The 112,830-nt window shown below is 72.1% G+C and carries 99 protein-coding genes, 5 tRNA genes and 2 pseudogenes (2 of these 106 running past the window's edge); 31 read left to right on the forward strand and 75 right to left on the reverse strand.

The window, feature by feature from the left end; genetic code table 11:
- The 7 genes from rnc to recG form a co-directional block, all read right to left on the reverse strand.
- On the reverse strand, positions 1-583 hold the 5' portion of the coding sequence (rnc, locus tag AB0L21_RS10660) for a ribonuclease III (protein ID WP_365702994.1). The gene continues 260 nt to the left of window position 1, outside the view; 583 of the gene's 843 nt are visible here — the first part of the coding sequence; its start codon is at positions 581-583; its stop codon lies off the left edge, out of view.
- Positions 584-603: 20 nt separating this feature from the next.
- A complete protein-coding gene (gene rpmF / locus AB0L21_RS10665) occupies positions 604-777 on the reverse strand; it encodes a 50S ribosomal protein L32 (protein ID WP_003951102.1) in 174 nt (57 codons plus the stop codon).
- 2 nt (positions 778-779) lie between these two features.
- Complete coding sequence (locus AB0L21_RS10670; RefSeq protein WP_365702996.1) at positions 780-1,421, reverse strand: DUF177 domain-containing protein; 642 nt, start codon at positions 1,419-1,421, stop codon at positions 780-782.
- A gap of 130 nt (positions 1,422-1,551) precedes the next feature.
- Positions 1,552-2,655 (reverse strand): cell division initiation protein, encoded by a 1,104-nt coding sequence (locus tag AB0L21_RS10675; protein WP_365783400.1) that lies wholly within the window; start codon positions 2,653-2,655, stop codon positions 1,552-1,554.
- A 57-nt stretch (positions 2,656-2,712) separates the two neighbouring features.
- Positions 2,713-3,192 (reverse strand): pantetheine-phosphate adenylyltransferase, encoded by a 480-nt coding sequence (gene coaD / locus AB0L21_RS10680; RefSeq protein ID WP_031028360.1) that lies wholly within the window; start codon positions 3,190-3,192, stop codon positions 2,713-2,715.
- A gap of 26 nt (positions 3,193-3,218) precedes the next feature.
- Positions 3,219-3,806: a 16S rRNA (guanine(966)-N(2))-methyltransferase RsmD gene (gene rsmD, locus AB0L21_RS10685; RefSeq protein WP_365783402.1), complete on the reverse strand. Its 588-nt coding sequence runs from the start codon at positions 3,804-3,806 to the stop codon at positions 3,219-3,221.
- Positions 3,807-3,930: 124 nt separating this feature from the next.
- Complete coding sequence (gene recG, locus AB0L21_RS10690; RefSeq protein ID WP_365783404.1) at positions 3,931-6,153, reverse strand: ATP-dependent DNA helicase RecG; 2,223 nt, start codon at positions 6,151-6,153, stop codon at positions 3,931-3,933.
- 199 nt (positions 6,154-6,352) lie between these two features.
- On the opposite strand from recG, the gene AB0L21_RS10695 reads away from it, so the two are divergent.
- On the forward strand, positions 6,353-8,191 hold the full coding sequence (locus AB0L21_RS10695) for an HSP90 family protein (protein ID WP_365783406.1): 1,839 nt from the start codon (positions 6,353-6,355) through the stop codon (positions 8,189-8,191).
- Positions 8,188-11,211, forward strand: coding sequence for a tetratricopeptide repeat protein (locus tag AB0L21_RS10700; protein WP_365783408.1), 3,024 nt, complete (start codon positions 8,188-8,190; stop codon positions 11,209-11,211). The genes AB0L21_RS10695 and AB0L21_RS10700 overlap by 4 nt, the downstream gene beginning before the upstream one ends.
- Before the next feature lie 90 nt (positions 11,212-11,301).
- Here the strand turns inward: AB0L21_RS10700 and AB0L21_RS10705 are convergent, their stop codons facing one another.
- On the reverse strand, positions 11,302-13,044 hold the full coding sequence (locus AB0L21_RS10705) for a DAK2 domain-containing protein (protein WP_365703006.1): 1,743 nt from the start codon (positions 13,042-13,044) through the stop codon (positions 11,302-11,304).
- A gap of 256 nt (positions 13,045-13,300) precedes the next feature.
- Here AB0L21_RS10705 and rpmB point away from each other — a divergent pair, with 256 nt between their 5' ends.
- The 3 genes from rpmB (at position 13,301) to AB0L21_RS10720 (ending at position 18,031) form a co-directional block, all read left to right on the forward strand.
- Entirely contained in the window at positions 13,301-13,486 is a 186-nt protein-coding gene (rpmB, locus tag AB0L21_RS10710) for a 50S ribosomal protein L28 (protein WP_003993230.1), read from the forward strand.
- Positions 13,487-13,628: 142 nt separating this feature from the next.
- Positions 13,629-16,793 carry a BTAD domain-containing putative transcriptional regulator gene (locus tag AB0L21_RS10715; RefSeq protein ID WP_365783410.1) on the forward strand — a complete coding sequence of 1,055 codons (3,165 nt, stop codon included), beginning with the start codon at positions 13,629-13,631 and terminating at the stop codon, positions 16,791-16,793.
- A 35-nt stretch (positions 16,794-16,828) separates the two neighbouring features.
- Positions 16,829-18,031 (forward strand): FAD-dependent monooxygenase, encoded by a 1,203-nt coding sequence (locus AB0L21_RS10720; protein WP_365783412.1) that lies wholly within the window; start codon positions 16,829-16,831, stop codon positions 18,029-18,031.
- Between the two features lie 3 nt (positions 18,032-18,034).
- On the opposite strand, the gene thiD is transcribed toward AB0L21_RS10720, so the two are convergent.
- Positions 18,035-18,829, reverse strand: a complete 795-nt coding sequence (gene thiD / locus AB0L21_RS10725; RefSeq protein WP_365703012.1) for a bifunctional hydroxymethylpyrimidine kinase/phosphomethylpyrimidine kinase — start codon at positions 18,827-18,829, stop codon at positions 18,035-18,037.
- Positions 18,826-19,791, reverse strand: a complete 966-nt coding sequence (locus AB0L21_RS10730; RefSeq protein ID WP_030649164.1) for a thiamine-phosphate kinase — start codon at positions 19,789-19,791, stop codon at positions 18,826-18,828. The genes thiD and AB0L21_RS10730 overlap by 4 nt, the downstream gene beginning before the upstream one ends.
- A gap of 204 nt (positions 19,792-19,995) precedes the next feature.
- Between AB0L21_RS10730 and AB0L21_RS10735 the strand changes: the two genes are divergently transcribed.
- Both AB0L21_RS10735 and AB0L21_RS10740 read left to right on the forward strand, forming a co-directional pair.
- The gene (locus AB0L21_RS10735; RefSeq protein WP_030649166.1) at positions 19,996-20,229 is read left to right on the forward strand and encodes an Lrp/AsnC ligand binding domain-containing protein; all 234 of its coding nucleotides are present in this window, start codon (positions 19,996-19,998) and stop codon (positions 20,227-20,229) included.
- Positions 20,230-20,249: 20 nt separating this feature from the next.
- Positions 20,250-20,771, forward strand: coding sequence for a DUF3515 domain-containing protein (locus AB0L21_RS10740; RefSeq protein ID WP_365783414.1), 522 nt, complete (start codon positions 20,250-20,252; stop codon positions 20,769-20,771).
- 12 nt (positions 20,772-20,783) lie between these two features.
- Here the strand turns inward: AB0L21_RS10740 and AB0L21_RS10745 are convergent, their stop codons facing one another.
- The 3 genes from AB0L21_RS10745 to AB0L21_RS10755 all read right to left on the reverse strand — a co-directional run bounded on the left by AB0L21_RS10745 (position 20,784) and on the right by AB0L21_RS10755 (position 24,452).
- Positions 20,784-21,941, reverse strand: coding sequence for a D-alanine--D-alanine ligase family protein (locus AB0L21_RS10745; RefSeq protein WP_365703018.1), 1,158 nt, complete (start codon positions 21,939-21,941; stop codon positions 20,784-20,786).
- A 733-nt stretch (positions 21,942-22,674) separates the two neighbouring features.
- Positions 22,675-23,685: an NAD(P)H-dependent glycerol-3-phosphate dehydrogenase gene (locus AB0L21_RS10750; RefSeq protein ID WP_365703020.1), complete on the reverse strand. Its 1,011-nt coding sequence runs from the start codon at positions 23,683-23,685 to the stop codon at positions 22,675-22,677.
- Entirely contained in the window at positions 23,682-24,452 is a 771-nt protein-coding gene (locus AB0L21_RS10755; protein WP_365783416.1) for a lysophospholipid acyltransferase family protein, read from the reverse strand. The genes AB0L21_RS10750 and AB0L21_RS10755 overlap by 4 nt, the downstream gene beginning before the upstream one ends.
- Positions 24,453-24,605: 153 nt before the next feature.
- Here AB0L21_RS10755 and cofC point away from each other — a divergent pair, with 153 nt between their 5' ends.
- Together cofC and AB0L21_RS10765 are read left to right on the forward strand one after the other, a co-directional pair.
- Positions 24,606-25,244: a 2-phospho-L-lactate guanylyltransferase gene (gene cofC / locus AB0L21_RS10760; protein ID WP_365783418.1), complete on the forward strand. Its 639-nt coding sequence runs from the start codon at positions 24,606-24,608 to the stop codon at positions 25,242-25,244.
- Between the two features lie 110 nt (positions 25,245-25,354).
- On the forward strand, positions 25,355-25,558 hold the full coding sequence (locus AB0L21_RS10765) for a hypothetical protein (RefSeq protein WP_365703026.1): 204 nt from the start codon (positions 25,355-25,357) through the stop codon (positions 25,556-25,558).
- Between the two features lie 70 nt (positions 25,559-25,628).
- Here AB0L21_RS10765 and AB0L21_RS10770 read toward each other — a convergent pair whose 3' ends face one another.
- From AB0L21_RS10770 to leuC, 4 genes are all read right to left on the reverse strand, one after another.
- Positions 25,629-26,291, reverse strand: a complete 663-nt coding sequence (locus AB0L21_RS10770; protein ID WP_365703028.1) for an HU family DNA-binding protein — start codon at positions 26,289-26,291, stop codon at positions 25,629-25,631.
- 136 nt (positions 26,292-26,427) lie between these two features.
- Positions 26,428-26,658, reverse strand: coding sequence for a hypothetical protein (locus tag AB0L21_RS10775; RefSeq protein WP_030649187.1), 231 nt, complete (start codon positions 26,656-26,658; stop codon positions 26,428-26,430).
- Between the two features lie 273 nt (positions 26,659-26,931).
- Positions 26,932-27,525, reverse strand: coding sequence for a 3-isopropylmalate dehydratase small subunit (leuD, locus tag AB0L21_RS10780; RefSeq protein ID WP_030649190.1), 594 nt, complete (start codon positions 27,523-27,525; stop codon positions 26,932-26,934).
- Positions 27,526-27,530: 5 nt separating this feature from the next.
- Entirely contained in the window at positions 27,531-28,955 is a 1,425-nt protein-coding gene (gene leuC / locus AB0L21_RS10785) for a 3-isopropylmalate dehydratase large subunit (RefSeq protein WP_365703031.1), read from the reverse strand.
- Positions 28,956-29,162: 207 nt separating this feature from the next.
- Here leuC and ndgR point away from each other — a divergent pair, with 207 nt between their 5' ends.
- Positions 29,163-29,879, forward strand: coding sequence for an IclR family transcriptional regulator NdgR (ndgR, locus tag AB0L21_RS10790; RefSeq protein WP_023546516.1), 717 nt, complete (start codon positions 29,163-29,165; stop codon positions 29,877-29,879).
- Between the two features lie 150 nt (positions 29,880-30,029).
- Here ndgR and AB0L21_RS10795 read toward each other — a convergent pair whose 3' ends face one another.
- Positions 30,030-30,542, reverse strand: a complete 513-nt coding sequence (locus tag AB0L21_RS10795; RefSeq protein WP_365703033.1) for a DUF4188 domain-containing protein — start codon at positions 30,540-30,542, stop codon at positions 30,030-30,032.
- 67 nt (positions 30,543-30,609) lie between these two features.
- On the opposite strand from AB0L21_RS10795, the gene AB0L21_RS10800 reads away from it, so the two are divergent.
- A complete protein-coding gene (locus AB0L21_RS10800; RefSeq protein WP_365783420.1) occupies positions 30,610-31,254 on the forward strand; it encodes a MerR family transcriptional regulator in 645 nt (214 codons plus the stop codon).
- 69 nt (positions 31,255-31,323) lie between these two features.
- Here the strand turns inward: AB0L21_RS10800 and AB0L21_RS10805 are convergent.
- The 10 genes from AB0L21_RS10805 to AB0L21_RS10850 all read right to left on the reverse strand — a co-directional run bounded on the left by AB0L21_RS10805 (position 31,324) and on the right by AB0L21_RS10850 (position 36,174).
- A tRNA-Glu gene (locus tag AB0L21_RS10805) sits at positions 31,324-31,396 on the reverse strand.
- Positions 31,397-31,424: 28 nt separating this feature from the next.
- Positions 31,425-31,496: transfer RNA gene (locus AB0L21_RS10810), tRNA-Gln, on the reverse strand.
- A 21-nt stretch (positions 31,497-31,517) separates the two neighbouring features.
- Positions 31,518-31,590: transfer RNA gene (locus tag AB0L21_RS10815), tRNA-Glu, on the reverse strand.
- A gap of 29 nt (positions 31,591-31,619) precedes the next feature.
- Positions 31,620-31,692, reverse strand: a tRNA-Glu gene (locus AB0L21_RS10820).
- A gap of 21 nt (positions 31,693-31,713) precedes the next feature.
- A tRNA-Gln gene (locus AB0L21_RS10825) sits at positions 31,714-31,785 on the reverse strand.
- Between the two features lie 90 nt (positions 31,786-31,875).
- Positions 31,876-32,607 (reverse strand): HAD family hydrolase, encoded by a 732-nt coding sequence (locus AB0L21_RS10830; RefSeq protein WP_365783422.1) that lies wholly within the window; start codon positions 32,605-32,607, stop codon positions 31,876-31,878.
- Positions 32,608-32,684: 77 nt separating this feature from the next.
- The gene (locus AB0L21_RS10835; RefSeq protein WP_365703039.1) at positions 32,685-33,368 is read right to left on the reverse strand and encodes a DUF4241 domain-containing protein; all 684 of its coding nucleotides are present in this window, start codon (positions 33,366-33,368) and stop codon (positions 32,685-32,687) included.
- A gap of 127 nt (positions 33,369-33,495) precedes the next feature.
- Positions 33,496-34,977, reverse strand: a complete 1,482-nt coding sequence (gene gltX, locus AB0L21_RS10840; RefSeq protein ID WP_365703041.1) for a glutamate--tRNA ligase — start codon at positions 34,975-34,977, stop codon at positions 33,496-33,498.
- Positions 34,970-35,755, reverse strand: a complete 786-nt coding sequence (locus AB0L21_RS10845) for a fumarylacetoacetate hydrolase family protein (RefSeq protein WP_365703043.1) — start codon at positions 35,753-35,755, stop codon at positions 34,970-34,972. Before AB0L21_RS10845 ends, gltX begins: the two co-directional genes overlap by 8 nt.
- A 224-nt stretch (positions 35,756-35,979) precedes the next feature.
- Complete coding sequence (locus AB0L21_RS10850; protein ID WP_365703045.1) at positions 35,980-36,174, reverse strand: hypothetical protein; 195 nt, start codon at positions 36,172-36,174, stop codon at positions 35,980-35,982.
- A 567-nt stretch (positions 36,175-36,741) separates the two neighbouring features.
- Between AB0L21_RS10850 and AB0L21_RS10855 the strand changes: the two genes are divergently transcribed.
- The 8 genes from AB0L21_RS10855 (at position 36,742) to AB0L21_RS10890 (ending at position 47,394) form a co-directional block, all read left to right on the forward strand.
- A complete protein-coding gene (locus AB0L21_RS10855) occupies positions 36,742-40,587 on the forward strand; it encodes a nitrate- and nitrite sensing domain-containing protein (protein WP_365783424.1) in 3,846 nt (1,281 codons plus the stop codon).
- 9 nt (positions 40,588-40,596) lie between these two features.
- Positions 40,597-41,010: a roadblock/LC7 domain-containing protein gene (locus tag AB0L21_RS10860; protein ID WP_014675212.1), complete on the forward strand. Its 414-nt coding sequence runs from the start codon at positions 40,597-40,599 to the stop codon at positions 41,008-41,010.
- A gap of 111 nt (positions 41,011-41,121) precedes the next feature.
- Positions 41,122-41,520, forward strand: a complete 399-nt coding sequence (locus tag AB0L21_RS10865; RefSeq protein ID WP_009190816.1) for a DUF742 domain-containing protein — start codon at positions 41,122-41,124, stop codon at positions 41,518-41,520.
- The gene (locus AB0L21_RS10870; protein WP_365703049.1) at positions 41,501-42,076 is read left to right on the forward strand and encodes an ATP/GTP-binding protein; all 576 of its coding nucleotides are present in this window, start codon (positions 41,501-41,503) and stop codon (positions 42,074-42,076) included. The genes AB0L21_RS10865 and AB0L21_RS10870 overlap by 20 nt, the downstream gene beginning before the upstream one ends.
- A 398-nt stretch (positions 42,077-42,474) precedes the next feature.
- Positions 42,475-45,744 carry a nitrate- and nitrite sensing domain-containing protein gene (locus AB0L21_RS10875; protein ID WP_365783425.1) on the forward strand — a complete coding sequence of 1,090 codons (3,270 nt, stop codon included), beginning with the start codon at positions 42,475-42,477 and terminating at the stop codon, positions 45,742-45,744.
- Between the two features lie 10 nt (positions 45,745-45,754).
- Entirely contained in the window at positions 45,755-46,168 is a 414-nt protein-coding gene (locus AB0L21_RS10880; RefSeq protein ID WP_004983065.1) for a roadblock/LC7 domain-containing protein, read from the forward strand.
- 94 nt (positions 46,169-46,262) lie between these two features.
- Entirely contained in the window at positions 46,263-46,832 is a 570-nt protein-coding gene (locus AB0L21_RS10885; RefSeq protein ID WP_365703053.1) for a DUF742 domain-containing protein, read from the forward strand.
- Entirely contained in the window at positions 46,813-47,394 is a 582-nt protein-coding gene (locus tag AB0L21_RS10890) for an ATP/GTP-binding protein (protein WP_093769009.1), read from the forward strand. Before AB0L21_RS10885 ends, AB0L21_RS10890 begins: the two co-directional genes overlap by 20 nt.
- 161 nt (positions 47,395-47,555) lie before the next feature.
- Here the strand turns inward: AB0L21_RS10890 and AB0L21_RS10895 are convergent, their stop codons facing one another.
- The 4 genes from AB0L21_RS10895 to AB0L21_RS10910 form a co-directional block, all read right to left on the reverse strand.
- Entirely contained in the window at positions 47,556-47,747 is a 192-nt protein-coding gene (locus tag AB0L21_RS10895; protein ID WP_030992729.1) for an acyl-CoA carboxylase subunit epsilon, read from the reverse strand.
- Between the two features lie 35 nt (positions 47,748-47,782).
- Positions 47,783-49,378, reverse strand: coding sequence for an acyl-CoA carboxylase subunit beta (locus AB0L21_RS10900; RefSeq protein ID WP_365703055.1), 1,596 nt, complete (start codon positions 49,376-49,378; stop codon positions 47,783-47,785).
- A 154-nt stretch (positions 49,379-49,532) separates the two neighbouring features.
- On the reverse strand, positions 49,533-51,836 hold the full coding sequence (locus AB0L21_RS10905) for a polysaccharide lyase 8 family protein (protein ID WP_365783514.1): 2,304 nt from the start codon (positions 51,834-51,836) through the stop codon (positions 49,533-49,535).
- A 36-nt stretch (positions 51,837-51,872) separates the two neighbouring features.
- The gene (locus tag AB0L21_RS10910) at positions 51,873-52,379 is read right to left on the reverse strand and encodes a hypothetical protein (protein ID WP_365703059.1); all 507 of its coding nucleotides are present in this window, start codon (positions 52,377-52,379) and stop codon (positions 51,873-51,875) included.
- Positions 52,380-52,593: 214 nt separating this feature from the next.
- On the opposite strand from AB0L21_RS10910, the gene AB0L21_RS10915 reads away from it, so the two are divergent.
- Entirely contained in the window at positions 52,594-53,199 is a 606-nt protein-coding gene (locus AB0L21_RS10915) for a YceI family protein (protein WP_365703061.1), read from the forward strand.
- A 627-nt stretch (positions 53,200-53,826) separates the two neighbouring features.
- Here AB0L21_RS10915 and AB0L21_RS10920 read toward each other — a convergent pair.
- The 3 genes from AB0L21_RS10920 to AB0L21_RS10930 are packed head-to-tail and all read right to left on the reverse strand — an operon-like array spanning position 53,827 to position 58,622.
- Positions 53,827-54,180, reverse strand: coding sequence for an ATP-binding protein (locus AB0L21_RS10920; protein ID WP_365703063.1), 354 nt, complete (start codon positions 54,178-54,180; stop codon positions 53,827-53,829).
- Positions 54,181-54,183: 3 nt separating this feature from the next.
- Positions 54,184-55,554: a hypothetical protein gene (locus AB0L21_RS10925; RefSeq protein WP_365783427.1), complete on the reverse strand. Its 1,371-nt coding sequence runs from the start codon at positions 55,552-55,554 to the stop codon at positions 54,184-54,186.
- A 53-nt stretch (positions 55,555-55,607) separates the two neighbouring features.
- Entirely contained in the window at positions 55,608-58,622 is a 3,015-nt protein-coding gene (locus tag AB0L21_RS10930; protein WP_365783429.1) for a glycoside hydrolase family 3 N-terminal domain-containing protein, read from the reverse strand.
- Between the two features lie 123 nt (positions 58,623-58,745).
- On the opposite strand from AB0L21_RS10930, the gene AB0L21_RS10935 reads away from it, so the two are divergent.
- From AB0L21_RS10935 to AB0L21_RS10950, 4 genes are all read left to right on the forward strand, one after another.
- Positions 58,746-60,611: a ricin-type beta-trefoil lectin domain protein gene (locus AB0L21_RS10935; RefSeq protein ID WP_365783431.1), complete on the forward strand. Its 1,866-nt coding sequence runs from the start codon at positions 58,746-58,748 to the stop codon at positions 60,609-60,611.
- A 24-nt stretch (positions 60,612-60,635) separates the two neighbouring features.
- A complete protein-coding gene (locus AB0L21_RS10940) occupies positions 60,636-61,124 on the forward strand; it encodes a hypothetical protein (RefSeq protein ID WP_365703071.1) in 489 nt (162 codons plus the stop codon).
- A gap of 69 nt (positions 61,125-61,193) precedes the next feature.
- Complete coding sequence (locus AB0L21_RS10945; protein WP_030649255.1) at positions 61,194-61,484, forward strand: muconolactone Delta-isomerase family protein; 291 nt, start codon at positions 61,194-61,196, stop codon at positions 61,482-61,484.
- 22 nt (positions 61,485-61,506) lie between these two features.
- On the forward strand, positions 61,507-62,109 hold the full coding sequence (locus tag AB0L21_RS10950; RefSeq protein WP_365703073.1) for a GPP34 family phosphoprotein: 603 nt from the start codon (positions 61,507-61,509) through the stop codon (positions 62,107-62,109).
- Between the two features lie 25 nt (positions 62,110-62,134).
- Here AB0L21_RS10950 and AB0L21_RS10955 read toward each other — a convergent pair whose 3' ends face one another.
- The 10 genes from AB0L21_RS10955 to AB0L21_RS11000 all read right to left on the reverse strand — a co-directional run bounded on the left by AB0L21_RS10955 (position 62,135) and on the right by AB0L21_RS11000 (position 73,141).
- Positions 62,135-62,560 (reverse strand): VOC family protein, encoded by a 426-nt coding sequence (locus AB0L21_RS10955; RefSeq protein WP_365703075.1) that lies wholly within the window; start codon positions 62,558-62,560, stop codon positions 62,135-62,137.
- 13 nt (positions 62,561-62,573) lie between these two features.
- Positions 62,574-64,184 carry a citramalate synthase gene (cimA, locus tag AB0L21_RS10960; RefSeq protein ID WP_365703077.1) on the reverse strand — a complete coding sequence of 537 codons (1,611 nt, stop codon included), beginning with the start codon at positions 64,182-64,184 and terminating at the stop codon, positions 62,574-62,576.
- 284 nt (positions 64,185-64,468) lie between these two features.
- Positions 64,469-65,770 (reverse strand): MFS transporter, encoded by a 1,302-nt coding sequence (locus AB0L21_RS10965; RefSeq protein WP_365703079.1) that lies wholly within the window; start codon positions 65,768-65,770, stop codon positions 64,469-64,471.
- A gap of 139 nt (positions 65,771-65,909) precedes the next feature.
- Positions 65,910-66,521: a TetR/AcrR family transcriptional regulator gene (locus tag AB0L21_RS10970; RefSeq protein WP_365783433.1), complete on the reverse strand. Its 612-nt coding sequence runs from the start codon at positions 66,519-66,521 to the stop codon at positions 65,910-65,912.
- Positions 66,518-67,006, reverse strand: coding sequence for a hypothetical protein (locus AB0L21_RS10975; RefSeq protein ID WP_365783435.1), 489 nt, complete (start codon positions 67,004-67,006; stop codon positions 66,518-66,520). The genes AB0L21_RS10970 and AB0L21_RS10975 overlap by 4 nt, the downstream gene beginning before the upstream one ends.
- 26 nt (positions 67,007-67,032) lie before the next feature.
- Positions 67,033-68,076: an agmatine deiminase family protein gene (locus AB0L21_RS10980; protein ID WP_365783437.1), complete on the reverse strand. Its 1,044-nt coding sequence runs from the start codon at positions 68,074-68,076 to the stop codon at positions 67,033-67,035.
- 11 nt (positions 68,077-68,087) lie between these two features.
- On the reverse strand, positions 68,088-69,812 hold the full coding sequence (locus AB0L21_RS10985) for an urease subunit alpha (protein WP_365783440.1): 1,725 nt from the start codon (positions 69,810-69,812) through the stop codon (positions 68,088-68,090).
- Positions 69,809-70,531 (reverse strand): urease subunit gamma, encoded by a 723-nt coding sequence (gene ureA / locus AB0L21_RS10990; protein WP_365783442.1) that lies wholly within the window; start codon positions 70,529-70,531, stop codon positions 69,809-69,811. Before ureA ends, AB0L21_RS10985 begins: the two co-directional genes overlap by 4 nt.
- Positions 70,532-70,767: 236 nt before the next feature.
- Entirely contained in the window at positions 70,768-71,856 is a 1,089-nt protein-coding gene (locus AB0L21_RS10995) for a branched-chain amino acid aminotransferase (protein WP_365783444.1), read from the reverse strand.
- Positions 71,857-72,097: 241 nt separating this feature from the next.
- The gene (locus AB0L21_RS11000) at positions 72,098-73,141 is read right to left on the reverse strand and encodes a 3-isopropylmalate dehydrogenase (RefSeq protein WP_365783446.1); all 1,044 of its coding nucleotides are present in this window, start codon (positions 73,139-73,141) and stop codon (positions 72,098-72,100) included.
- 143 nt (positions 73,142-73,284) lie between these two features.
- On the opposite strand from AB0L21_RS11000, the gene AB0L21_RS11005 reads away from it, so the two are divergent.
- A complete protein-coding gene (locus AB0L21_RS11005) occupies positions 73,285-74,832 on the forward strand; it encodes a metallophosphoesterase family protein (RefSeq protein ID WP_365703095.1) in 1,548 nt (515 codons plus the stop codon).
- 49 nt (positions 74,833-74,881) lie between these two features.
- On the opposite strand, the gene AB0L21_RS11010 is transcribed toward AB0L21_RS11005, so the two are convergent.
- The 5 genes from AB0L21_RS11010 to AB0L21_RS11030 form a co-directional block, all read right to left on the reverse strand.
- Positions 74,882-75,013 (reverse strand): hypothetical protein, encoded by a 132-nt coding sequence (locus AB0L21_RS11010; protein WP_015493350.1) that lies wholly within the window; start codon positions 75,011-75,013, stop codon positions 74,882-74,884.
- 268 nt (positions 75,014-75,281) lie between these two features.
- Complete coding sequence (locus AB0L21_RS11015; RefSeq protein WP_365783448.1) at positions 75,282-75,803, reverse strand: GNAT family N-acetyltransferase; 522 nt, start codon at positions 75,801-75,803, stop codon at positions 75,282-75,284.
- Positions 75,800-76,291 carry a hypothetical protein gene (locus tag AB0L21_RS11020; RefSeq protein ID WP_365783449.1) on the reverse strand — a complete coding sequence of 164 codons (492 nt, stop codon included), beginning with the start codon at positions 76,289-76,291 and terminating at the stop codon, positions 75,800-75,802. Before AB0L21_RS11020 ends, AB0L21_RS11015 begins: the two co-directional genes overlap by 4 nt.
- Before the next feature lie 232 nt (positions 76,292-76,523).
- Positions 76,524-78,155, reverse strand: a complete 1,632-nt coding sequence (pruA, locus tag AB0L21_RS11025; protein WP_365703103.1) for an L-glutamate gamma-semialdehyde dehydrogenase — start codon at positions 78,153-78,155, stop codon at positions 76,524-76,526.
- 39 nt (positions 78,156-78,194) lie between these two features.
- Positions 78,195-79,121: a proline dehydrogenase family protein gene (locus tag AB0L21_RS11030; RefSeq protein WP_365703105.1), complete on the reverse strand. Its 927-nt coding sequence runs from the start codon at positions 79,119-79,121 to the stop codon at positions 78,195-78,197.
- A 144-nt stretch (positions 79,122-79,265) separates the two neighbouring features.
- Between AB0L21_RS11030 and AB0L21_RS11035 the strand changes: the two genes are divergently transcribed.
- The gene (locus tag AB0L21_RS11035) at positions 79,266-80,576 is read left to right on the forward strand and encodes a helix-turn-helix domain-containing protein (RefSeq protein ID WP_365783451.1); all 1,311 of its coding nucleotides are present in this window, start codon (positions 79,266-79,268) and stop codon (positions 80,574-80,576) included.
- A 32-nt stretch (positions 80,577-80,608) separates the two neighbouring features.
- Here AB0L21_RS11035 and AB0L21_RS11040 read toward each other — a convergent pair whose 3' ends face one another.
- Positions 80,609-81,385 carry a PLP-dependent aminotransferase family protein gene (locus AB0L21_RS11040; protein WP_365783516.1) on the reverse strand — a complete coding sequence of 259 codons (777 nt, stop codon included), beginning with the start codon at positions 81,383-81,385 and terminating at the stop codon, positions 80,609-80,611.
- Between the two features lie 4 nt (positions 81,386-81,389).
- Here AB0L21_RS11040 and AB0L21_RS11045 point away from each other — a divergent pair.
- Positions 81,390-81,770: pseudogene (locus tag AB0L21_RS11045) on the forward strand (MFS transporter); the annotation flags it as partial.
- A gap of 108 nt (positions 81,771-81,878) precedes the next feature.
- Here AB0L21_RS11045 and serA read toward each other — a convergent pair.
- From serA to AB0L21_RS11075, 6 genes are all read right to left on the reverse strand, one after another.
- Complete coding sequence (gene serA / locus AB0L21_RS11050) at positions 81,879-83,468, reverse strand: phosphoglycerate dehydrogenase (RefSeq protein WP_365703111.1); 1,590 nt, start codon at positions 83,466-83,468, stop codon at positions 81,879-81,881.
- A gap of 226 nt (positions 83,469-83,694) precedes the next feature.
- The gene (gene ilvC / locus AB0L21_RS11055) at positions 83,695-84,693 is read right to left on the reverse strand and encodes a ketol-acid reductoisomerase (protein WP_365783453.1); all 999 of its coding nucleotides are present in this window, start codon (positions 84,691-84,693) and stop codon (positions 83,695-83,697) included.
- 118 nt (positions 84,694-84,811) lie between these two features.
- The gene (ilvN, locus tag AB0L21_RS11060; RefSeq protein WP_030654216.1) at positions 84,812-85,336 is read right to left on the reverse strand and encodes an acetolactate synthase small subunit; all 525 of its coding nucleotides are present in this window, start codon (positions 85,334-85,336) and stop codon (positions 84,812-84,814) included.
- A gap of 20 nt (positions 85,337-85,356) precedes the next feature.
- Positions 85,357-87,207: an acetolactate synthase large subunit gene (locus tag AB0L21_RS11065; RefSeq protein WP_365707733.1), complete on the reverse strand. Its 1,851-nt coding sequence runs from the start codon at positions 87,205-87,207 to the stop codon at positions 85,357-85,359.
- A 243-nt stretch (positions 87,208-87,450) separates the two neighbouring features.
- Positions 87,451-90,465 carry an EAL domain-containing protein gene (locus AB0L21_RS11070; protein WP_365707736.1) on the reverse strand — a complete coding sequence of 1,005 codons (3,015 nt, stop codon included), beginning with the start codon at positions 90,463-90,465 and terminating at the stop codon, positions 87,451-87,453.
- Between the two features lie 376 nt (positions 90,466-90,841).
- On the reverse strand, positions 90,842-91,819 hold the full coding sequence (locus AB0L21_RS11075) for a 2-hydroxyacid dehydrogenase (RefSeq protein WP_365707738.1): 978 nt from the start codon (positions 91,817-91,819) through the stop codon (positions 90,842-90,844).
- 75 nt (positions 91,820-91,894) lie between these two features.
- On the opposite strand from AB0L21_RS11075, the gene AB0L21_RS11080 reads away from it, so the two are divergent.
- Both AB0L21_RS11080 and AB0L21_RS11085 read left to right on the forward strand, forming a co-directional pair.
- A complete protein-coding gene (locus AB0L21_RS11080) occupies positions 91,895-92,893 on the forward strand; it encodes an aldo/keto reductase (RefSeq protein ID WP_365707740.1) in 999 nt (332 codons plus the stop codon).
- A gap of 121 nt (positions 92,894-93,014) precedes the next feature.
- Entirely contained in the window at positions 93,015-94,181 is a 1,167-nt protein-coding gene (locus AB0L21_RS11085; RefSeq protein ID WP_365707742.1) for a PQQ-dependent sugar dehydrogenase, read from the forward strand.
- 9 nt (positions 94,182-94,190) lie between these two features.
- Here the strand turns inward: AB0L21_RS11085 and AB0L21_RS11090 are convergent, their stop codons facing one another.
- The 7 genes and pseudogenes from AB0L21_RS11090 to AB0L21_RS11120 form a co-directional block, all read right to left on the reverse strand.
- Positions 94,191-94,397 carry a DUF6191 domain-containing protein gene (locus tag AB0L21_RS11090; RefSeq protein WP_365707744.1) on the reverse strand — a complete coding sequence of 69 codons (207 nt, stop codon included), beginning with the start codon at positions 94,395-94,397 and terminating at the stop codon, positions 94,191-94,193.
- A 37-nt stretch (positions 94,398-94,434) separates the two neighbouring features.
- Positions 94,435-97,473: an AAA family ATPase gene (locus AB0L21_RS11095; RefSeq protein WP_365783517.1), complete on the reverse strand. Its 3,039-nt coding sequence runs from the start codon at positions 97,471-97,473 to the stop codon at positions 94,435-94,437.
- Positions 97,474-97,568: 95 nt separating this feature from the next.
- Positions 97,569-97,760 carry a hypothetical protein gene (locus AB0L21_RS11100; RefSeq protein WP_365783455.1) on the reverse strand — a complete coding sequence of 64 codons (192 nt, stop codon included), beginning with the start codon at positions 97,758-97,760 and terminating at the stop codon, positions 97,569-97,571.
- 218 nt (positions 97,761-97,978) lie between these two features.
- A complete protein-coding gene (locus AB0L21_RS11105; RefSeq protein WP_365783457.1) occupies positions 97,979-98,578 on the reverse strand; it encodes a hypothetical protein in 600 nt (199 codons plus the stop codon).
- 35 nt (positions 98,579-98,613) lie between these two features.
- Entirely contained in the window at positions 98,614-99,186 is a 573-nt protein-coding gene (locus AB0L21_RS11110) for a GNAT family protein (protein WP_365707750.1), read from the reverse strand.
- A pseudogene (locus tag AB0L21_RS11115) lies at positions 99,164-99,494 on the reverse strand (hypothetical protein); the annotation flags it as partial. The gene AB0L21_RS11110 and the pseudogene AB0L21_RS11115, both read right to left, overlap by 23 nt.
- A gap of 101 nt (positions 99,495-99,595) precedes the next feature.
- Positions 99,596-99,904: a hypothetical protein gene (locus tag AB0L21_RS11120; RefSeq protein WP_365707752.1), complete on the reverse strand. Its 309-nt coding sequence runs from the start codon at positions 99,902-99,904 to the stop codon at positions 99,596-99,598.
- A gap of 76 nt (positions 99,905-99,980) precedes the next feature.
- Here AB0L21_RS11120 and AB0L21_RS11125 point away from each other — a divergent pair, with 76 nt between their 5' ends.
- Positions 99,981-100,778, forward strand: coding sequence for a methyltransferase domain-containing protein (locus tag AB0L21_RS11125; RefSeq protein ID WP_365783459.1), 798 nt, complete (start codon positions 99,981-99,983; stop codon positions 100,776-100,778).
- 48 nt (positions 100,779-100,826) lie between these two features.
- Here the strand turns inward: AB0L21_RS11125 and gatB are convergent, their stop codons facing one another.
- The 6 genes from gatB to AB0L21_RS11155 form a co-directional block, all read right to left on the reverse strand.
- A complete protein-coding gene (gene gatB / locus AB0L21_RS11130; RefSeq protein ID WP_365707756.1) occupies positions 100,827-102,341 on the reverse strand; it encodes an Asp-tRNA(Asn)/Glu-tRNA(Gln) amidotransferase subunit GatB in 1,515 nt (504 codons plus the stop codon).
- Positions 102,342-102,357: 16 nt separating this feature from the next.
- A complete protein-coding gene (locus AB0L21_RS11135) occupies positions 102,358-102,597 on the reverse strand; it encodes a hypothetical protein (RefSeq protein WP_356340049.1) in 240 nt (79 codons plus the stop codon).
- Entirely contained in the window at positions 102,594-104,096 is a 1,503-nt protein-coding gene (gatA, locus tag AB0L21_RS11140; RefSeq protein WP_189819285.1) for an Asp-tRNA(Asn)/Glu-tRNA(Gln) amidotransferase subunit GatA, read from the reverse strand. The genes AB0L21_RS11135 and gatA overlap by 4 nt, the downstream gene beginning before the upstream one ends.
- A gap of 5 nt (positions 104,097-104,101) precedes the next feature.
- Positions 104,102-104,398 carry an Asp-tRNA(Asn)/Glu-tRNA(Gln) amidotransferase subunit GatC gene (gene gatC / locus AB0L21_RS11145; RefSeq protein ID WP_004925108.1) on the reverse strand — a complete coding sequence of 99 codons (297 nt, stop codon included), beginning with the start codon at positions 104,396-104,398 and terminating at the stop codon, positions 104,102-104,104.
- A gap of 270 nt (positions 104,399-104,668) precedes the next feature.
- On the reverse strand, positions 104,669-105,163 hold the full coding sequence (locus AB0L21_RS11150) for a cupin domain-containing protein (protein WP_365707758.1): 495 nt from the start codon (positions 105,161-105,163) through the stop codon (positions 104,669-104,671).
- Between the two features lie 59 nt (positions 105,164-105,222).
- A complete protein-coding gene (locus AB0L21_RS11155) occupies positions 105,223-105,594 on the reverse strand; it encodes a DUF4267 domain-containing protein (protein WP_365707760.1) in 372 nt (123 codons plus the stop codon).
- 92 nt (positions 105,595-105,686) lie between these two features.
- On the opposite strand from AB0L21_RS11155, the gene AB0L21_RS11160 reads away from it, so the two are divergent.
- Positions 105,687-106,265 carry a TetR/AcrR family transcriptional regulator gene (locus AB0L21_RS11160; RefSeq protein WP_365707762.1) on the forward strand — a complete coding sequence of 193 codons (579 nt, stop codon included), beginning with the start codon at positions 105,687-105,689 and terminating at the stop codon, positions 106,263-106,265.
- A gap of 49 nt (positions 106,266-106,314) precedes the next feature.
- On the opposite strand, the gene AB0L21_RS11165 is transcribed toward AB0L21_RS11160, so the two are convergent.
- The 5 genes from AB0L21_RS11165 to AB0L21_RS11185 all read right to left on the reverse strand — a co-directional run.
- Positions 106,315-108,558 carry a bifunctional diguanylate cyclase/phosphodiesterase gene (locus AB0L21_RS11165; RefSeq protein WP_365783461.1) on the reverse strand — a complete coding sequence of 748 codons (2,244 nt, stop codon included), beginning with the start codon at positions 108,556-108,558 and terminating at the stop codon, positions 106,315-106,317.
- 259 nt (positions 108,559-108,817) lie between these two features.
- Positions 108,818-111,013: an NAD-dependent DNA ligase LigA gene (ligA, locus tag AB0L21_RS11170; RefSeq protein ID WP_365783463.1), complete on the reverse strand. Its 2,196-nt coding sequence runs from the start codon at positions 111,011-111,013 to the stop codon at positions 108,818-108,820.
- Between the two features lie 15 nt (positions 111,014-111,028).
- A complete protein-coding gene (locus AB0L21_RS11175; RefSeq protein ID WP_365707768.1) occupies positions 111,029-112,036 on the reverse strand; it encodes a methionine synthase in 1,008 nt (335 codons plus the stop codon).
- Between the two features lie 31 nt (positions 112,037-112,067).
- A complete protein-coding gene (locus AB0L21_RS11180) occupies positions 112,068-112,766 on the reverse strand; it encodes an SDR family oxidoreductase (protein WP_365707770.1) in 699 nt (232 codons plus the stop codon).
- 40 nt (positions 112,767-112,806) lie between these two features.
- A protein-coding gene (locus AB0L21_RS11185; protein WP_365707772.1) for a TIGR00730 family Rossman fold protein crosses the window boundary here: on the reverse strand, positions 112,807-112,830 show its 3' portion. It continues 507 nt past the right edge of the window; the window shows 24 of its 531 coding nt (coding positions 508-531); its start codon lies beyond the right edge, outside the window — the gene reads right to left on this strand; it ends in the stop codon at positions 112,807-112,809.

Raw genomic sequence — 112,830 nt, forward strand, 5'->3', positions numbered from 1 at the left:
GGCCGGTCTCCGTGACCAGGTACTCGGGCACGCCGAGTCCCTCGATCGCGGTCAGCTCCTGGAGGGACGTCTTCCAGTCCAGGCCGGCACCGAGGTTGGAGGACTTCTCGATCAGCGGGTCGAACAGGCGGTGCACCAGTTCGGAGGCCGCGTCGAGGCCCTGGTCGAGATAGACCGCGCCGATCACCGCTTCCAGGGTGTCGGCGAGGATGGATGCCTTGTCCCGGCCGCCCGTGCCCTCTTCACCCCGGCCGAGCCGGATGAAGGCGCCCAGGTCGAGGCCGCGGCCGACCTCCGCCAACGCACGCGAGTTGACCACCGCGGCCCGCAGCTTGGCCAGCTGGCCTTCGGGCAGGTCGGGGTGGGTGCGGTACAGCGTGTCCGTGACGACGAGGCCCAGCACGGAGTCCCCGAGGAACTCCAGGCGCTCGTTCGTCGGCAGACCGCCGTTCTCGTACGCGTAGGAACGGTGGGTCAGCGCTCGCACCAGAAGGGCGGACTCGACCTGGTAGCCGAGCCGCCCTTCCAGAAGCGTGTGGGACGAGGCCTGGTTGTCCGCAGAGGTTTTCTTCGGCGTGGACACAGTGCCTCTCACCAGCCCGCTCAGACTTCGAGGACCTGGCGCTTGTTGTAGGTGCCGCAAGACGGGCACGCGATGTGCTGCTGCTTGGGCTCGTGGCAGCGCTCGCACGCAACCAGGGTGGGGACCGCAGCCTTCCACTGCGACCGGCGGTGGCGCGTGTTGCTGCGCGACATCTTCCGCTTCGGAACAGCCACGGCTACTTCTCCTGCTTCTCGTCGACGCCCGCTTCGGCGCCGCTCATCTCGTCCTTATCGCCGGCTTCGTGTGAATCGGCGAATCCCTGCAAAGCCGCCCAACGGATGTCGACGGCGTCGTGGTGGTGGTCCGGGTCGTCCGCCAGCCGCGCCCCGCACTCGGAGCACAGACCCGGGCAGTCTTCCTGGCACACCGGCTGCATCGGCAGTGCGAGCACCACCGCATCGCGCAGCACGGGTTCGAGGTCGATCAGACCGTCCTCGACAAAGAGCCTGTCCTCGTCCTCGGCGTCGTCGCCCGGTTCCGTGATCACACGGCCCCGGTCGTCGGCGTCAGGGTACGAGAACATCTCCTGGAAGTCCGCTTCGAGCTCCAGCTCGACCGGCTCCAGACACCTTACGCACTCCCCCTCGGCCGTGGCACGGGCGGTGCCTGTGACAAGCACCCCTTCCATGACCGACTCCAGACGGATTTCGAGCTCCATCGGGGCGCCTTCCGGCACTCCGATGACCCCCGGGATGCCGAGATCCTTGGGAGCGTCGACCTCGCGGGTCAGGCGCTGCAGCGCACCAGGACGCCGACCCAGCTCGTGCGTGTCGATCACGAGGGGGTTCCGGTGGTCGAGGCGGGCGTTGGAAGCCATTCCTGCTTTCGATCTTCGAACTCGAAGGGACGCCGCCCGTCGGTGTTCCGGGCAGCGGTGATCGCGGACATACGCGCGACCGAACAGCCAGGATACTGGACCTTTCGCTCAGCGCCCAATCCGCCCGGGGCTACAGGCCCCGCCCCTGCTCGTACGCCCTGAGCTGCTCCGCGCTGATCATGCTCGTGTCGAAGAGGCTGGTCTCGTCGAGAGCGTAACCCTGCTGGTCCTGGTGCTGGTCCTGGTGCTGGTGCGGCTGGTGGGCCTGCTGGGGCTCGTAGCCGCCCTGCTGGGCGTCGTAACCCTGGTACGCGTACGGATCGGCCTGCTGGTAGCCGTACGGGTCCTGCTGCGGGGCGTACTCCGGCTGCTGCGGGAAGGCCGCGTACGGGTCCGGCTGCTGCTGGATGGGGTTACCTCCCGCCGCAGCGTAGCCGGAGGCGGGGGAATAGGCCGGCTGCGGTTCGTACGACGGCTGCGGCGGCTCGGGCTGCCGCTGTGCCGCGCGGTCGCTGTCCGCCAGGGCCGCGAGGTCGGCGAGGTAGTCGGCGTCGCTGGAGTGCTGGAAGGTCGTGGTGTCGTCGGCGAGGGCGCCGAGGTCGTCGGTGGCGATCCGGCCGTGCAGCTTCTGCCGGCCGCGGCCGACGGCCTCCAGGGTCTTGGCGAGGACCGCCTCGAAAGCGCCGAGCTTGGCGTCGACGTAGGCGTCGGCGGTGTGGCGCAGGGTCTCCGGGTCCTGGCTGCGCTCGGGGGCGTCCTCGTCCTCGTAGCCGTTCTCGTCCAGGCCCGGGCCGGTGCCGAGGAGCTTCTCGCGGCCCCGGCCGACCGAGCCGAGGGTCTTGGTGAGGACGACCTCGAAGTTGGCGAGCTTGGAGTCGACGTAGTCGTCGGCCTCGGCGCGGATCTCCTCGGCCTCCTTGCGGGCCTCGGCGAGGATCCGGTCGGCCTCGGCCTGGGAGCGGCGGGCGATCTCGGTGTCGGAGATCAGCGAGCCGCGCTCGGCGTGCGCGTTCTCGATGATCCGCTCGGCCTCCAGCCGGGCCTGCTCGACCATCTGCTCACGGTCGCCGATCAGCTCCTGCGCCTGGGCCAGGGAGCCGGGCAGCGCCTGGCGCACCTCTTCGAGCATCGAGAGCAGTTCGGCGCGGTTGATCACGCACGACGCCGACATGGGCATGGCCCGGGCACTGGAGACCGCGGAGACGATCTCGTCGAGCTTCTTCTGCACGTCCACCTGTGCTCGCCACTCTCTACAGCCGGGTTGGAGACGGACGGGACGACTGTAGCCCCATCAGCCCTTGGCGAGGCGCTTGTTCAGCGCCTCCAGGACCTCGGCCGGCACCAGGTGGGAGACGTCGCCGCCCCAGGCCGCGACCTCCTTGACGAGGGAGGAGGACAGGAAGCTGTAGGTGGGGTTGGTGGGCACGAACAGCGTCTCGACGCCGGTGAGGCCGTTGTTCATCTGGGCCATCTGGAGTTCGTAGTCGAAGTCGCTGACGGCACGCAGGCCCTTGACGATGGCGGGGATGTCGCGCTCCTTGCAGAAGTCGACGAGGAGGCCGTGGAACGCCTCCACCCGGACGTTGGCGTACTCGGCGGTGACCTGGCGGATCAGCTCGATCCGCTCCTCGATCTCGAACAGGCCCTTCTTGGACTTGTTGATCATCACCGCGACGTAGACCTCGTCGTAGAGACGGGAGGCTCGGGCAATGATGTCGAGGTGTCCGTTGGTGATCGGGTCGAATGACCCGGGACAGACGGCGCGGCGCACTTGTGATCCCTCGCTCTCCGGTCCGGTCATCGTGCGTCTTCGCACGTAGAGGCGGCGCGACCGTACCAAAACGTTCCCTCGCCGTAGCGACGGGAGCGAATGGCCTCGAAGCCGTCCGGCCAGTGGAATTCGCCGCCTCTGGTGCTGCGCTCCACGGTGACGAGGGCTTCTTCGGCGAGCCAGCGTTCCGAGCGGAGTGTGAGCAGAATCTCCCGAAGATCGTCGTCCGAGACGGCGTACGGGGGGTCGAGGAAGACGAGGTCGTAGGGCTCGTCCGGTGCGGCCTGCCTGATGATCTGTTCCGCTTTGCCCGCTCTTACCTCTGCGCCGGGCAGGCCCAGGCTCTTCACGTTCTCGCGGACGACTTTCGCTGCGCGGGCGTCGGCTTCGACGAGGAGCGTGTGGCTCGCGCCTCGGGACAGGGCCTCCAGGCCCACGGCACCAGAGCCGGCGTAGAGGTCCAGGACCCGTTCGCCGTCCAGGGGGCCGCCGAGGAGGGACTGCCAGGTGGAGAAGAGGCCCTCGCGTGCGCGGTCCGAGGTCGGCCGGGTTCCGGTGCCGGGCGGTACGGAGAGGCGCCGTCCGCCTGCCCGGCCGGCGATCACGCGAGTCATCTGCGGTCCTTGCTCGGGGGTGGTTACGGATTCAGTGTGGCAGCAGGTTCGTCGTGGGTGCTCGCGCCCGCGCGGCGGAGCCGCACATCGGTACAGCCCCGCGCCCCTTCGGGGCGCGCCCGCCTCACCCCTTTTCCAGGTACTGCTCCTTCTCCTCGTCCAAGAGGGCGTCCAAGGCCGTGCGCAAGCCAGGAAGCTGCTGCAGCTCCGGGTCGGCCGCGACCACCGCCGCCGCTTCCTGCCTCGCCTCCGCGATGACCTCCTCGTCCTCGATGACCGCCAGGACCCGGAGGCTGGAGCGGGCGCCGGACTGGGCCTGGCCGAGGACGTCGCCCTCGCGGCGCTGTTCGAGGTCGATGCGGGAGAGTTCGAAGCCGTCGAGGGTGGAGGCGACGGCGGCCAGGCGCTGGCGGGCCGGGCTGGCCTCGGGCATCTCCGTGACCAGGAGGCACAGGCCGGGGGCGGAGCCACGGCCGACCCGGCCGCGCAGCTGGTGGAGCTGGGAGACGCCGAAGCGGTCGGCGTCCATGATGACCATGGCCGTGGCGTTGGGGACGTTGACGCCGACCTCGATGACGGTGGTGGCGACCAGGACGTCCGTCTCGCCGGCGGCGAAGCGGCGCATCACGGCGTCCTTGTCGTCGGGGTGCATACGGCCGTGCAGCACCTCCACCTTCAGGCCCTTCAGGGGGCCGCGGCCGAGCTGGTCGGCCACGTCGAGCACGGCCAGCGGGGGACGCTTCTCCGCCTCGTCCTCGGGGGGCTTCTTCTTGCCGGACTTCTTGGGATCGTCCTCCTCGTCCCCGATCCGCGGGCAGACGACGTACGCCTGGTGGCCGCTCGCGACCTCCTCGCGGACCCGTTCCCAGGCGCGGGCCAGGAAGTGGGGCTTGTCGGCGGCCGGGACGACGTGGCTGGCGATCGGGGAGCGGCCGGCCGGGAGCTGGTCGAGGACCGAGGTCTCCAGGTCGCCGAAGACCGTCATGGCGACCGTGCGCGGGATGGGGGTGGCGGTCATGACGAGGAGGTGCGGGGACCGCCGTTCCCCCTGGGAGTGCGCCTTGCCGCGCAGGGCGTCGCGCTGTTCCACCCCGAAGCGGTGCTGTTCGTCCACCACGACCAGGCCGAGGTCGTGGAACTGGACCTTGTCCTCGATGAGGGCGTGGGTGCCGATGACGATGCCGGCCTCGCCGGTGGCCAGGTCCAGGAGGGCCTGGCGGCGGGCGGCCGTGCCCATCGAGCCGGTGAGCAGGACGACCTTGGTGCCGTGCTCGGCGCCGCCCAGCATGCCCCCCTCGGCCAGTTCGCCCATCATCTCGGTGACCGAGCGGTGGTGCTGCTGGGCCAGCACCTCGGTGGGCGCCAGCATGGCCGCCTGGCCGCCCGCGTCGACCACGGCGAGCATGGCGCGCAGGGCGACCAGCGTCTTACCGGATCCGACCTCCCCCTGGAGCAGGCGGTGCATCGGGTGGGCGGTGGCGAGGTCGGCGAAGATCTCCCCGGAGACCTTCCGCTGGCCCTCGGTGAGCGTGAAAGGCAGGCGCTCGTCGAAGGCCGTGAGGATGCCGTCCGGCCTGGGGACGCGGGGGACGGCGGGGAGCTGGGTCTCGGCGTGCCGGCGGCGGGCCAGGGCGACCTGGAGGACGAAGGCCTCGTCCCACTTCAGGCGGGCACGGGCGTCGGCGATGTCGGCCTTGGTGTGCGGGCGGTGGATCTTGAGCAGGGCCTCGGGGAGCGGGAGCAGACCGCGGCCCTCGCGGAGGGCGCCGGGCAGGGGGTCGAGGGCTTCCTGGGCGCTGGGGAGGACCGTCTGCACGGCCTTGCCGATCTTCCAGGACTCCAGTTTGGCGGTGGCCGGGTAGATCGGGATCAGAGCGCCGGCCCAGGTCTCCACGGTCTCCTCGCTGTCGCCTCGTAGCAACTCGTAGGCCGGGTGGGCCAGTTGGAGGCGGCGGTTGAAGACGGTGACCTTGCCGGCGAACATCGCGCGGGTGCCCGGCAGCAGCTCCTTGTGGGGTTTGTGCACGCCGTTGCCGAAGAAGACGAGCTGGAGCCGGCCGCTGCCGTCGGTGATGGTGACTTCGAGGCGCTGGCCCTTGCCGCGGGGTGCCTTGGCCGAGGCGAAGGTGTGCAGACGGGCGTCGGCGACCTGGGCGACCACCGTGACGTGCTCGTCCATGGGGAGGTCGGCGAGGTGCGTGAGCTGGCCGCGCTCCTCGTATCTGCGCGGGTAGTGGTGGAGGAGGTCGCCGACGGTGTGCAGGCCGAGGTGCTCGGCCATCACCTTCGCGGTGGCGGGGCCGAGCACCTTCTTGAGCGGTTCTTGCAGTGCGGGCACGAGATCCATTGCACACCACGCCACTGACAATGCCGTACACCCTGCCCCGCGGATTCCCCGGCGAGGTGCCGTAAAAATCGGGGAAACTCCTGGTCAGGCGGGCTGTTCCGGCCCTAGGATGGCGCGCTCCGGCCATCCTTCGCGGTCACCGCCCCGCCGGGACCGCCCGACCCCGCGCCGCACGCACGCCCCCTCCGGCGCAGTGACGATGGACTCCCAGACCTCTCAGGCATCCCAGCCATCCCAGTCACCTCACCCACCTCACAGCTTCCAGGTCGACCTGCGCGGTCTGGTGGACCTGCTCTCCCATCACCTCTACTCCAGCCCCAAGGTCTATCTGCGCGAGCTGCTGCAGAACGCCGTGGACGCCATCACCGCCCGCCGGGCCGCCGACCCCGACGCCCCGGCGCGGGTCCGGCTGTACGCGGCGGACGGCGGGCTGCGGGTGGAGGACACCGGTGTCGGGCTCACCGAGCCGGACGTGCACAGCCTGCTGGCGACCATCGGCCGCAGCTCCAAACGGGCCGAGGGCCTGCACGAGGCCCGGTCGGACTTCCTCGGCCAGTTCGGCATCGGGCTGCTGGCCTGTTTCGTCGTCGCCGAGCGGATCCGGGTGGTCAGCCGCAGCGCCCGCACGCCCGGGGCCCCTCCCGTGGAGTGGACGGCCCGCGACGACGGCTCGTACACCGTGCGCACGCTGCCCGACGCCGAGCGGCCCGAGCCGGGTACGACCGTGTACCTGACCGCCCGGGCCGGTGCGGCCGAGTGGCTGGCGCCGGAGCGGGTCCGCGCCCTGGCCCGGGACTTCGGCTCCCTGCTGCCGTACGACGTCCGGGTCGGCGACGAGCCCGTCACCGAGCTGCCCGCGCCCTGGGACCGCGCCCATCCGAGTCCGGCCGGCCGGCGGGTGGCGCTGGCCCGGCACTGCCATGAGCTGTTCGGGTTCACCCCGCTGGACTCCATCGACCTGGACGTGCCGGTGGCCGGGGTCCGCGGGGTGGCGTACGTGCTGCCGTCGGCGGTCAGCCCGGCCCAGCGGGCGACCCATCGCGTGCATCTGAAGGGGATGCTGCTCACCGAGCGGGCCGAACAGCTGCTGCCGGACTGGGCGTTCTTCGTGCGCTGCGTCCTGGACACCGACAGCCTGCGGCCGACCGCCTCGCGCGAGGCGCTGTACGAGGACGAGACGCTGGCCGCCGTGCGGGACGCGCTCGGCACGCGGATCCGGTCCTGGCTGACCGGGCTCGCGGCCGGTGATCCCGAGCGCCTCGCGGCCTTCCTCGCCGTGCACCACCTGGGCGTGAAGTCCCTCGCCCGGCACGACGCCGACATGCTGCGCACGATGCTGCCGTGGCTGCCGTTCGAGACGACCGACGGACAGCTCTCCCTGGAGGAGTTCGCGCAGCGGCACCCGGTGGTGCACTTCACGCGGACGGTCGAGGAGTACCGGCAGGTCGCGCCGATCGCCGCGGCGCAGGGCGTCGGCGTGGTCAACGGCGGCTACACGTACGACAGCGAGCTGGTCGAGGCGCTGCCCCGGGTGCGGCCGGGGACGGTGGTCGCCGAGCTGGACGCGGACACCGTGACCGCGCACCTGGACGCGGTGGACCCGGCCGAGGAGCTGGCGCTGTCCGGGTTCCTGGCCGTCGCGCGGGACCGGCTCGACCCGCTGGGCTGCGACGTCGTCCTGCGGGCCTTCCACCCGCTGTCCGTGCCCGCGCTGCACCTGGACGACCGGGCCGCCCGGCACGAACAGGCCCGCGCGGCGGCCGAGGAGCAGGCCGACGACCTGTGGGCGGGCATCCTGGGCTCGCTGCGCGGCAGCGCCCCGCGCGCGCGTCTGGTGCTCAACCACCTCAACCCGCTGGTGCGGCGCATCGGTTCGCTCGGCGACCCGGAGCTGATCGGCACCGCGACCGAGTCGCTGTACGGGCAGGCCCTGCTGATGGCGCAGCGCCCGCTCAGGCCGGCCGACTCGGCGCTGCTCAACCGGGCGTTCATCGGGCTGCTCGCATGGGCGACCCATGGCGAGGGGGACGGACGATGAGTGGGATCACCGACTTCGACGCGCTGCGCCGGGCGCTGGCGGAGAACTCCGAGCAGCCGGAGGGCCCGGCCCGCAACGCGCGCGCGGAACAGCTGCTCGCCGAGGCCGAGAAGCTGGACATCCCGCTCGCCGTGATCGAGGCGCTCGGGCACCAGCTGAAGGTCTACAACTACAGCTCCGAGAAGGACAAGATGTTCGTCCCGTTCGCGCGGCTGCTGCGCATGTGGGACGAACGGCCCGAGGACTTCGACGCGTACGAGACGCACTCGCTGCACTGGGTCTTCAAGTGGATGTCGGCGGGCATGCTGGACCAGCCGCACATCCCGCTCGCCTCGATCGAGAAGTGGCTCGGCGAGATGGAGCACCGCTACCGGCTCGCCGGGCACTCCGAACGCGCGGTGCGCAGCGCCGAGTTCAGCGTGGCCGCGCACATCGGGGACCTCGCGCGCGCGGAGCGGGCGTACACGGCGTGGCTGGCCGCCGACCGGGACCGGATGGCCGACTGCCACGCCTGCGAGCTGCACGGGCAGGGCGTCTGGCAGGTGCGGTGCGGGCGGGACGCCGACGCGCTTCAGCTGTGGCGGCCGGTGCTGGAGGGCGAGTTCGCGTGCGCCCACGAGCCGCACAACGTGCTCGCCTCCTCACTCGCCCCGCTGCTGCGGCTCGGCCGCGTCGAGGAGGCCCGCGCGCACCACCTGCGAGGCTTCCGTCTCGTGCGCTCCATGGAGAGCATGCGGGGCGCGTACGCCGACCATGTGGAGTTCTGCGCGCTGACCGGGAACGAGGCGCGCGGCCTGGAGCTGCTCGCGGAGCGGCCGGCCTACTTCACGGACACCGGGCATCCTCGCAGCCGGCTGGACTTCCTGGCCGTGGTGACGCTGCTGATGGACCGGCTGACCGAGCTGGGGCACGGCGAGCGACGGGTGCCGGGGCCGGCCGGTCGGACCTGGACCGCGCGGGAACTCGCCGCGCACGCGCGCGCGGAGGCGACGGAGCTCGCCGAGCGGTTCGACCGGCGCAACGGCACGTCCGCCGTCGGCGACCGCGTGCGCGCACGGATGGCCCAGCACCCGTTGGTGGACCGCCTTCCGCTGGGCGTGCGTACGGTACGCCCCGCGCCGGCGCCGGCGCCGGCGGTCGCGCCCTTGCCACCGGCGGCCCCCGCCGAACCCGACCTGCCCGGCCTGCTCGCAGAGGCGCGGCGCCTGTCGGACACCCTGCGACCGCAGGCCCTGGAGGCCTGGGCGGCGGTCGCACGGGCCGCGGGGGACGGCGCCGGCCTGACGCCCCGCGACCGCGCGGAGATCGCCGACCACGAGGCGATGGCCCGGGGTCCGGAGGGGCTGGGGCTGTTCGAACGAGCGGCGGGTCTGTACGCGGAGGCGGGCGACCCCGGCGAGGCCCTGGCGGCACGCGCGCGTGGGGCGTACATCCGCGCCCTGACGGGAGAGCTGGACACGGCCCTCGCCACGGTCACGTCCCTGTACGACGAGGCACTCGCCCTGTACGCCGACGAGGGCACCGGGGTCCGCCAGACGGCGTCGGTCGCGATGAGCCGGGCACGGGTGCTGATGCGCCGGGTGCACGAGGCGGTGGGCGGGGGCAGCGGGGGCGAGGAGTCCGAGGAGTTCACCGAGGCGCGTTCGGGGGAGGCCGGGCAGTCCGGGGAGGCCGCAGCGGACACCGGGCAGGCCGTCGCGGAGGCTGAGGTTGCCGTGCGTGAGGTGTTGGCGCTCGTCGACGGGCGTGATGACGGCGACGTGCGGCTGGCGGCGCGGGGGGCCGAGGCGTGGGCCATGCTCGGTGAGTTGGCCGGGGTGACCGGGGACGCCGGGCGGGCGGCGGAGTCGTTCCGGCGGGCCGCCGACGTGTACGTGGCCGCCGGGCTGCCCTGGTTCGCGGTGGAGTACCAGGTGCAGGTCGCCGCCCTGGCCCACCAGGCCGGTGACCTGGCCGGGGCCGAGCGGGCGCTGCGGGCGGCCCTGGAGCACGGCGCGCCGTACGTGGAGCCGGTCGGGCGGGCCCGGTTGCACCTTCAGCTCGCCGAGGTGCTCGGTGGCCGGGACGCGTCCGGTGAGGCGGCCGAGCACGCGCTTCAGGCCGCGCACTGGGCCGACGAGGCCGGTGAGAGCGGCACCCTGGGCGCCTGGGCGCGGCAGCAGCTCGGCGGCTTCCTGCTGCGCCGGGGCCGCTACGCGGAGGCCGCCGAGGTGCTGGAGTCCGCGCTGGCCGACCTCAGCGCCGACACGCACGGCGACGGGACGGTCGTCCAGGCGCGCTGGTGGCTCGGGGACTGCCTGGGCGAGCTGGGCGAGCACCGGGCCGCCGCCGAACAGTGGCTCAAGGCCGCCGACCTCGCCCGGCACTGGCCCGAGCAGCGGGACCACGCCACGCTCGCCCACCTCGCCGCCGAGTCACTGGGCAACGCCGGGCTGGCGGCGGAGGCGGACCGCGCGTACGGGCGCGCGGGCGAGCTGTGGCGCGCGCTCGGCAACACCCCGTTCCTGGTCCGCTCGCTGCGTGCCCGCGCCTGGCTCGCCCTCGACGGTGAGCCGGGGGCGGCGGGCGCCCGTGTGCTGATGACGCAGGCGGTACGGGAGTGCGAGACGGCGCTGGCGGCGGCGAAGGAGGCGGACCGGGAGGAGCTGGCCGCCGAACTGGGCGGCACGTACCGGCAGTTCGCGGAGCTGCTGGCCAGCTCGGTGTCCGAGGAGGCCGAGGACCCGGCGATCCGGGCCGCGTCCGAGGCGGCCCTGGAGCAGATGACCCGGGCCGTGGCGGTGTTCGCGACGCTCGGCGCGGCCGGGCTGCACAGCCGTACCGGCGCGGAACTGGCCGCGGGCCGGCTGGAGGCGGACCTCGGCCGTCCGGCGCGGGCGGCGGCACGCGCGCGTGGGGTGCTCGCGGCCTACGAGGGCGCGGGCGAGGGGGACGAGTCGGCCCGGGCACGGCGGGAAGAGGCGGCCCGGCTGCTGGAGGCGGTACAGGAACAGGAAGGGGAGGGCGCCGAACAGGGCTGAGCCACCGCCGCGTCGGTCCGGACCGTCACCGGGCGCCGCCACACCACGCTGTCATCGCACGCCGGCACTCCCCACCGTCCCTCCCCGCCGTCACTCCACGCCGATGAGCAGCAGCGCTCCCTGCCGGCCGCCCCGGTACACCACCGTGTCCACGGCCAGGTAGGACTCCCGCACGCGTGCCTCCAGCTGCGCGGCGGCGGTCTCGGGCGCCTCGTCGCCGACGACGAGGGTGACCAGTTCGCCGCCGGCCTGGAGCATGCGGTCCAGGACGGTGCGGGCGGTGGCGGTGACGTCCGCGCCGATCACCGCCACATCGCCGTCGATCAGCCCGAGCACGTCCCCGGCCTGGCAGATGCCGGCCGTCGTCCAGGACTGGCGCTCGGCGACGACGACCTCGGCGTACCGGGTGGCGCCCGCCGCCGAGGTCATCTGGACGACGTCCTCGTCGAACCGGCGCCCCGGCTCGTGCACCGCGAGCGCGGCGATGCCCTGGACCGCCGAGCGGGTCGGGATCAGGGCCACGCGGACACCCTCGGTGCGGGCCTGTTCGGCCGCGGCGGCGGCTGTGTGGCGCAGTTCGGCGTCGTTGGGCAGCAGGACGACCTCCCGCGCGTGGGCCCGCCGTACCGCCTGCACCAGCTCCCCGCTGGCGGGCGGCTCGCCGGGGCGCGCGAGGACGGTGGTCGCGCCCGCCTCGGCGTACAGCGCGGCCAGCCCCTCGCCCGGTACGACGGCGACGACCGCCCGCTGGGCACGCTCGCGCGGCGGGCGCTCGCGGCCGGTGGGCACATCGCCGAGCCCGAAGTGGGTGATCCGGATCCGGTACGGCCGCCCGGCCTCCACGCCGGCCTCCACGGCGGCGCCGGCGTCGTCGACGTGCACATGGACGTTCCACAGCCCGTCCCCGCCGACCACGACCAGGGAGTCCCCGAGGGCGTCGAGCCGCGCGCGCAGCCGGGCCACGGCCGCGTCGTCGGCCTCCAGGAGATAGATCACCTCGAACGCGGGCCCGCCGTGTCCGGCCGCGTCGGCGCATCGCTCGGGGGCCGCCACGCGCGCGTGCGCGGGTGCGTCGCCATCGGGGGCGGATGCGGGTACGGACACGGCTCCCTGGGGCTGCGGGATCTCCCGCAGCAGGGACTCGCGCACCGGAAGCTCGCGCACCGGAGGCTCCCGTACCGCCTCCCCCGTGAACGCCTCCACCAGCGCCCCCAGCACCGCCACCAGCCCCCGGCCGCCCGCGTCGACCACGCCGGCCCGCTCCAGCACGGCCAGCTGGCCCGGGGTCGCCGCCAGGGCCACCCGCGCTCCCTCGTAGGCGGCCCGCGCGACCGTCCGGCAGTCGCCCTCGGCTCCCTCGGCGGCGTCGGCGGCGGCCGAGGCGACCGTGAGCACCGTGCCCTCGACGGGGTGGGCGACGGCCTGCCGGGCGGAGTCGGCGGCCCGGCGCAGGGCCAGCCGCAGCCCCGAGCCGTCGATGTGAGAGGTGTCACCGGCATCCGCGAGCACCTGCGCCATCCCGCGCAGCAGCTGCGCGAGGATCGTCCCCGAGTTGCCCCGGGCCCCGATCAGCGCCCCGTGGGCCATGGCCCGGACGGCGTCCGCCAGACAGGGCTCCCCGGAGCCGGTCTCGTACCCGGCGAACACCGCCTCCACGGCCGTCGCCGCCGACTCCAGGGTCAGATACAGGTTGGTCCCGGTGTCGCCGTCCGCCACCGGATAGACGTTGATCGCGTCGATCTCCTCACGGGCCCTCCCCAGTGCCCGCAGCGCCAGACCGCACCAGGTGCGCACCGCGAGAGCATCGAGGAATGTCTGCGGCACCTGCGTCACCTGCGCCTCCCTGAGCTGGCTGGACGTGGGACGCAGCGTAGACCCCGGACCGGTGCGCTCCGGAAGAGGGCCGGGGCGGAGGCCTGAGCCGCCATGGTAGTTTCGTTGTACGGGCGCAGCCGTTGTATGCTGCTCCGGTTGCCCGATCCGATCGGGCCATTCCCCTGGCAGCGCCACTCAAGATTCAGGTCTTAGGATCTCGATCCCGGCATGCCGGGATCAACCGTAAGTGCATCTGAAGTCTTTGGAGTGACCCGTGGCTGCCAACTGCGACGTCTGCGGCAAGGGGCCGGGCTTCGGCAACAACATCTCGCACTCGCACCGCCGTACGTCCCGCCGCTGGAACCCGAACATCCAGCGTGTGCGTACCGTGGTCGGCGGGACGCCGAAGCGCGTGAACGCTTGCACCTCGTGCATCAAGGCCGGCAAGGTCTCGCGCTGACGCTACAGCTGAGCGCGCGGCCACTGCCTGGTTCGCTGCACTGAGCCGGTCCACCCCCGGGTGGGCCGGCTTTTTGCCGTACCCGTGAGCCGTACCCATGAGCCGTACTCATGAACGGCCGCCGCCTGCCAGAATCCACGGAATGCGCTTCGGCATCCTGGGCCCGGTCGAGATCCACACCGACGACGGCACTCCCCTCGGCCCCGGCGGCCCCCGGCCCCGTGCCCTGCTCACGCTGCTGCTGCTCGACGCCGGCCGCCCGGTGTCCGTGGAGCGCCTGCTCGACGGTCTGTACGGCGCCGAGCCGCCCGCCGGGGCCACGGGCGCGCTGCAGTCCCAGATCTCCCGCCTGCGCCGGCGTCTCGCGCCGCACGCCGGCATCGACGCCGTCCCCGCCGGCTACGCCCTCGCCGTCGACCCGGACGCGGTCGACGTCCACCGTTTCGCGCGCCTGGCCGCGGAGGGCCGTACGGCGCTCACCGCCGGCGATCACCCGCGGGCGGCGGCCCTCCTGCGGGACGCCCTCGCGCTGTGGCGCGGGCCGGCGCTGCCCGACCTGCCGGACGCGCACGCCGACCGGGCCCGGCTGGAGGAGCTGCGGCTGGCGGTCGTGGCGGACCGGATCGACGCGGAGCTGGGGGCCGGGGCCGGGCCGGAGCTGGTGCCCGAGCTGCGGGCACTGCTCCAGGGGCGTCCGCTGGACGAACGGCTGTACGGGCAGCTGATGCGGGCCCTGCACGCTGCCGGGCGGTCCGCGGAGGCGCTGGCGGTGTTCGAGGAGGCGCGGCGCAGCCTCGCCGACGAGCTGGGCGCCGATCCGTCGCCCGCCCTGTCCGCGCTCCACCTCCACCTGCTCCGGGAGGGGACCCAGACCCCGCCCCGCCCCCGTCTGCCGGCCCAGCTCACCCGCTTCGTGGGCCGCGAACCGGAACTGGCCCGGATCGACCGCGCCCTCACCGACTCCCGTCTGGTGACGCTGACGGGTCCCGGTGGCGTCGGGAAGACCAGGCTCGCCCTGGAGGCGGCCCGCGCCCGGACCGGCAGGAACGCGACGAGGTCCCGCACCGGCGCGAAGACCCGCCCCACCCGCATCGCCGCAGCGCCGGTACCGGCCCCCGGCACACCCCCGCCGCCGGCCCGCCCCGCCGACGCCCCCGACGTCTGTCTGGTCGAACTCGCGCCTCTCTGCGACGGTGCCCGGATCCCGTACGCGGTGCTGGCGGCGCTCGGGGCGCGGGACGGCTTCCGCAGCCCTGCCACGGACGCCCTGGACCGGCTGCTGGCCGTGCTGGCGGATCGTGAGGTGCTGCTCGTGCTCGACAACTGCGAGCACCTGGTCGAGTCCGCCGCGCGCACGGCCGCGCTGCTCCTCGGTGCCTGCCCCGGGGTCCGTGTCCTGGCGACCAGCCGGGAGTCGCTGGGCATCACCGGCGAGGTGCTGGTGCCGGTGCCGCCGCTGCCCGAGGAGCCGGCCGTACGGCTGCTGCTGGACCGCGCGCGGGCGGTGCGGCCCGATTTCGACGGCCACGCGCGCGTGCCGGAGATCTGCCGGGCGCTGGACGGGCTGCCGCTGGCGATCGAACTGGCGGCGGCCCGGCTGCGCACGCTCTCCGTGGTGGAGCTGGCGGACCGGCTGCACGACCGGTTCCGGGTGCTCGCGCGCGGGGACCGGGCCAAGGCACCCCGGCATCGGACGCTGCGCGCGGTGGTGGAGTGGAGCTGGGAACTGCTGGACGCGGCGGAACGTGACCTGGCGAGGAGGCTGACCGTCTTCTCGGGCGGGGCCACGCTGGACGCCGTGGCGGCCGTCTGCGGGGTGCCGTACCCGGAGGATCCGCTGGCGTCCCTGGTCGAGAAGTCGTTCCTGGAGGTGTCCGACGGGCGCTACCGGATGCTGGAGACGATCCGCGCCTTCGTCGCCGAATCACTGACGGGTCAGCAACAGCCCGACACCACGCCCGCCGAGCCACCCACCGACCCCCGCCGGCTGCGCGCGGCCCACGCGGCGTACTTCCTGCGGCTGGCCGAGCACGCCGAGCCGCTGCTGCGCGGTGGGGGGCAACTGCCCTGGCTGGCGCGGCTGGCCGCCGAGCAGGGCAATCTCGACGCGGCCCTGCGGTATCTGACCGAGACGGCTCCTCAGGACGCGCTGCGGCTGACGGCCGCGCTGACCTGGTTCCGGCGGCTGCGCGGCCTGCACGGCAACCGTGTGCCGGGCGCCCGGGACCTGCTCGCGGCGGTCGGCGAGGAGCCGCCGCCCGGCCTGACCGAGGAGTACGCGCTGTGTGTGATGAACGCGGTCTCCGGGCGCGGCGACGACCCGGCGGACCCCGGCCTGACCGCCCGAGCGGCCACCCTCATGGCCTCCCTGGACGGCCCGCTGCGGCTGCCGTTCACGGTGATCCTGTGGTCCCTCACGGGCGGCCCCCAGCTGAGCGTGGACGAACGCGTGCGCGTGCAGCTGGACCGGGAGCCGTGGGGCCTGGCCCTGCTGGACCTCGGCCTCGCCTACCAGGCGCTGTTCGCGGGGCGGGCCGCCGACGCGGAAGCGGGCTTCACGCGCGCGTGGAAGGGTTTCCAGGGGACGGGTGACCGCTGGGGCATGGCCAACTGCCTCGACCCGCTGGGCGGGTTCGCGTACGGCCGGGGCGCGTACGGGAGGGCGCTGGCCCTGCTGGACGAGGGGCTGGTGCACGTCCGGGAACTGGACGCGCCGGAGGAGACCGCCGATCTGCTGCGCACGCGCGCGGTGGTGCTGCTCGCCCAGGGCGCGTCGGAGGAGGCCGTCACGCACTTCACACGCTCCGGTGAACTGGCCCGTACCGCCGGGGCGACCGACAAGGTGGCCGGTGCGCTGCGCGGGCTGGGGGACGCGGCCCGGCTGGGCGGCGACACGGCACGCGCACGCGTGCACTACGAGAACGCCCTGGAGGCCTGCGCGGCCACATGGTTCAGCGTGGGCGAGACGGTGCGGATCCTCATCGGGCTGGGTCGTACCGCCGCCGCCGAAGGGGACACGGAGTCCGCCCGGGACTGGCTGGCCCAGGCCCGAGCGCAGGCCCTGGAGTCGTCCGACGGGCTCCTGCTCGCCGATGTCGCCGACGCGCTCGCCGCTGTTGGCCCGCGGCCGGAGCGGGCGGCCGAACTCCTCGGTGCCTCCGCGGGCCTGCGCGGCGCGCCCCGGCCCGGGGACCCGGACGTCGCGCGGACGACGCAGCACACGCGCGCGTGCCTGTCCCCCGAGGCCTACGCCCAGGCCTACGAGCGGGGCAGGCGGCTGCGGTCAGCGGCGGTCAGCGAACGGTAGGGGCACGGTGAGCGGGGGCCGGGACGCTGGCCGGCATGACGCAGACACACGACCTCGGCCACCTGTCCGTCCTGATCTCCGGCGCCAGCGTCGCCGGCCCCGCCCTCGCCCTGAACCTGGCCCGCTACGGCGCCCGGGTCACGGTCGTGGAGAAGGCTCCCGCGCTGCGCACCGGCGGCTTCGCCGTCGACTTCCGGGGGCACGTGCACCGTACGGTGCTCACCGCGATGGGCATCTGGGACGACGTCCACGCCCACCAGACCCACATGGGCCCCCAGAGCGTCGTCTCCGCCGACGGCACCCCGCGCGTGGACCTGCCCGCGGAGATGATGAGCGGCGATGTGGAGATCTTCCGCGGCGACCTGGCCCGGATCATGTACGAGCGGACGAAGGACTCGGTGGAGTACGTCTTCGGCGACTCCGTCACGGCGCTGACCGACACCCCGCGGGGCGTCGAGGTCGCGTTCGAGCGGGGCGCGCCCCGTCGCTTCGACCTCGTCGTCGGTGCCGACGGCCTGCACTCGAACACCCGCCGCCTGGTCTTCGGCGACGAGTCCCGCCACCTGCGCTTCCTCGGCCACTACGTGGCCGGCTTCAGCCTCCCCAACCACCTGGGCCTGAACCGCTCCGGCCGCCTCTACAGCGAGCCCGGCCGCTGTGTCGGCATCAACAACTACGACGGCGACCCGGAGCGCGCCGGCGCCCTGCTGGTCTTCCGGTCCGAACCGCTGGAGTACGACCGGCGGGACGTCGCGGCGCAGAAGCGGATCCTCGGCGAGCGGTTCGCCGGAATGGGCTGGGAGACGCCGGCCGTGCTGAGGGGCCTGGCCGAGACGGACGACCTGTACTTCGACGCCATCGCCCAGATCCACGTCGACCGTCTCGTCGAGGGCCGGGTGGCGCTGCTCGGGGACGCCGGGTACGGGGCGACGATGGGCGGCATGGGCACGGGGGTGGCCATCGTCGGCGCCTACGTCCTCGCCGGTGAGCTGGCCCTGGCGGGCGGCGATCACCGGGCCGCGCTGGCCGCCTACGAAAGCCGGATCCGGGACTTCGCCAAGGGCTGCCAGAAGATCTCCGGCAACGCGGGGCCGTTCTTCGCCCCGGCCACCGAGCGGCGCATCCGCAGCCGGGACCGGATGTACCGGCTGCTCAGCTCCCGGCTGCTGGCCGGCTTCTTCAAGCGGCTGACGGAGAAGGCGGCAACCGCCATCGAGCTCCCCGAGTACCCCGCCTGACCCTCAGGGGGTGTCCCGTCTGAGCGCCCACCCGTGGTCCACGGGCCCGATCCCCGCGCCAAGGGCGAACCCGGCGGCGATGGCGCCGGTGACGTACTCCTTGGCCGCCGCGACCGCCTCCGGCACGGCCTGTCCCCTGGCCAGGCCGCAGGCGATGGCGGAGGCGAGGGTGCAGCCGGTGCCGTGGGTGTGCCGGTTGTCGTGGCGGGGCGCCCGCAGCAGGTGTACCTCGGAGCCGTCGGTGAGCAGGTCCACGGCGTCGCCCGCCAGATGTCCGCCCTTGATCAGCACCCAGCGCGGCCCGAACTCCAGCACGGCCGCGGCGGCCCGTCGTAGATCGTCCTCCGACTGGACGCGGACTCCGGTGAGTTGGGCCACCTCGTCGAGGTTCGGGGTGGCCACGGTCGCCACCGGCAGCAGCTTCGTCCGTACGGAGTCCAGGGCGGATGCGGCCAGCAGCGGATCGCCGTGCTTGGAGACGCCGACCGGGTCCACCACGGCCGGTGCGTCCGTGCCGGAGATCAACTCGGCGACCGCCTCGACCAGTTCGGCGGAGGCCAGCATGCCGGTCTTCACGGCCTGGACGCCGATGTCGTCCACGACGCTGCGGTACTGGGCCCGGACCGCCTCCACGGGCAGCTCCCAGGCGCCCTGCACCCCCACGGAGTTCTGCGCGGTCACCGCGGTGAGCACGCTCATGCCGTGCACACCGAGCGCGAGCATCGTCTTCAGGTCGGCCTGGACGCCGGCGCCGCCGCCGGAGTCCGAGCCGGCCACCGTGAGAACCCGGGGGATCATGACTCGATGTCCCCGAAGTGGTCCCAGCCGCCCTTGCTGGTCCAGGGCGCCCCGTCGACCGTCACCTGGGGCAGCGCGGAGGGGTTGAGGACCTCGCCGATGACCTTCCAGCGGGCCGGGAGCTTCGCGTCCGGCGGGAAAGTGGCCACGATCGCGTGGTCCTCTCCCCCGGTCAGCACCCACTGGAGCGGGTCCACGCCGACGGCCTGCCCGATGTCGTTCATCTGCGTGGGGATGTCGATCGCGCCGGAGCGGATGTCGATGCGGACCTTGCTGGCCTCGGCGATGTGCCCGAGGTCGGCGATCAGGCCGTCGCTGACGTCGCACATCGCGGTGGCGCCGAGCGCGGCGGCGGCCGGGCCCGCGTGGTACGGCGGCTCGGGGCGCCGGTGGGCCTCCACAAAGGCGCGGGGCGAGCGGAAACCGCGGGCGAGCACCGCGTACCCGGCCGCGGACCAGCCCAGCCAGCCGGTGACGGCCACGAGGTCGCCGGGCTGGGCACCCGCGCGCGTGACGGGCTCCTGGTTGCGCAGATCGCCGAGCGCGGTGATCGACACCATGATCGTGTCGCCGCGCACGACGTCCCCGCCGACCACGGAGGCGCCGGCGACCTGGCACTCGTCGCGCAGGCCGTCCATCAGCTCGGTCGGCCAGGTGACCGGCAGTTCCGCCGGGACGACCAGGCCGAGCAGCAGCGCGGTCGGTACGGCCCCCATGGCGGCGATGTCCGCCAGGTTCTGCGCGGCGGCCTTGCGTCCGACGTCGTAGGCCGTGGACCAGTCACGGCGGAAGTGCCGGCCCTCCAGCAGGATGTCGGTGCTCGCCACCACCCGTCGGTCGGGCGCGGCGACCACCGCGGCGTCGTCGCCGGGGCCGACCCGGACCGCCGGGGTGGTGGTGAGACGGGAGGTCAGCTCCCGGATGAGCCCGAACTCACCTAGCTCACCCACTGTGCCCTTCATTGCCTCAAGCCCCTTCTGTGCCTCGCCACGCCCGGTCGCGCGTCACCAGTGTCCCCGATACGGTCGAGGTGACCGTCAACTTCCGTCGTGCCTGCACCCTGGCGCGCAAGCCCGGTTCCCGCAGGTCTCCCCTCGGGGAGCGGCGACGCGATACCGTGGCGTTCCTTTTCCCCACATGATCCTCGTGGCCGCCCTGGAGGTTCCGTGGTACAGGCGTACATCCTGATCCAGACGGAGGTCGGCAAGGCCTCGACCGTCGCCGAGACGATCAGCAAGATCCCTGGAGTGCTCCAGGCCGAGGACGTCACGGGGCCGTACGACGTCATCGTGCGGGCCCAGGCCGAGACGGTCGACGAGCTCGGCCGCATGGTGGTCGCGAAGGTCCAGCAAGTGGACGGCATCACACGCACGCTGACCTGTCCGGTGGTGCATCTGTAGCCCCCGTCTACGCTTGGCCGGTGAACATCTTCCGTCACCGGCCTCTCGCCCTGCTCACGCCGGCCCTGCTCATCGCGGTCGCGGGCTGTTCCGCGGTGGACGACAGCGACACCGTGGCGGTTCCCACCCCTGACGCGCGGACCGCCCCGCTCTGCCGGGACCTGGACAAGGTCCTGCCGCGGAAGGTGGACGGGCAGACCCGCGCCGACCCCGAGCCCCGGTCCGCCTACACGGCGGGCTGGGGAAGCCCGGCGATCATACTGCGCTGCGGCATCGTCCGGCCGCCGAAGATGGTCGACGCCAAGGTGGCGCAGGGCGACGACCCGAACGCGATCGGCGGCGGGGTGAACGGCGTCGACTGGCTGATGGAGAAGCAGGGCGACGGCACCTGGCGGTTCACCACGTCCAATCGCCGGGCGTACGTGCAGGTGACCCTGCCGAAGAAGCTGTCCGGGCCGGACGACAGCGCCCAGGTGATGACGGACCTGGCGCCGGCCGTGAAGAAGGCGATCCCGAAGGGGATCGCCTCCATGCGGGGATGAGACCTGACGAGGTCAGCGAAGCCCCGTCGAGCGGCGCAGCGCCGCCTGCACCAGGCGGTCCACCAGCTCGGGGTAGCTGATCCCGCTGGCCTGCCACATCTGCGGGTACATCGAGATCGGCGTGAAGCCGGGCATGGTGTTGATCTCGTTGATCACGAACTCGCCGTCCTCGGTGAGGAAGAAGTCCGCGCGGACCAGGCCCTCGCAGGAGGCCGCCTCGAACGCCTCGACGGCGAGCCTGCGCACCTCGGCGGTCTGCTCCTCGGTGAGGGGGGCCGGGACGATGCCGGGCGTGGAGTCGATGTACTTGGCCTCGAAGTCGTAGTACGCGTGCGCGTCCGGCGGCGGGATCTCGGCCGGGACGGAGGCGCGCGGGCCGTCCTCGAACTCCAGGACGCCGCACTCGATCTCCCGGCCGCGTACGGCCGCCTCGATGAGGATCTTCGGGTCGTGGGCCTGCGCCTCGGCGATCGCCTCGTCCAGGCCGGACAGGTCGTCGACCTTGGTGATGCCGATGGACGAGCCCGCGCGCGCGGGCTTCACGAACAGCGGCCAGCCGTGCTCGCCGGCGAAGCCGACGATCCTCTTGCGGGCGGCGGACTCGTCCTGGGCCCACTCGCGGGGCCGGATCACCAGGTACGGGCCGACCTTGAGCCCGTAGGAGGTGAAGATCCGCTTCATGTACTCCTTGTCCTGGCCGACGGCCGAGGCGAGCACGCCGGAGCCGACGTACGGCACTCCGGACAGCTCCAGCAGGCCCTGCAGGGTGCCGTCCTCGCCGTAGGGGCCGTGGAGCACCGGGAAGACCACGTCGACCTCGCCGAGCGCCTTGGGCACGGAGCCGGGCTCGCTGTAGACGACCTCGCGGTTCGCCGGGTCGACGGGGAGCACCACGCCGCCCTCGTGCGACTCCGCCAGCTCCGCCACGCTGGGGGTGCGGCGGTCGGTGATGGCCATCCGCTCCGGCTCGTCGGCCGTCAGCGCCCAGCGGCCGTCCGCGGTGATGCCGATCGGCAGGACGTCGTACTTCGTCCGGTCGATGGCCTTGAGGACGGCGCCGGCGGTGACCACGGAGATCCCGTGTTCGGAGCTGCGCCCGCCGAACACGACGGCCACGCGCGGCTTGCGCGACGGCTGCTCAGGGCTCTGGGGAAGGTTCTCGGTGCTCATATCGCGTTGAGAGTACCCGTAGGTAGCGCCCAAGTCAGCGCGCGCTCCCGGGCCGTCGCTCAGCGTCGCACGGACGGTCGCTCAGTGTCGTGCCCGGCCCGTCCCGGACGGACCGACGCCTCCCGGCTCGGCGCCTTCCCGGGCCCAACGCCTCCCGGCGTTGGCGTCTCCCCGGGCCCAACGACTCCCGGCCTCGGCATCTCCCGGCGCTGGCGCCTCCCGGACAGCTTGGGCCCCTCCCGGCCTTCGCGCCTTCCCCGGCCCAACGCCTCCCGCTCGCCCCGGGCAGCGTCTCCTGGCCTCGGCATCTCCCGCGTTGGCGCCTCCCAGACAGCCTGGGCGCTTCCCGGCCTTCGCGTCTTCCCCGGCCCAACGCCTCCCGGCTCGCCCCCGGGCAACGTGGCCTCGGCATCTCCGGCGTTGGCGCCTCACGGAGGGCCTCGGCGCCTCACGGCCTTCGCGCCTCCCCGGGCTCGGCGCCTTCCCGGCCTTCACCCCTCCCGGCCTCGGCGCCTTCCCGGGCCCAACGCCTCCCGGCCTCGGCGCCTCCCCGGGCCCAACGACTCCCGGCCTCGGCATCTCCCAGCCTTCGCGCCTTCCCGGCCCAACGACTCCCGGCCTCGGCGCCTCCCAGGCTCGGCGTCTCCCCCGGCCCCGCCGTCTCCCCGCCTCGGCTCCTCCCGGGCTCAGTGCCTCCAGGCCTCAGTGCCTCCCGGCCCCGGTGCCTGCGGGCTCAGTGCCGCTCGGGTTTGGCGCTGCGTGCCATCAGCTCCTTGAGCGCGACGACCGGCGACTTGCCCTCGTGCACGATGCTGACGACCGTCTCGGTGATGGGCATGTCGACACCGTGCCGGCGGGCCAGATCCAGCACGGACTCGCAGGACTTGACGCCCTCGGCGGTCTGCTTGGTGACCGCGATGGTCTCCTCCAGGGTCATGCCCTTGCCGAGGTTGGTGCCGAAGGTGTGGTTGCGGGACAGCGGCGACGAGCAGGTGGCCACCAGGTCGCCCAGGCCCGCGAGTCCGGAGAAGGTCAGCGGGTCGGCGCCCATGGCGAGGCCGAGCCGGGTGGTCTCGGCGAGGCCGCGGGTGATGAGCGAGCCCTTGGCGTTGTCGCCCAGCCCCATGCCGTCGGCGATGCCCACCGCGAGCCCGATGACGTTCTTGACCGCGCCGGCGAGTTCGCAGCCGACCACGTCGGTATTGGTGTACGGCCGGAAGTACGGCGTGTGGCAGGCCGCCTGGAGCCGCTGGGCGACCCGCTCGTCGGTGCAGGCCACGACGGCCAGGGCGGGCATGCGGGCGGCGATCTCGCGGGCCAGGTTGGGTCCGGTGACGACCGCGATCCGGTCGGCGCCGACCTTGGCGACGTCCTCGACGACCTCGGTCATCCGCATGGTGGAGCCGAGTTCGACGCCCTTCATCAGGGAGACGAGGACGGTGTCCGGGGCGAGCAGCGGGGCCCACTCGGCGAGGTTGGCGCGCAGGGTCTGGGAGGGGATGGACAGGACCGTGAAGTCTGCGCCGGCCGCGGCCTCGGCGGGGTCGGTGGTGGCCCGGACGTTCTCGGGGAGTTCGACGCCCGGCAGGTAGTCGGGGTTGACCCGGGTGGTGTTGATCGCGTCCGCGACCTCGGGCCGGCGGGCCCACAGGGTGACCTCGCAGCCGGCGTCGGCGAGCACCATGCCGAAGGCGGTGCCCCACGAACCGGCGCTGAAGACCGCCGCCCTTACCGGTGCGCTCACTTGGTCTGCCCTTCCACTTGCCGGCCCTGCGTCTGCGCCTGGGTGCGGCGGCGCTGCTCGATCCGCTCGCGGCGCGGGTCGTAGGGCGTCTCGGGCGCCTTCTCGCCGCGGATCTCCTCGAGCTGGCGGGTGATGGCCGCCATGATGACCTCGGTGGCCTCCTTCAGCACCTCCGGGGTCATCTCCTGGTCGTAGAAACGGGAGAGGTCCACGGGGGGTCCGGCGAGCACGTGGTGCGTCTTGCGCGGAAAGAGGTTCGGCTTCTTGGCGTACGGCGGCAGCAGTTCGTTGGCGCCCCACTGCGCGACGGGGATGACCGGGCACTTGGTCTGCAGGGCGACCCGGGCGGCGCCGGTCTTGCCGGTCATGGGCCAGCCGTTCGGGTCGCGGGTGAGGGTGCCCTCGGGGTAGAAGGCGACGCACTCGCCGCGCTCCACGGCGTCGATCGCGGCCCGGAAGGCGCTGAGGGCGTCCGTGGACTCGCGGTAGACGGGGATCTGCCCGGTGCCGCGCATGGCGGCGCCCACGAATCCCTTCTTGAAAAGCCCGCTCTTCGCCAGGAATCGCGGCACCCGTCCGGTGTTGTACTGATAGTGCGCGTACGCGAAGGGGTCCAGGTGGGAATTGTGGTTCACCGCGGTGATAAATCCGCCCTCGGCCGGAATGTGCTCCATTCCGCGCCAGTCCCGCTTGATCAGAACCACCAGCGGCGGTTTGCAGATCACCGCGGCGAAGCGGTACCAGAAGCCGATTCTGCGGCGGGACACAAGGACACCTTCCTCTAGGACTGCAACCCCGGCGGGGGCCGCACAAGTGTGGCCCCGGGCCGCCGGTCTGTCGAGAACACCGTACGCCCCGCCTCCCGCGGCGCCAGATGGCCCGGGGGACAATGAGCGCGACAAGAGAGGGACGGTACGCCGGTGCAGTGGACCTTGGTCATCCCCCTGAAGCCCCTGACGCGGGCCAAGAGCAGGCTCGCGGACACCGCCGACGACGGGGTGCGCCCGGGCCTGGCACTGGCGTTCGCGCAGGACACGGTGGCCGCGGCGGTGGCGTGTCCGGCGGTGTCGGATGTGGCGGTCGTCACGGACGACGAGCTGGCCGGCCGGGAGCTGGGCGCGCTGGGCGCGCGGATCGTGCCGGACACTCCCGGCAGCGGCCTCAACGCCGCGCTGGCGCACGGCGCGGCCGTGGTGCGCGCGATCCGTCCCGGCGCTCCGGTGGCGGCCCTGAACGCCGATCTGCCGGCCCTGCGTCCGGCGGAACTGTCCCGGGTACTGGCGGCGGCTTCGCAATTCCCGCGCGCGTTTCTCGCGGACGCGGCGGCGCTGGGCACGACTTTGCTGGCAGCGGCCGGTGATCGTGAATTGCGGCCGGCATTCGGTGTCGATTCCCGTTCCCGTCATCGGGCCTCCGGCGCGGTGGAACTCGCGCTCACGGGGGTGGATTCGGTCCGCCAGGACGTCGACACGGCCGCGGACCTGCGAGCGGCACTGACTCTGGGCGTGGGCCGGCATACGGCGGCGGCTTCGGCGGGGCTTCTCATCCCGGGCCCTTGAAGCGCCCCGAAAGGGGCGCGGGGAACGGCGCGACCGGCCACAACGTCCCGCACTCGACAGGCGTACGGCACCCCCGACGGCGTGCCGCCGCAGGCACTACGCTGGCCGCCATGCAAGCAACCGCATACACCTACGACCCCGAGACCCGCAGCGGCCAGGTGCTACTCGACGACGGCACCCCGATCCCCTTCGACGCGGCGGCGTTCGACCGGGGCGGACTGCGGCTGCTGCGTCCGGGACAGCGCGTGCGGATCGAGACGGAGACCGAGGGCGGCGCCCTCCGGATCACCCTGGTAACCCTTCAAACCCTCTGACCCCCTTACACACGCCGCGGGCCGGGCTCCCCTGGGGAGTCCGGCCCGGCGCGTGAATGCCCTGGCGGCCTTACGACGTCGCCTTGCGGGCGGTGGTCTTCTTGGCGGTGGTCTTGCGGGCCGTCGACTTCTTCGCCGGGGCCTTCTTGGCGGTGACCTTCTTCGCCGGAGCCTTCTTGGCCGTCGTCTTCTTGGCGGCGGTCTTCGACGCGGTGGTCTTGGCGGTCGCCGTGGTCTTCTTGGCGGGAGCCTTCTTCGCCGTGGTCTTCTTCGCGGCGGCGGTGGTCTTCTTCGCCGCCGTCTTCTTCGCCGCGGTACCCGCGGTCTTCTTCGCCGCACCCGCCGTCTTCTTGGCGGCGGCCTTCTTGCCGGCGGCCTTCGCGATGGTGGGCGGCGGGCCGGACAGGCTGCCCTTCGGCGCCTTCTTGACCGCGACCTCGCCCCCGCGCGGGAGCTTCTTCGAACCGCTCACCAGGTCCTTGAAGCCCTGACCGGCGCGGAAGCGCGGCACGGAGGTCTTCTTGACCCGAACCCGCTCGCCCGTCTGGGGGTTGCGCGCGTAGCGGGCGGGGCGGTCCACCTTCTCGAAGGACCCGAAGCCGGTGACAGAGACCCGCTCGCCCGCGACGACCGCGCGGACGATGGCGTCCAGAACATGATCGACAGCGTCGGCGGCCTGCTGGCGGCCACCCAACTTGTCGGCAATCGCTTCTACGAGCTGCGCCTTGTTCACGTCTTCCCCTTCGGAGACATCGCCAGAACGAAAGTGTTCAAGCTTTTTCGCACGTTAGGCAGATATATACCGCAAATCAAACACGAAACGGGCTTATCACCCTTGTGCCGCAACGGACTCGGCTGTCTCGGACGGTTCAGCGGTCCTCTTCGGGGATCCGACCCGCGTCCAGATCCGCCGTGAACCGATCGAGCCGCCTTGCCGCGTCGGCGAGATCGTGCTTGGCCGCGGCCGTAATGACCAGCAGCTTCCGGGTCAGCGCCATCCGTACGCCCTCCGGGACTTGCAGTGCGCGCACCCTTGCGTGCGCTTCCTTGAGCTGGTTCGCGACCGCCGTATAGAGCTGGAGTTGGCCGTCGTGTTCCATGCACAGATTGTGCCATCTGGGGCGAGTTGTCGCCTGCGCAGGGTGCAACTACCGCCTCAAATGGCCTTCCAGGCACTTGCGGAAGACGCGAACACAGCACTCACCTACCCGGACAACAGCCTTCGTAACGTGGGCAGTTGAGCGGACCAGGGCAGAGCCGCGGGGCCGTTCGGGTGCAGACATGGCTGTACCCCCAATCGTGGCGATCGGGGGTACAGGCGGGATGTTGGGGTGGCCGAAACCTGACCTTCGCGGGGTCCGGTCGGCGCCGGATCAGACCGGGAGCGTCCGCGGCTTGTAGGCGGGCCGCCCGGCCTCGTAGGCGGCGATCTCGTCCTCGTTCCGGAGGGTGATGGAGATGTCGTCCAGGCCGTTCAGCAGCCGCCAGCGGGAGTTCTCGTCCAGCTCGAAGGAGGCGGTGATGCCCTCGGCACGCACCTCACGAGCCTCAAGGTCCACAGTGACCTCAGTAGTGGGGTCCGCTTCCGTCAGCTCCCACAGCGCGTCCACGATCTTCTGGTCCAGGACCACCGTGAGCAGGCCGTTCTTCAGCGAGTTGCCCCGGAAGATGTCGGCGAAGCGGGAGGAGATCACGGCCTTGAAGCCGTAGTTCTGCAGCGCCCAGACGGCGTGCTCGCGGGACGAGCCGGTGCCGAAGTCGGGGCCGGCGACCAGGACCGTGGCGCCCTGCCGCTCGGGGCGGTTGAGGATGAACTCGGGGTCCTTGCGCCAGGCCTCGAACAGCCCGTCCTCGAAGCCGTCCCGGGTGACCTTCTTGAGCCAGTGAGCAGGGATGATCTGGTCGGTGTCGACGTTGCTGCGGCGCAGCGGGACGGCCCGGCCGGTGTGGGTGGTGAAGGCTTCCATGATTCTCAGACTCCAGCGGGCGTGCGGTCGTCGGTCAGATCGGCCGGGGAGGCCAGGTGGCCCAGGACGGCGGTGGCCGCCGCGACCTGCGGCGACACCAGGTGGGTACGACCGCCCTTGCCCTGCCGGCCCTCGAAGTTGCGGTTGGAGGTGGAGGCGGAGCGCTCGCCGGGGGCCAGCTGGTCGGGGTTCATGCCGAGGCACATCGAGCAGCCCGCGTGCCGCCATTCGGCGCCGGCCTCCTTGAAGACCACGTCCAGGCCCTCGGAGACGGCCTGGAGACCCACGCGCGCGGAGCCCGGGACGACCAGCATCCGTACGCCGTCGGCGACTTTGCGGCCCCGCAGGATGTCGGCGGCGGCGCGCAGGTCCTCGATGCGGCCGTTGGTGCAGGAGCCTACGAAGACGGTGTCCACGTCGATGGTCCGCAGCGGCTGTCCGGCCTCCAACCCCATGTATTCCAGGGCCTTTTCGGCGGCGAGCCGCTCCGAAGCGTCTTCGTACGAAGCCGGGTCGGGGACGTTCGCCGAAAGCGGCGCGCCCTGGCCGGGGTTGGTGCCCCAGGTGACGAACGGCGACAGCTCGGCGGCGTTGATGACGACCTCGGCGTCGAAGACGGCGTCCTCGTCGGTCCTCAGGGTCTTCCAGTACGCGACCGCGGCGTCCCAGTCGGCGCCCTCGGGGGCGTGCGGGCGGCCCTTGAGGTACGCGAAGGTGGTCTCGTCGGGGGCGATCATGCCCGCGCGGGCGCCGGCCTCGATCGACATGTTGCAGATGGTCATCCGGGCCTCCATCGAGAGCTTCTCGATGGCGGAGCCGCGGTACTCCAGGATGTAGCCCTGACCGCCGCCGGTGCCGATCTTCGCGATGATCGCCAGGATCAGGTCCTTGGCGGTGACACCCTCGGGCAGCTCGCCGTCGACGGTGATCGCCATGGTCTTCGGGCGGGCCAGGGGCAGCGTCTGGGTGGCCAGCACGTGCTCCACCTGGGAGGTGCCGATGCCGAACGCCAGCGCGCCGAAGGCGCCGTGCGTGGAGGTGTGGGAGTCACCGCAGACGACGGTGGTGCCCGGCTGGGTCAGACCCAGCTGGGGGCCGACGACGTGGACGACGCCCTGCTCGACGTCGCCCAGCGGGTGCAGCCGCACCCCGAACTCGGCGCAGTTCTTGCGCAGGGTCTCCAGCTGGGCGCGGGAGACGGGGTCGGCGATGGGCTTGTCGATGTCGAGGGTCGGGGTGTTGTGGTCCTCGGTCGCGATGGTGAGGTCGAGGCGGCGCACCTGGCGGCCGTTCTTGCGGAGCCCGTCGAAGGCCTGCGGGCTGGTCACCTCGTGCAGCAGGTGCAGATCGATGTAGAGGAGGTCGGGCTCGCCCTCGGCGCGCCGGACGACGTGGTCGTCCCAGACCTTCTCCGCGAGTGTCCTACCCATCGCTTTCCCTCCGGCCGGCAAGCGTCCACCGACCCAACTAGAGATCTTGAGGAGCGGTGGCTGCCCTTCTCGGGGCCCCTGAACGTCGTGATTCCGGGCGTCCACCGCCAGGCCCGTTGGTCTGCGGGCCGCTGTGTGATTCCAGGGTGGCGCGTTCCACGGAAAATTGAACTTGCGTTTCACAGAGTGAGACGTGAGTATCGTTGCATGGACAACAGTAGCGGCGTCGGCGTTCTGGACAAGGCGGCCCTCGTCCTGAGCGCTCTGGAGTCCGGTCCGGCCACCCTCGCGGGTCTGGTCGGCGCGACCGGACTGGCACGACCCACGGCCCACCGCCTGGCCGTGGCCCTGGAACACCACCGCATGGTGGCACGCGACATGCAGGGCCGTTTCATTCTCGGCCCGCGCCTCGCGGAGCTCGCGGCCGCGGCGGGCGAGGACCGCCTGCTCGCGACGGCGGGCCCCGTGCTCACCCACCTCCGTGATGTCACCGGCGAGAGTGCGCAGCTCTACCGCCGCCAGGGCGACATGCGGATCTGTGTGGCCGCGGCGGAACGCCTGTCCGGCCTGCGGGACACCGTCCCGGTCGGCTCCACGCTCACGATGAAGGCGGGCTCCTCGGCGCAGATCCTGCTCGCCTGGGAGGAACCCGAGCGCCTGCACCGGGGCCTGCAGGGCGCCCGCTTCACGGCGACGGCCCTGTCGGGCGTACGGCGGCGCGGCTGGGCCCAGTCCATCGGCGAGCGGGAGCCGGGCGTCGCGTCCGTCTCCGCGCCCGTACGCGGCCCCTCCAACCGCGTGGTGGCCGCCGTGTCCGTCTCGGGCCCCATCGAGCGCCTGACCCGCCACCCGGGCCGCATGCACGCGCAGGCGGTCATCGACGCGGCGGCCCGCCTCTCGGAGGCGCTGCGCCGCTCGGGCTGAGAGCACGAGATCCGTTCCGGTCGGGAAGTGGCCGCCTCAACGCCGCGGCAGCTTCTTCCCGACGGCGGCGGATCGGCCTCAGGGCGCGGGGAACGGCGCGAGCACCGGCCACGGACCCGCACCGGCCCGGCGGCGGACGCCCCACGGCGGTCAGGCGTCCGCACCCTCCCCCGACCGGTGAGCGAACCGGTCCTTCGCGTACCGCCCGCGCGCGGCGAGCGGCACCTGCCCGTGCGCCGCGGCCAGCCCGAACGCCGGCATGTCCCCGTAGATCGCCTCGTACGACCCTTCCGGCACGACATACGTCTCGTGCCAGATCCCGACCTGCCCCCGCAGCCTGCCGCCCCGCTCCTTGCGGTTGATCGCGGCCCACGCCTTGTGGTGGAAGGCGTCCGGCGCGGTGGCGTAGGCGTAGAGCTTGTCCTTGGACTCCCAGTACTGCACGACGTAGTACGTGCGCGGGGACGCCGTCAGCAGCACCTTGGCGCGCAGCCCGCGCCCGGGGTCCTTCTCCAGCTCCCGCAGCATGCGGAACATCGCCAGCATCACCGGCAGCCAGAGGTGCACGGCCCGGAAGCGGTTGATGCGCATGCCGATCAGCAGGACGACGACCTCGCCCTTCGCGTCGGCGGTCGTACGGGACACCATGGCTTTCCCCCTCATCGGCGAGCGGCACTATCCAATCGCCCGGTGCTTGGATAGTGCCGTTATCCAAGAAGGGGCGCAAGACATGCGGCTTGCCGAGCTGAGCAGACGCAGCGGTGTGGCCACCGCGACGATCAAGTACTACCTGCGCGAAGGGCTGTTGCCGCCGGGCCGCCAGGTGAACGCGACGACGGCCGACTACGACGAGACACACCTGCGCCGGCTGCGGCTGGTCCGCGCGATGATCCAGGTGGGCGGGCTTCCGGTGGCGGCGGTCCGTGAGGTGCTCGGGCATGTCGACGACGACTCGCTGGGCCGCACGATCCGGTTGGGCGCGGCCCTGTGGGCGCTGCCCCAGGTCCCGGAGCCGGACGAGGAGGACGAGTTCGTGCGGGCCGCGCACCGGGAGGCGGGCGAGCTGCTGGACCGGCTCGGCTGGTCGAACGCGCGGCTGCTGACGACCATCTCCCCCGCGTACCGGTCGCTGGTGGTGGCGGTGGCCGCGTTCCGCCGGCTCGGCTACGAATGGGACGCCGAACTGCTCGTGTCGTACGCGAAGTTGATGCACGAGGCCGCCAAGCTCGACCTGGACTTCGTGGAGACGCGTCCGTCGGAGGCGGAGAAGGTGGAGACGGCGGTGCTCGGCGCCGTCCTGGTGGAGCCGATGCTCCAGGCCCTGCACCGGCTGGCCCAGGAGGAGGAGTCGGCGCGGCGCTACGGCTTCGAGTGAGCGCGCGGGCCGGGGTGCGGGCGGGAACGGCGAAGGCCCTCCACCGAGGTGGAGGGCCTTCCCTGTGCGTACCCCCGACCGGATTCGAACCGGCGCTACCGCCTTGAGAGGGCGGCGTGCTAGGCCGCTACACAACGGGGGCGTGGACGCTGCGTTTCCGCAGGTCCGAGCTGGTCTACCTGGACTCGAACCAAGACTAACTGAACCAGAATCAGTCGTGCTGCCAATTACACCATAGACCAATGATGGTTTAGACCAGTCAGTACCCCCGACCGGATTCGAACCGGCGCTACCGCCTTGAGAGGGCGGCGTGCTAGGCCGCTACACAACGGGGGCCCTAGCGATCCCGACGAGATCGAGATCAGTACCCCCGACCGGATTCGAACCGGCGCTACTGCCTTGAGAGGGCAGCGTGCTAGGCCGCTACACAACGGGGGCTTTGCAGATAAGCTCTGCGAGCTGGCCTACCTGGACTCGAACCAAGACTAACTGAACCAGAATCAGTCGTGCTGCCAATTACACCATAGGCCACTGGAACTCAATCCCCTACGGGGTTCTCGTTCTAGCTTGCTCCTCGGGGCTCCGGCCTTCCGGCCCGCTCCCCTCGGCGCAGGAAGAACATTACCCGAAGGTGGACGGGGCTCCAAAACGGGTATGCGCGCGGACGAGCGCCGGGAGTTCGGCGAGGGTCGCGATCCGGTGCGCCACGACCTCCCCGGCGGCCCGCGCGTAGGCCGACCCGCGGTCGATCCACACCGACAGCAGCCCGGCCTCGGCGGCGCCCCGCCCGTCGATCTCGGGGTGGTCGCCGACGTACGCCACCTCGTGCGGAGGCAGCCCCAGCGCCTCGCAGGACGCCAGGAAGGCGCCCGGCTCCGGCTTGGAGACGCCCAGCTCGGCGGCGCACAGCACGGACTCGAAGCGGTGGAGCAGGCCGAGGGTGCGCAGCTTGTGCTCCTGGACGGTGATGCTGGAGTTGGACAGCACGGCGTGCCGGTGGCTCGCCGCCAGGGCCTCCAGGGCGGGCAGGACGTCCGGGAAGACGCTCCAGGCGGCCTCGTAGTGCCCGATGTACCGCCCGAACCAGTCGTCGGCCTCCGCGTCGGTGAGGTCCTTGTCCAGGAAGACCCGCACCCGGTCGCGCCGCTGGTCCTGGAAGGTGGTCTCGCCGGCGGCGTAGCGCGCCCACTGCCGCTCGGTGATCTCCCGCCACCGGGCCAGCGCGGTCTCGGCACTGCCGTAGCCGGCGAGCAGCCCCTCCACCGCGAGATGGGCGCGCATGCCCTCCCGGTCGGCGGTCGTGTAGTCGAAGAGGGTGTCGTCCACGTCCCAGACCACGGCTCTGATCGTCATAGGTCCGACGGTACCGCCGGACCGGTTGGGGCGCCGGGGTGCGGACCGTCGCCCGTCAGACGCTCGCCTGCCGCCCGTCAGGCCTGGTCGGAGGCGGGCTCGGAGGGGTCCGGGGCCACGAAGAAGTCCGTCAGGAAGCAGGTGACCTCACCCGACGCCGAGCGGCCCGTCCAGGTGGGATAGCAGCCGTCGCCCCATCCGGAGGTGAACGCGGCCAGGGTGTGGCCGCCGTCCGTGGACCTGACCAGATGGGGCCCCGGCGACCAGTCGCTGTTCTCGAAGGCGTCCCACAGCGGTCCCTCCTCCTCCTGGGTCTCCGGGAACGCCTCCTCGGCCGAGGCGTCGTAGAAGCAGCCCGTGCCGGCGTCGACGCCGTACCCGAAGAACTCGTCGTCCTTGAGGCCGGCGAGGTCCTGGCCGGGCAGGAGGGCCAGTTCCCAGGTGACGGCCGGCTCGTCGCGGATGACGAGGCGGGCGGCGGCCACGCGCAGGTGGGGCACGTCGGAGGGGGGCTCGCCGGGCCGGGTGAGGGTCGCCACGGCCGCTTCGACGCGGTAGCGGCCGGGCTCGACGGTGGCCGTGAAGGGCTCGACGTCGCCGCTGCCGAGGTAGACGAACGGGTCGCTGGCGACGACCCGGCCGGTGGGCAGGTCCAGCTCGCCGCCGTCGGCCACATGGATCACACCCGTGGTCCCGGACTCGTAGCTGAACGTGCTGCCCGGGGTGAACAGCCAGGTGTAGTCCCGCGGACTCATCGGCATGACGGCGCCCTTCTCGATCTCACTCGCTGTGCGAGCCGTGTGAGCCGAAACACTAGTGCGACCCACTGACAGGCATGCCGGAGGGGCGGCAGCCGGTACGGCCACCGCCCCTCGGGGGTTCGCGCGCCTACGCCGTCAGCTTGGCCAGCGCCGCGTCGATGCGGGCCAGCGTCTTCTCCTTGCCCAGGATCTCCAGGGACTCGAAGAGCGGCAGGCCGACGGTGCGGCCGGTGACGGCCACGCGGACCGGGGCCTGGGCCTTGCCGAGCTTGAGGCCGTGCGCCTCGCCGGCGGCCAGGACGGCCTCCTTGAGCGACTCGGCCGAGGTCCAGTCCGCCGCCTGAAGCTTCTCGCGGGCCGTGCGCAGCAGGGCGTCGGAGCCCTCCTTCATCGCCTTGGTCCACGAGGCCTCGTCGGAGACCGGCTCCGGCAGGAACAGGAAGTCGACGTTGTCGGTGATCTCGGACAGGACCTTCAGGCGGGTCTGGGCGTGCGGGGCGATCGCCTGCCACTTGGCCTCGTCGAAGTCCTCCGGCGCCCAGGGCGCGAACGGGGCCTTCAGCCACGGGCGGCAGCGCTCGGTGAACTCCTTCACGTCCAGCATGCGGATGTGGTCGGCGTTGATCGCCTCGCACTTCTTCAGGTCGAAGCGCGCCGGGTTGGGGTTCACGTCGGCGATGTCGAAGGCCTGGACCATCTCCTCGATCGTGAAGATGTCCTGGTCCGCGGAGAGCGACCAGCCCAGCAGGGAGAGGTAGTTGAGCAGGCCCTCGGGCAGGAAGCCCTGCTCGCGGTAGAGGTTGAGGGAGGACTGCGGGTCGCGCTTGGAGAGCTTCTTGTTGCCCTCGCCCATGACGTACGGCAGGTGGCCGAACTGCGGGATCCGCTGCGCGATGCCCAGCTCGATCAGCGCCTTGTACAGCGCGATCTGGCGCGGGGTGGAGGAGAGCAGGTCCTCGCCGCGCAGGACGTGGGTGATCTCCATGAGGGCGTCGTCCACCGGGTTCACCAGCGTGTACAGCGGGGCGCCGTTCGCGCGGACGATGCCGTAGTCGGGCACGTTCTCCGGCGTGAAGGTCAGCTCGCCGCGGACCAGGTCGGTGAAGGTGATGGCCTCGTCCGGCATGCGGAAGCGGACGATCGGGGTGCGGCCCTGCGCCTGGTACTCCTCGACCTGCTCGGCGGTCAGGTCGCGGCAGTGGCCGTCGTAGCCGGAGGGCCTGCCTGCGGCGCGGGCGGCCTCGCGGCGGGTGTCCAGCTCCTCCTGGGAGCAGTAGCAGTGGTAGGCGTGGCCGCCGTCGAGGAGCTTCTGGGCGACGTCGGCGTAGAGGTCCATGCGCTGCGACTGGCGGTACGGCGCGTGCGGGCCGCCGACCTCGGGGCCCTCGTCCCAGTCGAAGCCGAGCCAGCGCATCGCGTCGAGCAGCTGGTTGTACGACTCCTCCGAGTCGCGGGCCGCGTCGGTGTCCTCGATGCGGAAGACCAGGGTGCCCTGGTGGTGCCGGGCGAACGCCCAGTTGAACAGGGCGGTGCGGACCAGGCCCACGTGGGGGTTACCGGTGGGTGAGGGGCAGAAACGGACGCGTACGGAGCCGGGTGCGCTAGCCACGCTTGACAACCTTGTTGGTGAGAGTGCCGATGCCTTCGATGGTGACGGCGACCTCGTCGCCGACGCCGAGGGGGCCGACCCCCGCGGGGGTGCCGGTGAGGATCACGTCGCCGGGGAGCAGCGTCATGGCCTCGGAGATGTTGACGATCAGGTCCTCGATCGGGTGGATCATCTCGCTCGTGCGGCCGAGCTGGCGTTGTTCGCCGTTGACCGTGAGCTGGATGGTGAGGTCGTTCGCGGCGTCCACCGAGAGGTCCGTCTCGACCCAGGGGCCGAGCGGGCAGGAGGTGTCGAAGCCCTTGGCCCGGGCCCACTGCTTCTCGCGCTTCTGCACGTCGCGGGCGGTGACGTCGTTGGCGCAGGTGTAGCCGAAGATCACGTCCTTGACGCGGTCGCGCGGGACCTCGCGGCACAGGCGGCCGATGACGACGGCCAGCTCGGCCTCGTGGTGCAGTTCCTGGGAGAACGACGGGTACTGGATGTCGTCGCCGGGGCCGATCACGGAGGTGGACGGCTTGAAGAAGGCGAACGGCGCCTCGGGCACCTCGTTGCCCAGTTCGCGCGCGTGCTCGGCGTAGTTGCGGCCGAACGCCACGACCTTGTTGGGGAGCACCGGCGGGAGCAGCCTGACCTTGCTCAGCGGCACCTTCGTCCCGGACAGCTCGAAGTCCGCGAACGGGATGCCCTTGATGATGTCGAGGACGAGTTCGTCCTGCTTGTCGCCCTCGACCGCGCCGAAGGCTACGTTCCCGTCGATGGAGAACCTGGCGATGCGCACGGGATCCTTGCGCCCCTCACTGAGAACCGGCGTACTGACGCCTCAGGTTATCGGAGCTATGCGAAGTTGTTCGCTTCCGGGGGCATCGCCGCAGGTCAGAGGCGGGTCACCGGGTCGCGCTCGGGCACAGGCCGGTGAGGCGGCCGCCGGGGGCCCGGAAAAAAGCGAACGCGGCCGGAAGGGACCGTCGTGGTCCTTCCGGCCGCGCCCGGCGGAGCCGTCGGCTACTCGCCGGCCGGGGCGCCCGCGCCGGCCGGGACCTCCACCAGGACGGTGCGCCTGGGGTTGGCCGTCTGGGCGGGCAGTTCGACGGAGTGCTCCGGCAGCTCGGGCGTCTGCAGCTCGCCGGCGTCCTTGAGGTGCGCCAGGGTCGTGCGCCGCGGGTTGGCGATCTTGCGGAACATCATCGTCGTCTTCACCGTTGTCGTCCTGTGCCCTCTGGTCGAGTGGTTGGCAGAGTCGTCCGTCTTGTAAAGCGTCAGGCTAAACATCCGATTCCCCGACGAAGGCGCCAACTGCCCATGAGTCGCGTGTGAGTTTGCTCACGAACTCGCGGGCAAACCGGTCAATTCCGGCTGACAACACGCGCCAGCGAAACGGACATTGACCCACTGAAGCCACCATTCCGCTCCTGATCATGGCGACTGGGACACAGGGCGCCACCCGGCGACTCGCAGGGGTACGTCCGTTATGCCCAGGATCCGGTTCCACGGCTGGTAACCCGGCACTCACTGCCCGTCACGGAGGTCACAGCTCGGCTCACTGCCCTTGTTGGAGATCCTGCACTGTGCTGGAATTCCACGGACCGCCGCGGGATCGAACCGGCGCAGGGGGCGCGCACAGCGCCGAGCGGCGGCGAGACAGGGGGGAACCAGCGCCGGTCACTCAAGACCACCGGGGGGCGTATTCAGGGCGCTCTCCACAACGCCGACACCGTGTCCCTCCGTTCACGCGGAGGGGCGCCTGGTCCAGAGGTTGCGACGCTAGTGCAGGGACGTTTCAAGAGGGATGGCAGCGCTTCGGCGGAGCCGGAGCCGCACGGCGGGACCGACCGCGGTTCCTCGCCCCAGCACGCCCAGAACCCGGGCCCCGGCCAGGCCGCGGACGGCGGTGAGCGCGGCGGGCGTCCGGGCGCCTCGGCCCCGTCGGCCTCCGCGACCACGACGCCCTCGGGCGACTCGGCGCCCACGGTGAAGCCGGCGCAGGGCCCGACCGGCACCGGTTCGCGGCTCGCCCTGCGCAACTGGCGCATCTCCACCCGCCTGGTGTCGCTGCTCGCGCTGCCGGTGGTCGCGGCCACCTCGCTGGGCGCGCTCCGTATCGACCAGTCCGTCGAGGACATCCAGCAGCTCGACAACATGAAGCTGCTGACGGAGATGACCAAGCAGGCCACCGAACTGGCCCACGCGCTCCAGGAGGAGCGCGACCAGTCCGCCGGCCCGCTGGCGCACGGCGGCCTGAAGGCGAACGACTACCAGATCAAGGCCTACCAGCAGAAGACCGACCGGGCCCGCGAGAACTTCCTCGACGCCTCCGAGCAGATCGACGCGGCCAGCAAGGACGGCAATCTGCAGGGCGTCCGCGACGCGCTGGTCGGCCTCGCCAACCAGCTGGACGACCTGGCCAGGATCCGCAAGTCGGCCTACGTGTCCAAGGACAACGCGACCCAGACGGTCGAGTCCTACCACCGGCTCATCACCCAGCTGATCGGCCTCTCCCAGGACATGGCCGAGGCGTCCAGCAACCCGGAGATGATCTCCCGCACCCGTGCCCTGGCGGCCTTCTCCACCGCCAAGGAGTACGCCTCCGTGCAGCGCGCGATGATCGCCGCCGCGCTGCCCGCGACCACCAGCACCAAGGGCGACCTCTCCGAGAACGACCGCCTCTACGGCCAGTCGGCGTACGAGAGCGAGGGCTCCGAGCTGGCGATCTTCCGGAAGATCTACGCCAGCCAGAACGCCGAGGAACTGCTCAAGCCGATCGACGAGGGCAACCCGACGATCGAGTCCGCCGACACCTACGCCAAGCGCTCCTTCGAGTCCCCGGACGGCCTGCAGCAGCTGCCGGCGCGGTCCTACAAGGACTGGGTGGACGACAGCTCGACCAAGATCGAGCAGATGAAGAAGATCGAGCGCACGCTCCTGGAGGAGATGGAGCAGAAGGCGCGCGAGCTGAAGAGCGCCACCCAGCGGGACGCGATCATCTCCGGTGCGCTGATCCTGCTCGTGCTCGGCGTCTCGCTCGTCGGCGCGTTCGTCGTCGCCCGGTCCATGATCCGCTCGCTGCGCCGGCTCCAGGAGACCGCGACCAGGGTCGCCCAGGACCGCCTGCCCGAGCTGGTCAAGCAGCTGTCGGAGTCGGACCCGCAGGACGTCGACACCTCCGTGGAGTCGGTCGGTGTGCACTCCCGGGACGAGATCGGCCAGGTGGCCGCGGCCTTCGACGACGTGCACCGCGAGGCGGTCCGCCTCGCCGCCGAGCAGGCGCTGCTGCGGGGCAACGTCAACGCGATGTTCACCAACCTCTCGCGCCGCTCCCAGGGTCTGATCCAGCGCCAGCTGTCCCTCATCTCCGAACTGGAGTCCCGCGAGGCCGACCCGGACCAGCTGTCCTCGCTGTTCAAGCTCGACCACCTCGCGACGCGTATGCGCCGTAACGGTGAGAACCTCCTCGTCCTCGCGGGTGAGGAGCCCGGCCGTCGCTGGACCCGCCCGGTCCCGCTGGTCGACGTGCTCCGCGCCGCCGCGTCCGAGGTGGAGCAGTACGAGCGCATCGAGCTGGCCGCCGTACCCACCACCGAGGTGGCCGGCCGGGTCGTCAACGACCTCGTGCACCTGCTCGCCGAGCTGCTGGAGAACGCGACCTCGTTCTCCTCGCCGCAGACCAAGGTCAAGGTCACCGGTCACGCGCTGCCCGACGGCCGCGTCCTGATCGAGATCCACGACACCGGTATCGGCCTGTCCCCCGAGGACCTGGCGGCGATCAACGAGCGGCTCGCCTCGCCGCCCACCGTCGACGTCTCCGTCTCCCGCCGCATGGGTCTGTTCGTGGTCGGCCGGCTGTCCCAGCGGCACGGCATCCGCATCCAGCTGCGCCCGTCCGACTCCGGTGGTACGACCGCGCTGGTCATGCTGCCCGTGGACGTCGCCCAGGGCGGCAAGAAGCCCGCTCCGGGCAAGCCCGGTGCCCCCGTGTCGACCGGTGGTCCCGCCGCCGCGCAGGCCGCCGCCGGTGCGGCGGCGGCCCGGCGGCAGACCGCCGGCAACGGCGGCGCCCCGGGCGGTGGCGGTCTGCTCGGTGCCGGTCCGGGCTCGCGTGGCCAGGTCGGCTCCGCCCAGGGTCCCCGGGCCGCGCTGCCCGGCGCGGGCCAGGGCGGCCGTCCCGGTGCGCCGGGCGGAGCGCGCGGTCCTCAGGGCGGCAGGCCGGCGCCGGCCGGTGCCGGTGCGGGCGGCTTCGGCGGTCAGACGCCGGGCGCCCCGCAGGGCCTGCAGGCCGCGAACCCGGGCGGGCAGCAGCAGGACGCCTTCGGCGGTCGCGGCCGGAAGCGGTCCGGTGGTCCCTCCGACCAGGGCCGTCAGCCCCAGCTGCCGCCGCGCGGCGGCCCGCGGGCCGAACTGCCCGGCGGTGACCCGCAGTCCCGCACGCCGGACTGGAGCGACGCCCAGGCCCCGCTGTCGCGTGCCTCGCTGGACACCCCGCGCGGCCATGACGAGCAGGACCCGGCGCGGACCGCGCACATGCCGCGCGTGGACGACCGGCAGGGCCCGGGCTCGACCGCGGAGATGCCGCGGATCGACGCCCAGGGGCCGGGCGCGACGGGCGAGTTCCCGCGCGCCGAGCTGAACGGCGGTTCGCACACGGGCCAGTTCGCCCACCCGGACCACGCCCAGCAGAGCGGCCAGTTCGCGCGCCCGGACAGCGCCCAGAACACGGGCCAGTTCCCGCGCCCCGACCACCTCCAGCAGACCGGCCAGTTCACGCGCCCCGACAACCCCCAGGACACGGGTCGGTTCGGGCTCCCCGACGACGGCCGCCAGCAGGGCCGTTTCGACGGCGGCGACCAGCAGGGCACCGACTCGTTCGTCCGCTCCGACGTGTTCGGCACGCCGGCGCCCGGACGGCGGGACAACGGCGCTCAGCACACGGGCCAGTACCCGGCCCCGCAGGCGTACGACGGCGGCTACGACGGCAGCTCCACCGGGCAGCACGCTCTGCCCGGCCGCCAGAACCCCGGTCACACCGGCCAGTTCGAGCGCCCGCAGCCGCCCCGTGCCGACTTCGGCGCCCCCCGTCCGCCGGCCCCGCAGCAGCGTCCGGTCCGCCAGGAGCCCGACAACCGGGGCGCCGCGCAGGCGCCGGGTGACGGATGGGCCCTGCCGCCGGCCAGCGGCCCGGGTGACGGCCGTACCCCGCTGTACGACACGCTGGAGACCAACTGGTTCCACGGCGGTCAGCAGCAGGAGGAGAACGCGCCCGCGCAGCGGCAGCCGCAGGCGCCCGCTCCGCAGCGTCCCGCGCCCGCCGCCAACAACGGCAACGGCTCCTGGCGTACCTCGCCGAACGACGAACTCGTCCGGCAGGCCGAGCGCGTCCGGCAGCCCGCGGCCGGCGGGGTCACCACCTCCGGCCTGCCGCGTCGCGTGCCCCGGGCGAACCTCGTACCGGGCACGGCACAGCAGCAACAGCACCAAAGCGGTCCGCAGGTCTCGCGCGCGCCTGACGACGTGCGCGGACGGCTGACCAATCTCCGTCGGGGCATCGCTCAGGGCCGTCAGGCCGGCAGCGGCCAGACCGGCAGCTTCCCGAGCCCCACTCACCAGCAGGAGCGTTAGTTGAGTCCGATGAGCCAGGCGGCACAGAACCTGAACTGGTTGATCACCAACTTCGTGGACAACACCCCTGGGGTGTCCCACACGGTGGTGGTCTCCGCCGACGGCCTTCTGCTGGCGATGTCCGAAGGCTTCCCGCGGGACCGCGCCGACCAGCTGGCGGCCGTCGCGTCCGGTCTGACCTCGCTGACGGCCGGGGCGTCCCGGATCTTCGAGGGCGGCACCGTGGCGCAGACGGTCGTCGAGATGGAGCGCGGGTTCCTTTTCCTGATGTCCATCTCGGACGGGTCGTCCCTCGCGGTCCTGGCCCATCCCGAGGCGGACATCGGTCTCGTCGGCTACGAGATGGCACTGCTCGTCGACCGCGCAGGGGCGGTACTCACCCCGGACCTGCGCGCCGAACTCCAGGGAAGTCTGCTTCACTGACCGCCCCCGGCACCACCCACCTCACGAAAACACCGTCCGGCCGCCACAATCCCCCCACCGGCCCCGTCAGACGGCTTGACTGACCGACTTGCTGTCCCGCCCGGAGGATTCATGACCCCGCCCACCGCCCATCATGATCCGTACGCGGAGCCGTACGGGGACGAGGGCGACCAGCCGCTGGTGAGGCCGTACGCCATGACCGGCGGCCGGACCAGGCCTCGCTACCAGCTCGCCATCGAGGCGCTGATCAGCACCACGGCCGACCCGGCAGCGCTCATGGGGCTGCTCCCGGAGCACCAGCGCATCTGCCATCTGTGCCGCGAGGTCAAGTCGGTCGCGGAGGTCTCCGCGCTGCTGGCCATGCCGCTCGGTGTGGCCCGGATCCTGGTGGCCGACCTCGCTGAGGCCGGCCTGGTCGCCATCCACCAGCCGGGTGGGGACGAGAACAACGGCGGCGCTCCGGACGTGACGCTGCTCGAAAGGGTGCTCAGTGGACTTCGCAAGCTCTGACGGGGGCCGGGCCACCACCTCCGCGAAGATCGTGGTGGCGGGCGGCTTCGGCGTGGGCAAGACCACGTTCGTCGGCGCCGTCTCGGAGATCAACCCGCTGCGCACAGAGGCCGTCATGACGTCCGCTTCGGCCGGCATCGACGACCTCACCCACACCGGGGACAAGACCACCACCACGGTGGCCATGGACTTCGGCCGCATCACCCTGGACCAGGACCTGATCCTGTACCTGTTCGGCACCCCCGGGCAGGACCGCTTCTGGTTCATGTGGGACGACCTGGTCCGCGGCGCCATCGGCGCCGTCGTCCTGGTGGACACCCGGCGCCTGGCCGACTGCTTCCCCGCGGTCGACTACTTCGAGAACTCGGGCCTGCCCTTCGTCATCGCCCTCAACGGCTTCGACGGCCAGCAGCCCTACTCCCCGGACGAGGTCCGCGAGGCGCTGCAGATCGGCCCGGACACCCCGATCATCACGACGGACGCCCGCCACCGCGCGGACGCCAAGAGCGCGCTGATCACACTGGTGGAACACGCCCTGATGGCACGGCTGAAGTAGCACTCAAGTACGACGGGCCGTAAGGCAGTTGCCGTAAAGGGTTCGGAGCCGACTGTGGCCTTTGACACGGTCGGCTCCGGTGTTCATAACAGTTCGGCAGAGGAATCGCCCGGCATCACCACGCGACGCGGTCGTGTGGTGCCGCTGTGCGCACAAACGCCCCGCCTTTTGGCGGGGCTCGCTCTTTATGACCGTTTTATCTAGCGCTTACAACCGCTCCATCACCAGGTTTCCACTGTTTGGAAGTGCACTGGTCCACGTGCTGGAATGCCTGAACTGCCCAATGGTCAAAGACGTACTGAGTCCGTACCGAGTACGTACTGGTGGTCGATGGCGAACCGGGCTCTGAGAGACTGCGGCACGACGTAGGTGCCGACCGCCGAGAGGTTGTTGGTCGAGTGAGGCGAAGCAAGAACGGTCCCGAGCCGTCGGCGCGGGGCAACTTCACCCCGCCGCCGCGCGCTGCGGCGCCCACCCCCGTTCCCGCTGCGGAACCGGCGGCCACTCCCGCGCCCAGCGGCGGCCGTCTCTCCCCGCGGAACTGGCGGGTGCCGACCCGGCTGAACGCGATCCTGCTCATACCCGTGGCCGTCGGCCTCGTCATGGGCGGCTTCCAGGTGAAGAGCTCGATCGACACCTGGCAGCAGGCCCGCGACGCCGAGAACACCGCCCGTCTCGTGCGCGCCGCCCTCACCTACGCCGACGCTCTGGAGAGCGAGCGCGACGTCACCGCGACACCGCTGCTGCTGAACAAGAAGGACGCCGACAGCAAGGCGCTCGTCGACAACGCCCGCAAGGCCACGGACCAGGCCGCCGACGTCTTCGACGAGGCGACGAAGAGCATGCCCGCCACGTCGGGCCTGCAGCGCCGGCTGAAGCTGTTCCGCGAGGCCGAGCCCAAACTGGCGCAGCTGCGGCAGGTCGCGTACACCTCCAGGACGACCGGCGTGCAGACCGAAGAGGGCTACGTCGAGGTCAGCCACCCCCTGATGGAGTTCGCCAACGAACTCGGTCTGGGCACCGGAAACATCACCTCCTACGGCCGTACCGTCTACGCCATCTCGCTGACCAAGGCGGCGCTGTCGCTGGAGCGGTCGATCGGCACCCACCTGCTGGTCAAGCCCGGCCCGGACGCCCCGAACCTGGCGACCCAGCGGGTCTCCCTGTCCTCGTACGCCTACCTGGAGCGCATCGCCCGGGAGGAGTACCTCGGCGGTGGCACCGAGGCCGACGCGCAGAAGCTGAGCGACGCGGAACAGAAGATCAAGACGGACGCCGCCGGCATGGTCCAGAAGGCCAAGGCGAGCAACCCGAACTACGTCGCCCCGCCCTCCGACCCGACCCGGATGGTCACCGCGGTCGCCACCATGAAGGACACCAGCACCGTCACCCGTGACCAGCTGGCCGCGGGCGGCGTCACCGCCGACAACTGGTGGGCGGTCAACACGCTGAAGTACAAGGCGTACCGCCAGATCGAGTCGGACATGGCCGACAAGGCGGTGAACGAGGCCTCGGCCATCGCCGGCGACGCCAAGACCTCGGCGTTCATCACCGGCGCCGTGGTCGTCGTCGCCCTGCTGGCCGCGTTCCTCCTGGCCGGTCTGGTGGCCCGCCAGATGAGCCGCTCGATGCGTCAGCTGCGCAACGCCGCCTTCGGCATCGCCGAGCAGCGGCTGCCGATGCTGGTCGACCAGTTGTCCCGCACCGACCCCGGCCGGGTCGACACCCGGGTCGCGCCGATCCCGATCACCACCAAGGACGAGATCGGCGAGGTCGCCCGCGCCTTCGACCAGGTCCACCGCGAGGCGGTCCGGCTCGCCTCCGAGCAGGCCCTGCTGCGGGGCAACATCAACGCGATCTTCACCAACCTCTCGCGCCGCAACCAGTCGCTGATCGAGGGCCAGCTCACGCTGATCACCGACCTGGAGAACAACGAGGCCGACCCGGACCAGCTGGAGAACCTCTTCAAGCTGGACCACCTGGCCACCCGTATGCGCCGCAACGGCGAGAACCTCCTGGTCCTCGCCGGCGAGGAGCCCGGCCGCCGCTGGGACCAGCCCGTGCCGCTCATCGACGTGCTGCGCGCCGCCTCCTCCGAGGTGGAGCAGTACGAGCGCATCGAGCTGTCGGGCGTGCCGGAGGCGGAGATCCACGGCCGCGCGGTCACCGACCTCGTGCACCTGCTGGCCGAGCTGCTGGAGAACGCCACCACGTTCTCCTCCCCGCAGACCAAGGTCCGCGTCACGGCGACCCGTCTCCCCGACGGCCGCGTGATGATCGAGATCCACGACAAGGGCATCGGTCTGACCGCCGAGGACTTCGCGGACATCAACCACAAGCTGGCCAACCCGCCGACCGTGGACGCCGCGATCTCGCAGCGCATGGGCCTGTTCGTGGTCGGCCGGCTGTCCGACCGGCACGGCATCCGGGTCCAGCTGCGCCCCTCGGGCGAGCAGGCCGGCACGACGTCCCTGGTCATGCTGCCGGACGCGATCACGCACGGCGGTGGCGGCGAGGCCCCGCTGGACCGCGAGGAGTTCACCGTCTCGCAGATCATCCCGGAGCAGCAGTTCCAGGGTGAGAGCTTCGGCCAGCAGCAGCCGCCGCTGCGCACCGCGGCGGAACTGGGCTTCGACGACAGCCGGTACCCGGAGGTCCCCGACGACATCCGCGACCTGGACCCGGTGGGCCGCTCCCTGATGCGCGAGGAGCGCCGCGCGGCCCTGGAGACCCAGAACCACGGGCAGCAGCCCGGCGAGCCGCGGCAGGAGGCCGCCGAGGCCCCCACCGGGTACACGGACCCGTTCACCGGGCAGCACCAGGCGTACCAGGAGCAGCCTCAGCAGTCGTACGACGAGCAGCCTCAGCAGTCCTACGAGGCACCGGCGTACGAGGAGCAGCGGCAGCAGACGTACGAGGAGCAGCCGCAGCACGCGTCGTACGAGCAGCGCTACGACGAGCAGTACTACGCCCCGAACGGCGAAGTGCCGCAGCACGACGGTTTCTCCGCGAACGGCGGCTACCCGGAGCCCGCGTCCACGTATGCGGAGCCTGCCCAGACGCCGGCCTACCAGGACGACTGGCCCCAGCAGGACGGCTACCAGAACGGCTATCCGGCCCAGTACGCTCCGGAAACGGAATCCTCGCAGGCCGCTGACGCGAGTGAGCGGAACCGCGTAGGCTTCGACCGTCCGGGAACGGCATCTCCCGCCGCACACGAGCTGACCGACGCCGGGCTGCCCCGCCGCGGGTCACCCGCGAGCGGCTCCCCCGCGAGCGGCTCCCACGGCGCAGGCTCCGCGAACGGCACGGCCCGCGTGCAGCAGGAAGCGCCGGCTCCCGCACCGGGGAACGCTCCGGGGACGGGCGGCCAGAGCGGCTGGCGTTCGGCGAACGACGAGCGGTGGCAGCAGGCCGCGCAGCTCCGGAAGCCCAAGGCAGGCGGGGTCACCGCCTCGGGCCTGCCGCGGCGGGTGCCCAAGGCCAATCTGGTCGAGGGTTCCGCCGAGACCACCCCCCAGGGAGGCCCACAGGTCTCCCGCGCCCCGGAGGACGTCCGGGGCAGGCTGAGCAACCTGCGCCGGGGCGTCCAGCGCGGACGCAGCGCAGGCAGTGAAACGAACGGCCAGGGCTTCGGTCCTGACAGCACCTACAACCAGGAGCGTTAGTGTGAGCCCGATGAGCCAGGCGGCACAGAACCTGAACTGGTTGATCACCAACTTCGTGGACAACACCCCGGGGGTGTCCCACACGGTGGTGGTCTCCGCCGACGGACTCCTTCTGGCGATGTCCGAAGGCTTCCCCCGCGACCGCGCCGACCAGCTCGCGGCCGTCGCCTCCGGTCTGACGTCTCTGACGGCAGGCGCCTCCCGGATCTTCGAGGGAGGCAGCGTGAATCAGACGGTTGTGGAGATGGAGCGGGGATTCCTCTTCATCATGTCCATCTCCGACGGTTCCTCGCTCGCGGTCCTGGCCCACCCCGAGGCGGACATCGGCCTCATCGGGTACGAGATGGCCCTTCTGGTGGACCGCGCGGGCACGGTCCTCACCCCGGATCTCCGCGCGGAGCTCCAGGGAAGCCTTCTCAACTAATAATCGGACGGTGCGTATTCGCGTCCCGGGGCCGTAAGGTTTCGGGACGCGGTTCCCCAGGGACGGGTGCCCGGCGCAGTCGGAGGAGGAGAAAGTGGCAACACCCCCAGGCGGTTCGTCTTCGGGCAACTGGTCGTACGGCCCTGCCCAGGGCCAGAGCGACGGTTCGGCGAACCCGTACAACTTCCCCTCCGCCCCCAGCCACCGGCAGCCGTACGCCCCGCAGGGCCCGGGCCCGTCGCCGTACGACCAGCCCCCGGCGCCGCGCATCCAGCCGGTCCAGCCGCAGCGCCGCCCCGAGCCGGCACCGGCCTCGGCGTCCAACAACCCCCTGGTGCGTCCGTACGCCATGACCGGCGGCCGGACCCGCCCGCGCTACCAGCTCGCCATCGAGGCGCTGGTGCACACCACCGCCGCTCCGCACCAGATGCAGGGTCAGCTGCCCGAGCATCAGCGGATCTGCAACCTCTGCCGGGAGATCAAGTCAGTGGCCGAGATCTCGGCCCTTCTCACGATCCCTCTCGGCGTGGCCAGGATCCTCGTCGCCGACTTGGCGGAGGCGGGCCTGGTCGCCATCCATCAGCCCGGCGGCGACGAGAACGCCGGTGGCCAGCCAGACGTGACACTGCTCGAAAGGGTGCTCAGTGGACTTCGCAAGCTCTAGCGGCGGTCCTTCCCGCTCCACCACCTCCGCGAAGATCGTGGTGGCGGGCGGCTTCGGCGTGGGCAAGACCACGTTCGTCGGCGCCGTCTCGGAGATCAACCCGCTGCGCACAGAGGCCGTCATGACGTCCGCTTCGGCCGGCATCGACGACCTCACCCACACCGGGGACAAGACCACCACCACGGTGGCCATGGACTTCGGCCGCATCACCCTGGACCAGGACCTGATCCTGTACCTGTTCGGCACCCCCGGCCAGGACCGCTTCTGGTTCATGTGGGACGACCTGGTCCGCGGCGCCATCGGCGCGATCGTCCTCGTCGACACCCGGCGTCTCGCCGACTGCTTCCCCGCGGTCGACTACTTCGAGAACTCGGGCCTGCCCTTCGTCATCGCCCTCAACGGCTTCGACGGCCAGCAGCCCTACTCCCCGGACGAGGTCCGCGAGGCGCTGCAGATCGGCCCGGACACCCCGATCATCACGACGGACGCCCGCCACCGCGCGGACGCCAAGAGCGCGCTGATCACACTGGTGGAACACGCCCTGATGGCACGCCTGCGCTAGCCGGTCCCGCTTGACGAGGGGTCCTTTCCTTCCGGAGAGGGCCCCTTTGTCGTGGAGCCGCACGCGGAGACGCCCGGCATCGCCGTCACCGTCCGCTGAACACACCGCGGCCCCGCCCTCCCGAAAGGAGAAGCGGGGCCGCGGTGGACGCGCTACGAACCTCAGTGCCAGCTGTGCGGCGCCCGGAAGCCGGGCTCGCGCTCCAGGCGGCGCCAGCCTGCCTTCGCGCGGGCCCGGTGGGTCGCCGAAGGCTCGGGGCGGGCGGCGGCGCGGGCCAGGAGGATCGCTGTGATGGCGGCGACTTCCTCGGGCTCGGCGTGGCCCTTCTCGACGCGGATGTCAGGAGTGCTCATGGGTGTCAGTCTCCGTGAGAGAGGTGTCCGCCGGGTTACTGCGGCGGGTTGCCGTGCTTGCGGGAGGGCAGGTCGGCGTGCTTGGTGTGCAGCATCGCCAGGGACTTGATCAGCACCTCGCGGGTCTCGGCGGGGTCGATGACGTCGTCGACCAGGCCCCGCTCGGCCGCGTAGTAGGGGTGCATCAGCTCGGACTTGTACTCCTTGACCATCCGCGCCCGCATGGCCTCGGGGTCCTCGGCCTCGGCGATCTGCCGGCGGAAGATGACGTTGGCCGCGCCCTCCGCACCCATCACGGCGATCTCGTTCGTCGGCCACGCGTAGGTGAGGTCGGCGCCGATCGACTGGGAGTCCATGACGATGTAGGCACCTCCGTACGCCTTGCGCAGGATGAGCGAGATCCTCGGCACGGTCGCGTTGCAGTAGGCGTACAGCAGCTTCGCGCCGTGGCGGATGATTCCGCCGTGCTCCTGGTCGACACCGGGGAGGAACCCGGGGACGTCCAGGAAGGTGACGATCGGGATATTGAAAGCGTCACACATCTGGACAAAGCGCGCAGCTTTTTCACTCGCCTCGATGTCCAGCACGCCCGCCAGGACCTGCGGCTGGTTCGCGATGATGCCGACCACCTGGCCGTCCAGCCGGGCGAGGGCGCAGATGATGTTGCGCGCCCAGCGCTCGTGGACCTCCAGGTACTCGCCGTCGTCGACGATCTCCTCGATGACCTTGGCCATGTCGTAGGGCCGGTTGCCGTCGGCCGGGACCAGGTCCAGCAGCACGTCGCCGCGGCGGTCCGCCGGGTCCGTGGAGTCGACCCGCGGCGGGTTCTCACGGTTGTTCTGCGGGAGGAGCGACAGGAGGTAGCGCACCTCGGCGATGCACGTCTCCTCGTCGTCGTACGCGAAGTGGCAGACGCCGCTCGTCTCGGCGTGGACGTCCGCGCCGCCCAGGCCGTTCTGGGTGATCTCCTCGCCGGTGACGGCCTTGACCACGTCGGGGCCCGTGATGAACATCTGGGACGTGTCGCGGACCATGAAGACGAAGTCCGTCAGCGCCGGGGAGTACGCGGCGCCGCCCGCGCACGGGCCGAGCATCACGGAGATCTGCGGGATGACACCGCTCGCCCTGGTGTTGCGCTGGAAGATGCCGCCGTAGCCGGCGAGGGCGGAGACGCCCTCCTGGATGCGGGCGCCGGCGCCGTCGTTGAGCGACACCAGCGGAGCACCGGCCGCGATGGCCATGTCCATGATCTTGTGGATCTTGGTGGCGTGGGCCTCGCCGAGAGCGCCGCCGAAGATCCGGAAGTCGTGGGCGTAGACGAAGACCGTACGGCCCTCCACCGTGCCCCAGCCGGTGATGACACCGTCGGTGTACGGCTTCTTCGCCTCCAGGCCGAAGCCGGTCGCCCGGTGCCGGCGCAGCTGCTCGACCTCCTGGAAGGACCCGGGGTCGAGGAGCAGCTCGATCCGCTCCCGTGCCGTCAGCTTGCCCTTGGCGTGCTGCGCCTCGGTCGCCTTCTCGCTCGGGCCCGCCAGGGCCTGGGCGCGGATCTCGTGCAGTTCGGCGACCCGTCCGCGTGCGTCCGTCGGCTCGCCGGTCGGCTCACCCGTCGTCTCTTCCAAAACGGTCATGTAGTGACCTTACGAAGGACCCGAAGAAAAGCGAGCCGTCGACTCTGTACAGTCTCCGGCCCGTTTTCCTGGTGCCAGTGAACAGAACCATGGCGGCATGCAGGCGTTCCGACTGCTCAGGAGGGCATCTCGTTGTAGGGAGGCCACAAAGCCGTCAGCCGAGAGTCAGCTCACATTCGTGGGTGGCACATGCCATCCCCGGAGTGACACGGAGCCTCAGACGGCGGTCAGCCGAAAGGACCTCGACGCTGTCGTCGGCCCGGGTCACCGCGCGCACCGCACGGTTCCAGACCAGCTCCAGCGGGGCTCCGGTGCGGGGCGGCTCGCTCACGCAGAGGGTGGCCGTCCGGCCCCGGCGTACGACGAGCACGCTCGCGCCGGCCGAGACGGTCAGGTCCCCCACCGTACCGTCCCGCCAGAAGTTCCACGCCGTCAGGCCCAGCCGGGGGACGGCGACGGCCTGGTGGCCGGCGTCGTTGGCGAGGACGGCCAGCCAGTGCCGGTCGGCGGCCCGGGCGGCGGTCTGCGCGCGGGAGGCGCCGGGCAGCAGGACGTAGGCGTAGCCGCCGTCCTCGGGGTCGGTGCCGTGGTCGAGCCAGAGGGTCTGCCATCGCCGGGTGCGCCGCTCGTCCGTGCTGGTGGTGTTGATGTCGGACCAGGCGCCGGTGCGGTCCTCGCGGAGGGTGTGCAGCTCGCCGCCGCACGGCAGGATCCATCCGCCGTGCTCCTCCAGGTGGGCCCAGTTCCGCCCGCGCACAAAGCTCTGGGTGCCGTTCTCCCCCAGGTTGCGGCTGTCCACGACCGTCTCCACCGGGACGCCGTCGGCGCAGGAGATCCCGGCGCCGAGGCAGACCACGGCGTCGTCGAGGAAGAACCAGGACTTGTGGGCCCGAAGGGTGGAGCCGAGGCCCTTGAGGTGCTGGCCGACCGCCGCGTACGTGCCGTCGGTGGTTCCGCCGACCCAGCGGACGTCCGGCTTGGGGGCGCCCCACTCGCCGCCGGCCCGGTCGGGCAGCCGCTTCGTGGACACGGTGGTGCCGGGCAGCCGGTACCAGTCGACGGTGGGCCAGTACCAGTCGGTGTACTGGCCGCTGCGGCCCCGGGGCCACCAGGAGAGCATGCCGGACCCGGTGTGCCAGCCGCGCGGGTTCTCGCCGTTGCCGCACTCGTAGTGGGCGATGCGGTCGCTGGCCATGGCGAGGGCGGCGGTGAAGCGGGGCGTGCGGTGGACGGCGCGGTCCATGGCCGGGAAGAGACGGTGGCCGAGGGGTTCCGGGGCGGCGGGTCCGGGCGAGGCGGCGATGGCGTGCAGCCGCGCGAGATCGGCGACGCCGAACTGTCGTGAGGTCAGCACCGGTGTGACGGTGTCCCGTTCGATCCAGCCCTTGATCCGGCCGTGCCACCGTTCCCGCTCGGCCGCGCTCGCGCCGCCCGCGAGGAGGGCGATGGCGGCGATCAGGGCCTGCCCGTGGTAGTGGTCGCCGCGCAGCACGTGCTGGTCGTCACTGCGCAGGTAACCCCGGCTGATGGCGCGGCCGTTGACGCAGTCCATCACCAGCCCGTCGTGGATCAGGGGCGCGTAGGCGTGCTCGACGCTGTCCAGGACGTGTCGCCGGGCGGGCTCGGTGACCTCCCAGTCGGACCCCGCGAGCAGCGCGAACAGCCGCCCGAGGCCGTCGAGCAGGACCTGGCCGTACGTGCCGGAGTAGGCGACCCAGGTGTGCTGGACGAAGGACCCGTCGGCGTAGAGGCCGTCGCCCTTCGTCACATACGGGAAGACGGGCGAGAGGGCGTCGCGGGCCAGGGAGATCTTCTGCGGACTCCGGCCGAGGATGCCGCGCAGGGCGACCGAGCGGCACAGGTCGACGCGGTTGGCGCCGGTGGAGGTGCCGGAGTAGTCGGTGAGCATGGCGTCCGGGACGAAGTGGTCGACGGCCGCGCAGGCCGCCGCGATCCGGGCCGGGCCGAGCCGCTCGTACAGGGCGGCCGTGATGTCCGTCAGCAGCCGGGGGCTGCCGATCTGCCACTCCCACCAGTTGCCGTAGCGGGTGGTGGCGGGGTTGTAGACGGTGGCGGAGAGGTGGTCGAGCCCGCGCAGCACGTCGGCGAGGAGGCCGGGGTCGCCGGTGGAACCGGTGCCGCTCTGGACGTACGCCTGGGCCATGGTCCACAGGCGGCCGTAGCTGAAGGTGATGCCGGAGGGCGGGTCGAAGGGATGCCCGGGCCAGAGCGAAGCGGCAGCGGGCTCCATACCGTCCCGGAACTCCCGTGCCCGCTGACCCAGTTGGGCGAGCCGGGAGGCGTACGGCTCGGCGGCCGGATCGTATCCCGCGCCCAGGGCGATGCCGAGCCAGCGGCGGCGCAGTACGTCGTACGGGTCCTCGGACGCCCGCGCGCCGGGCGCCGGGGCGGCGGCGAGGGCGGCGGCCAGCAGCAGCGCGCGTCGGGTCATGCGCATGGGCCCGGTCACCGCCCTCTCTCCTCGGCTCCCGGCTCAGCAGCCGCCGCAGTTGTAGTAGAGGACGTCCCAGTGGCTGCCCTCGTCGGCATAGATGTTGCCGGAGCCGGACTGGTACTGCGGGGCGCCGTCGCCGCGCAGGCCGATGTAGCTGAAGTTGTTCCTGATGTACGACGTCACGCACGTGCTCTTGGAGTAGTCGAGCTTGTAGCCGTTCCAGTGTGAGTAGGTGCCGGAGGCGTGGCCGGTCTCGGTGCCGCCGGTGATGTTGAGGGCGCAGCCGCTGGCCCGCTTGAGGGTCTGGGCGCCCTGGGCGGTGGCGAGGTTGAGCTGCTCGAAGGACGTACAGGTCGAGTTGTAGCGGTCGGAGCAGTTGCCCGAGGACGACCAGGTGATGCCGACGTCGCGGAACATCTGGGTGGCGGTCGCGTGGCTGATCTTGGTGACGGCGAAGGCGTCGGTGGCGGTGCCGAGGACGGCGACGCCGGGGGCGACGACGAGGGCGAGCGCGGTCAGCAGCGCGCGGGGCTTGAGCGGCTTCATGGGGACCTTCCTGCGGTGGGCCGTGCGTCCTGTGGGTCGGCTGTGCAGGTGGTGCAGGCAGATGGTGCCCGAGCGGTCGGGGGGTGCGCCAGAGGGCGGAAGCGGTTACTCGGCGCACTCGTGGAAACACGCTGCGGATGATGTTGAAAACCGAACCGAATGCGTCTACTGTCTGAGTCGCAGGGTTCGTTTAAGTTTCAACAAGGAGCACGTCATGGGATTCTTCAGCCGCAAGGACAGCACCCCCGCCCCCGCCGCACAGGCTACCGCCGGCCCCGACCTGACCGCGCTGACCGGCGACTACACGATCGACCCGTCCCACAGCACGATCGGCTTCGTCGCCCGGCACGCCATGGTCACCAACGTCAAGGGCGGCTTCCAGGACTTCACCGGCACGCTCCACCTCGACGGCGCGGACCCCACCAAGTCCACCGCCACCCTCGATGTCCAGATGGCCAGCATCGAGACCGGCAACACCGACCGCGACGGCCACCTGAAGTCGTCCGACTTCTTCAAGATCGACGAGTTCCCGGTCATGACGTTCCGCTCCACCAAGGCGGAGTCCCTGGGCGGCGACGACTACCGCATCACCGGCGACCTGTCCCTGCTCGGCGTCACCAAGCCGCTCACCATCGACCTGGAGTTCAACGGCGCCGCGACGGACCCGTTCGGCAACGCGCGCGTCGGCTTCGAGGGCAAGGCCGAGATCCTGCGCTCGGAGTGGGGCCTGACCTGGAACGCGGCCCTGGAGACGGGCGGCGTCCTGGTCTCCGACAAGATCAAGCTCGTCTTCGACATCTCGGCGATCAAGAGCGCGTGAGCGTCCCGCAGCCGACGGAGGGTGGGCACAGTGCCCGTCGGCAACAGGTGACCCTCGGGCCGCTCGCTTCCCGGCCAGTGTCGGGCTTCCGCGGTCCGCGTCAAGGGCGCGTTCCAGCCCGGGGAAGAAGCGAGCGAGCGGCCCGAAACAGCGGTGGCCCCGGCCGGCGCCGGGATCTGGGGCCCTACCGGGTCCCTCGCTCGGTGATTGGCGGATTTGTGCCAAGCGTCGCCGGAACAGCAGCGGTCAAGCGGCTGAACGATCGGCGGAAGTGGCCCACATCCGCCAATCACCGAACCTGTGTGACCTGAGGGGCCCATGGGACGTCAGCCCATCCCCCGCTCCCACCCACCCGCCGTTCGCCGCTGAGCCCACCCGGCGTGCTGGCGAGGCGCGGGTGCGTCCGTTCGCCGACGGGGCGGTGCAACCCCGGTAGCCGCCCACCCCGCCTGGGCCACCGTCTTTCCGGGCCGCCCGCTCGCTTCTCCCCCGTGCTGGAGCGGGCCGGGTCAAGGGTGGGCCGGAGGCCCATCGCCGAAGGCGACGCGGAACGCGCCCTTGACGCGGACCGTGGAAGCACGACACTGGCCGAGAAGCGGGCGGCCCAACGGCCACGTCACCCCACGCTCACCGCAGCCGACCCGGAACGGCCACCCCCTCACCCCGCACCGCGAACTCGCACCACACGATCTTGCCCGGGTTCCGCTCCCCCACGCCCCACTTGTCGTGCACCTCGACGCGTAGGACGCCGTCCGTGTGCAGAGCCAGCCGCAGCAGGAAGCCACGGCCGGCGGGGACGCAGTGGAGGAGGGCGTTGGTCACCAACTCGCTCACGCAGAGCAGTACGTCGTCGCCGCGCTCGGCTGTGGCCCAGTCCGCCAGTGCCTGGCCGGCGAACTCCCGGGCGAGCCGTACCGATCTGCGGTCCCGGCGGTAGAAGGCCTGGCGCGTGCGGGGTGTTGGCGTTCTGCGTTCATGCACCGCTCAGAAGTTCCCGCCGAAGTCTCCTCCCCCGCCCCCGCCGTCGAAGCCGCCCCCGCCGTCGAAGCCGCCTCCGTCGCCGAAGCCGCCTCCGTAGTCGCCGGGGGCGAAGTCGGTGCCGGAGACGTCGCCGCCCTCGTAGCCGTCCCCGCCGAAGTCGCCGTACCCGGTGCCGTAGTCGGCGGCGTACGTGGGGGTGGCCATCACGCTGCCCAGCAGGGTGCCGACGAGGAGGCCGGGGAGGAGGCCGCCGCCGAAGTAGCCGCCGGCCCAGGGGCCGTAGGCGGGGCCCGCGTCCCAGTAGGGGCGGCGTCCGTAGTCGGTGTCGACCTCGCGGACCACGGGGTCGCGGCCGTCGGCCAGACGGGTGGCGTCGGCGGCGCAGACCGGGACCTGGCGCGGGGCGCCGCCGGGCGGGGTCCAGGTGGCGTCGGAGACCGAGGGGCCGTGCCGGGGGTCGAAGAAGCAGGGCGGGCGGCGCTCCGGGAGCGGGCGGCCCTCGCGGCGGGCGGCCAGCTGGGCGAGGGAGAAGCGGCCGTCCTCCAGCGTCTCGGTGACCGACCGGACGTCCTCCGGTTTCCGGGCCGTGGCCATGCGCTGCTTGGCGGTCTCGTAGGCGTCCAGCGCGCGCTCGTAGTCGGCGCGCATCGCGTCGTCGGCGCCCGCTTCCGAGGGGTGGAAGTCCAGGCGGTCGAGTTCCTCGCCGAACGCGGTGATGTCCTCGTCCACGACCACCCGCAGCCGGTCCAGGGCGGCCCGCTGCTCCTCCTCGCGGCGCCGGCGGCTGCGGCGGACCAGCGCGTACGCGCCCGCGCCCGCGGCCACCAGGACGGCGGCGGTCGTGATCAGTGCCGTGGCCGAGGCACCCCCGCCGCCGGCGGAGCCGCCCCAGCTCCGGGGGGCGTGGCCGCCCATGTTGGCCAGGGCGCGGTCGGTGAAGTCGGCGAGCTGGGCCTTGGCGTCCTCGCCCTGGACGCTGCGGACCAGGTTCTGCCGGGCCGTGGCCGGCATGACGGAGGAGTCGGCGCGGGCGTCGAAGCGGTCGCCGAGGCGGATGCCGTAGAGGCCGGTGACGCCGGTGGCGGAGCGGAGGTCGGAGAAGAGGTGCGCGGTCGGGTAGCCGGCCGGGAGGACCGCGATGAACAGGGGTTTGTTCGCGTCCCTGATCCGGTCGGCGAGCGTGTCGGCGTCCGCGGCGGACAGCTGGTCGCGGGCCGCCGGGTCGACGTAGACCGGGCTCTTGCGCAGGGCCTGGGCGATCGTGGAGACGCTGGTGTCCGCGCTCGCCCCGGGCGCGAACAGGGTCGTCAGCGCCAGGACGAGGGCGGCCAGCAGCAGGGCGGGGAGGCTTCGGGTCCGCGGCACGGCCTTCATACCTTGAAACTACCCGAAGCCTCCCCAAACCGGTCACTCATCCGGCGTCGGGATCAGACCGCCCGGTACGCCTCCGCCAGTTTCTCCACCGCCTTTCCGTACCTGCCGGTCAGCAGCAGGTGGTCGGCGTCGGCGAACGGCTTCGCCACGGCCTCCGTGAGGTGGCCGTCCGCCTTCTGCTGGACGAGCAGCCGGGCCGTGGTGACCAGCGTGCGCCCGGTGCGGTCGTCGCCGTGCCGCTCGGCCTTCGCCGCCCGGACGGCGAGGTCGCGCAGGGTGGCCGTACCGCCCTTCGGGACGTCGGTGCGGGTGGTCAGGCCCCAGCCGTACGGGAACTGCGGGTCGTACGCCGTGTCGCCCACATTGATCGGCAGCTGCGCCTGCGACTTGGGCCAGGTGACCGGGAGCTGTCCGGTGAAGGGGCGCGCGCCGTAGAGGACGTCGGCGACGCCCTCGCCCTCGGTGCCGGGCAGCCAGGAGGCGACCAGGGCGTCGATCTCGTCCAGCCGGTCGCCGATGAGCTGCGGGCGGCCGGAGACGATCAGCACCGCGCACTTCATGGCCGCGCACACCTTGTCCACGGCTGCCTGGTCGGCGGCGGACAGCTTCAGGTCGTGGCCGTTGCCGACGTCACCGACGCCCTCGGCGTACGGGGTCTCGCCGACCACGACCACCCCGGCGTCGTAACCGCCGGTGGGAGCGGAGGCGTCCTTCGAGTAGGTGACGTTCCCGCCGGCCTCGCGCAGGCCCTGGAGGATGGTCGTGCCGGGGACCGTGTTCCCGGAGGCGCCCTGCCAGGTGAGCGTCCAGCCGCCGGTCTGGTTGCCGATGTCGTCGGCGTTGGACCCGGCGACGTACACCTTCTCGCTCTTCTTCAGCGGCAGCAGCCCGCCCGCGTTCTTCAGCAGCACCTGCGACTCGGCGGCGGCCCGGCGGGCGACCTCGCGGTGGGCCGGGGAGCCGATGGCGGCGGCCCCGCTGGTGTCGGCGTACGGGTGCTCGAAGAGGCCCAGCTGGAACTTCTCGGTGAGGATGCGGGAGACGGCGTCGTCGATCCGCTCCTCGCTGACCCGGCCCGCCTTCACCTCGTCGGCGAGCGCGGTGCTGAACTCCTTGTAGGTGTACGGCACCATCATCATGTCCACGCCCGCGTTGACCGAGGTGCGGACGTGGGACGCGTAGTCGCCGGGCAGCTGGTCGATGGCGTTCCAGTCGCTGATGACGAAGCCGTCGAAGCCCATGCGGCCCTTGAGCACGCCGTTGATCATGTCGCCGCGGGCGTGCATCTTCACCGCGCCCTTGCCGTCGCCGGCGATGTCGAGGGAGGAGTACGACGGCATGACCGTGCCGACGCCCCGCTCGACGGCCGTGCGGAACGGCGCCAGGTGGATGTCCTCCAGCTGCTCGCGGGTGACCTTGGTGACGCCCTGGTCGATGGTGTACTTCCCGGTGGTCGAGGAGCCGTACGCGGTGCCCCCGTCGCCGACGAAGTGCTTGGCCGTGGCGAGCACCTTGTCGTCACGCTTCAGGTCCTTGCCGTTCGCGCGGCCCTGGAGGCCCTGGATCACGGTCTCCATGGACTCCACGAGGGCCGGGTCCTCACCGAAGGACTCGTAGGAGCGGCCCCAGCGTTCGTCGCGGCTCACGCACAGGCAGGGCGCGAAGTCCCAGGGGACACCGGTCGCGCGGACCTCGGCGGCGGTCACCGCGCCTGTTTCGTGGGCGAGTCGGGGATCGCGGGTGGCGCCGATGCCGACGTTGTGCGGCATGACCGTGGCGCCCGAGAGGTTGTTGTGGCCGTGGACCGCGTCGACTCCGTAGATCAGCGGGATCTGGAAGCGCGTCGCCTGGGTCCGTAGCTGGAAGGCGTCGATCATCTTCGCCCAAGCCTCGGGCGTGTTGGGCGTGGGCGTCGAGCCGCCGCCGGAGAGCAGGGAGCCGAGGGCGTAGGCGGCGATGTCGTTCGGCTGGGTCATCGCGCCGCGCTCGGCCTGCGTCATCTGGCCGGCCTTCTCCGCCAGGGACATCCGGCTCAGCAGGTCCGCGACCCGCTTCTTCACCGGCGACTTGGCGTTCAGGTACGGCAGTCCGTTGGCGTCGATCACGACCTGCGGGGTCTCGGCGGGGGCCTTCGCGCCGGTGACCGTGAGTTTCAGGGGAATGGTCTCGGCGGGTTCGGCCGCCCGGTCCCGGCGGGTGGGTACGGCGATGGTCCGCGCGGTGCCGGAGGCGGTGCCGGCCGGGAAGGTGAGGGTGCCGGAGACGGGGGTGTAGTCCTGGCCGGCGGTCGCGGTGCCGTCCGCGGTGGCGTAGGTGACGGTCACCGGGTCGGTGAGGGGCTGCTCGCCGGTGGTGGCCACGGTGACCTTCACCTTCGCCGTGCCGCCCTCCTGGACCGGGTGCACGGGCGCGTCGGTGGTGACGGAGGCGTGCAGCGCCTGGTCGGCCCTGCCGTACAGCTCCACGTCGTCCAGCGCGAAGTCGCCCTTGGTGCCGGCCGGGAGGGTGAGGGCGTAGCCCCACATCTCCTTGAGGCCGAGGACGTGGTCGATGCCTCCGACGGGCTGGTAGTCGGTGCGGTAGGCGAAGTCGGTGAAGGGGAGCTGGATCTGCTTCCAGCCGGTGAAGTCGTCGGTGAAGGAGGTGGTCCACAGTTCGGACGCCTCGCCGTTAGCCCCGCCGTCCTTGATCTCGAAGGCGATCTTCTTGCCGTTGTTCCGCCCCTCCCACCAGAAGCGGATGCCCTGACGGTCGGACCAGTCGTGGGCGGGCGCGGTGGCGGCGAAGTCGTGGGTGAAGCCGCCGTAGCCGCTGATGTCGTAGCTGCCGGCGAGGACTTTGCCGCCCTCGGGGGCGTCGGCGCGGTCGGCGAGGCGGAGCGTGGGCGGGTCGTCGGAGTCGCCGCCCCAGGTGAAGATGCCCTCGGCGGGCTGGGAGGCGAAGGGCACCTCGCCCTCGAAGCGGTCGACGGGGACGGGGGCGGGCTCGTCGGCGGCTCGTGCGGTCGCCGCCCAGGGCAGCAGACCGGCGAGGAGTGCGGCGGAGGCGAGCAGGGCGGTTCTTCGCATGGACCTTCCCTCGGCTCTCGTGGTTCACTCAGGGCTTAGCTCACGCCGTGAGTTAACTAGGAGCACACACCCTCGTCAAGACGATCCGTCAGCTCTGCCATCCGAGAGGAAGGGCGACGCACCATGAGGAGATCCCCCCGCACAGTCCGGCTGCTGCTCGCCGGGCTGCTCTCCGCAGCCGGTCTCAGTGTGGCCGTACCCCCCGCGCACGCGGCCGGTGAGCAGGTGACCGCCTGGCTCACCACCACCGACGACTCCGCCGGCCGGCACGTCGTGCGCGGCCTCCAGCCGCAGACGCCGTTCGCGTTCCAGGCCGGGACCGGCGGGAGCGGCGAGAACATCACCGTGGACGAGAACACCCGCTACCAGACGTTCACCGGCGGCGGCGCGTCCTTCACGGACACCGCCGCCTGGCTGATGAACAGCAGCGGGGCGCTGTCCCAGTCGACCCGGGACGCGACCATGCGCAAGCTGTTCTCGCCGACGGACGGCATCGGCCTGTCGTTCCTGCGCAACCCGATGGGCGCCTCGGACCTCGCCCGCTACGGCTACACCTACGACGACGTGCCGGCCGGCCAGACCGACCCGTCCCTGGCGAAGTTCTCCCTCGCGCACGACCTGGCCGACGTCGTCCCGCTGACCCGGCAGGCGCTCCAGCTCAACCCGTCCCTGACGGTGATGGCCTCGCCGTGGACGGCGCCGGCCTGGATGAAGGACAGCGGCTCGCTGAACGGCGGCTGGCTGAAGGCCGAGGACTACGGGGCGTACGCCTCCTACTTCGTGAAGTACCTCCAGGCGTACAAGGACCAGGGGATCGACGTCTCCTACGTCACCGCGCAGAACGAGCCGACCTGCTGTTCCGGCTATCCGTCGATGAGCTGGAACGCGAGCGGGCTGGCGTACTTCACCAAGAACGAGCTGCTGCCGAGGCTCCAGTCGGCGGGCCTGACCACCAAGGTGCTGGCGCACGACTGGAACTGGGACGTCTACGACTCCTACGCGGCCCAGACCGTGGACGACCCGGCCGTCCGCAGCCACCCCAACTTCGGCGGCATCGCCTGGCACGGCTACGGCGGTGACGTCACCAAGCAGACCACCGTGCACCACCAGTACCCCGCGCTGGACGCCTTCGGCACCGAGCACTCCGGCGGCACCTGGATCGCCAACCAGCAGCGCGAGGACATGTCCGACATCATCGGCTACACCCGCAACTGGGCGAAGTCGGTGACCAAGTGGTCGCTGGCCGTGGACCAGAACATGGGCCCGCACAACGGCGGCTGCGGCACCTGCACCGGCCTGATCACCGTGCACAACGGCGACGGCGCGAGCGGGACCGTGGACTACACCGTCGAGTACTACGACATGGGCCACCTCACCAAGTTCGTCCGCCCCGGCGCCCAGCGCATTGCCTCCACCGCCTCCAGCGCCGTGCCGAACGTGGCCTGGCGCAACCCGGACGGCAGCAAGGCGCTGATCGCGTACAACGACTCCTCCTCGGCCCGGACCGTCACCGTCAACTGGGGCTCCCAGCACGCCACTTACTCGATGCCCGGCAAGACCTCGGCCACCTTCACCTGGTCCGGCACCCAGTCCGGCGGTGGCGCCAGGACCGGAGCCTTCGTGGGCCTCGCCGGCAAGTGCCTGGACGTGGCCGGCGGTTCGAGCGCCAACGGTACGGCGGTGCAGCTCTACGACTGCAACGGCAGCGCGGCCCAGCAGTGGACCGTCCAGGCCGACGGGTCGATCCAGGCGCTCGGCAAGTGCCTGGACGTGACCTCCGGTTCGACGGCGGACGGGGCCAAGGTGCAGTTGTACGACTGCAACGGAACCGGTGCCCAACGGTGGTCGTACAACGCGTCCACGGGTGATGTGGTGAACACGGCGGCGAACAAGTGCCTCGACGTCACCGACAACTCGTCGGCGAACGGGGCCCGCGCCCAGATCTGGTCGTGCACCGGCGCCGCCAACCAGAAGTGGACGCTGCGATGAGGCGGTGAGGCGGTGAGGCGGACCATGCGACGTACGGGGGCCGTGGCGGCGGGGATCGTCGGCGGAACGCTGCTGCTCAGCGGCTGTGGCGCCGTCGACCTGCCGCTCGCGGGGGTGCGGGCCGCGCCGGACGGGACGCCGTACGCGGTGTTCCGGCCATGCGGTGACGACGGCTATCGCGGCCCGCACCTGGACGGGCGCGCCCGGGGCACGGGGAAGAGGCCCGTCAGCACCGGTTGGGACGCGAAGAAGGAGGGCCTGCGCGGCGACGCGGACTTCCCCCTCTTCGACCCGCCCGCCGCCTGGCACGCCCGCCATCGCGGCACCCAGCACCTGCTGCCCCGGCACAGGTACGTCCTCCGGTTCGGGCACTACCTCGGCGGCGACTCCTACAACGGGGTAGTGGAGTTCACCGGCGAGCGGATCGCCCGGCTGAAGCCCGGCCAGGTCTGGGCGGACGACCGGGCGATGAGCCTCGCCGCGTTCGAGCGGCTCGCCGCCGACTCGTGCTGAGCGGCGGCCGCCCGGTGGCTGGGGGACGATGAAGGTGGCCGGCCACCCACCCACCGAGGGAGCGGGATCATGCGCGAGTTCCTGGTCGAGATCACCACCTCGGTGCCCGACGGCACCCCCGAGGAAGAGGTCGCGGAGCGCCGGGCCGCCGAGGCCGTCCGGGCCCGGGAACTGGCCGCCACGGGGCATCTGCTGCGGCTGTGGCGGCCGGTCGGGGAGCTGCGCAGCATCGGCGTCTGGCGGGCCGACGACGAGGCGCAGCTGCACGAGCGGGTGCTCGGCACGCTGCCGCTGCGACCATGGATGCAGCTCACCGTCACCCCGTTGGAATCCCATCCGAACGACCCCGGCCGCAGCTGACGGCCGGTGACCTGGAGCCCCCATGACGACACCGCAGGACCTGTTCCTCGTCAGCCTGGACGTCCCCGGCGAGCGCCCCGTCGAGCAGGGCGATCTGTCGCTGGCGCTTGCCGGGGCCGAGCTGATCGACCTGCTCGGCGCCCGGGCGCTCACCCTGGACGGCGAGCGCATCGTGCCCGGGCCGGTGCTGACCACGGGTGACCGGCTGCTGGACGAGGCGGGGGCCGCGCTGGTCCGGCAGGAGCCGTACGAGACGGTCGAGAACTGGCTGTGGCGGCGCGGGGAGGGGCTGGCCGTGGCCTACCGGGACGTCCTGGAAGCCGACGGGCAGCTCACCGGGAAGCGCCGGCACTGGTGGCCGGGCCGGGGCGGGCCCGACACCCCGGCCGACACCGCCGTCCGGCGGCACGCGACCGACCGCTGGGACTCCCGCGACCCGGTGCTGACCGGCCTCGCGGGCACCCTGGGCATCGAGCCCGACCGGACGGCCTCCTCCGAACTCGACGACGAGGCGGTGATCACCGTCCTGGCGGCGGTCGGCGACGCGGTCACCGAGCTGGAGGCGGTGCGCGAGCGGCGCCGCATCGAGAACATCGCCTTCGACAACATCTGGCGGGCGCCCTGAGCCGTACGGGACCGGCCGGCGCGCCTCACAGGATCAGCTGGCCGATGCCCAGCAGGTTGCCCTCGCTGTCCCGGAACCACGCGCCCCGCTCCGCCCGCGCGCCCTTGCTCGGATAGTTGCCCTCGATCTCGGCGATGCCGTCCCGGGTGCGGAAGCCGGGCACGTCGACCTCCTCGAACTCGACACCCCGGCGGCGCAGCTCGGTGACGGCCGCTTCGATGTCGTCCACCTCGAAGGCCATCTGGGTGAAGGTGCCGGGCGAGGCTCCCGTCGAGCGGAACACGACGAAGTCCACGCCCGAGCAGCGGTACAGCAGCCCGCCGGGCCGTTCGTCCACCGGGTACAGGCCGAGCTTCTCGGCGTAGAAGCGGCGGGCCCGGTCCAGGTCCCGGGCGGGCAGCCGGGTCGCGACGCGGGCCCGGGACAGCACGTCATCGGTTTCTGCGGTCATGCCTCCACTGTGGCTACTGAGCGGGCTCCACGCCCGCGCGGAGGAGGCCGTACGTGTACGCGTCCTCCAGGGCCTGCCAGGAGGCGGCGATGACGTTCTCGGCCACGCCGACCGTGGCCCACTCGCCGGAGCCGTCCGAGGTGGAGATCAGCACGCGGGTGGTGGACTGGGTGCCGTGCTTGCCCTCCAGGATCCGGACCTTGTAGTCGACCAGGTCCAGCTTGGCGAGCTGCGGGTAGATCTTCTCCAGGGCCACGCGCAGGGCGCGGTCCAGGGCGTTGACCGGGCCGTTGCCCTCGGCGGTGGCGACGATCCGTTCGCTCTTGGCCCACAGCTTGACCGTGGCCTCGTTGGCGTGGGTGCCGTCGGGCCGGTCCTCCACGATGGCCCGCCAGGACTCGACGTCGAAGTACTTCAGCGGCCTGCCCTCGGCCTCGGCGCGCAGCAGCAGCTCGAACGAGGCGTCCGCCGCCTCGTACGTGTAGCCCTCGAGCTCCCGCTCCTTCACCCGCTCGACCACCCGGCCGACCAGCTCCCGGTCGCCGCTCAGGTCGATGCCCAGCTCCTTGCCCTTCAGCTCGACCGAGGCGCGGCCCGCCATGTCGGAGACGAGCATGCGCATGGTGTTGCCGACCAGCTCGGGGTCGATGTGCTGGTACAGGTCCGGGTCGACCTTGATGGCGGAGGCGTGCAGGCCGGCCTTGTGCGCGAAGGCCGACACGCCCACGTACGGCTGGTGGGTCGACGGCGTCAGGTTGACGACCTCGGCGATGGCGTGGGAGATGCGGGTCATCTCGCGCAGCCTGCCCTCGGGCAGCACCTTCTTGCCGTACTTCAGTTCCAGCGCGGCGACCACCGGGAACAGGTTGGCGTTGCCGACGCGCTCACCGTAGCCGTTGGCCGTGCACTGCACGTGGGTGGCGCCCGCGTCGACGGCCGCCAGGGTGTTGGCGACCGCGCAGCCGGTGTCGTCCTGGGCGTGGATGCCGAGCCGGGCGCCGGTGTCGGCGAGGACGGTGGAGACGACCGCGTGGACCTGGGCGGGGAGCATGCCGCCGTTGGTGTCGCAGAGGATGACGACGTCGGCGCCGGCCTCCGCGGCGGTGCGGACGACCGCCTTGGCGTACTCGGGGTTGGCGCGGTAGCCGTCGAAGAAGTGCTCGCAGTCCACGAAGACCCGGCGGCCCTGCTCACGCAGGTACGACACGGTGTCGCGGACCATCTCCAGGTTTTCGTCCAGGGTGGTGCGCAGCGCCAGCTCCACGTGCCGGTCGTGCGACTTGGCGACCAGGGTGATCACCGGGGCGCCGGAGCTGAGCAGGGCCTTGACCTGCGGGTCCTCGGCGGCTTTCGCACCGGCGCGGCGGGTGGCGCCGAAGGCGACCAGCTGGGCGTGCTGGAAGTCGATCTCCGCTTGCGCGCGGGCGAAGAACTCCGTGTCGCGGGGGTTGGCGCCGGGCCAGCCACCCTCGATGAAGCCCACGCCGAAGTCGTCCAGGTGCCGGGCGATGGCGAGCTTGTCCGCGACGGTGAGGTTGATGCCCTCGCGCTGCGCGCCGTCGCGCAGCGTGGTGTCGAAGACGTGGAACGAGTCGTCGAGCTCGCTGGTTGCCGTCTCGGTCATGTCTCAAGGCTCCTGTGGGAAATCTTCGGTCTTTACCGGAATGACCGGCTCCACCGTTCCTCCATGTTCCCTCGCGCTCCGTCACCGGCTGCGGGTGGGCCGGAAAACGAAAAAACCCCTCGCGGGTGCGAGAGGTCTGCGCGCGGGTCGAGGACGACGGTGGCCACCCGCACCTGGTCGTACGAGGTGGTCACTGCGGACCGGCGCGCCTGCTGCCGATAATCATGGCGAACGAGAGCACGGGGGCAGTCTGGCACAGCCTCGCCCCCGGCTCACCGACCGTCTCAGGATGCGGGCGTCAGAGTGGACTCCTCGCCGGCCTTCACCCGGGCCAGATCCAGGTCCTTGGTCTCCCGCATGGTGACGTACACCACGAGGGACACGGCGGCACAGCCGGCCACGTACCAGTAGAAGCCGGACTCGATGCCGCCCTTCTTGAACCACAGGGCGACGTACTCGGCCGTGCCGCCGAAGAGGGCGTTGGCGATGGCGTACGGCAGGGCGACACCGAGCGCACGGACGCCGGTCGGGAACAGCTCGGCCTTCACGCAGGCGTTGATGGAGGTGTAGCCGGTGACCACGACCAGCGCGAGCAGGGCGAGGCCGAGGGCGGGCCAGTAGCCGTCCGCGTGCCTGAGCAGCGTCATGACCGGGACCGTCAGGAGGGTCGAGCCGACGGCGAAGGTGATCAGCAGGGGGCGGCGGCCGATGCGGTCGGAGAGGGCTCCCGCGAGCGGCTGGAGGCAGGCGAAGACGATCAGCGCGGTGAACGAGACGAGAGTGGCGGTCTCCTTGGACAGCCCCGCCGAGTTGGACAGGTACTTCGTGAGATACGTGGTGTACGTGTAGTACGCCACCGTGCCGCCCATGGTGAGGGCGATCACCAGGAACGCCTCCCGCCTGTGCTGCCACAGCGCGCGCAGGGTGCCGCGCTCCTCGGTGTGCGAGGTGTCCTCCTCGTACACCTCCGTCTCCAGCATGTTCCGGCGCAGATAGAAGACGACGGCCGCGCCGAGCGCGCCCACGACGAACGGGATGCGCCAGCCGTAGCTGTGCAGGGCGTCGTCGGACATGGTGCGCTGGAGGACGATCTGCAGGCCGAGGCCGACGATCTGGCCGGCGGTCATGGACACGTACTGGAAGCTGGACGCGAAGCCGCGCCGCCTCGGGTCCGAGGCCTCGGTCAGATAGGTGGCGCTGGCCGCGTACTCGCCGCCCACCGACAGGCCCTGGAGCAGGCGGGCGACGAGCAGCACGAGGGCGCCGCCGTAGCCGGCGACCCCGTAGGTGGGGGCGACGGCGATGAGGATCGCCGAGGCCGACATGAGCGTGACGGTCAGCGTCAGCGCCGCCTTGCGGCCCTTGCGGTCACCGACCCTGCCCAGCAGCCAGCCGCCGACGGGGCGCATGAAGAAGCCGACGGCGAAGATGCCGGCGGTGTTCATCAGCTGGGCGGTGGGGTTGCCGCTCGGGAAGAACGCGCCGGCGAAGTACGTGGCGAAGCTCGCGTACACGAACCAGTCGAACCACTCGACCATGTTGCCCGCCGAGCCGACCCAGATCTTCTTCCAGTGTTGTCGTCCCATGGGCCGTTACTTGCCCGGTGGTGGACCAAAGGATTCCTTTACCGTCGGGGGCCGCGGGGAGAGGCTCGCGCGCTCGCGGGGTGCCGTGCAGCCGACGTCGGCTGCAGCGCCCCAGGGCGCGGGGAACCGCGTGCCGCAGTTACGACGGCAGAAGCGCATCCTCGACGAACTCGCCGACGTGGGCCAGCACTTGGTCACGACCGGTGCCCCGCAGACCGATGGCGACGTGAATGGAGAACCCGTCCAGCAGCGCCCGCAGCCTGGCCGCGAAGCGGTCCGCGTCCACCGGGCGGAACTCCCCCCGCGAGACGCCTTCGGCGATCAGGGCGACCAGGTCGCGGTGCCACGCCCCCTCGATCGCCGCCTGCCGGGCCCGCGCGTCCTCGTCGGCGTTCTGCGACCGGTTCCAGACCTCCAGCCACAGCGTCCAGTGCGGGTCGCGGTGGCCGTCGGGCACGTACAGGTCGACGTACGCGGACAGACGTTCCCGCGCGGTCCCCGGGCCCGCCAGCAAGCGGCCCCGCTCCGCGCCCAGCCGGCCCTCGCTCCACTCCAGCGTCTGGAGCAGCAGCTCGTCCTTGGAGCGGAAGTAGTACAGCAGGTGGCCGCTGCTCATGCCGACCTCGCGGCCCAGCCCGGCCATGGTGAGCTTCTCCAGACCGCGCTCGGCGATCATGGCCATGGCGGCGGCGAGGACCTCCTCGCGCGGCGGGGCGGGGGTGCGGCGGCGGGGGGACGGGGACGTGGTCATGCCGGGACCTCCCGCACGGCGTCGGGCAGGAAGTGGGTCTCGTACGGGCCGGTGCACGAGGCGAGCAGTGACGCCACCCCGGCCCCGCAGCCGGGGCACGCCCAGTCCGGTCCGTCACCTTCCGGTTCGCTGCAGCACCCGGTCGGCCGGACGTCCGGGTGGGGGGTGAGCAGGCCCGTGGTGTCGGCGGGGTGGACGACGAGCGTGCCGCGCGGCCCCGCGGACACCAGGCACCCCGGCCCGTCGGGGTCGAGCCTGACCGGGCCGCCCGGGTAGGCCGCTCCCATCCACTCCGGGTCCGGATGCGGCACGTACGGCCGCCCGGACGGCTCGGGGTCCACCGCGTAACGGCCGCGCGGCACTGTCGACGGTGCCCGCCGCGCACCGTCCCGCCCGTCGTACCCGGGGCGTTCGGGCAGCTCGGGCAGCAGCCGCAGCGGCGGACTGAGACGGCGGCCACAGGCCGCGCAGACCAGGACGTTCACCCGTATGTTCTACCTGAACGCCGACGTCACCGGACCTTCGGCTGCTGTTGCGTGACGCAGTGGACACCGCCCCCGCCCGCGAAGATCGGACGCGCGTCCACCAGCGTCACCGTCCGCTCCGGGAACAGGCGCCGGAAGATGCCGGCGGCGATCTCGTCGCGCGGGTCGTCGAAGCCGCACAGCACCAGGCCGCCGTTGCACAGGTAGTGGTTGATGTAGGAGTAGTCGGCCCAGTGGCCGTCGGCCTCCAGGGCGGTCGGCGCCGGCACCTCCACGACCTCCAGGCGGCGGCCCCGGGCGTCGGTCGCCGACTTCAGCAGACCGATGACCTCCTTGGTGACCTCGTGGTCGGGGTGCGCCGGGTCCGGCTGGTGGTGGGCGACCACGACACCCGGCCGGGCGAACGCGGCGACGATGTCGACGTGCCCGAGGGTGCCGAAGCCGTGGGGAGGGTAGTCGCCGGTCAGGCCGCGCGGCAGCCATATCGCCTTGCTGGTGCCGAGGTGGGCGTGGATCTCCGCCTCGACCTCCTCCTTGGTCCAGTGCGGGTTCCGCTCGGGGCCGAGCTGCACGGTCTCGGTGAGCAGCACGGTGCCCTCCCCGTCGACGTGGATCGCTCCGCCCTCGTTGACCAGCTTCGAGGCGTACGTCGTCGCGCCCGCGAGGTCGCCGACGTACGCGCCGATCTTGGAGTCGTGCTCCCAGCGGGCCCAGTCCTGGGCGCCCCAGCCGTTGAACGTCCAGTCCACGGCGGCCAGTCGGCCCCGGCCGTCGGTGAGGAAGGTGGGGCCGATGTCCCGCATCCAGGCGTCGTCCAGGTCCCGTTCGACGGTGTCGACGCCGGGGCCGAGCAGCGCCCGGGCCTGCGCCGACTGGCCGGGTCCGCACACGACCGTCACCGGCTCGAAGCGGCGGACGGCGCGGGCCACGGACGCCCAGGCGGTCCGGGCGGCGGCCAGGTCGTCCGGGTCGTCGAAGGTGGGATTGGGGCCGGGCCAGGCCATCCAGGTGCGCTCGTGGGGGGCCCACTCGGCGGGCATGCGGAAGCCGTCGGCGGCGGGGGTGCTCATGGCGCGGGTCCTTAGAGGAAATAGAGGCGGTTGAGGGAGACGGATTCGGCCGGTTCCGAGCGCAGCGGGTCGCCGTCGAGGGTGACCAGGCCGGTGCGCCCGTCGACGTCCACCGATCCGGTACGGGAGTTCAGGCGGAGGTCGGCGGGTCCGATGCCCCGGGTGCCGCGCACGGCGACCCTTCTGCGCCGGGTCGGCATCCGGTCGTTGCCCTGGTCGGCGGCGGCCCGTGCGACGAACGCCACCGAGAGGTCGGCGGCCGTGGCGCCGTACGCCCCGAACTGCGGGCCCAGGACGAGGGGTTCGCAGGTGTCGGTGGCCGCGTTGGGGTCGCCGACCACGCCGTACGCCGGGAAGCCGGCCTTCAGGACGAGCTGCGGCTTGGCCCCGAAGTACTCCGGGCGCCACAGCACGATGTCGGCGAGCTTGCCGGTCTCGATCGACCCGACCTCGTGGGAAAGGCCGTGCGCGATGGCCGGGTTGACGGTCAGCTTGGCGATGTAGCGCAGCACGCGGGCGTTGTCGTCGCCGTCGCCGTCGCCGTCCATGGGACCCAGCTCGGCCTTCATCTTGCCGGCCATGGCGAAGGTACGGCGGACCGTCTCACCGGCGCGGCCCATGCCCTGCGCGTCGGAGGAGGTGATGCCGATCGCGCCCAGGTCGTGCAGCACGTCCTCGGCGCCCATCGTGCCGGCCCGGATGCGGTCGCGGGCCATGGCGGCGTCGCCGGGCAGGTCCGTCTTCAGATCGTGGACGGAGACGATCATGCCGTAGTGCTCGGCAACCGCGTCCCGGCCGAAGGGCAGGGTGGGGTTGGTGGAGGAGCCGATGACGTTCGGGACGCCGGCCATCTTCAGCACGTTGGGCACGTGTCCGCCGCCGCAGCCCTCGATGTGGAAGGCGTGGATCGTGCGGCCCTCCAGTACCCGCAGGGTGTCCTCGACCGACAGGCACTCGTTCAACCCGTCGCTGTGCAGGGCGACCTGGACGTCGTGCTCCTCGGCGACCCGGAGCGCGGTGTCCAGCGCGCGGGTGTGGGCGCCCATGTCCTCGTGGACCTTGAAGCCGCTCGCCCCGCCCTCGGCCAGGGCCTCGACGAGCGGCGCCGCGTGGGAGGACGAACCCCGGCCGAGGAAGCCGATGTTGACCGGCCAGGCGTCGAAGGCGTTGAAGGCGTGCCGCAGCGCCCACGGCGAGTTGACGCCGACGCCCCACACCGGGCCGAACTCCTGCCCGATGATCGTGGTGACGCCGGAGGCGAGGGACGCCTCCATGATGCGCGGCGACAGCAGGTGCACATGGGTGTCGACGGCGCCGGCGGTGGCGATCAGGCCCTCGCCGGAGACGATGGAGGTGCCGGTGCCGACGACGACGTCCACGCCGTCCAGGGTGTCCGGGTTGCCGGCCCGCCCGATGGCGCAGATGCGGCCCTCGCGGATGCCGATGGACACCTTCCTGATCCCCTGCACCGCGTCGATCACGACGACGTTGCTGATCACGACGTCACAGGTGTCCCGGACGGCGGCGGCCTTCAGATGCAGCCCGTCGCGGGCGGTCTTGCCGAACCCGGCCAGGAACTCGTCGCCGTACCGCTGGGAGTCGGACTCGACGCGGACGGTGAGCCCGGAGTCGCCGAGGCGGATGCGGTCGCCGGCGCGGGGGCCGTGGGTGGCGGCGTAGGCGTGCGGGTCGACGTGGACCGACCGGCTCACCTCGCGTCCCTTCGAGCGGCTCATCGCTCCTCGCCTCCTCGCGGTGTCGCTCCCAGGTATCCGCAGGCGGCGGCCCTGCGGAGGGCTTCCTCCTTCGCGCCCGGCGCGTCCAGCGGGCCGTCGACCAGTCCGGCGAAGCCGATAGCGATCCGCTCGCCGCCGATCGGCACGAGCCCGACCTCCTCGCTCTCCCCCGGCGCGAAGCGGACCGAGGATCCGGCGGGTACGGCGAGCCGCATGCCGTAGGCCCGCTCGCGGTCGAAGTCGAGACGCGGGTTGGCCTCGAAGAAGTGGAAGTGGGAGGTGACGGAGACCGGCACGCTCGCGGTGTTGGTGACGCGGAGCCGGACGGCGGGCCCGGGGTCGGCGTGCTCGGGGCCGGGGAGCAGCGCGCCCGGGGCGTGCGCGCCCAGGCCTCCCCCTGCTTCGCGGGGGGACCCCCTGCCGATGGGGTCGGAGACGACCGCGAGCCGGGAGCCGTCGTCGAAGACGGCCTCCACCATCACCTCGGCGACGACGTCGGCGACACCCGGCAGGACGTCCTCGGGGCCGAGCACCGACCGGGCCGCCTCGATGGCCTCGGCGAGCCGTTTGCCGTCGCGGGCGGCCTCGCAGACGGTGTCCGCGATCAGCGCGGTGGCTTCGGGCACGTTCAGCCGCAGGCCGCGCGCCCGGCGGGCCCGGGCCAGCTCGGCGGCCCCGAAGAGCAGCAGCCGGTCACGTTCCGTGGGGGTCAGTCTCACGACCCGGCACCTCCTTGGCTTCCCCAGATTAGAGCATCACTCTAAACTCAGAATCCCGGGAAGAGAAGGACTGACCAGCCCACAGGCTCAAGTGCCCTTTGAGCATCGCTCTAACCCAGCCCAGCGACAGAGCGGCAGACGCAAAAAAGCGCCCCGAAGGGGCGCGGGGAACCGCGTGACCAGCCGTACTGGCCCCACGGACGCCCGACACCCCTTCGGGGCGCTTCAACCGCGTCCTAGCCGATCCGGTGCATCCAGCCGTGCTTGTCCTCGGTCAGGCCCCGCTGGATGCCCAGCAGAGCCTCCCGCAGCCGCAGGGTGACCGGCCCCGGCGTGCCGTCGCCGTGGGACCACTGGTCGGTCTTGGTCTTGACGTGGCCGATCGGCGTGACCACGGCGGCGGTGCCGCACGCGAACACCTCGGTCAGCGCACCGGACGCGGCATCCTCGCGCCACTGCTGGAGGGTGACCACCCCCTCCTCGGCGGTGTAGCCGAGGTCACGGGCGACCTGGAGGAGGGAGTCGCGGGTGATCCCCTCCAGGATGGAACCGGTGAGCGACGGGGTGACGATCCGGTCACCGTAGACGAAGGCGACGTTCATGCTGCCGCTCTCCTCGACCTTGGTGCGGGTGACCGCGTCGAGGTAGACGACCTGGTCGCAGCCGTGCGCGGCGGCCTCGGCCTGCGGCAGCAGGGACGCGGCGTAGTTGCCGCCGGTCTTGGCGTCACCGGTGCCGCCCGGGACGGCGCGGACGTGGTCCTCGGAGACCCAGATGGTGACCGGCTTGACACCGCCGGCGAAGTAGGCGCCGGACGGCGAGGCGATCAGCATGAACAGGTACTCGTTCGCCGGGTGCACGCCGAGCGCGGCCTCCGTGGCGAACATGAACGGCCGCAGGTAGAGGGAGGCCTCGCCGCCGTGCGGCGGGACCCAGTCGGCGTCCTGGGTGAGCAGCGCGTCCAGCGCGGCGATGAACAGCTCCTCGGGCAGCTCGGCCATGGCCATGCGGCGGGCGGAGTTGCGGAAGCGGCGGGCGTTGGCCTCGGGACGGAACAGCGCGATCGAGCCGTCGGGCTGACGGTAGGCCTTCAGACCCTCGAAGATCTCCTGGCCGTAGTGCAGGACGTGCGTGGACGGGTCCAGGGAGATCGGCCCGTACGGAACGAGCTGGCCGTCATGCCAGCCGCGGCCCTCGGTCCACTTGATCGTCACCATGTGGTCGGTGAAGTGGCGGCCGAACCCGGGGTTGGCCAGGATCGCCTCGCGTTCCGCGGCGGCGAGCGGGCTGGCGGAGGGCTTGAGCTCGATCGTGGGCGTCGTCATGAGTGATTGTCCTTCACCGGTTGTAGTGACGGGCCGCGCTCACGCCTGTGCTCCCGGTCGTCGGTGCTAGGACGTCCGAGCATTCCCTCATACCGCGGCTCCGGGTTCGATTATCGCGCGGAGGGCGGTAGCGGACGGAATCGGGGTGAAGCGGCCCAAGGGTTGATGGTGGCACCCGGCGAGGCACAGGAAAAGCCGCCGGGTGCGGTTGCGACCCGGCGGCTCGGTGTAGCGCGGCGGGTCAGCCGGCTACGCGTACGGCGAGCGCGTCGCCGATCTCGGAGGTGGAGCGGGCCGGCTTCCCGGCGCGCTCGGTGAGGTCGGCGGCGACCGCCGCGTCGATCCGGTCGGCCTCGGTGTCGTAGCCGAGGTGGCGCAGCAGCAGGGCCACGGACAGGACGGTGGCGGTGGGGTCGGCCTTGCCCTGGCCGGCGATGTCCGGGGCCGAGCCGTGGACCGGCTCGAACATGGACGGGAACGCGCGGGTGGGGTTGATGTTGCCGGATGCGGCCACGCCGATGCCGCCGGAGACGGCCGCGGCGAGGTCGGTGATGATGTCGCCGAAGAGGTTGTCGGTGACGATGACGTCGAACCGGCCCGGGTCGGTGACCAGATAGATGGTCGCGGCGTCGACGTGGATGTAGTCGGTGGTGACCTCGGGGTACTCCTCGGCCACCTTGTGGAAGATGTTCGTCCACAGGTGCCCGGCGAAGGTCAGCACGTTGTTCTTGTGGACCAGCGTGAGCTTCTTGCGCGGGCGGGCCTGGGCGCGCTCGAAGGCGTCGCGGACGACGCGCTCGACACCGTAGGCGGTGTTGACGGACACCTCGGTGGCGACCTCGTGCGCGGTGCCCTTGCGGATGGTGCCGCCGTTGCCGGTGTACGGGCCCTCGGTGCCCTCGCGGACGACGACGAAGTCGATCTCCGGCTGGCCGGCGAGCGGGGTGGCGACACCGGGGAGCAGCTTCGACGGGCGCAGGTTGACGTGGTGGTCGAAGGCGAAGCGGAGCTTGAGCAGGAAGCCGCGCTCCAGGACGCCGGACGGCACCGACGGGTCGCCGATGGCGCCGAGCAGGATGGCGTCGTGCCGCTTGAGGGAGTCGAGGTCGGCGTCGGTGAGGGTCTCACCGGTGGCGTGGTAGCGCTTGGCGCCGAAGTCGTACTCCTCGGTCTCCAGCTTCACATCCTGCGGCAGGACGGCGGAGAGGACCTTGAGACCCTCGGCCACGACCTCCTGGCCGATGCCGTCACCGGGGATCACTGCGAGATTGATGCTGCGAGACATGCGGGCACCCTACTCCTCGTCCCAGGTGATGACACGTAGTGTCCGCCATGCGGACATCCGGACGGATTGCCGGTGTCCGCCCGTCGGTCGACGTTCACCCGTGTGCGGCAAGGATGTCGGGCCCCGGTGGAACGCTCCGGGACATGGACACTCCCGACGTCGGCATCCCCCGCCCGCTCGCCGAACGGCTGAGCACGGCCGAGCAGTACGCGTACCTGCGCAGCCGTATGGTGCGCCGCCGCACGCTGGTGACGGCGGGCGCGGTGGCGGGCGGCCTGCTGACCGGCTGCGGCACCGCGTACGGCGGAAAGCCGGGCCCGGCCACCTCGCGGGCGCCCGGCGCGGCGGTGGCCCCGTTCGGCCGGCATCTCGCCTTCGGCGCCGACCCCCGCACGCGGATGCGGATCTCCTGGCAGGTGCCGTTCGCGGTGAAGCGGCCGTACGTCCGGGTCGGGCTGCGCCCCGACGACCTCGGGCCCCGGGTCCCGGCCGGGATCCGCCCGCTGCACACGCCCGGGGTGGAGGGCGTGCGGCCCGCGCTGGAGCAGTACTACGTGCACGCGTCCGTGGACGGCCTCACGCCCGGCACGACGTACTACTACGGCGTCGGCCACGACGGCTGGGAGCCCACCGCCCCCGCCCACCGCGCGGCCATCGCCTCCTTCCGCACGGCGCCCGCGCGTCCGGAACGCTTCGTGTTCACGGCCTTCGGCGACCAGGGCGTGGGCCGGGCGGCGCACACCAACGACGATCTGATGCTGCGCCAGAAGCCCGCCTTCCATCTGCACGCCGGTGACATCTGCTACGCGGACGCCAGCGGCACGGGCCGGACGACGGACGGCTACGACCCCGCCTCCTGGGACCTGTTCCTGAAGCAGAACGAGCCGGTCGCGCGGTCCGTGCCGTGGATGGTGACGACCGGCAACCACGACATGGAGGCCTGGTACTCGCCGGACGGCTACGGCGGCCAGCTGGCCCGCTTCTTTCTGCCGGAGACCGGCTTCGACCCGCACGGCACGCCGGGCGCCTACGCGTTCAGCTACGGCAACGCCGGGTTCGTCGCGCTGGACGCCAACGACGTGTCGTACGAGATCCCCGCCAACCTCGGGCACAGCGGCGGCCGGCAGACGGCGTGGCTGGACCGGACGCTGCGCCGGCTGCGCGCGGCCGACGGCATCGACTTCGTGGTCGTCTTCTTCCACCACTGCGCCTACTCCACCTCGCGGCACGCCTCGGACGGGGGCGTCCGGCGGGAGTGGCTGCCGCTGTTCGCGAAGCACCGGGTGGACCTGGTGATCAACGGCCACAACCATGTGTACGAGCGCACGGACGCGATCAAAGGCGGCACGGCCGGCCGGGCGGTGCCCGTCGGCGGCTCCACCGACCCCGCCCGGGACGGCACCGTGTACGTCACGGCGGGCGGCGGCGGCCGTGACCTGTACGGCTTCCCGTCGGGCGTGAAGGACAGCTACGAGGGACACGTCACCCGGCACCGGGCGGTGGAGACCTTCGCCTGGACGAAGGGCAGGGACCGGGCGCCGGAGACGGTGGAGTGGTCGCGGGTGCGCTACACCGGCTTCTCGCTGCTCTCGGTGGAGGTGCGGGCGGGCGCTGCGCCACGGCTCGCGGTGTCGGCGCTGGCCCAGGACGGGCGGCGGATCGACCACTTCGAGGTGCGGCACGGCGGGTGAGCACCGCGCCGCACCCCGGGGGAGTGCGGCTCCCGGCCGGTGGTCCGGCTCAGTGGCCGGTCTCGCCGCCGTTGTCCCGGCGGTCCAGGGCGCGCTGGAGGGCGGCGGCGGCGTTCTTGCGGTCGGACTCGCTCGTGCGGGACACGTGGCGGACTCGGCGGCGGACGGTCGTCTCGGCCATGGCGATCGACTCCTTCGGCATACGGGGAGCACGGCAAGGAAGGGGGTTACGAGACGCCGGAAGGGGCGGGGAGCACCGGCCGCAGGGGTTGCCTGCACGGGGCCCGGCTCACGACCGCCATTCGCTGGATCGAGCGAGACGTTCGGCTCCTACAAAACTAAGGGAGTGACCCGCGTCTGTCTGCACAATTACTCGGACTTCCTACTATCTGAGACGGCGGACGGGACCAGCTCGACGGGGCGCTGGTCCGCGCGGCCTGATCACCGCGTCAGAGGACGTCCCCGTCCCGCCAGTCGAAGACCAGCTCCCCGCCCGGGTCGAGCGCGCCCCGCACGTACACGCCGCCTTCCTCCTCGGGCAGCCGGACGATCCCGTCCGGCGAGAGCGCGTGCACCTGCCCGGCCCAGCGCTGCCAGCCCCGGGAGGCATACAGCGGGGCGCCCTCGTCGCTCGCGGAGAGCGCGCCGAGGTCGTAGCCCCGGTCGGCCACCCGCTCCAGCTCGGCCATCACCCGCCCGCCGAGCCCGCTGCGCCGTACGTCGGCCCGTACGGCGACCCCCTCCACGTACCCGGTGCGCAGCCAGCGGCCCCGGTGCCGTACCCGTCGCATCACGACGGCCCCGTGAGCGGCGAGCCCGGCCCCGTCCCGGACGAGCGCGTGCATGCCGCCCAGCCCGTGCTCCCAGTCCGCGTCGGAGAGGTCCCCGTCGAAGGCGTCGTCCAACAGGGCGCGTACGGCGCGGAGTTCGGCCGTGTCCAGGTCGGCGGTGTGGACGAGACGCAGGGTCATGGCGCCAGTATCGCGCGCCGGAAGCCTTCCGGGTCCTCCACCCACGGCTGGTGCCCGGCGGCCGGCAGGACCACCCGGCGGGCGCGGGGCAGCAGCGCGGCGAGGGAGTCGACGGCGGTGCGGGGGCGGATGTCCCGGGCGCCGTCCACGATCAGCGCGGCGAGGGAGTTGACGGCGGTGCGGGGGCGGATGTCCCGGGCGCCGTCCACGATCAGCACGGGCACGTCCAGGCGGGCGCAGGCGGCCCGCAGCCCGGGCGTGCCCCAGCTCCGCTTCCGTTCCTCGTCGAGGGCCTTGTTGCAGGCATGGTTGATCCCGAACCAGGGCTCCGCCATGCGCCGAGCGTGCTCCAGCGCGCGCTCCCGGTCCTCGAACTCCACCGACCACCGCAGCACGGCCCGCTCCCGCTCCTCGCTCTCGGTGCGCTCCGGCAGGCCGTCCAGCTCCCGCCATCGGGCGAGCCGTTCGGGACCACAGCCCCGGACCACCGTGGCACAGCACCAGCGGGTCTCCCCCGCCGCCCGTCCGCGCCGTCCACAGCCGCACTCCGTCGTCGGCCGTCACCGCCTCCCCGGCGGGCACCGGGACGCCGGCCGGTACTCCTTCGCCGGCTGCCTTCGTCATGCGCCCAGTGTGCGGGGGGACGGCCGCCGGGCGCATGGGAACGGCCCGGGGAGCCCGCTCGGTGGCGGGCTTCCCGGGCCGTGCTCGTGGGGCTGGTCAGCCCATGTGCGGGTAGGTGTAGTCGGTCGGCGGGACCAGGGTCTCCTTGATGGCGCGGGTCAGCGTCCAGCGCAGGAGGTTCTGGGGGGCGCCGGCCTTGTCGTTGGTGCCGGAGGCACGGCCGCCGCCGAAGGGCTGCTGGCCGACGACGGCACCGGTCGACTTGTCGTTGATGTAGAAGTTGCCCGCGGCGAAGCGGAGCTTCTCCATCGTGTACGCCGCCGCCGCGCGGTCGCCCGAGATGACCGAGCCGGTGAGGGCGTAGTCCGACACCGACTCCATCTGGGTCAGCATCTCGTCGTACTTGTCGTCCTCGTAGACGTACACCGCGAGGATCGGGCCGAAGTACTCGGTGGTGAACACCTCGTTCTCCGGGTCGGTGCACTCGATGACGGTCGGGCGGACGAAGTAGCCGACCGAGTCGTCGTAGCTGCCGCCCGCGACGATCGTGCAGGACGGGTCCGCCTTGGCGCGGTCGATCGCGGCCTTGTTCTTGGCGAAGGCACGCTCGTCGATCACGGCGCCGATGAAGTTCGACAGGTCGGTCACGTCACCCATGGTCAGGTAGTCGACCTCGGCCGCGAACTCCTCCTTGAAGCCCGAGTTCCAGATGGAGGCCGGGATGTAGGCGCGGGACGTGGCGCTGCACTTCTGGCCCTGGTACTCGAAGGCGCCCCGGGTGAGGGCCGTCTTCAGGACCGCGCGGTCGGCCGACGGGTGCGCGACGAGGAAGTCCTTGCCGCCGGTCTCGCCGACCAGCCGCGGGTAGGAGCGGTACTTCTCGATGTTGTTGCCGACCGTCTTCCACAGGTACTGGAAGGTCTTGGTCGAGCCGGTGAAGTGGATGCCCGCGAGGTCCCGGTGCTCCAGGGCGACCTTGGAGACCTCGATGCCGTCGCCGGTGACGAGGTTGATGACGCCCTTGGGCAGGCCCGCCTCCTCCAGCAGCCGCATGAGGAGCACGGCCGCGTGGGTCTGCGTCGGGGACGGCTTCCAGACCACCACGTTGCCCATCAGGGCGGGGGCGGTGGGCAGGTTGCCCGCGATGGCCGAGAAGTTGAACGGCGTGATCGCGTAGACGAAGCCCTCCAGCGGGCGGTGGTCGAGGCGGTTCCACACGCCCGGGGAGTTCGCCGGGGGCTGCTCGGCCAGGATCTGGCGGGCGTAGTGGACGTTGAAGCGCCAGAAGTCGACCAGCTCGCAGGGGGTGTCGATCTCGGCCTGCTGGGCGGTCTTGGACTGGCCCAGCATGGTGGAGGCGGCGATCGTCTCGCGCCACGGGCCGGCCAGCAGCTCGGCGGCGCGCAGGATGATCGCGGCGCGGTCGTCGAAGGACATCGCGCGCCAGGCGGGCGCGGCGGCCAGGGCCGCGTCGATGGCGTCCCGCGCGTCCTGCTGGGTGGCGTGGCGGCCGGTGCCGATGACCGCCTTGTGGTTGTGCGGCTGCACGACCTCGAACGGCTCGCCGCCACCCAGCCGCTTCTCCCCGCCGATGGTCATCGGCAGCTCGATCGGGTTCTCGGCCAGCTCCTTGAGCCTGGCCTCCAGCCGGGCGCGCTCGGGCGAGCCGGGGGCGTAGCCGTGCACCGGCTCGTTGACGGGGGTGGGGACCTGGGTCACAGCGTCCATGAGATCCGTAACTCCTTGTACGTGAGCGGGTGTTCGGGCTCAGCCCTTGCTGACCATGGAACGGAGGAAGAACCGGAGGTTGGCCGGCTTCTCCGCCAGGCGGCGCATGAAGTAGCCGTACCAGTCGGTGCCGTAGGCGGTGTAGACGCGCATGCGGTGGCCCTCGGCGGCCAGCCGCAGGTGCTCCTCGCCGCGGATGCCGTACAGCATCTGGAACTCGTACTCGTCGAGCTTACGGCCGGCCTTGTGGGCCAGTTCCTGGGCGATGGCGATCAGACGCGGGTCGTGCGACCCGATCATCGGGTAGCCCTCGCCCTCCATCAGCGTCTTCAGGATGCGCACGTAGGCCTTGTCGATCTCGTGCTTCTGCTGGTAGGCGACCTCGGCGGGCTCCTTGTAGGCGCCCTTGACCAGGCGGACGCGGCTGCCGTTCGCGGCGAGGCGGCGGGCGTCGGCCTCGGTGCGGAAGAGGTAGGCCTGGATGACGCAGCCGGTCTGCGGGAAGTCCTTCCGCAGCTCCTCGTGGATGGCGAACATCGAGTCGAGGGTGGTGTGGTCCTCGGCGTCGAGCGTGACCGTCGTACCGATGGCGGCGGCGGCCTCGACGACGGGCCGGACGTTCGCGAGCGCCAGTTCGTGCCCGTCGTCCAGCGCTTGGCCGAACATGGACAGCTTGACGGACATCTCCACGCGCTCGCCCAGCCCCAGGTCCTTGAGGTGGCCGATCAGCTCCAGGTAGGCGTCCCGGGCGGCGGTGGCCTGCTCGGGGGTGGTGATGTCCTCGCCGACGACGTCCATCGTCAGCTCCAGGCCCTTGGCCGTCAGGTCCTTGATGATCGGGACGATGTCGGCCACGGTCTCGCCGGGGATGAAGCGGTCGACGACCTGCCTGGTCACCGGTGCCGCCGAGATCAGGCGTCGCATCCGGTCGCTGCGCGACGCGGCGAGAATCACGGGACCCAGCACGGGGCACCTCCACAGACAAGCACCGAATACGGCCGTCACCCGACGATTCGGGTACGGCACGGAGAACCACCGTGAAACCTAAGGATCTCTCCGATCGTCGGCCATCGACAGCTGTCACGCATCCGTGCCCGGGATCTCAGACAGATGTATGAAGGCGGCCGGGAAATGGGGGAGAATGCCCGAGTGGCGGCTGAATTCAAGGCGGACTACCAGGAGCTGGTGGACGAGATCTCCGAGTTGCTGGGGGTGCCCGCGACCCTGGAGAACCGCGACTTCGAGCTGATCGCCTTCGGCGCCTACGACAGCGAGGACGAGCTGGATCCGTCCGCGCTGGACCCGGTGCGCACCCGCTCGATCCTGACCCGGCGCTCCACGGCCGCGGTCCGCGCCTGGTTCGAGGGCTTCGGCATCACGCGCGCGACCGAGCCGGTCCGCATCCCGCCGAGCCCGGAGGCCGGTGTCTACCGCGGCCGGATCTGTCTGCCGGTGCGTCATCGGGGCGTCGTCCTCGGCTACGTCTGGCTGCTGGACAGCGATCCCGGGCCGACCGACGCGCAGCTGGCCGCCGCCCTGCGGGTAGCGGGCCGGATCGGCGCGCTGCTCGCGGACGAGGCGGAGGCCGGGGCGGGGCTGAGCCGGGAGCTGCGGGCGGTGCTCACCGCGGAACGCGGCTGGCAGCGGGACATGGCGGTGGCCGAACTGCGCACCGCGCTGGGGCCCCGCGCGGACGGCCCGCACACCCTGGTCTGTGTCGCGCCCTGGCCGTCGGCCGACCCGGAGGACGCCCCGGCCGCCCGTACGATCCCGCACGCCACGGCGCTGTGCACGCTACCGTGGGGCGTCTCGGGGCAGAGCCTCGCGCTGCTGGTGCGCCTGCGGACCACGGAGTCCAGCGCACCCGCGCTGGCGGCGGCCTCGCGGCTGCTGAAGGAGGCCGAGGGGGCCCGGGGGGCGTCGGGCGGCACGGCACGCGGGGCCGGGGCCCGGGTGGCGGCGGCGGTCGCGGCGGGCTTCACCGCCGGGGCCCGGGCCGCCGGGGTCACCGGCTGCGCGGCCGGGGTCGGCGAGCCCCGCACCGGCCTCACCGAGCTGGGCACGGTCTGGCAGGAGGCGTCGGCCGCCGCGCGGGCGGCGCTGGCCGAACCACGGTTCGGGCCGGTCGCGCAGTGGGCGCGGATCGGGGCGTACCGGCTGCTGACCGCGCTGCCGCCGGAGGCCGCGTACGACCGGGTGGTCGGCCCGCTCCTCTCCCCCGCCCACCGGGAGCTGGCCCGCACGGCGGAGGTCTACCTCGACTGCGCGGGCCAGGCCGGCCGCACGGCAGCCGAGCTGGGCATCCACCGCCAGACCCTCTACTACCGCCTGTCCCGCGTGGAACAGCTGACCGGCCTGGACCTGGACGACGGGGAGGACCGGCTGCTGCTGCACATGGCACTGAAACGGGCCAGGCTGTAGCCGGCCCGTCAGAAACCGCGGGAACGGGATCCTCAGCCGTCCGGTGAGCCCCTCAGTACCGCGCCCACCGCCGCGATGCCCTCCGCGATCCCCCGTTCGGTCACGTCACCGAAGCCGAGGACGAGTCGGGGCGGGTCGGTGGCCCGCGAGGTGCGCCAGGCACTCATGCCGTACAGGCCGACGCGGCGGGCGCGCGCCGCGTCGATCACTTTCTGTTCGTCCGCCCCGCCCGGCAGGTGGGCCACGGCGTGGAAGCCCGCGGCCAGGCCGGTCAGGCGCACCGCCGGTGCGTGCTCGGCGAGGGCGGCGCGCAGGGCCGTGCAGCGGGACCCGTACAGGGTGCGCATGCGGCGCAGATGGCGGTCGTAGCGGCCGGACTCGATCAGCCGGGCGAGGGCCAGCTGGTCGAGGGTGGGCGTGCCGCGGTCCGCGATCCGCTTCAGCTCGGTGACCTGTGCGGTGAGCGCGGGCGGGCTCAGCAGCCAGCCGATGCGCAGCGCGGGGGCCAGGGACTTGCTGACCGTCCCGATCGAGACGACACGGTCGGCGGCGAGGCCCTGGAGCGCACCGACCGGCTCCCCGTCGTAGCGGAACTCGGCGTCGTAGTCGTCCTCGATGACGTACGCGTCATGGCGCCGCGCCCAGCCGAGCAGCGCGTGCCGGCGTTCCGGGGCGAGGAGGACGCCGGTGGGCCACTGGTGGGCCGGGGTGACGATCACCGCGCGGGCACCGGTCGCCTCCAGGGCGGTGACGTCGATGCCGTGCGCGTCGACCGGGACAGGGACCGGGGTGAGGCCCGCCGCACGGATTGCGGTCATGGTGATGTCCCAGCTGACCGACCTGGCGATGAGCGGGGCGCCGGTGGAGCGGGCGGGCACCGCCTCCTCGCTCCTGGAGACCGGCACCGAGTTCGGCGGCGCGCTCGGCATGGCGGTCCTGGGCTCCGTCGGCACGGCGGTCTACCGCCACGCGATGCCGGCCACCGCCCCGGCCGAGGCCCGCGAGACCCTGGGCGGTGCGCTGGCCGACGCGGCCCGGCTGCCGGGCCGGAGCGGAGAGTCCCTGCTCGCGACGGCACGGGAGGCGTTCACCAGCGGCATGCAGGGGGCGGCCGTCGCGGGCGCGGTGACGCTGGCGCTGGCGTCGGCGGGCGCGGCGGTGACACTGCGGAGGATCGAGGTCGGGCGGAAGTAAGGGCGCAAGGGAAAACGCCGGACGGGCTGACTTCCGTCAGCCCGTCCGGCGTTCGAGGACGCAAGGCCGAGGCCGGGGCCCGGGGGCGGCAGCCCCCGGACGGCAGCCTCAGACCAGGTTCACCGAGCGGGCGGACGTCGCACCGATCTCCGCGGCGACCTCGGCCAGAACGCCGGAGGACACCGTGTCGTCGACGGTCAGCACGGCCAGCGCCTCGCCGCCCACCGCCGCGCGAGCGACCTGCATACCGGCGATGTTGATGCCCGCCTCGCCGAGGATGCGGCCGACGGTGCCGACGACACCCGGGCGGTCCTCGTAGCGCAGCACCACCATGTGGTCGGCGAGCGCGAGGTCGACGTCGTACTCGCCGACCGCGACGATCTTCTGGACGTGCTTCGGGCCGGCCAGCGTGCCGGAGACCGACACCTCCTCGCCGGTGCCCAGCGTGCCGCGCACGGTCACCACGTTGCGGTGGTCGGCGGACTCCGAACTGGTGGTGAGGCGGACCTCGACACCGCGCTCCTGCGCGAACAGCGGCGCGTTGACGTAGGACACGGTCTCGTCGACGACGTCCTCGAAGACGCCCTTGAGCGCGGACAGCTCCAGCACCTTCACGTCGTGCTGGGTGATCTCGCCGTAGACCTCGACGTCGAGGCGGACCGCGACCTCACCGGCGAGCGCGGTGAAGATGCGGCCGAGGCGCTCGGCGAGCGGCAGGCCCGGCTTGACGTCCTCGGCGATGACACCGCCCTGGACGTTGACGGCGTCCGGCACCAGCTCACCGGCGAGGGCGAGGCGGACGGACTTGGCGACGGCGATACCGGCCTTCTCCTGCGCCTCGTCCGTCGACGCGCCCAGGTGCGGGGTGCAGACGACCTGGTCCAGCTCGAAGAGCGGGGAGTCGGTGCAGGGCTCCTTGGCGTACACGTCGAGGCCGGCGCCGGCGACCCGGCCCTCCTTCAGCGCCGCGTACAGCGCCGCCTCGTCCACGATGCCGCCGCGCGCGGCGTTGACGACGCGCACGCTGGGCTTGACCTTGCGCAGCGCCTCGTCGCCGATGAGGCCGAGCGTCTCGGGGGTCTTGGGCAGGTGGACGGTGATGAAGTCGGAGACCTCCAGCAGCTCGTCCAGGGAGAGCACCTTGACGCCCATCTGCGCGGCCCGCGCGGGCTGCACGTAGGGGTCGTAGGCGACGACCTTCATGCCGAAGGCGGACATGCGCTGCGCGACGAGGGCACCGATGCGGCCCAGGCCCACGACGCCCAGCGTCTTCTCGGCCAGCTCGACACCCGTGTACTTGCTGCGCTTCCACTCGCCGTTCTTCAGCGCGGCGTTGGCCTGCGGGATGTTGCGGGCGGTGGAGATGATGAGACCGCAGGCCAGCTCGGCGGCGGTCACGATGTTGGAGGTCGGGGCGTTGACGACCATCACGCCGGCCTTGGTGGCGGCGGAGACGTCGACGTTGTCCAGGCCGACGCCGGCCCGGGCGACGACCTTGAGCTTCTTCGCGGCGGCGATGGCCTCGGCGTCGACCTTGGTGGCCGAGCGGATCAGGATCGCGTCCACGTCGGCGATGGCCGGGAGCAGCTCGGAGCGGTCCGCTCCGTTGCAGTGCCGGATGTCGAAGTCCGGACCGAGTGCGTCGACGGTGGCAGGCGACAGCTCTTCAGCGATGAGTACGACGGGTTTCGAGCTCACGTGAGTCCTCACATGTGCGATGCGGACGGCCGTCCCGACGGCCGCAGGCGGAGGAGGGGGGCTAGCCGCGGAAGACGCACGACGCTGTGGGCCTGACGCGTGTTGTGCAGAAGTGTAGTGGCGCGGCGGGCGTCGGATTACGCCTCCGCGGAAGGATCACCCGTCCGGGGCTGGACGGGGTGGACAACAGGGGCCGGAGCAGTCCGCCCCGGCCCCTGTCAGCAGGCTACGCCTCCTCGTTCACCCAGCTCATCAGCTTGCGCAGCTGCTTGCCGGTGGTCTCCAGCAGGTGCTCGGAGTCCTGCTTCTTGTACTCGTTGTACTTCTTCAGGCCGCCGTGGTACTCGTCCATCCAGTTCCGGGCGAAGGAGCCGTCCTGGATCTCCGCGAGGACCTTCTTCATCTCGGCCTTGGTGGCGTCTGTGATGATGCGCGGACCGGTGACGTAGTCGCCCCACTCGGCGGTCTCCGAGATCGACCAGCGCATCTTCTCCAGGCCGCCCTCGTACATGAGGTCCACGATCAGCTTCAGCTCGTGCAGGCACTCGAAGTACGCGATCTCCGGCTGGTAACCGGCCTCGGTCAGCGTCTCGAAGCCCGCCTTGACCAGCGCGGCGGTACCACCGCACAGCACGGCCTGCTCGCCGAAGAGGTCGGTCTCGGTCTCCTCGGTGAAGGTGGTCTTGATGACGCCGGCACGGGTGCCGCCGATGCCCTTGGCGTACGACAGGGCCAGCGCGAAGGCGCCTGCGGAGGCGTCCTGCTCCACGGCCACGATGCACGGCACGCCGCGGCCCTCCTCGTACTGACGGCGCACCAGGTGGCCCGGGCCCTTCGGGGCGACCATGCAGACGTCCACGCCCGCCGGGGGCTTGATGAAGCCGAAGCGGATGTTGAAGCCGTGGCCGAAGAACAGCGCGTCGCCGTCCTTCAGGTTCGGGGCGATGGACTCCTCGTACACCTGGGCCTGGATCGGGTCCGGGACCAGGATCATGATGACGTCGGCCTCGGCGGCGGCCTCGGCCGGAGTCACCACACGCAGGCCCTGCTCCTCGGCCTTGGCCTTGGACTTCGACCCCTCGTGCAGACCGACACGCACGTCCACACCGGAGTCACGCAGCGACAGGGCATGGGCGTGGCCCTGGCTGCCGTAGCCGATGACCGCGACCTTGCGGCCCTGGATGATGGACAGGTCGGCGTCGGCGTCGTAGAACAGCTCGGCCACTTTGGGTTCTCTCCTTGTGTGCAGGTGGTGCGTCCCACCGTATGACGGCGGGCGGGAACGAAGTTCGGGGGTCTCGGCATACGGGCGGCCGTTGATCGCCGGCCGCCCGTTCTCAGTCTTACGCCGTCCGGTCGAGAGCGCGCAGGGAGCGGTCCGTGATCGAACGGGCGCCACGGCCGATCGCGATCGTGCCGGACTGGACCAGCTCCTTGATGCCGTACGGCTCCAGCATCTTGAGCATGGCGGACAGCTTCTCGCTGGAACCGGTGGCCTCGATGGTCACGGCCTCCGGGGAGACGTCGACGGTCTTGGCACGGAACAGCTGGACGATCTCCACGATCTGGGAGCGGGTCTCGTTGTCGGCGCGGACCTTCACCAGAACGAGTTCGCGCTGCACGGCCTGACCGGGCTCCAGCTCCACGATCTTCAGCACGTTGACGAGCTTGTTGAGCTGCTTGGTCACCTGCTCCAGCGGCAGGTCCTCGACGCCCACCACGATGGTGATGCGGGAGATGTCGGGGTGTTCGGTGACGCCGACCGCGAGCGAGTCGATGTTGAATCCGCGCCGGGAGAACAGGGCGGCGATGCGGGCGAGGATGCCCGGCGTGTTCTCCACCAGGACGGAGAGCGTGTGCTTGGACATGTCTTCTTGCTCTTCCTCGCTCAGTCGTCTTCGTTGTCGCCGAAGTCGGGGCGGACGTCCCGGGCGGCCATGATCTCGTCGTTGGAGGTGCCGGCGGCGACCATCGGCCAGACCATCGCGTCCTCGTGGACGATGAAGTCCACGACGACCGGGCGGTCGTTGATGGAGTTGGCCTCCGCGATGACCTTGTCCAGGTCCTCCGGGCGCTCGCAGCGCAGGCCCACGCAGCCCATCGCCTCGGACAGCTTCACGAAGTCCGGCACGCGCGTGCCCTTGGCCTCCGGGTTGATGTCCTCGGGGCCGCTGTGCAGCACGGTGTTGGAGTAGCGCTGGTTGTAGAAGAGGGTCTGCCACTGGCGGACCATCCCGAGGGCGCCGTTGTTGATGATGGCGACCTTGATCGGGATGTTGTTCAGGGCGCAGGTGGTCAGCTCCTGATTGGTCATCTGGAAGCAGCCGTCGCCGTCGATCGCCCAGACGGTACGGCCCGGCTGCCCGGCCTTGGCGCCCATCGCGGCCGGGACCGCGTAGCCCATCGTCCCGGCGCCGCCGGAGTTCAGCCAGGTGGCGGGCGTGTCGTACTGGATGAAGTGCGCGGCCCACATCTGGTGCTGGCCGACGCCCGCCGCGAAGATCGTGCCCTCGGGGGCGAGCTGCCCGATGCGCTCGATGACCGCTTGCGGGGAGAGCGAGCCGTCCTCGGGCTGGTCGTAGCCGAGCGGGTAGGTCTCGCGCCACCGGTTCAGGTCGCTCCACCAGGCGGTGTAGTCGCCCTGGGCGCCCTCGCTGTGCTCCTTCTGGACGGCCTGGACCAGATCGGCGATGACCTCGCGGGCGTCACCGACGATCGGCACGTCGGCGGCGCGGTTCTTGCCGATCTCGGCCGGGTCGATGTCCGCGTGGACGATCTTGGCGTAGGGGGCGAAGCTGTCCAGCTTGCCGGTGACGCGGTCGTCGAAGCGGGCACCGAGGGCCACGATCAGATCGGCCTTCTGCAGCGCGGTGACGGCGGCGACGCTGCCGTGCATGCCGGGCATGCCCAGGTGCAGCGGGTGGCTGTCGGGGAACGCGCCGAGCGCCATCAGGGTGGTGGTGACCGGGGCGCCGGTCAGCTCGGCGAGGACCTTCAGCTCGGCGGTGGCGTGGGCCTTGAGGACGCCGCCGCCGACGTACAGGACCGGCCGCCGGGCGGCGGTGATCAGCTTGGCGGCCTCGCGGATCTGCTTGGCGTGCGGCTTGGTCACCGGACGGTAGCCGGGCAGGTCCATGACGGGCGGCCAGGCGAAGGTGGTCTTCGCCTGGAGGGCGTCCTTGGCGATGTCGACCAGGACCGGGCCGGGGCGGCCGGTGGAGGCGATGTGGAACGCCTGCGCGATCACCCGGGGGATGTCCTCGGCCTTGGTGACCAGGAAGTTGTGCTTGGTGATCGGCATCGTGATGCCGACGATGTCCGCCTCCTGGAAGGCGTCCGTGCCGATCGCCTTGGACGCGACCTGGCCGGTGATCGCGACCAGCGGCACTGAGTCCATGTGGGCGTCGGCGATCGGCGTCACCAGGTTCGTCGCGCCCGGGCCGGAGGTCGCCATGCAGACGCCGACCTTGCCGGTGGCCTGCGCGTAACCGGTGGCCGCGTGGCCCGCGCCCTGCTCGTGCCGGACCAGGACGTGCCGCACCCGGGTGGAGTCCATCAAGGGGTCGTACGCCGGCAGGATCGCGCCGCCCGGAATGCCGAATACCGTGTCCGCGCCGACCTCCTCGAGGGAGCGGATGAGGGACTGCGCACCCGTGACGTGCTCGACGGGGGCGGACTGCTGTCCTCCGGAACGGGGCCGCGGCTGCGGATGGTGGGCCCCGGTGGCCTGCTCGGTCATCGGCATTCTCTTCTCGATGCTGAGGGTTTTTGCGAGGTTCGGGCGGATTTGGAGCGCTGCACGAAAGGCGCTCGTGCAACAAAAAACCCCTCGTGCCGCAAGGCAAGCGAGGGGAGCGCGCCGGTGAGGTCGCTGGGGTTTCCGGATCGTCCTCCGGTATGTCCCAGCTCAGCCGACGCGCTGTCCAAGTACGAGAATTCGGGTGCGCATGGCACTGACCCTCCCCCCGGCACGCACCACGTGTCAAGTGGGTGGGACGGGAGTCTCAGAATGTGAGCGAAGGGCACTGCCGCCTCCGAAGACAGCCGGAACACCCCCTGTGTACACCCTCTCCGGCTCCCGCGCGCTGCCCGCGAAGGCCGGTTCGGCCGGAGCGTGCGGCACCGGGTAGTGGCCGGATCCGAGCGCCCGGCGCAGCCGGTACTCGTCCAGCGGACCGGCGAACGCCATGCCCTGCCCATGGGTGCAGCCCATCGCGCGCAACGCGACCACCTGCTCGGGCAGGTCCACTCCCTCGGCGACCGACTGGAGTCCCAGATCGCCGGCGATCCGCAGCAGCCCGCTGGTGATCTTGTGCAGCCGCGCGGACTCGACCACGCCCTCGACCAGGCCGCGGTCGAGCTTGAGGATGTCCACGGGCAGCCTCCTGAGGGCCGTGATGGCCGCGTAGCCGCTGCCGAAGCCGTCCAGCGCGATCCGCACCCCGAGCCGGCTCAGCGCGGTCAGCCGCCGCTCCAGCTCGTCCAGGGAGACACGGGGATCGGTGTCGGACAGCTCGATGACCAGCGCCCCGGGCGGCAGCCCGTGCCGGGTCAGCAGCGCCTCCACCGAGCCCAGCGGCATCGAGCGGTCCAGCAGCCGCCGGGCGCTCATCCGGACCGCCACGGGGACGACGACGCCGGTCGCCGCACGCTCGGCCGCCTGCTCCACGGCCTCCCGCAGGATCCAGCGGTCCAGCTCGGCGGTCTTGTCGCCGTCCTCGGCCATCCGCAGGAACTCGGCCGGTGTGAACAGCACCCCCTGCGAGGAGCGCCAGCGCGCCTGCGCGGAGACCGCCGTGATCCGGCCGTTCTGCAGGCACACCACCGGCTGGTGCAGCAGGGCGAACTCGCCGTCGTGCAGCGCGGCACGCAGCCGCGTGGCCAGCTCCGCCTTGCGGACGACGTCCTGCTGCATCTGCGGCTTGTACAGCTCGACCCGGCCCTTTCCGGCCGACTTGGCCCGGTACATCGCGAGGTCGGCGTTGCGCAGCAACTCGCCCGCGCCGAGGCCCGGTTCGGCGAAGGCGACGCCGATGGACGCGTTGACCCTGACGTCGTTGCCATCGATGGCGTACGGGTGGGAGAGGGTCACCCTGAGGCGGTCGGCGAGCTCCAGGATGTTCCGCTCCCGGGCGGCCCGGTCCCGGCTGCCGTCCCCGACGATCAGGGCCGCGAACTCGTCGCCGCCCAGCCGGGACGCGGTGTCCCCCTGCCGGACCGCGTCCTGGAGTCTGCGGGCGGCCTGGACGAGCAGTTCGTCCCCGGCCTGGTGCCCGATCGTGTCGTTGACGGCCTTGAAGCCGTCCAGGTCGATGAAGAGCACCGCCGTACCCCGCAGGGCGGCGCCACGGTCGGTGGACCGGCGGCCGGACAGGGCCTGCTGCACCCGCTTGGTGAACAGCGCGCGGTTGGGCAGGTCGGTCAGCGGGTCGTGCTCGGCGTTGTGCTGCAACTGGGCCTGCAGCCGCACTCTCTCGGTCACGTCCCGGCTGTTGAAGATCAGCCCGCCCTGGTGCCGGTTGACGGTCGACTCGACGTTGAGCCAGCCGCCGTCGCCGGAGCGGAACCGGCACTCGATGCGCGTGGTGGGCTCCTCCAGCGGGCTGGCGGCGAGGAAACGGCGCACCTCGTGCACCACGCAGCCCAGGTCCTCCGGGTGGATGAGCCCGGCCAGCTCGGTGCCCACCAGCTCCTCGGCGGGTCTGCCGTACACCCCGGCGGCGGCCGGGGAGACGTACCGGAGGATGCCGTTGGGCGCGGCGATCATGATGACGTCGCTGGAGCCCTGCACCAGGGACCGGAAGTGGTTCTCCTTCTGTGCCAGTTCCTGGGTGAGGGTGATGTTGTCCAGCAGCATGATGCCCTGCCGGATGACGAGCGCCAGCACCACGGCGCCCGCGGTGATCAGCACCACGTGGTCGGGCCTGCGGCCGTTGAGGACGTTGTACAGGATGCCCAGGGTGCACACGGCGGCGGCGAGGTACGGCGTGAGGGCGGCGAGGGAGCCGGTGAGCGGCCGGCCGGACGGGTACCGGCTGTGCTCGCCGCCCGGCGCGGACAGGGGCGGCTGGTGGCCCGTGCTCCGCTGGCCCGGCACATGCTCGTGGACCACGCGCGTGTGCCCGTCCGCCGCGCGTGGCTCCTTCGCGCTCCGCCGCCGGGGCGCGGCCCAGGGGGCGTAGGCGAGCACCAGCGAACCGGCGAACCACCCCGCGTCCAGCAGCTGCCCGGAGCGGTAGCTGCTGTGCAGCAGCGGCGAGGTGAACAGGGCGTCGCACATCACGGTCAGCGCGAGCCCGCCGATCGCGGTGTTCACCGCCGTACGGTTGCCCGGGGCCCGGCGGAAGTGCAGCGCGAGGACCATGCTGACGAGCGCGATGTCGAGCAGCGGGTACGCCAGCGACAGCGCCGCGTGGGCCACGCTGGAGCCCTCGATCCTTGCCGCCTGGGCGAGCGCGAGGCTCCACGAGAGGGTGAGCAGCGAGCCGCCGATCAGCCAGGCGTCCAGGCCCAGGCAGATCCAGCCCGCCCGGGACACCGGCCGCTTGGCGAGCACCAGCAGGCCGACGATGGCGGGCGGGGCGAAGCACAGGAAGAACAGGTCGGCGTAGCTGGGGCTGGGCACGGGGCGCTCCAGCACGACCTCGTACCAGCCCCAGACCGCGTTGCCCAGCGCTGCCATGACCGAGGAGAGGGCGAACAGCAGCCAGGCCGAGCGGAAGCGCACGCGCCGGCTACGGGCGTACAGCAAGCAGGAGACGGCGGCGGTGCCCGCCGCCGCGCTCAGGCCGAAGTCGCCCATGATCAGAGCGATTTGACTCGTGCCCCAGCCGAACGCGGCTCCGACGGCGTAGGCCGCGCAGATCAGGGCGAGGACGAGTTGTTCCATCAGCCGGGTGTTGTCGCCGATGGCCGGCCGGCGGGGCGGCGGGGCCTCGTGCGGGTGCGGTGCGCGCGCCGCTCCGTCGAGGGTCGTCACGGAGGGCGGGGCGCTCACCGGGGCCTCCCGGTGAGCGCCGCTCCCGGGTCCCGACGGTCCCGGTGCGCTGGGTGCGCATGCCTGCGACGTCCGCTGTGCCTGCGCTGCTGGTGGCTGGTGTGGTGACCGCGCCTGCGCGCGGCCGTGCGCCAGGGTCGCCGCCGGCGGCTCCGCCGCGTCGGATCGTACGTCCATAGGCCGTGCATCGCCCGTCGCCCCCCTCACAAATCTGAAATGTCCATCCCCGGCGCCGTTGGTCAGCGGCGCAGCCCCTGTCGGGGACGATACACCAGGATCGTCACTCAGGGACATAGCGTCTCTACGCTCCGTGACGGACAGCGGGGATGCGAGTACGATCCGCGTCCGAAAGATTGCGGAGGGTGCCCGCAGCGGCCTAGCGCCCGCTTGCTCCCCTGGTTTCGGGTCCGGTCGTAAGGATCACGTTCCGCAGGGGCCGCCGGTTCACGAACCGGGTCAACTGGTCCGCGAGCAGCCTCTTGGCGCGGGGCAGGAAGGCCGACGAGGGCCCGCCGACATGCGGGCTGATCAGCACTCCGGGCGCCTGCCACAACGGGTGGCCCGGGGGCAGCGGCTCGGGGTCCGTGACGTCCAGGGCGGCGGTGATCCGGCCCCGCTCCAGCTCGGCGAGGAGCGCCTTGGTGTCCACGACGGGCCCGCGCGCGACGTTGACGAGCAGCGCGCCGTCCTTCATCCGGGCGAGGAAGCCGGCGTCGACGAGGCCCCGGGTCTCCTCCGTGAGCGGGGTGCAAAGGATCACGACATCCGCGTGCGGAAGCAGTGGAAGCACATCGGCGATCGGATGCACGGGACCGCGCGCGGTTGTGCGACCGGAGCGCGCAACGCGCGCCACCCGCGCGACCTCGAAGGGCACGAGCCGGTCCTCGATGGCGGCACCGATGGCCCCGTACCCGACGATCAGCACGCTCTTGTCGGCGAGGGCGGGGTGGAAACCGCCCACCCAGCGCTCCTGTTGCTGGGCGCGGACGAAGCCGGGGATGCCGCGCAGCGCGGCGAGGGTGAGGGTGAGCGCCAGCTCGGCCGTGCTCGTCTCGTGCACCCCGCGCGCGTTGCACAGCCGCACGTCCGGCGGGATCACCGACAGTTGCGCGGTGATGTCGTCGACGCCCGCGGTGAGCGTCTGGATGAGCCGCACGTTCGTCAGATGCTCCAGCGGGCCCACTCGGACCGACAGCCGCTTCATGTACGGCACCACGTACACGGCGCACTCCGCCGGATCGCCGGGATACGGCTGCGCGCCGTCCTCTCCCCCGTCCCAGAACAGGTACCGGGGCCCCTGGGGCAGCCCCTCGATCTCCTCGGGCGGAATGGGAAGCCACACGTCTGAACTCATGCCAGGAGGCTATGTCAGGAGCGTCTGCGCGCAGAGGTTAGGTTGGGGGCCGGGCACAGGGAGGTTCACGAGCAGGTGGAGCGCAGGACGATCGGCGCGGGGGCGCTCGCGGTGGGGGCCGTCGGACTCGGGTGCATGCCGATGAGCTGGGCGTACAGCGGATCGCGACAGCGGGGTGACGAGTCGGTCAGAGCGGTGCACCGGGCGCTGGACCTGGGCTGCGACCTGCTGGACACCGCGGACATGTACGGCCCGTTCACCAATGAGCTGCTGCTGGGCCGGGTGCTCAAGGAGCGGCGCCGGGACGCCTTCGTGTCCACGAAGGTGGGGCTGCTGGTGGGCGAGCAGCACATCGTGGCCAACGGCCGCCCCGGCTATGTGCGGCGGGCCTGCGACGCCTCGCTGCGGCGGCTCCAGACCGATGTGATCGACCTGTACCAGCTGCACCGCGCCGACCCGGAGGTGCCCGTCGAGGAGACCTGGGGCGCGATGGCGGACCTGGTGCGGGCCGGGAAGGTGCGGGCCCTCGGTCTGTGCGCGGTGGGGGCGCGCGGCGGGCGCCGTCCGGGCGCCGGGCTGTACGACACGACGCTGCGCCAGTTGCAGCGGGTGCAGCAGGTGTTCCCGGTGACGGCGGTGCAGGCGGAGCTGTCGGTGTGGTCGCCGGAGGCGCTCCAGGCGCTGCTGCCGTGGTGCGAGGCCCGCGGTGTGGGCTTCCTGGCGGCGATGCCGCTGGGCAACGGCTTCCTGACCGGCACGCTGACGCCGGGCGAGGGCTTCGAACCGGACGACGTACGCGCCCGGCACCCCCGGTTCACCGCCGAGATGATGGCGGCCAACCAGCCGATCGTCGCGGGCCTGCGGCGCATCGCCCGCCGGCACGGCGCGGACATCGCCCCTGCCCAGGTGGCCCTGGCCTGGGTGCTGGCGCAGGGCCGGCATGTGATCGCGCTGCCGGGCACCAAGCGGGAGCGCTGGGCGGCGCAGAACGCGGCGGCGGCCGGGCTGCGGCTGACCGCCCAGGACCTGGCGGAGGTGTCCGGGCTGCCGGCCGCCCAGGGGTCGTGGGACTGAGGTTTCCCCGGTCGGTCTCCGGGGATCGGGAACCCGGAGGGGCGCGGCCGGTGTGTGAGAGGGAGAGCGTGCCGTCGGGCGCGCCTGTGAACCGCCACCGACCGCCGCGGCGAAGGGAACCGTGATCGTGCGACGTCGAGCTGTGCCGGCCGTGCTGGCCGTGGCCGCCCTCCTGCTGACGGCCGGCTGTTCCTCCGACGGCGGGGACGGCCCGGGCGGGACGCCGGGCGCGACGACCTCCGGGGCCACCGCTTCCGGGCACGGCGCCGCGTCGGCCGCGCCGGTCCCCGCGGCCAAGGGTTCGGTGAAGGTGCTGCGCACGGTGGCCGAGGGTCTGAAGACGCCGTGGGGGCTGGCTCGGCTGCCCGGCGGCGGCCTGCTGGTCTCCTCCCGGGACGAGGGCACGATCAGCCGGATCGACGAGAAGACCGGCCGGACGGCCGAGCTGGGCACGGTCTCCGGGGTCTCACCGGCCGGCGAGGGCGGCCTGCTGGGCATCGCCCTCTCCCCCGGCTTCGCCTCGGACCACATGATCTACGCCTACTTCACCTCGGCCTCGGACAACCGCATCGTCCGCATGCTGTACGACGAGCGGAAACCGGCCGGTGAGCAACTGGGCGCTCCCGACACGGTGTTCAAAGGCATCCCCAAGGGTTTCATCCACAACGGCGGCAGGATCGCGTTCGGCCCCGACCGCATGCTGTACGCGGGGACCGGCGAGAGCGGGGAGAAGGGCCTGGCCCAGGACAGGAAGTCGCTGGGCGGCAAGATCCTGCGCCTGACCCCGGACGGCGAACCGGCTCCGGGCAACCCGTTCCCCGACTCCCCCGTGTACTCGTACGGCCACCGGAACGTCCAGGGTCTGGCCTGGGACGACAGACAGCGGCTGTTCGCCTCGGAGTTCGGGCAGGACACCTGGGACGAGCTGAACGCGATCAAGCCCGGTGACAACTACGGCTGGCCTCAGGCCGAGGGCAGGTCCTCCGACGCCGGCTTCCACAACCCGCTGGCCCAGTGGCACACCGACGACGCCTCCCCCAGCGGCATCGCCTACGTGAACGGCGTGATCTGGATGGCGGGCCTGAAGGGCGCGCGTCTGTGGCGCGTCCCGCTGAACGGCACGTCGGCCTCGGCCGCCCCGCAGGCGTTCCTCACGGGCGCCTACGGCCGCCTGCGTACGGTCGTCCCGGCGGGCGGCGACAGGCTCTGGCTGGTGACGAGCAACACGGACGGCCGCGGCTCCCCGAAGAAGGGGGACGACCGGGTGCTGGAGGTGCGGGTGCGGTGAGCGGCACGGCTACTCGCCCTCGGTGAGCGCTTCGGGTTCCGGCTCGGCCGGCGCCGTTTCCGGCAGGCGTATCACCGCCTTCCCGGAGGCCAGGTCTATGGGGCCACGGCCCGGGTCGTTGTCGCCCACGTCCTCGCGGGTCAGTTCCAGCCGGTTCTGCTCGTCCCGGGTGTGCTTGCGACCGGGCGCGAACAGTTCCTCGAAAACGTTGAACACGGCTCCCCCTCACTGCCGGTTTTCTCCAGCGTAGGTCTCAGCCCGGCGTTTCGGCAGCGAGCGTCCCCGCCGCGAACAGCCCCAGCCGGTGGGCCACCGCCGCCGCCTCGCCCCGGCCCGAGACGCCCAGCTTGCCGAGGATGTGGGAGACGTGGACGCTGGCGGTCTTCGGGGAGATGAACAGCTCCGCGGCTATCTGACGGTTGGTGCGGCCGGCCGCGACCAGGTGCAGGACGTCCCGCTCGCGGCTGGTGAGGCCGAGCGCCGCGGCCGGGTCGGCGGGCGCCTGCCGTGCGGCGCCGGTCAGGGTGAGGCGGGCGCGCTGGGCAAGCCGGGCGACGGCCTCGGCGAGGGGGCGCGCGTCGAGGTGGGCGGCGACCGCCGCGGCCAGCCGCAGCAGTTCCACCGCGCGCTCGCGCTCGTCGTCGCCGCCTTCGGCCAGCAGCGCCGCGGCGAGGCGGTGGCGGACCCGGGCGAGGTCGTAGGGCCGGTCCAGGCATTCGAAGGCGGTGACGACCGGGGACCAGGTGTCGGCGGTGTCCCGGCCCTGCGCGCGGAGCAGTTCCGCCCGGGTCCACTGGCCGTAGGCGTGCCAGAGCGGGACGCCGGTGGTGAGGGTCCGTACGGCCGCCGAGAGGCGGTCGAGTGTCTCGGCGCGGCCGGGCCGGGCGGCGGGCAGGGTGCGGGCGTCGGCCTCGGCGGTGGCGGCGGCCAGCAGCAGCGGCCAGCCGTAGCGGTGGGTGCCGGGCGGGAAACCGGCGTCCAGGGCCGGGAGCAGTGCCGCGCGGGCGTCGGCGATCCGGCCCTCGGCGGCGGCGACCCCGAGGACGATGCGGGCCACGGGCAGGGACTGCTGGGGCATCGGGTCATGGGTGCCGTACCAGGCGCGGGCGGCGGCGAGGTGCCGGCCGGCCTCGGCGAGGTCGCCGCGGGCGAGGGCGAGGTGGGCCTGGAGCAGCGCGCCCGCGCCACGGGGCATGGCGCCGTGGCCGGCCCGGGTGGCGTGCGCGGCGGCCTCCGCGGCCTCCTGCCACTGGCCGAGCGCGTACAGCGCCTCGGACAGGTTGCCCCACATCCACGCCCCGGAGTCCAGCAGCCCGTACGCGCGGCAGAAGTCGATGCCCTCGCGCAGCAGGGGGACGGCCTCCCGGTCCCGGCCGACGCTCTGCAGCACGGACGGCAGGTTCACATAGGCGCGGGCCGCGACATGGTGCATGCCCTCCGCGCGGGTGTCCCGCAGCACCTGCCGCATCTGCGCGAGGCCGGTCTCCGGCTCTCCGGACTCCACGGTCAGGCCGCCCAGGGTGAGGCGGGCGTCGAGTTCGGTCTCGCGGGCGCCCACCATGTGGGCGTACTCCACGGCCCGTTCGGCGGCGGCCAGGGCTTCGGGTCCCGGCCGGCGCTGCATGGACCAGCTGGCCGCGACCGCCAGCACCTCTGCGTGCACCTCGGACGGCGGCAGTCCGCGCACCAGGTCCTGGGCGGTGGCCAGTTCCCGCCGGCCGTCGCCGCGCGCCATGGCCTGCACCAGCCGGGAGCGCTGCACCCAGAACCAGGCGGCGCGCAGCGGGTCCGGCTCCTCCTCCAGGAGGCGCAGGGCCCGCTTGGTGATCTTCAGGGCGCGTTCGCGCTCGCCGCCGAAACGGCCCGCCACGACCGCCTCGGCCAGCAGATCGAGGTAGCGCAGCGGCGTGGTGGCCGGGTCACAGCCGCACGGAGGACAGACCTCCGCGTAGTCGACCGGGCGCAGGGCGGAGCGGACCTTCTCGGGGGCGCTGTCCCACAGCTCCATCGCCCGCTCCAGCAGCCGCAGTTGCTCGGTGTAGGCGTGCCGGCGACGGGCGACGACGGCGGCGGACAGGACGGCGGGCAGGGCCTTCGCGGCGTCGTGGGCGTGGTACCAGTAGCTGGCCAGGCGCATCACACGGGCGTCGGCCGGGACCAGCGTCGGGTCGGCCTCCAGAGCCTCGGCGTAGCGGCGGTTGAGCCGGGAGCGTTCGCCGGGCAGCAGGTCGTCGGCGACGGCCTCGCGGACCAGGGAGTGCCGGAAGCGGTAGCCGTCGCCGGTCCGGGTGGCGGTGAGGATGTTGGCGCCGACAGCGGCCCGCAGTGCCTCGATGAGGTCGTCCTCCGCGAGCCGGGCCACGGCGGCGATCAGCCGGTACTCGACCGTGGAGCCGCCCTCGGCGACGATCCGGGCGACCCGCTGGGCGCTCTCGGGCAGTGCCTCGACCCGGACGAGGAGCAGGTCGCGCAGGGAGTCGGTGAGGCCGGTGCAGCCGCCCGCCGAGGCGGCGACGGCGAGTTCCTCGATGAAGAAGGCGTTGCCGTCGGAACGTGCGTAGATCTCGTCCACCTGGGCGGGGTCGGGTTCGGCGGCGAGGATGCCCGCGATCTGGCGGCCGGCCTCCTCGCGAGTGAAGCGGGCGAGCTCGATGCGGCGGACGGTGCGCAGCCGGTCCAGTTCGGCGAGCAGCGGGCGCAGCGGGTGGCGGCGGTGGATGTCGTCGGAGCGGTAGGTGGCCAGGACCAGGAGGCGGCCTGCGCGCAGGGTGCGGAAGAGGTAGGCGAGGAGGTGGCGGGTGGAGGCGTCGGCCCAGTGCAGGTCCTCCAGGACGAGGACGACGGTGTGCTCGGCGGCGACCCGCTCCAGCAGCCGGGCGGTGAGTTCGAACAGGCGGGCCATGCCCTGTTCGTCGTGGCGGCCGGCGCCGGCCTCGCCGAGGTCGGGCAGCAGCCGGGCCAGTTCCTCCTCCTGGCCGGCCGCCGCCGCGGCGAACTCCTCGGGCAGGGCATCGCGCAGGGCGCGCAGCGCGGCGGAGAAGGGGGCGAACGGCAGCCCGTCCGCGCCGATCTCCACACAGCCGCCGACGGCGACGACGGCGCCGCGCCGGGCGGCGGCGGTGGCGAACTCCTCCACGAGGCGGGTCTTGCCCACGCCGGCCTCGCCGCCGAGCAGCAGCGCCTGCGGCTCGGCCGCGGCGGCACGGGCGAGCGCCTCGTTCAGCGTGTCCAACTCGTCGGCGCGGCCGACGAACACGGGACTGACGGACCTGTTCTCCACGGGCCCGAGCATCGCACGGGGCCGGAAGGGCCCGGCACCGGTTTTCCACAGCTCCTGTGTGATGGTCGTACCGATGGCCGGCGGCACCGTACCGGCGGACGACCGGGTCACGCGGTGCGTGGCAGCCGCTGCCGGCGGGGCCGGCCGGTATGCGGCCCGGCGGCCGGGGCACCGTCGCCGGCGGACTCCGCGCGGCGTGCGGCGCGACGGGACCGTACGGCCTCGCGGGCCAGGCGCTGCTCCTGAGCCGTGCGGCGCAGCTCGGCCGAGCGCAGGCGCTGGAGTTCAAGGGCGTACATGGCGAGTCCTCCGGGAGAGACGGTGTCGTGTGTCGCTTTCCGCGACGCCTCCACCCTCGTCTCCCAGGAGGGTCCGCCACATCGGGAGAGTGCCGCATCTTCGGGCGGCCGGCGGGCCGCACGCGCGCGGTAAGGGGCCTTAGGGCGGCGGTGAGTCGCTCACGCGCGCCCCAAGGCCCCTCAGCCCTGCGGGCTCTCCGCGGGCTCCCGACGCCTTCTCAGCCGGTCGAGGGCAGGCCGAGCAGGGCGTCGGAGTACTTCAGGACGGCGAGCAGCAGTCCGATGACGCCGAGCGAGACACCCGCCCAGGCGACCGACTTGATCCACGCGGCCTGCGGGCGGCCGGGGGTGCCGAACGCGGGCCGCGCCAGCACGACCAGGCCGGTGATCAGCGCGACCAGCGCGAACAGGCCGGCCCACAGGGCGGTGGTGTGCCAGGCGTCGCCGTAGACCTCCTTGACCTGCTGGGCGACGCTCGCGGTGGAGGACGTCCGGAGCTGGCCGACGAGTTGCTCGCGCGCGGACGCCACGGTGCCGATCCAGCCGCCGCTCAGCGAGACCAGGCCCAGCGCGGCGGAGACGACGGCGCCGGCGCCCTGGCCGACCCCGGAGGGCGCCTTGCCACCGGCGGCTTCCGTCGCATCGCCCGCCTCGCCGCCGTCGGCTTCCGTGGCCTCCCGGGCGGCCTGCTCCCGTGCGGCCTGCTCGTCGGTTCCCTGGTCCTCGGCAGGGCCGGCCGTCGTCGTCTCGTCGTCCTTGCGCGCCTCGGTGCCGGCCTCAGTGCCGCTCGTGGCGCCTTCCGCTGTCTTCGTTGCCATGCCCGGCACCGTACGGACGCTGTCTGAGAGGTCTCTTAATGATCGTTGTGCGCGGTACGCGCGCGTGCCGTACGCCACTCGGGCGCGAGCACCGACCAGATCTCGGTGCTGGTGCGCACGCCCCGGTGCCGGTAGTTCTCGCGGAGCACGCCCTCACGCGTCATGCCGAGCCGCCGGGCCACGTTGATGCTCGGCTCGTTGGCCGAGGACACGTGCCACTCCACCCGGTGCATGCCGCGCTCCTCGAAGGCCCAGTCGAGCAGCACCCGCATCCCGCGCGTGACCAGCCCGCGCCCGGCCGCCGCCGGCTCCAGCCAGCAGCCCGCCTCGCAGACCCCGCCCGGGGTGTCCCAGACGCGGAACAGCAGACCGCCGACGAGCTTCCCGTCCAGCCAGATCCCGTGCACGCTGCCGGCGTCGGCACCGCGCTTGTCGGCGTACGACTTCAGCCAGCCACGGGCGCCGTCCAGGCCGGACACCACGTCGGCCAGGCCGATGTGCCGGCCGATGAACTCCCGTCCCCGGTCGATGTGCGCGAGCAGTTCCTCGGCGTGCCAGACCTCCAGGGGCCGCAGTTCGGCGTCGTCACCGAGCGATATCGCGTACATCGTGCCGTTCTTCCTTCCACAGTTCGTCCACCGGGACCCGGCCGAGACTGTCCTGCGGCGCGCGGCACTCGGGCGGCTCGATGCCGAGGCGTGGCAGGCGGCGCTCCAGCCGGCCGGGCGGCCACCAGTTGGCGGCGCCGAGCAGATGCATCAGGGCGGGCACGAGCAGCGTACGCGGGACGAAGGCGTCGGGGGCGACGGCGGAGGCGAGCCGGCCCGCGCGGGTCGTGGCCGAGCGGTTCGCCGCCCCGGCCCCACCGGAAGACGGCGACGACGATGCCGGACGCGGCGGCGACGGCGGCGATGTCGCATCGCGGCTGCCCCGGCGGTGTGCCGGGCGCGGACTCGGTGAGCGCGATGGCGGTGCCGCCCAGCGCCAGGACCGTGTGGGAGCCGGACTGAAGGGACGTCAGTCGAACTGGTCTCCGAGCGCCATGACCATCGTCCCGGCGATGAGCAGCCACAGGGCCCTGCGGGTACGGCCCTTGGAGCCGAGCAGCGCCGCGAGCGCGCAGACGGCGGCACCGAGGGCGTAGGCGGCGGGGACGCGGGCGGGCACGGACCCGGTGAGCCGCATCAGGGAGGCGGCGAGCCCCGCGAGGCAGAGGAGGGCTCCGGTGCCGGCCGCGGTCCACCGGGCCCGCCGGGCGTCCTCGACGTACCCCTCCGGCTCCTCGGTTATCGGGGGCTCGATGTCGGAATCGGTGCGTCCACTCATGGCGGGCGAGCGTACCGTCCCCGGCGGGGAAACCCTGGTGCGGGGCGGTGCCTCCGGCTGCTAGGCATGGTCGCTTGTGACCGAGAAACCGAGAACCCCCGACCCGCTCCTCAGTCGTCTCACCCATCCGCGTCACCCCCGCAGCAACGGCTACGACGTCCGCTGGACCATCGAGAACCAGATGGGCCCGCACGCGCTGTGGCTGCTGGAGTGGCTGGCGCCCGCGCTCGGCCTCGACCGGCTGCCGCCCGGCGCCCGGGTGCTCGACCTCGGCTGCGGACGGGCCATGACCTCCGTCTTCCTCGCCAGGGAGTACGGCGTCCAGGTCACCGCGGCCGACCTGTGGGTGAAGCCGGACGAGAACGCCGTACGCGTCGCCGAGGCGGGTGTGGCCGACCGGGTGCTGCCCGTCTTCGCCGAGGCGCACGATCTGCCGTTCGCCGAAGGCTCGTTCGACGCGATCGTGTCCGTGGACGCCTACCAGTACTTCGGCACGAACGATCTGTACCTGCCCACGCTGACCCGGCTGCTGAAGCCCGGCGGACGGATCGGGGTGGTGGTGCCGTCGGTGCGGGAGGAGATCGCCGGGGCCGAGCCGCCGGAGCACCTCAAGGCCCACTGGGACCCGGGGTTCTGGGCGTTCCACTCCCCCGGCTGGTGGCGCCGGAACTGGACGCGTACGGGTGCCGTGACCGTCGAGACCGCCGACTGGCTCCAGGACGGCTGGCGGGACTGGCTGCTGTGGAGCAAGGTGTGCGCCGAGGAGAGCCCGAGCGAGTTCATGGCCGGGCTGGCACGCGACTCGGTGGAGCTGCTGACCGCCGACCAGGGGCGCCTGCTGGGGTTCGCCCGGGTCGTGGGACGCCGTACCTAGCCGTACGGCCCCGGAGGGCATCCCTCCGGGGCCGTACACCGCCTGCTGTCAGCCCTCGCTGACGCCCAGCTTCTCCAGGATCAGCTCCTTGACGCGGGCCGCGTCGGCCTGGCCGCGGGTGGCCTTCATGACCGCGCCGACCAGGGCGCCGGCCGCGGCCACCTTGCCGCCGCGGATCTTGTCCGCGATGGCCGGGTTGCCGGCGATGGCCTCGTCGACGGCCGTGCCGAGCGCGGAGTCGTCGGAGACGACCTTCAGACCGCGCTTGTCGACGACCTCGTCCGGGGTGCCCTCGCCCGCGAGGACGCCCTCGATGACCTGACGGGCCAGCTTGTCGTTCAGGTCACCCTTCGCGACCAGCTCGGTGACCCGGGCCACCTGCTGCGGCGTGATCGCCAGCTCCTCCAGCGCCTTGCCGGACTCGTTGGCGCTGCGCGCCAGTTCGCCCATCCACCACTTGCGGGCGGAGGCCGCGTCGGCACCGGCGTCGATGGTGGCGACGATCGGGTCCAGCGCGCCGGCGTTGAGGATCGCCTGCATGTCGGTGGCGGAGATGCCCCACTCGGCCAGCAGCCGGGTGCGGCGGGCCAGCGGCAGCTCGGGCAGGGCCGCGCGGATCTCCTCGACCCACTCCCGGGAGGGCGCGACCGGCACCAGGTCGGGCTCCGGGAAGTACCGGTAGTCCTCGGCCTCCTCCTTCACCCGGCCCGAGGTCGTGGACCCGGTGTCCTCGTGGAAGTGGCGGGTCTCCTGGACGATGGTCCCGCCGCTGCTGAGGACGGCCGCGTGCCGCTGGATCTCGAAGCGGGCCGCGCGCTCCACCGAGCGCAGGGAGTTGACGTTCTTCGTCTCCGAGCGCGTGCCGAACTTGTCGCTGCCCTTGGGCATCAGCGACAGGTTGACGTCACAGCGCATCTGGCCCATCTCCATGCGGGCCTCGGACACGCCGAGGGCCCGGATGACCTCGCGCAGCTCGCGGACGTACGCCTTCGCCACCTCGGGGGCGCGCTCGCCGGCGCCCACGATCGGCTTGGTGACGATCTCGATCAGCGGGATGCCGGCGCGGTTGTAGTCCAGCAGGGAGTGGGACGCGCCGTGGATACGGCCGGTGGCGCCGCCGACGTGCGTCGACTTGCCGGTGTCCTCCTCCATGTGGGCGCGCTCGATCTCCACGCGGAAGGTCTCGCCGTCCTCCAGCTGCACGTCGAGGTAGCCGTTGAAGGCGATCGGCTCGTCGTACTGGGAGGTCTGGAAGTTCTTCGGCATGTCCGGATAGAAGTAGTTCTTCCGGGCGAAGCGGCACCACTCGGCGATCTCGCAGTTCAGCGCGAGACCGATCTTGATCGCGGACTCGACGCCGGTCGCGTTGACGACCGGGAGCGCGCCGGGCAGGCCGAGGCAGACCGGGCAGGTCTGGGAGTTCGGGTCGGCGCCGAGCGAGGTCGAACAGCCGCAGAACATCTTGGTCTTGGTGCCGAGTTCGACATGGACCTCAAGGCCCATGACGGGGTCGTACGACGCCAGCGCGTCCTCGTACGACACCAGGTCGGTCGTGGTGGTCACGGTGAAAACTTCCCTCTCAGCCCAGCAGGACGTCGTCGTCGCCCAGCCGCTTCAGCTCGCGGTAGAGGATGGCGAGGCCGGTGACGATGCCGGCGGCGGTGACGACGGCGTCGACGAGCCGCAGCGTGTCGTTCTCGGCGCGGGCCTTCTTGATCTGCTTCATGGCGCCGACCGCGCCGAACGCGGTGGCGGCCATGGACAGGTACGTACCGGACTTGGACTTCTTGAAGCCCTTGGCCTTGGTCAGTGCGCTCACAGCGACGGTGCCTCCTCCAGCAGCGGGTGACCCCACTTTTCCACGAAGGCGGCCTCGACGGCGGCGCCCACCTTGTACAGCCTGTCGTCCTTCATCACCGGGGCGATGATCTGCAGGCCGACCGGGAGGTTGTCCTCCGGGGCGAGGCCGCAGGGCAGGGACATGGCCGCGTTGCCCGCCAGGTTGGTCGGGATGGTGCACAGGTCCGCGAGGTACATCGCCATCGGGTCGTCGGCGCGCTCGCCGATCGCGAAGGCGGTGGTCGGGGTCGTCGGGGAGACGATCACGTCGACCTGCTCGAACGCCTTGTCGAAGTCCTGCTTGATCAGCGTGCGGACCTTCTGGGCGCTGCCGTAGTACGCGTCGTAGTAGCCGCTCGACAGGGCGTACGTGCCGAGCATGATGCGGCGCTTCACCTCGGGGCCGAAGCCCGCCTCACGGGTGAGGGAGGTGACCTCCTCGGCGGAGTGCGTGCCGTCGTCGCCGGTCCGCAGGCCGTAGCGCAGGCCGTCGAAGCGGGCGAGGTTGGAGGAGCACTCGGACGGGGCGATCAGGTAGTACGCCGACAGGGCGAGGTCGAAGGACGGGCAGTCCAGCTCGACGATCTCGGCGCCCAGCTCCTTGAGCAGCGCGACCGACTCGTCGAAGCGCTGGATGACGCCCGCCTGGTAGCCCTCGCCGCGGAACTGCTTGACCACGCCGACGCGCATGCCCGCGACGCTGCCGTTGCGCGCGGCCTCCACCACCGGCGGGACCGGGGCGTCGATGGAGGTGGAGTCCAGCGGGTCGTGCCCGGCGATGACCTCGTGCAGCAGCGCCGCGTCGAGCACCGTGCGGGCGCAGGGGCCGCCCTGGTCGAGCGAGCTGGAGAACGCGACCATGCCGTAGCGGGAGACCGCGCCGTACGTCGGCTTCACACCGACCGTGCCGGTGACGGCGGCCGGCTGGCGGATGGAGCCGCCGGTGTCGGTGCCGATGGCGAGGGGGGCCATGTGCGCGGCCAGCGCGGCGGAGGAGCCGCCGCCGGAGCCGCCGGGGATCCGGGTGAGGTCCCACGGGTTGCCGGTCGGGCCGAACGCGCTGTTCTCCGTCGATGACCCCATGGCGAACTCGTCCATGTTGGTCTTGCCGAGGATGACGACATCGGCGGCCTTGAGCCGCTTGGTGAGCGTCGCGTCGTACGGCGGGATCCAGCCCTCCAGGATCTTCGAGCCGACGGTCGTGGGCACGCCCTCGGTGGTGAAGATGTCCTTGAGCGCGAGCGGGACGCCGGCCAGCGGGCCGAGCTTCTCGCCGCGCTCCCGCTTCTCGTCCACGGCACGGGCCTGGGCGAGGGCGCCCTCGCGGTCGACGTGGAGGAAGGCGTGCACCTTCTCGTCGACCGCCTCGATCCGGGCGAGGTGGGCCTCGGTGACCTCGACGGCCGTCAGCTCGCCGGAGGCGATCTTCGCGGCGGTCTCGGCCGCGGTGAGCCTGATGATGCTGTTCTTGTCCGTCATGGCGGTCACTCCTCCCCCAGGATCTGCGGCACCTTGAAACGCTGCTGCTCCTGTGCCGGGGCGCCGGAGAGCGCCTGCTCGGGGGTGAGCGAGGGACGGACCTCGTCCGGCCGCATGACGTTCGTCAGCGGGAGCGGGTGAGAGGTCGGCGGTACGTCTTGGTCGGCGACCTCGCTGACGCGGGCGACCGCGCCGATGATGTCGTCCAGCTGTCCCGCGAAGTGATCGAGTTCTTCGGGCTTCAGCTCCAGACGCGCCAGCCGGGCGAGGTGGGCGACCTCCTCGCGCGTGATGCCAGGCATGCAGCGATCCTCTGGGGTGAGTGTGTGTGGTTTTGGCGGGGGGCTGGTCGTCCCCTTCCCGTCGTCCGCCCGGAGGGCGGGTCGCGCGGCGTCCGGTGCGTGCGATCGCAAGGCGCCGGAGCGTCCTCGTGGCGGAGCCACGTGGACGATTCGGCAACGCGGCGAGCGTGCGTGCCAGGCGTCGCACGACAGACGGGAATGGGACGACCAGCCCCAATCCTATGGGGCGGGGCGCCGTGACCGTGAAACGGTTTCCCCGGGACACCGGCCTCACCGCCGCCGCCCGTCCCAGGCGTGGCTCCTCAGGAAGTGGTTGTCGTACAGCTCCTGGACCTCCAGCAGGCTCTCCGGCGTGGCCTCGCCGAGGCGGATGCGCTGGAGGTGGCGGAAGTACTCGAAGCGCTCGACGCCGGGGGCGATGACGATGAGCAGGTCGGCGGTGCTGCCGGGGGCGGCGGCGAAGGCGTGGGGCCGGTCCGGCGGCACGATGATCAGGTCGCCGCGCCCGGCGGTGACGACGTCGTCGCCGGAGAGGACCTCGGCCTCGCCGTCGAGCAGGTAGAACATCTCGGCCGAGTTGTGGTGCACATGCGGACGGGCCCCGTCGGCGCCCTCGGCGAGCGTGACGCGGACGGTGGACAGCGCGCCACCGCTGGCGCTGCTGTCGGCCAGCAGCTTGACGGCGACGGGCGCACCGCCGACGACCTCGGCCTCGGCGTCCCGGACGAGCACGGTGTCATCGAACTCGGGCACGAACAGCGACATGACGCATCCCCCTCGTGTGGTGGTCGGACTGCTGTGCGGGTCAGACCGCTCTATGGCGGTCAGACCGCGAAGAGCAGTCCGGCACTGATCAGTACAACGACGGCGGTGGCGAAGTGGATCCCGAAGGCGACGGCTTTCGTGCCGCCGTTGCGCAGGACTATCAGCGTGTCGACGAACGGGACGAGTGCCACGCAGACCATGAACCAGGCCTCGGCGCGGGCGCCGGCGAAGGCGAGCAGGGCGAGGCCCAGCAGCCCGAACGTGCCGTCCCTGAGGCCCTTGACCGACAGGTAGGCGCGGGCGTCGCCGCGCGGGTCGGCGGGGACTCCGTAGCCGGCCGCCGCGGGGCCGGGCTGGAACCAGAACCGGTAGCCGAGGAACACGCAGAACAGGTCGAGCAGGACGGCCAGGGTGTACGCGGTGACGGTCATGTGCTGTTCTCCCGCTTTGCTAGCAGCGCTAGATGTGAGAGCGAAGCTAGCAGAGCACCGACAGATTGGCTAGCGTTGCTAGAATCGACCGCATGTCGATCCAGACGCGCCGGGAGCGCGAACGAGCGGAACGCGAGCGGCTGATCGTCACGGCCGCGCGCGAGCTGGCGGAGTCCGAGGGCTGGGACGCGGTGACCACACGCCGGCTGGCCGCCGAGATCGAGTACAGCCAGCCGGTCCTCTACAGCCACTTCAAGGGCAAGGACGCGATCATGGCGGCGGTCGCGGTGCAGGGGTGCGCCGACCTGGCGACGGAACTACGGCAGGCCCGCACGGCGGCGCGCGGCACGCTGGAGGCGCTGGCGGCGGTGGCGCAGACGTACACGTCCTTCGCCAGCCGCCGGCCCGCCCTCTACGACGCGATGTTCACCCACCTGGTGCCCCTGCCGTTCGCCACGGAGGAGGCGCCGGCACCGCTGCGGGAGGCCTTCGCCGAACTGCGCTTCGCGGTGGAACCGATCGCGGCCGAGGGCGACGACCCCGGGCTGCTGACGGAGACGTTCTGGGCGGGGCTGCACGGCCTGGTGACGCTGATGCGGAGCGGCAGACTGCCGGAACACGCGCACGAGGCGCGCCTGGCGCTGCTGGTCGGCCACTTCGCGGGCCGCTGATCGGCACGTCGCGGGGCAGCGGGCCACCCGCGAACCACTGGGCCGCGAACTACTCGGCGGCGGGCAGGGCTGCGCGCGGCCGCTGCCACCCGCGGGAGCCCCGCGCCAGCAGCCACGCCGTGGTCTCCTCGGGCGGCATCGCCGCGGCGACCAGCCACCCCTGCACGGCGTCGCATCCCAGATCCCGCAGCCGCTCCCAGGTCTCGTCGTCCTCCACGCCCTCGGCGACGACCAGCAGACCCAGCGAATGCGCGAGGTCCACCGTGCAGCGCACGATCTCCGCGTCCTGGGCGTCGACGGCGAGCCGGGCCACGAAGGAGCGGTCGATCTTCAGCTCGCTGACGGGGAGCCGCCGTAGGTGCACCAGCGACGAATACCCGGTGCCGAAGTCGTCGAGGGACATCTTCACGCCGTGTCCGGTGAGCCCGGCGAGGGTGTCGGCGGCGCGCTGCGGGTCCTCCAGCAGCACGTGTTCCGTTATCTCCAGCTGGAGCGCTCCGGCGGGGACCCCGTGCCGGGCGAGGCGCGCGGCGACCGAGCCGGCGAATCCCGGGGTGTGGACGTCGCGCGGGGAGACGTTGACGGCGACCGGCACCCGCAGGCCCTGTGCGCGCCACCGGGCGACCTGGCCGAGCGCGGTCTCCAGGACGTACTCGGTGAGGTGGGGCATCAGTCCCGAGGACTCGGCTATCGCTATGAACTCGTCCGGCGGCACCTTCCCGCGCTCCGGGTGCACCCAGCGGACCAGGGCCTCCAGGCCGGCGACCTGTCCGTCGAAGCGGACCTTGGGCTGGTAGTGGAGCTGGACCTCGTGCGCGTCCAGCGCCCGGCGCAGGTCGCCCAGCAGGCCGAGGCGGTCCGGGGTGTTGGAGTCCCGCTTGGACTCGTAGACCTCGACGCCCGTGCGGTCCCGCTTCGCCTGGTACATCGCGACGTCGGCGCGGCGCAGGAGCCCTTCGGCGTCGAGCGCGTGGTCGGGGAAGACGGCGACGCCGGCGCTGGCCTCCAGGACGAGGGTGAGCCCGTCCAGGTCGAGCGGGGAGCTGAGGGCGGAGACGAGGCCGCGGGCGACGCGGGTGGCCGACGTGGTGGAGTCGGCGACGGGCAGTAAGACGGCGAACTCGTCACCGCCGAGCCGGGCGGCCTCGGCGCCGCGCGGCAGGGCGAGCCGCAGCCGGTCGGCGATCTGGAGCAGCAGCCGGTCGCCGGCCAGATGACCGAGGGTGTCGTTCACCGACCGGAAGCGATCGAGGTCGATCAGCATGAGCGCGGAGCGCGCCCCGATGCGGTCGGCGTCGTCCAGGGCGGTCCAGATGCGCTCCAGCAGCCACTGCCGGTTGGGCAGCCCGGTCAGCGGGTCGCGCAACTGCTCCTCGGCACGGGCGCGGGCCATCCACAGCGTGGAGTCCAGGGCGATGAGCGGGATCGCGAACAGCGGGAGCAGGATCGGCTGGGCGTCGGCGACGACGCACAGCAGGGGCGCGATGCCGAGCAGCGCGACGGCGACCAGGCCCTGTCGGACCAGGGCGGTGCGGGCGACGGTGGGCACCCCGCCGCCGCGCGGCGCGTGCAGGTACCACAACAGGCCTCGGCTGACGGCGAGGTAGGCGACCGCGACCAGCACGATCTCGGGTGCCGTGGCGACGCTCCAGCTGTCCGGCCGCCAGGGCTCCTCGACGCTCGGGACCCGGCCGAACGCGCCGAGCAGCAGGGCGCCGACGCCGATGCCGAGGATGTCCACCGCACCGTGCAGCACCCCTTGCCGCCAGCGGTTGCGGCGGGCGATGCCGACCAGGACGACGACGGTGAGGCTGACCAGGCCGGCGGGCACCCAGCCGTACAGCAGCAGGACGGCGAGGGTGAGGGCGGCGCCCGATCCGGTGCCGCCCCACCAGCGCGCGCGGCCCAGCATGACGAGGTGGCCGACGATGACGCCGGTGAGCAGGGCCAGCGACCAGCCGGCCGTGCCGCCGGGGAAGAGGGCGTGGTGGCCGGTGTAGGCGCGGTAGAAGCCGGCGCCCAGGACGAATCCGGCGGCGGCCACGACGGCCGCGGGCAAGGCGGGCCAGGACAGGTGCCGTTCGGTCTCGGCGCCGCCGCCAGCCAGGCCGGGGGCGGGCGCGACGGCCGGCAGGGGCGCGTGGGCGTCGCCGGCGGTGCCCGGTCCGGCCGGGCGCGGCTGCACGGCCGCACGCCCGTCGGGCCGTCCGGTCCACCGGTTCCCCCGCCACACGCCCGCGCGGCGGCGCAGGCGCAGCCATGAGTCCGGGGCGGCGCTCTCGGTCGGTTCCATTCCCGTCCCTCTCACAGCCGGCGGTGCCCACGCCACGCGGCCCGACGCCCGACAACCATCAGCAGCTCCGCGTCGAAGAAACCTTCTCCGCGCCCCTGGAGAGCACGGAGGTGCCCCAGCCGCAGCTGGGCACGGCAGGCGCACACCTCAACAGTAGGCCGCGGAAGGCTTCCACGGGCAGCGGTCTCCGACGGTTGCCCGAATGCGCCCGGGCCACCCGTATGCATCTGATATGCGCCGATCGGGTGGCCTTCAACCGCTACTCCCCGGTCGGAAGCGCGACTTCGGCCGCCGCTTCGGGGCCCTGTTCCAAGAGGACGCCGAAACCGTCCTCGTTCAGAACGGGAACCTTCAGTTGCATGGCCTTGTCGTACTTCGATCCGGGGTTGTCACCCACAACGACGAATGAGGTCTTCTTCGACACCGAACCAGTCACTTTCGCGCCCTGGCGTTGCAGTGCCTCCTTGGCGCCGTCCCGGGTGAAGTTCTCCAGCGTGCCGGTGACGACGACCGTGAGCCCCTCCAGCGGACGCGGCCCCTCCTCCTCGCCGGACGACTCGTCCTCCAGGGGGACGCCCGCGGCCTTCCACTTGCGGACGATCTCGCGGTGCCAGTCCTCGGCGAACCACTCCTTGAGCGCGGCGGCGATGATGGGTCCGACGCCGTCGGTGGCCGCCAGCTCCTCCTCGGTCGCCTGTTCGATGCGGTCGACGGACCGGAACTCGCGCGCGAGGGCCTGCGCGGCCACCGGTCCCACGTGCCGGATCGACAGCCCGTTCAGGAAGCGGGCCAGCGGACGGGACTTGGCCGCCTCGATGTTCGCCAGCAGGGCGAGGGTGTTCTTCTTCGGCTCGCCCTTCTGGTTGGCGAAGACCGTGACGACCTTCTCCTCGCCGGTCTTCGGGTCGCGCTTGGGCAGGCCGCTGTCCGGGTCGAGGACATAGGCCTTGATGGGCAGCAGCTTCTCCACCGTCAGGTCGAACAGGTCGCCCTCGTCCACCAGCGGCGGGTCGGCCGGCTCCAGCGGGCGGGTGAGCGCGGCGGCGGCCACCGCGCCGAAGTGCTCGATGTCCAGGCACTCCCGGCCGGCGAGATAGGACACCCGCTCCCTCAGCTGGGCCGGGCAGGTACGGGCGTTCGGGCAGCGCAGGTCGATGTCGCCCTCCTTCATGGGCCGCAGCGGCGTCCCGCACTCGGGGCACTCGCTCGGCATCACGAACTCCCGCTCGCTGCCGTCCCTGAGGTCGACCACCGGGCCGAGGATCTCCGGGATGACGTCACCGGCCTTGCGCAGGACCACGGTGTCGCCGATGAGCACGCCCTTGGCCTTGACGACCTCCTGGTTGTGCAGGGTGGCGAACTCCACCTCGCTGCCCGCGACCGTGACCGGCTCGACCTGGGCGTACGGCGTGACCCGGCCCGTGCGGCCGACGCCCACCTTGATGTCGACGAGCTTGGTGTTGACCTCTTCCGGCGCGTACTTGTAGGCGATCGCCCAGCGGGGCGCCCGCGCGGTGGAGCCGAGCCGGCCCTGGAGGCGGATCTCGTCCAGCTTGACGACGACTCCGTCGATCTCGTGCTCGACGGAGTGGCGGTTCTCGCCGTAGTACGCGATGAACTCCCGTACGCCGGCGAGGTCGTCGACCACGCGGTTGTGCGGGGAGGTGGGCAGACCCCAGCTCTTCAGCAGGTCGTACGCCTGCGAGAGCCGGGTCATGCCCGTGAAGCCCTCCAGGGCGCCGATGCCGTGGACGACCATGTGCAGCGGGCGCGTCGCGGTGACCCGCGGGTCCTTCTGGCGCAGCGAACCGGCGGCGGCGTTGCGGGGGTTGGCGAAGGGCTTGTCGCCGGCCGCGACCAGGCGTTCGTTCAGTTCGAGGAACTTCTCCATCGGGAAGTAGACCTCGCCGCGGATCTCCACCAGGTCGGGCACCTCGTCGCCCCCCAGGCGGTCCGGGATCTCCGCGATCGTCCGGACGTTCGGCGTGATGTCCTCGCCGGTGCGGCCGTCGCCGCGGGTGGCCGCGCGCGTGAGGCGGCCCTTCTCGTAGGTGAGGTTGACCGCGAGGCCGTCCACCTTCAGCTCGCACAGGAAGTGGTACGTCTGGTCGCCCAGCTCCCTGGCGATGCGGTCGGCCCAGGCGGCCAGCTCGTCGTCGTTGAACGTGTTGTCCAGCGAGAGCATCCGCTCGCGGTGCTCGACCGCCCTGAACTCCGTCTCGTACGACCCCGCGACCTTCTGCGTGGGCGAGTCCGGGGTGCGCAGCTCCGGATACCGCTCCTCCAGGGCCTCCAGGGACTTGAGGAGCTGGTCGAACTCCGCGTCGCTGATGACGGGAGCGTCCTTCACGTAGTACCGGAAGCGGTGCTCCTCGACCTGCTCCGCCAGCTGCGCGTGCTTGTCGCGGGCCTCGGCGGGCACCGCCGTCGTCTCCGCCTGCTTGTCGCCGGCCACCGTGTTGTCCTCCCGTTACTCAGGGTTGTCCGCGAGGGATCTCGCCGCCCGGACGCAGTGGGCGAGCGCCTGGCGCGCGTACGCGGGGGAAGCACCCGCCAGCCCGCACGCCGGGGTCACCGTGACCGCCTCCGCGAGCAGCCCCGGATGCAGCCCCAGCCTGCGCCACAACGTCCTGACACCCATGACGCTACCGGCAGGGTCTGACAACGGGCCGTCCGTGCCCGGCACGACACCGGCGAACAGCCGCGTACCGCCCTCCACGGCCTCGCCGACCGCCTCGTCGTCACGCTCGGTGAGGAGCGCGAAGTCGAAGGAGACGGCCGCCGCGCCGGCCCGCCGCAGCAGGGCGAACGGCACGTCCGGGGCGCAGGAGTGCACGACCACCGGCCCGCCGGCGTGCGCGCCGACGACGTCCCGGAGCGTGGCCTCCACGATCTGCCGGTCCACGGCCCGGTGGGTGCGGTAGCCGCTCGCCGTACGGACCTGTCCGCGCAGGACGGCCGTGAGGGAGGGCTCGTCGAGCTGGAGGACGATCCGGGCGCCCGGGACGCGGCGCCGCACCTCGGCGAGGTGCAGCCGCAGCCCCTCGGCGAGCGAGGCGGCGAGGTCCCGGCAGGCGCCGGGGTCCGACAGGGCGGCCTCGCCGTTCTTCAGCTCCAGGGCGGCGGCCAGCGTCCACGGCCCGACCGCCTGCACCTTCAGATCGCCCTCGTAGCCCTGGGTGAACTCCTCCAGGGCGTCCAGGTCCTCGCCGAGCCAGGACCTGGCCCGCTTGGTGTCCCGGCCCGGCCGGTCCCCGAGCCGCCACCCGCTGGGCTCCACGCGCGCGTACAGCTCGACCAGCATCCCGGCGGTCCGGCCGATCATGTCGGCGCCGGGCCCGCGCGCGGGCAGCTCCGGGAGGAACGGAAAGTCATCGAAGGACCCGGTGGCGGTCTTGGCGGCTTCCCTGGCGTCCCCGCCGGGCAGGGAACCGACACCGGTGGCCCCCGGGAACCTGAACTGGCTGTTTTCGCTCACCAGGGAAGCCTACGGAACCCTCCGGGCGAGGTCAGCGCCCCGGACGTACCGTCAGGTCGTTGATCTCCGCGTCCCTCGGGAGGTCCAGGGCGGTCAGGATCGTCGTGGCGACCGACTCGGGGTCGATCCACTTCGACGGGTCGTACTCCTTGCCCTCCTGCTGGTGCACCTTGGCCTGCATGGGGCTCGCGGTGCGGCCGGGGTAGACCGAGGTGACGCGGACGCCGCCTGCGTGCTCCTCCTGGCGCAGTGAGTCGGCGAGGGCCTTCAGACCGTGTTTGGAGGCGGCGTACGCGGACCAGCCGGCGCTCGCGGTGAGGCCGGCGCCGGAGTTGACGAAGATCACATGGCCGCGGGCCGCCCGCAGCTGCGGCAGGAAGTGCCGGGTCAGCTCGGCGGGGGCGATCAGGTTGACGTTGAGCTGGTGGCGCCAGGACTTCGGGGTCAGGTCGCCGACCGCTCCGAGGTCGACGACTCCGGCGATGTGCAGCAGGGAGTCGACCCGGTCCGGGAGTGTCTGGTGGGAGAAGGCCCAGGACAGCTTGTCCGGGTCCGCGAGGTCGCCGACCAGGGTGCGCGCGCCGGGGAACTCGGCCGCCAGTTCCTTGGCGCGGCCCGCGTCGCGCGCGTGCAGCACGATCTCGTCCCCGCGCGCGTGCAGCCGGCGGGCCACGGCCGCGCCGATGCCGGAACCGGCCCCGGTGATCACATGAGTAGCCATGACCGCCATGCTCGCATCACCGGACGCCGAGCCCCGCGGCGGTAGCCGCTCATTGCCGCTCCTCCAGGTAGGC

Source organism: Streptomyces sp. NPDC052721, assembly GCF_040678315.1.
Taxonomy (GTDB): domain Bacteria; phylum Actinomycetota; class Actinomycetes; order Streptomycetales; family Streptomycetaceae; genus Streptomyces.

Excerpts from the sequence above, each read along its gene's own strand:
- AB0L21_RS10670 (WP_365702996.1), bottom strand. The coding sequence starts at position 1,421 with ATGGCTTCCAACGCCCGCCTCGACCACCGGAACCCCCTCGTGATCGAC.
- rsmD (WP_365783402.1), bottom strand. The coding sequence starts at position 3,806 with ATGACTCGCGTGATCGCCGGCCGGGCAGGCGGACGGCGCCTCTCCGTA.
- recG (WP_365783404.1), bottom strand. The coding sequence starts at position 6,153 with ATGGATCTCGTGCCCGCACTGCAAGAACCGCTCAAGAAGGTGCTCGGC.
- AB0L21_RS10695 (WP_365783406.1), top strand. The coding sequence starts at position 6,353 with ATGGACTCCCAGACCTCTCAGGCATCCCAGCCATCCCAGTCACCTCAC.
- AB0L21_RS10700 (WP_365783408.1), top strand. The coding sequence starts at position 8,188 with ATGAGTGGGATCACCGACTTCGACGCGCTGCGCCGGGCGCTGGCGGAG.
- AB0L21_RS10715 (WP_365783410.1), top strand. The coding sequence starts at position 13,629 with ATGCGCTTCGGCATCCTGGGCCCGGTCGAGATCCACACCGACGACGGC.
- AB0L21_RS10720 (WP_365783412.1), top strand. The coding sequence starts at position 16,829 with ATGACGCAGACACACGACCTCGGCCACCTGTCCGTCCTGATCTCCGGC.
- thiD (WP_365703012.1), bottom strand. The coding sequence starts at position 18,829 with ATGATCCCCCGGGTTCTCACGGTGGCCGGCTCGGACTCCGGCGGCGGC.
- AB0L21_RS10730 (WP_030649164.1), bottom strand. The coding sequence starts at position 19,791 with ATGAAGGGCACAGTGGGTGAGCTAGGTGAGTTCGGGCTCATCCGGGAG.
- AB0L21_RS10745 (WP_365703018.1), bottom strand. The coding sequence starts at position 21,941 with ATGAGCACCGAGAACCTTCCCCAGAGCCCTGAGCAGCCGTCGCGCAAG.
- AB0L21_RS10765 (WP_365703026.1), top strand. The coding sequence starts at position 25,355 with ATGCAAGCAACCGCATACACCTACGACCCCGAGACCCGCAGCGGCCAG.
- AB0L21_RS10775 (WP_030649187.1), bottom strand. The coding sequence starts at position 26,658 with ATGGAACACGACGGCCAACTCCAGCTCTATACGGCGGTCGCGAACCAG.
- leuD (WP_030649190.1), bottom strand. The coding sequence starts at position 27,525 with ATGGAAGCCTTCACCACCCACACCGGCCGGGCCGTCCCGCTGCGCCGC.
- leuC (WP_365703031.1), bottom strand. The coding sequence starts at position 28,955 with ATGGGTAGGACACTCGCGGAGAAGGTCTGGGACGACCACGTCGTCCGG.
- ndgR (WP_023546516.1), top strand. The coding sequence starts at position 29,163 with ATGGACAACAGTAGCGGCGTCGGCGTTCTGGACAAGGCGGCCCTCGTC.
- AB0L21_RS10795 (WP_365703033.1), bottom strand. The coding sequence starts at position 30,542 with ATGAGGGGGAAAGCCATGGTGTCCCGTACGACCGCCGACGCGAAGGGC.
- AB0L21_RS10800 (WP_365783420.1), top strand. The coding sequence starts at position 30,610 with ATGCGGCTTGCCGAGCTGAGCAGACGCAGCGGTGTGGCCACCGCGACG.
- AB0L21_RS10830 (WP_365783422.1), bottom strand. The coding sequence starts at position 32,607 with ATGACGATCAGAGCCGTGGTCTGGGACGTGGACGACACCCTCTTCGAC.
- AB0L21_RS10835 (WP_365703039.1), bottom strand. The coding sequence starts at position 33,368 with ATGCCGATGAGTCCGCGGGACTACACCTGGCTGTTCACCCCGGGCAGC.
- AB0L21_RS10860 (WP_014675212.1), top strand. The coding sequence starts at position 40,597 with ATGAGCCAGGCGGCACAGAACCTGAACTGGTTGATCACCAACTTCGTG.
- AB0L21_RS10865 (WP_009190816.1), top strand. The coding sequence starts at position 41,122 with ATGACCCCGCCCACCGCCCATCATGATCCGTACGCGGAGCCGTACGGG.
- AB0L21_RS10880 (WP_004983065.1), top strand. The coding sequence starts at position 45,755 with ATGAGCCAGGCGGCACAGAACCTGAACTGGTTGATCACCAACTTCGTG.
- AB0L21_RS10895 (WP_030992729.1), bottom strand. The coding sequence starts at position 47,747 with ATGAGCACTCCTGACATCCGCGTCGAGAAGGGCCACGCCGAGCCCGAG.
- AB0L21_RS10900 (WP_365703055.1), bottom strand. The coding sequence starts at position 49,378 with ATGACCGTTTTGGAAGAGACGACGGGTGAGCCGACCGGCGAGCCGACG.
- AB0L21_RS10905 (WP_365783514.1), bottom strand. The coding sequence starts at position 51,836 with ATGCGCATGACCCGACGCGCGCTGCTGCTGGCCGCCGCCCTCGCCGCC.
- AB0L21_RS10910 (WP_365703059.1), bottom strand. The coding sequence starts at position 52,379 with ATGAAGCCGCTCAAGCCCCGCGCGCTGCTGACCGCGCTCGCCCTCGTC.
- AB0L21_RS10915 (WP_365703061.1), top strand. The coding sequence starts at position 52,594 with ATGGGATTCTTCAGCCGCAAGGACAGCACCCCCGCCCCCGCCGCACAG.
- AB0L21_RS10925 (WP_365783427.1), bottom strand. The coding sequence starts at position 55,554 with ATGAAGGCCGTGCCGCGGACCCGAAGCCTCCCCGCCCTGCTGCTGGCC.
- AB0L21_RS10930 (WP_365783429.1), bottom strand. The coding sequence starts at position 58,622 with ATGCGAAGAACCGCCCTGCTCGCCTCCGCCGCACTCCTCGCCGGTCTG.
- AB0L21_RS10935 (WP_365783431.1), top strand. The coding sequence starts at position 58,746 with ATGAGGAGATCCCCCCGCACAGTCCGGCTGCTGCTCGCCGGGCTGCTC.
- AB0L21_RS10940 (WP_365703071.1), top strand. The coding sequence starts at position 60,636 with ATGCGACGTACGGGGGCCGTGGCGGCGGGGATCGTCGGCGGAACGCTG.
- AB0L21_RS10945 (WP_030649255.1), top strand. The coding sequence starts at position 61,194 with ATGCGCGAGTTCCTGGTCGAGATCACCACCTCGGTGCCCGACGGCACC.
- AB0L21_RS10950 (WP_365703073.1), top strand. The coding sequence starts at position 61,507 with ATGACGACACCGCAGGACCTGTTCCTCGTCAGCCTGGACGTCCCCGGC.
- AB0L21_RS10955 (WP_365703075.1), bottom strand. The coding sequence starts at position 62,560 with ATGACCGCAGAAACCGATGACGTGCTGTCCCGGGCCCGCGTCGCGACC.
- cimA (WP_365703077.1), bottom strand. The coding sequence starts at position 64,184 with ATGACCGAGACGGCAACCAGCGAGCTCGACGACTCGTTCCACGTCTTC.
- AB0L21_RS10965 (WP_365703079.1), bottom strand. The coding sequence starts at position 65,770 with ATGGGACGACAACACTGGAAGAAGATCTGGGTCGGCTCGGCGGGCAAC.
- AB0L21_RS10970 (WP_365783433.1), bottom strand. The coding sequence starts at position 66,521 with ATGACCACGTCCCCGTCCCCCCGCCGCCGCACCCCCGCCCCGCCGCGC.
- AB0L21_RS10980 (WP_365783437.1), bottom strand. The coding sequence starts at position 68,076 with ATGAGCACCCCCGCCGCCGACGGCTTCCGCATGCCCGCCGAGTGGGCC.
- AB0L21_RS10985 (WP_365783440.1), bottom strand. The coding sequence starts at position 69,812 with ATGAGCCGCTCGAAGGGACGCGAGGTGAGCCGGTCGGTCCACGTCGAC.
- AB0L21_RS10995 (WP_365783444.1), bottom strand. The coding sequence starts at position 71,856 with ATGACGACGCCCACGATCGAGCTCAAGCCCTCCGCCAGCCCGCTCGCC.
- AB0L21_RS11000 (WP_365783446.1), bottom strand. The coding sequence starts at position 73,141 with ATGTCTCGCAGCATCAATCTCGCAGTGATCCCCGGTGACGGCATCGGC.
- AB0L21_RS11005 (WP_365703095.1), top strand. The coding sequence starts at position 73,285 with ATGGACACTCCCGACGTCGGCATCCCCCGCCCGCTCGCCGAACGGCTG.
- AB0L21_RS11010 (WP_015493350.1), bottom strand. The coding sequence starts at position 75,013 with ATGGCCGAGACGACCGTCCGCCGCCGAGTCCGCCACGTGTCCCGCACG.
- AB0L21_RS11015 (WP_365783448.1), bottom strand. The coding sequence starts at position 75,803 with ATGACCCTGCGTCTCGTCCACACCGCCGACCTGGACACGGCCGAACTC.
- pruA (WP_365703103.1), bottom strand. The coding sequence starts at position 78,155 with ATGGACGCTGTGACCCAGGTCCCCACCCCCGTCAACGAGCCGGTGCAC.
- AB0L21_RS11035 (WP_365783451.1), top strand. The coding sequence starts at position 79,266 with ATGTATGAAGGCGGCCGGGAAATGGGGGAGAATGCCCGAGTGGCGGCT.
- ilvN (WP_030654216.1), bottom strand. The coding sequence starts at position 85,336 with ATGTCCAAGCACACGCTCTCCGTCCTGGTGGAGAACACGCCGGGCATC.
- AB0L21_RS11065 (WP_365707733.1), bottom strand. The coding sequence starts at position 87,207 with ATGACCGAGCAGGCCACCGGGGCCCACCATCCGCAGCCGCGGCCCCGT.
- AB0L21_RS11075 (WP_365707738.1), bottom strand. The coding sequence starts at position 91,819 with ATGAGTTCAGACGTGTGGCTTCCCATTCCGCCCGAGGAGATCGAGGGG.
- AB0L21_RS11095 (WP_365783517.1), bottom strand. The coding sequence starts at position 97,473 with ATGCTCGGGCCCGTGGAGAACAGGTCCGTCAGTCCCGTGTTCGTCGGC.
- AB0L21_RS11100 (WP_365783455.1), bottom strand. The coding sequence starts at position 97,760 with ATGTACGCCCTTGAACTCCAGCGCCTGCGCTCGGCCGAGCTGCGCCGC.
- AB0L21_RS11105 (WP_365783457.1), bottom strand. The coding sequence starts at position 98,578 with ATGGCAACGAAGACAGCGGAAGGCGCCACGAGCGGCACTGAGGCCGGC.
- AB0L21_RS11110 (WP_365707750.1), bottom strand. The coding sequence starts at position 99,186 with ATGTACGCGATATCGCTCGGTGACGACGCCGAACTGCGGCCCCTGGAG.
- AB0L21_RS11120 (WP_365707752.1), bottom strand. The coding sequence starts at position 99,904 with ATGAGTGGACGCACCGATTCCGACATCGAGCCCCCGATAACCGAGGAG.
- gatA (WP_189819285.1), bottom strand. The coding sequence starts at position 104,096 with ATGACGGACAAGAACAGCATCATCAGGCTCACCGCGGCCGAGACCGCC.
- gatC (WP_004925108.1), bottom strand. The coding sequence starts at position 104,398 with ATGCCTGGCATCACGCGCGAGGAGGTCGCCCACCTCGCCCGGCTGGCG.
- AB0L21_RS11150 (WP_365707758.1), bottom strand. The coding sequence starts at position 105,163 with ATGTCGCTGTTCGTGCCCGAGTTCGATGACACCGTGCTCGTCCGGGAC.
- AB0L21_RS11155 (WP_365707760.1), bottom strand. The coding sequence starts at position 105,594 with ATGACCGTCACCGCGTACACCCTGGCCGTCCTGCTCGACCTGTTCTGC.
- AB0L21_RS11160 (WP_365707762.1), top strand. The coding sequence starts at position 105,687 with ATGTCGATCCAGACGCGCCGGGAGCGCGAACGAGCGGAACGCGAGCGG.
- AB0L21_RS11165 (WP_365783461.1), bottom strand. The coding sequence starts at position 108,558 with ATGGAACCGACCGAGAGCGCCGCCCCGGACTCATGGCTGCGCCTGCGC.
- AB0L21_RS11180 (WP_365707770.1), bottom strand. The coding sequence starts at position 112,766 with ATGGCGGTCATGGCTACTCATGTGATCACCGGGGCCGGTTCCGGCATC.